The sequence below is a fragment of the Bacillus sp. Marseille-Q1617 genome, from assembly GCF_903645295.1.
Taxonomy (GTDB): domain Bacteria; phylum Bacillota; class Bacilli; order Bacillales; family Bacillaceae_B; genus Rossellomorea.
Window position 1 is genome coordinate 2,154,800 of the sequence record NZ_CAHJXM010000001.1, and the last position, 115,343, is coordinate 2,270,142.

Sequence of the window (115,343 nt, forward strand, 5' to 3'; positions counted from 1 at the left end):
GAATTCTGGTCCCAGCAAATTCGCTACAATAAGGTAAGGGATTGTCATGGCGAAAGCTGCAAAAATAGCAAACTTCCATACTTTGATTCCTTCTGAGAACGATTTGTTTTTCCCAAAGAACCTGGTCATCAACGCCACCACAAACAATGGAATGAGTGTACCCGTGATCATGTGGAGCAGCGCTACCTTTGTCCCGATATCGGTAACAAAGGCCAATAAGTTGGAAGTGATGCCTGCATCAGCCGATAAACCTGTTTGGACCCCCACGAGGATCGGTGTACCGACGGCCCCGAATGATACAGGTGTACTTTGAATCACCATCCCGGCAATAACGGCTGCCATAGCCGGGAACCCGAGTCCCACCAGCAAAGGAACAGCGACTGCCGCAGGTGTTCCAAATCCTGCAGAACCTTCAATGAAAGAACCAAATAGCCAAGCAATGATAATGACTTGAATCCTTCTGTCTGCCGAGATGTCCGTAAAGCCCTGACGGATTGTCTTGATGCCGCCGCTCTCCTGCAGCGTGTTCAATAACAAGATCGCTCCGAAAATGATGTACAAAAGAGTCCCCGCGACGACCAATCCGTTCACAGAGGCTGCAGCCACATTGGCTCCTGGTACTTTCCATACAAATAATGCAAGCCCGACTGCGACTAAATAAGAAATGGGCATTGCCTTACTTGCCGGCCACCTGAGACCAACGAGGAAAATACCTACTGCCAGGATGGGTAAAAGAGATAAGATTGCCAACATACCAGTACTCATGAAACGTTTCCCCTTTCCGTTTTGTAATACCAAACACCGTTTCTTTAAAACTGCATACTAAGCAACACTGTTATATAACCCATTCACGCGTTGTTATATAACATTACGGAATCCTACCTAAAATTATACATACATTCCGGCTTGTTTCAATTACTTTTTAGAAAATTTATAATTTTTAAAATAAAACAGCCCTATTTTCCTGTAACGGAAAAATAGAGCTGTTTTCTCACATCATTTAATTGGTATGAACATGGCCGAGCCGGGCAGATATCTGCTTTGCAATCTGAGGGATCCTTACTTTCAATTCTTCCATCCGCTGCCCGGACATACGCATCGTCGGACCGGAGATACTGAGTGCAGCAACCACCTTTTCAAGATGATCGAAAATCGGGGCCGCGATGCATGTGATCCCGTACTCATTTTCCTCCAGATCGAGCGCATAGCCGGTTTGCTTCACCCTGATCAGTTCTTTCAAAAATTGATCTTTATCGGTAATCGTCTGATCGGTGTGCATCGGCATTCCCTTGCGATCAAGTATGTCGATAACGTCGTTTGTCGGAAGATGAGCGAGAATCGCTTTTCCTACCGACGTACAGTGCATCGGCGCCCTTTTTCCAACCTTTGAATGCATCCTGAGCACTTCATTGCCTTCAAGCTTCTCAATATACACCACTTCGCCCTGGTCATACACAACAAGATGGATGACTTCATTTGTCTCTTCTTCAAGCTCCAGTAAAAAGGGCTTCGCTTCCTCGCGCAGATCAATCGATTCCAATAACCTTGAGCTGATTTCGAGGAATTTATAACCAAGCTTATAACGCCCCGTCAATTCGTCCTGCTCAATGAAGCCGTACTGAACGAGAGTTGTCAGAATACGGTAGACAGAGCTTTTATTTATGTCGATCTGATTCGCGATTTCAGTCACACCCATACCGCCCTTTTTCATACTGATCAACAGGATGATATCCAGCGACCGGCTGACGGATTTGACCATATTTTCTCTTTCCACATCTTTCACCTCTGCTGAAAAAACAACTTGCCTTCCATTATATCACAATCAACCATATAGCTTACGATATTCCGACTCTATTCCCGGAAGCCACAAAGGAATTCTTCAATTTCCCGATTTCCTTGATTTCGCATTCGATCACGTCTCCCGCTCCAACCATTTCAGCACCTGCTGGACTACCGGTTAAAATGACATCCCCCGGCTTCAACGTCATCACTTTCGTCAGATAGGATATCATCTCCCGGATCGGTACAATCATCAAATCAGTCGGGCTGTTTTGCTTTTCTTCACCATTCAGTCTCGCCTCAACGTTGATGGTAAAAGGATCCAGTTCTGTTTCGATTACAGGCCCGATCGGGGTGAAGGTATCGAATGACTTCCCGATCGTCCAGTGACCGGCCTCGTGGAAGAATTGAGGAGCCGTGACATCATTACCGACTGTGTAGCCAAATACGTAATCAAGGATATCTCCCTCCCCCACATTTTTCGCTTCCTTTCCTATCACCACTGCGAGTTCCGACTCGAATTTTACTGAATCAATGTTTTCTGGTATGAGGATGTCTTCTTCGGGTCCGATAACAGATGACGCCGGCTTGAAGAAAAACACTGGGATATCAGGCAAAGATTCCGGTAATTCGTCCTTCTTGGATACGAAATTGGCTCCGATGCCAATGATTTGATTTGGTTCCAGCGGGGCGAGGAACTTCACCTCATTCGCGGCGTATACATGTCCCGTGTATTCCCATTCTGAAAAGATATCCCCCTTGATCTGCTTGATGCTGCTGCCGTCCAGTACTCCTGTATATTCTTCATTTCCTGTCTGGAATCTAGTGAATTTCATTGTGTAATCCCCTTTCGTTGAATTCTTGAAAAATCGTTTGTATTCGTAACCCCTTGTTCATTTTATAAAACAGGGCATTCCAATTAACAGAATGCCCATCTCAACTATCCTATTCTTGTTTCACAGGATACTTCGCCTTTGCCTCAATCCGTCTCCGGTGCAGAATCGGTTCAGTGTATCCGTTTGGCTGATCATACCCTTTGAAGACAAGATCACAAGTAGCTTGGAAAGCAATGGACTGATCATAGTCTTCAGCCATCGGACGATAGGAAGGGTCGCCTGCGTTCTGCTCATCCACGACTTTCGCCATCCGTTTCAGCGTTTCCATCACCTGTTCTTCTGTGCAGATGCCGTGGTGAAGCCAGTTTGCCATATGCTGACTGGAGATACGCAGCGTAGCGCGGTCCTCCATCAGACCGACGTTGTTGATATCAGGCACCTTCGAGCACCCCACTCCATGTTCTACCCAGCGGACAACATACCCAAGGATGCCCTGTGCATTGTTATCAAGCTCCTGCTGGATTTCTTCAGCCGACCATGAAGGGTTCTCTGCAGCAGGGATCGTTAAAATGTCATCCCGAAGCTCCGCAGATTTTTCGGCCAGCTGCTCCTGTACAGTCGGCACGAATACTTCATGATAGTGAAGGGCGTGCAATGTAGCAGCAGTCGGTGAAGGGACCCATGCTGTATTAGCTCCCGCCTGTAGATGGCCGATCTTCTGCTGCATCATGTCAGCCATCCTGTCAGGCATAGCCCACATGCCTTTACCGATCTGAGCGCGTCCCTGGAATCCTGCAGCAAGACCCACCTGTACGTTTGATTTCTCATATCCCTGAAGCCATTTTGTCGCTTTCATATCATTCTTCCTGATCATCGGGCCGGCTTCCATCGAAGTATGCATTTCATCGCCGGTACGATCGAGGAATCCTGTGTTGATGAACACGATCCGCTCCTTCACCTTGCTGATGCAGTTCTTTAGATTGAGCGTCGTGCGCCGCTCTTCATCCATGACCCCGATTTTCAGAGTGTTTCGTTCTAAATCAAGCAGGTCCTCCACTCTATCGAAGAGTTCATTGGCAAACGCCACTTCTTCAGAACCATGCATCTTTGGCTTCACGATATAGACCGAGCCTTTGGATGTATTTTGATAGCTGCCCGTTCCACGAAGGGTGTGCTTGGCTATTAAACTCGTAATCACGGTATCTAGTATTCCTTCATGCACTTCGGATCCTTCTTGATCCAATACCGCACTGTTGGTCATGAGGTGGCCGACATTCCGCACGAACATGAGCGAACGGCCGGATAAAGCAAATTCCTTTCCATCAGGAGACGTATATGTCCGATCAAAATTCAACGTCCGTGTCATGGTTTTGCCTGCTTTATCAAAGACTGCTGCCAGGTCACCCTTCATGAGGCCCAGCCAATTACGGTACACAAGAACTTTATCCTCAGCATCGACTGCCGCTACCGAATCCTCGCAGTCCATGATGGTCGTAACGGCTGATTCAAGCACGATGTCCTTGATATTGGCGTCATCCGACGCACCGATCGGATGCTTTTCGTCGAATTGGATTTCAATATGGAGGCGGTTATTCTTCAATAGGACAGATGAAGGATCTGAAGCCTCTCCCTGAAAGCCTGTAAACTTGGATTCCTCTGAAAGCCCTGTCGTTTTTCCGTTTGAAAGTGTAACAACTAACTTTCCATCATTGACTTCATACTTCAATGCTTCTTTATGGGAAGCGTCTTGTAATGGTACCGATTGATCTAAGAAGTTCCTTCCAAAATCGATGACTTTTTCACCGCGGACTGGATTGTATGCACCTTTCCGGTCTGCTCCGTCTGCTTCACTGATCGCGTCGGTTCCATAAAGTGCATCGTACAGGCTGCCCCACCGTGCATTCGCAGCATTGATGGCGTACCGTGCATTATTGACAGGAACGACCAGCTGAGGACCAGCCTGCATAGCCACTTCCTCATCGACATTTTCAGTTGTCACATCAAAGTTTTCCACTTCCGGTTCTAAGTAGCCGATTTCATTCAGAAACGATTTGTATTCGTTGAAATCGAATTCTTTATTCCCTTTATGCCAGTTGTTGAGCTTTTCTTGAATCTCATCCCGTCTGTTCAGCAATGCTTTGTTCTTAGGAGTCAGGTCCTGCACCAGTTCACCGAATCCCGTCCAGAAAGCATCCCTTTCCAGCCCGGTGCCGGGAAGGACTTCGGTATTGATAAATTCATATAACTGTTGATCTGCCTTAAGGGATCCTGCATTTACATAATTGCTCATTATTCGATTCCTCCTATTTAATGAAAACTTTGTGTTTCTTATTAAGAAACAACGTTTCGCATTTGTTAAAAAAATGATATCACGTTCAGGCGTAGCATTCAATTAATTTTCAAACAATTCCGCATTTTAATTAGGCTTGCCTGGAACTGTTCAAGCAGTTTGAGTCAGAATTCACGCAGCATGCGTATGATTACTGCTTAACTATAAAGTAACCGTCTCCTGCTGCGCTTTCATTTCTTTCTTGATTTCCACACAGCGCCCCGGGCTCGGGAACAATTTGCCGCCATTCAATAGATTGTCAGGGTTGAAGACTTCCCTGATATTGCTCTGGGCAATGATTTCGTCATCATTGAACACAAAGCGCATCTCTTCTTTCTTCTCAATGCCGACTCCATGCTCACCGGTGATGGAACCGCCAGCGTCTGCACAAGCCTTCAAGCATTCACTTCCGGCTTTTAATGCCTTCTCCGTTTCACCCGGAATCCTCGCGTCGAACAGGACCAGCGGATGCAAATTCCCATCCCCTGCATGAAAAATATTCGCGATCCGCAATCCGTATTCTGCACTAATCTCATTGATTCTTTTCAGCACCTCAGGCAGCCTGCTCCTCGGGATGACGCCGTCCTGGACGAGGTAGTCGGGTGAGATCGCTCCCATCGCGCCAAACCCTGTCTTTCGGTTGGCCCACCATCTTCCCCTCTCAAGCTCATCCTGAGCCACCTTCACTTCACGTACGTTTCTCGCTCTGCACACTTCTAGAATCTGATTGATTTGTTCATCTATTCCTGCTGATATCCCGTCAACTTCAATCAACAGAAGGGCTTCAATATCCTTAGGGTGTCCCACCGGAAAAGCGGCTGCCTCGACCCCTTCAATCGCGATTTTGTCCATCATTTCGAGAGCTGCAGGAACAATCCCTTTTGAGATGATATCCGAAACAGCCTGACTGCCGTCTTCCACCCGGTCAAAATAAGCGAGCACCGTCTGCTTCGCTTCAGGATTCTTCAAGATGCGCACGGTGATTTTCGTGACGATCCCCAAGGTCCCTTCTGAACCAGTTAACAGCCCCAGCAAATCATACCCCGGTGCGTCAGGGATCCCGTTATCGCCGATATTGATGATTTCCCCGTTCGGCAGCACGACTTCTAGTCCAAGAATGTGATTAGTGGTAACGCCATATTTTAAACAATGGGCGCCGCCGGCATTCTCCGCGACGTTTCCGCCGATCGTACAACAATATTGACTGGATGGATCTGGTGCATAATAATAGCCCCTGTCAGAGATGGAATTCGTCAGCTTCAGATTGACAAAACCGGGCTCTACCACCGCACGCCGATTTTCCAGGTCCACGCTTAAAAGGCGTTTCATCAGGACGAGGCTGATGATGACCTCCCCATTGATCGGGATCGCACCGCCCGAGAGACCGGTACCGGCACCTCTTGCCAGGAAAGGAAGCCCATTTTCCGAGCAATATTTTACAAGCTTCGCGACCTCCTCCGTGTCTTTCGGAAACACGACCGCTTTCGGCAGATGCTTATGAAGGGTAAAGCCGTCGCAGTCATAGGCAATCAGATCCTCTTTGTGATGAAGGATGCTATTCGGGCCGCTTACAAGCCGGGCAAGGCCTTTAATGTACGGATCCTTCGTTTTCAGTTTCTTCATCCCCTCATTCCCCCTCCTTCTGCTGATCCTCTTTTTGATAAGCCCAGTCAAGCAGCTGGACAGTATGGACGACCTTTTGATTTTTGCCATACTTCTTCACACCCATGGCCATTTGCAGCATGCAGCCGGGATTCCCCATCGAAATCATTTCGACATCCTCTGGGACATTCTGCATCTTGCTTTCCAGGACGGCACCTGCCATTTCAGGATTGGTGATATTGTAAATCCCGGCACTGCCGCAGCAGCGGTCTGAATTTGGCATGTGGACCATTTCGACTCCGGGGATATTTAAAAGGAGATCCCGAGGCTCCTCGCGTACCCCTTGACCATGCGCCAAGTGGCAGGCATCGTGATACGTAATCCGTGTGTTCATTTCAGCCTTTGGTATTTTGTAGCCCGTATCATGCAGGTATTTTGAAATGTCGTCGACTTTATCTGCGAATGTTTCAGCTTTCGCTTTCCATTCCGGATCCTCATGAAACAATTCAGGATAATCCTTCATCATACATCCGCAGCCCGCTGCGTTTACGATGACCTTCTCACTATCCTTGAAGGCTTCAATATTCTGCTTCGCAAGCTTGCGTCCCATCTCCCGGTCCCCGGAATGAACATGAAGGGCACCGCAGCAGGTTTGATTTTTCGGGATGACGACATCATTCCCGTTTTTCGTCAGAACGTTGATCGTCGCGTCATTGATTTCCCCGAACATCACGTCCATCACACAGCCGGTCAGCATGGAAACTTCGTGTTTCGTTTCGTCTTTCGCTTTGATGACATCTTCATTTTTATATTTTTGCCGGACCGATTGTTTAATCTCCGGCATGATGGCTTCCATCTCGACCAGATGCTTAGGCATCACGTTGATGAGTCTTGTCTTCCTCACAACCGCCTGTGCGCCGCTCTTTTGATAAAATTTCAGCATGCCCCCTAAGGCGTTCAACCTGTCAGGGTGGGGGAATAATCCTTCCAGGAATGTCTTGCTGACCATCCCTTTCCATCCTTTAAGCGGCATAGCCTGACGGATCTGGCCGCGGGCTTCTTCGATCAATCCGCCTACGTCCACATCGGCAGGGCAGGCAGTCGTACAGGCGCGGCAATCAAGACACGCATAGACAGGGTCCATGAATTGCTCATTCACTTCAAGTTTCCCTTCAGCAACGGACTTGATCAGGTGCACACGTCCGCGGGGTGAATGCTGTTCCTGGCCGGTCAGTTCATATGTCGGGCATGATTCCAGGCACATCCCGCAGTGTACGCAGTCTGCCCATTTCGTCTCATCCGGTTTGTCACTCCATAAATAGTTGCTTAAGCTCGTGTCTGAACAGGGCGGTGTTTTCGCAAGTTCTTTTACACTCACCTAGATCCCTCCTACAAATCGTTCGTGGTTCAATACTGAATTCGGATCAACTTTTGATTTGATGCCTTGGAGTATTAAGTGATAAGAAGGGGCTTCCCCCCAGACCTTGATCTTCTGGCGCTCGATAAACGGCAGGCTTTTGACAATCGCATACCCCCCTCGTTTCATGACTGCAGACCTTAATTCATGAATCACTGAGAGTACATCCCCTCCGGCACCTTTCAGATGCACGAAGCATAAACCGTGGCCTAGGGCGCCGTGAGCATCGATTTTCACCTGATAACTGTCTTCGAGAAGTTCCATTTCTTTCAGTACATGGAGCACATCAAGATTGACCACACCGATTTTCAATATGGCACTTACTTTGCCTTCTGTATCGCTGTCCGATCCCAGTTTTGAGAAGTCACTCCAAAATTGATGAACTTTACTCTCGTCCAATATGGAGAATTCACTTCCAGCAGGCTTCATCTTCCGCACCAATTCCTCCTGATAGCGTACAGAACTTTCCACATCCTCAAAGCTCATAGCAAATGTATAGTGATGAACACCTGCCAGTTTTTCAGCGAGCGGGGGATTAAGCAGTTCAAGTGAAGTAGGTTCAAGCGTCGAATCCAGAATGTCAATGACAAATGAGCGTAAGTTTGCAGGTTCACCATCAGGAAAAGATACGAGCACCAGACTCTCACACTTAGAAATGGGCCGGAGTTTGAGTGTCACTTCGGTCAGAACACCAAGTGTACCCATCGAACCGATGAATAATTTGTTCATGTCGTATCCGGCAACGTTTTTCACGACCTTTCCGCCTGACCGGATAATGGTTCCGTCCGGATAGATGACGCGGAGCCCGATGACGTTATCCCGTGCTGACCCGTATCCCAGCCGTTTGGGACCGCTTTCATTTGCAGCGACGATTCCGCCGATGGTTGCCTGATCCGGCCAAGCCGGGTCAAGTGCAATCTTCTGCCCATGCTGCTTCAGATAGGTTTGAAGCTCCTTGAATGTCGTGCCTGCTTTTACCGTCATCGTCAGGTCACCCGTTGCATGCTCCACCACACCTTTGTACTGGGCTAATGACAGAACCAAATCCGCGGATTCCATGAGACCGCCGAAACCCTTTTTCGTTCCACCGCCTTCCACGATCACTTTCTTTCCGTTGTCATTCGCATATTTTAAGATTGAAGCAATTTCTTCCTCAGATGTTGGATACACGATGAGACTGCCGCCATTTCCAAAACGGTCAACCTTCCCATCTTTGATCCGTTCCCCGGGTATTGCATGCTTTAACTCTGCGACAAGCTCAGTAAACATTCCCTAGCACCCCTTGTTTCGTAATAAGAAACACCGTTTCTGAAAAACGATTAAAAAAGAAACGTCTTATGTATGGATAAGTACGTTATTTACCAATACCTTTTCAACGTAGTCTAAATGAAGAATAAGGCTTTCCCTGGCTGTATGAGGTTCTCTGGATTGAATCGATTGAAAGATCCGGTGATGCTGCTTCTCGATTTGACTGGATATCCCTTCTTGACTTTGGATATGCTGATGGACGTCAATCATTGCTTTCCTGGTTGCTGCTGAAATGAACTCCATCAATTGTACGATAATCTGATTCCCTGATATGCGGGCAATCCTCATATGAAATTCGTAATCTGCTTCCCACTTGCGCCCGGATTCTTGAGTCAGCAGGCTCTCAAGGATCAGTACGTCCTCTTCAGATCTCTTTTCTGCTGCCATTTCAACCAGACCGGGCTCGAGCATTTTTCTTACCTGGAACAGTTCCCTGATGTCCTTCGTGTCTGGAAGCATTAACTGAGAAGCGAAGAGGCTCTTGGAATCAAACGAACAAACATACGCTCCTTCCCCCTGCTTCACCTGCAGGATACCTTTCCCCTTAAGGGTCGTCATCGCATCCCGGACAGCCGATCTTCCAACCTCGAACATTTCACAAAGCTCCCGGACGGATGGCAGCTTCTCACCGGATTTGAACGTTCCCGACTGAATCATTCCTTGGATTTGTTCCTCCACAAGTTCCGAAACCTTCTTCGTGGAAATCTTGCTTTTCGTCAATTTCTCACCACCTGACATTTGAATCTTCATCATAGTTGTCACATATCTGATAAGTTAGCTATAATTCTATTTAAACACCAATATATTGAAATTTCAATTAATTTTTTGAATTTGGTTAAAATTCAAAAAACAATGAATAAATGGACCCAGCATCACGGTGGTCAGACAAAATGCCCCCCATCCAGAAATTCAACAACCCGTCCTTTCATGCTTTTACGCGTTAACGCAAGCTGGGACGGGCTTTCGAATAAGCAAAAATAAAAAAGTGTTGAACGTGGAGCTCTTTCAACACTTTTAATCGCTTCATTACTTTCCTCTGTAACATGATTATTTATCATTATTTAATAGTAAAAAAGGGCAGTCATAACAATCGTCTCTTATACCCGTGCAGGTGGCGATGACCTTTTCTGAATCGTCGCTCCCCTTTGCGACAGAGATTTCAACGTTAACGTTTTTTTCCGTCCTGCTACATGTACCAGCCATCCGATATATTTCGCATAAAATATAGATTCCCCCTTTGCTTTCACTAGGGGTTTACCCTATACAGGAATACGTAAACTAGATTCCTTAAATACTTTTAATATTATTCAGCGTCGAGTTTTTCAACAGCTCTACATGTTGGGTTTCTTCTTATCTAGTACTCTCATACTTACAGTCTATGGTAAGATGATTATATAAGAAGGGGGATGAGTTCATGTCTATGTTCAGTAAAGTGATTGCCAGTATTGGAATCGGTTCTGCCACTGTGGATACAAAGTTAAAGAGCACCTATATTCAGCAAGGGGAAATACTCGAGGGAATCGTTGAGATTAAGGGCGGCAACACAGATCAAAGAATCGAGTCCATCAATCTCAAATTAATGACGATGTACGGTCATGAAGGAAGCGACCGATTATCACAGGGTACTGTGGAAGTACACAAGTTGAATGAGCCTTTCAACATTTCAAAGGGGGAACATAAAATCATTCCTTTTTCATTTCAAATTCCTTTAGATACCCCTATTACAATGGTTGATCCCGAGACGCAGAAGAATGTTCCGCCGGTTTGGATTGCTACGAGCCTCGATCTCAAGAATGCAGTAGATCCCAGCGACAGGGATTTTGTAACAGTAGAGCCGACTACAGTGCACGAAAACATTATGGATGCAATCAAGGTCATCGGCTTTAAATTCAGACAGATGGAAAGTCAGAACACCCCTAAATGGATCAATACGGACCGGCCTTTTGTTCAACAATATGAATTCATCCCTTCGTATGGAAAATACAGCCGGAAACTGGACGAACTCGAGGTCTACATTTTGCAAAATGACCGCGAAACAACGGTGTACTTTGAGATCGATAAACGGAGCAAAGGGTCGATGGCAGCCCTGAAAGAAAAGCTCAACCTCGATGAACACAGAGGCAGAGTCACCCTGGATAACCAGCAAATCCTCATCAACCGAAGCCGGATAAGCGACACATTCGAGCAGATCATCGATGACGTTCTATAAATCGTGAAAACCAAATAGTGAAGGCCCGTCCCAGCGTGCATTAACGCGTTAATGCACGCTGGGACGGGCCTCTTTCTTCGTTCTAAGAGATTAACGGTTAGACTCGATCCTCACATATTCAGGAGATGCGGTGACATAATAGACATGCCCCCTGGAGTTCTTGACTTCATACATATACGCCCCTTCCACCTTCAGCTTCCTTATAATGGACGGGAATCCGTACTGATACTTCAATGTCCCTGCACGGTGGAGATCATTGAATGTCGGTCTGTCGTAAAAGTCCAGCCCTTCAGCACCTCTGTAAATACTCTCTACCCGTTTTCCTAGATAGTTTGCCGGTAAAGATGTGACATCTATTTTTTGAGAGTCTTCAACAGTCCCTTTCCTCCCTGCCGCCACAAAGTGAACCCCGAAGTAATCACAAACCCCCCGCGCCTGCTCTATAGCCGTTTCCCGTTGAAAATCTACGTCAATCATAAGCAATGCTTCTCTCTCATGATCCATAAACCCGTTCTCGATCAGCACCGCAGCTTTCTTGAATTCCCTCGTCATATGGAGGTTCTGTCCAATAATTCCACGGTAAACCTGCTTCGTTCCCATTCTTAAATATTTTGCAATCGATTCCGCCAGCTTCCTGTCCTCCACATCGTTAAAATAGATATGAAGCGAATGTCCCTCAGGATCTCTTCTTCCGCCATCGAATGTACCATCAAAAGCATTATAATGGTTCGACACCAGTGCATCGGCTCCCATGAGATTGGCTATGCCGGTGCGCGCTTGCAGAGGAGTATCCTCATCACCCGGTGCCGTCAGCAGCGTCCTGAATCCGCACCTTTCCAGTTCAGCTTTTAACAAGAGAGTTACCTTCTCGTTAAACTCATTCTCCCTGATCTCCCTGCCTATAGATGTAATATACGGCGTCCGCTTACCGGCTGTCCCGAGTCCATGACCATCGTCCAAAGCTATCAAATAATCACTGGCTCTTGCCATTTCATTCATCTCCCTTCTACTGGTTAAATAGGAAAAACGTTTGCAAATGGATACCTGAACATAAAAAAAAGAGCTGCGGGCGGCAGCTCTATATCATTCCATTAAAAAAACTCTCCTTAAACTCCTTAAATGATCCCAAACTTCTTCAACGCATACTCTATCCCGTCTTCACTTGATTTTTTTGTTACGAAATCCGCTGCTTTCTTTAACTGATCATTCCCGTTGCCCATAGCGATCCCCAGACCTGCCATCTCCAGCATGTCGATGTCGTTCTCCCCATCACCAAATGCGATGGCTTCAGATTTATCTATATTGAAATGTTCAAGGACCTTTAAGATGGCCAAGGATTTTGATACATCGTCTTTTAAAACATTCAATACGAAAGGGTGCCATCGTTTAAAGGTGAGATGGGGAAATCTGCGTATGTATTTATCGACCGTTTCATCGTTTGCAAACAAACACATCAGATATACTTCTTGTTTGTATATTTCTTTCTCTACCATTGGATATTCATTAAGTGACAGCGTTTCTCTCAGGGCGTCCAATATTCCGTTACTTCTTACCCCATTCATACTGAAGCCTTCCGTATAGAAGGAAAGGCCGTGTTTTTCCACATGAGAGAATTCAACCACTTCCTGGACAATATCCCTATCCATGGCAACTTTATGAAGCACTTCATCCCGATGTTTCACGAACGCTCCATTTGCCGAGATAAATGTATCAATCCCCAATTCTTTTATTTCGCTGCACATGGATAACGGTCTCCCTGTTGCCGCCGCCACAACCAGCCCTTTATCTTTCAATAATTTGATTGCATCCTTTGTGTTTTGTGAAATACTCCCATCTTCGTGATGTGTAATGGTACCATCGATATCGAAGAAAACAATTTTATAGTCTATCTTAATCACCTTTTTCTAATATATATATAATAAATTCATTAAACCCTCGATTGCCATTTCATTATGAGAATCGAAGAATACTAATTACAATCCAATAATGAAATTCTTCTGCAATGCTTTCATCGACTATATATATTTTTCTGCGGTAGATCATGGGATCCCTCACTTCCATAGGTTTTCATCTTTAATTGTTTAACAATACTGTTCTAAGCTCGGTAATTTCTCTGATAACCTCAAGAGGTTTATGCGCAGTGGGAGGAGACGCATTACCAGCATTCAACCAAATCGCATCCATACCCATTTTAATGGGAGCGACTACATCATAATCCCAAGAGTCACCAATGAAAATGGTTTGATCCGGAGAGGCATCGAAATGAGATAAGGCTGCAGTGTATAGTTCTGGATCAGGCTTTCTGTAACCAAGTTCTTCTGCTTGGAAGATGGCTTCTTTTTTAAACACATGGGAAAGGTTCATGCAGGAAATTTTCTTGATGGGATCGTAGAGGGCATTTGTCACTATACCGAGGTGGTAATGTGCCTGCAGCTCGTTCATTATGGAATTGAGCTGTACATCCTCTTTGATACAACTCATGCCCTTTGTTAAGAAACATTCGTGGAATTCATCAACCGTGTCCTGGTCCGGATACATATCGAAACAAGAAAACGCGTGCTTCCACCTGGCCCTTCTAAATTCACATGGTGTCATTTCACGGTTCTTAAATTTATTTAATAATGGCAGCGGAACACTTAATTTCTTTTGGAGAAACAAATCTGCGTCGATGTTTATGGTCAGTGCATGAGACTGAATGGTTTTGATGATCCCCTCTTTGAACCATTCGCTTCCCAGCAGGGTTCCATCTAAATCGAAAAGCAGCAAAGTGTGCTTTTTCATTTTTAATCCCCTTTACGTTTAGGAAAGGACGACAGAAAAAATCATCCCTGTTTACAAATCTGCAAATCCTTGGATCATCTTTTTTAACCTTTTCGGTGACCGCTTTTTCGTGCCTCAATATACCCATAGTAAGCACATGTCCCATTCTCTGATAAATCCTTCACTCCAAACCCGCATTTTTCATAAAATGAAAAATTGTTTGCTGAGGTATGGGCAAACCAATCACCATGAGGAAGTTTTTGAACACAGAGCTCCACAAGTTTTTGGCCGATCCCCCTTCCTCTGTAAGTGGAGGAAACAATTAAATCCATGATATTCGCAGCCATGATTCGATCGGAAATGACCCTGACCATGCCGATCATTTCGTCCCCATCCCAGACCGTAAATGCCCACGTGGAATTCTTGAATATCAAGGTGAATTTTTCTTTCTGCCAGTCCGGTGTATTCCTGACCCAACCTGCATCTTTAAACAGTTTCTCCACTTGATCGGCAGGAACCCCTTCTGTGCCTTCCCGGATAATGAGACCGTTGAAATATTGATACATATATACGCCCCTTTCTAATTATGGTGTTGACCTTACCTTCAACATGCATTTGCTGCAATCATTCTTTAAACAGATGAACAAGCAGCCGTTCACGGTCTTCAAAAAACTGCTTCATGATTGAATAGTGGCCGGTATCTTCAAGTCTTGACTCTTTCATGCCGTTATCAGACAGTTCGATGATCTTTGCTTCCGGGTATGCCATGAGGATCGGCGAATGAGTGGATATGATGAACTGGGAGCCCTGATTGACCAGTTCATTTATTCGAGCCAGCATCGAAAGCTGGCGCAGCGGTGAAAGAGCAGCTTCCGGTTCATCAAGGATGTAAAGGCCATGACCGCGGAAACGTTCGGTGAATGCCGCAAAGAACGATTCACCATGCGACTGTTCATGAAGCGACTTGCCGCCAAATGAGTCAATGATCTTTGCGCCAAATGAAGGCTCACTGTCCAACTCTTCGATATTGGAAGCCACATTATAAAACGTTTCAGCCCGAAAAAAGAAGCTGTCCTTTGCTCGCTCGACACCCTTTATAAGACGTAAATAATGATGCAGATCCGAATGTGAATCGTAGCTGGAAAAATCAAAGTTCAGCGTTCCCCCTTCAGGATTAAATCCTAATGCTATCGCCAGGCCTTCAAGCAGAGTCGACTTTCCCATCCCATTTTCTCCAATGATGTATGTGACGTTAGGATGAAAAGTGATATCATTGAAATTCTTCATTACGGGGAGGCTAAACGGAAATTGGTTGTATGAGGGGAGGGAATCTGTTTTAAGAGAGATTCCACGTATATACTGGGTATCGCGGGATAGTTTTATGGTTGATCATTCCTTTCAAATAGGTTGTACGCATCCCATGTTTAACTGTAATTCGATTGATACAGCCTGATTTCCTCTAAAATTCCTTCCTTTATTCTGTAAGGATGGGTTTTTTCTACAATAAAGTACGGTATGCTGGCAAGTGGACTGGTTTCTTGCACCTTTTCATCGTTAATCTTTGATTTTTTACTATTAATCATCGAGTTATTACTATTAATCATCGAGTTTTCACCAATAATCATCGAGTTTCTACCTATAATCATTGAGTTTCTACCAATAATCATCGAGTTTTCCCTATTAATGATTGAGTTTCTACGATTAATTAATGAGTTCGGTCCAATAATCTATTATTTTTCCATAATAAACCAAATATTACAACCCATAAAAAATAACCCTCCCAAAAGGGAGAGCTTTCTGTTTATCTATAAACCTTTCTTCTCATCCACTGTGTCGCTGCCCATTTGTCACCGATGACAACTGGTCCGCCTCCGTGCAGGGTGAGATCGTTCAATTCTTGATTATCATATAAATATTCAAAGTATACTGCCATGCCTTTTTGTGGTGAAACAGAAAAGTTTAACTTAGGGAAGTAGGTCTCGCCGCCTTCCTCTACGTCATTCAGATACATGACAAGCGTGCTGATTCGAGGATTATTTACGGGTCTATTTGATGCTGATTGAAAAAAATCGAAGTGTGCTTTGTATTCCTGGCCGATTTTGTAATTCAGTACTTGAAGTCCTTCACCATGTGCGACGGGGACATTCATGATTTGAGATACCCTTCTTTCGATTTTAGCCACTACATCGTTTTCGGCTTCTTCGAAGAACATGCTGCTGCTTGTCCTGAGATCGTCAACGTGGCGCGTGTTGCCGATTTTTGACCGGTTCATACGGTCTTTTGACAACTGAATGAGGGCATCACATTCTTCTTCACTCAACACATTGCCCAAGACGACGATGCACGGTTCTTCCATTCGTGCAATAATCTGAATCTCTCTATCTTCGGTTTTGATTTTATTCCCGATATGATGAAAAATACTTTGTTCCTTAACAATCGATTCATTTGATTCCATTATCAATTTTTCCTCAACCTCTTCTAATTTATTTAATATTCCGAATACTTAACGAAAACGTGGTATCCGGCAGGCTGTAAAAACAAGTGCAGCAGCAACATAAACGGCATATCATGAGGAATGTTCCGCGAATTTCTCCAGATGTAAAAATCACACATAATTTGTTTTAATTTTACACCGTGTGATCAAAAAAAAGAAGCGTTTTTTTACCTTGTTTGTGACATATTTTCTACTAAACTTGTTACAAAAAATGTGATGCAATAGTCTCGTGCGAACGACAAATAATCTTCTTTGTAACTGACCCGATAAGAGTGCCTAAAATGACCCGAGGCAAATGGATGGCGATCGGTCAATGCATCAAACTAAACATCAAGCGTCCTCCACAAATCAGTGAAGGACGCTTCATTAGAAAAATATACTCTCTATCAATAAGTAAATTCCTGTGAAACTTAATAGTACATATGTGAAAATCGTAAAAATTTGCTGGTTAATCCAGTTAAAGAGAATTTGTCCCAATAGCAGTCCGAGAGCAACGAGCGGAATCGCATAGAGGCTTGATTCCCAGACCTCCCTGGTTGTTCCTGAAAACATGAGCTGGGTCATCAGACTGATAAGATAAATGAATAAATAGAATGCAAGTGTAGTCGCACGCAGGACCTCCTTTTTCGTACCGGTCCCCGTAAAATACAACAATAACGGCGGCCCAGGCATTCCGATGCTGGTTGTCAGCATACCTGAAATGCCTCCGATCAGGTAGTCGCGGAATGGCGTCCGTTTAATCCTGAATTTCAATAAGAGCAGCACGGTCAGTGCTAGCAATAAGACGCTGACCACTATCTTAAACGTGGTAAGATCGTCTATCGTCATAAAGATAAAAATGCCGACCGGGACGCCTGCCAGACTGCCAGTAATAAACTTTCTCATTAAATGTATGTCGATGAATGTCCTGATTTTCCACACGAGCGCCAATGAAATCAGGAGGGATAGAATAAGATTGATTTGAATGGCTTCATCCGGCTGAAACAGCAGGAGTAAAAACGGTGTCGCCATGATCGAGAAGCCGAATCCTGTGCTGGTCTGAAGGATTGAGGCGATGAAAATGATGCTAATAAAGATGAATACATCTGTCACAATGAGAACCTCCTAAAACGTCCATCATCATTTTATCATGAAATTATACTGACACTCACCTCTCATTCATTTCTTGATTCCGACTAGAACCGATAACTTCAGAGTCTCTTTGTAAATCCCGCTGGCATCAACCCCCAGCAATGCTTCTTTCACTTCCCGTTCGAAGTCCTCGATGTTCCCTTCGATGAACCGCCTGTTTCCATAGGAGGTAGAATACAAGTTTCCCAGGATCGATTCGATGCTCCAGATTACCTCATAAGACGGGAAGCGATGTGCTTCCACTTTGAATCGGGATTCGGCGAGCACTTCCTCATGACTTAAGACGGGATGGGCATACGTCGAGTCACCAGCTTTTCGTTCGTTCCCATACCACTTCTTGACTACATCATTTAACCTGATTTGCCACGGTTCGAGCCTCTTGTCCGGCTCGTAATTATCGATGATTGCCACCCCGCCGCCTTCTTCTGCCATGTCATACAGATGTTCCAATGTCAGAGGCCGGTCCATCCAGTGGAATGCCTTGGCGATCATGACAAGGTCGAAACGCTTATCATTCACCGTTTTAAAATGCTCGAGTGTCCCGTGATACCATTGAATGTTCCCTGTCCTTATCTCTCCGTGAATCCTTTGTGCTTCTTCGATCATTTCATGATCAACATCGATCCCGACAATTTCATTGCACTAATCAGAAAACCGGATGGTAAGCTGACCTGTTCCGCATCCTAAATCCAGCATTCTTTTTTCTCCATTCAAAGAGAATCGGTTGACGAGGAACCTAACGAGGAAAGAGGGATAGAGTGGTCTGTATTTTGAGAAGTAACCTGCTGTCCCTTCGAATAACCCTTTGCCGTAGTTTGTCATTTATTAACCCTCCATAAAAATAGGAACCCATCCATCACCGGACAGATCCCCCTACTTATCCAATTCATGTCTTTTTACAACTCTATTTTTACCTTTTCATTCAAATATTTCGTCGTGTTATATCCTTCAACCTCAAGCTTGGCCGGTATTACTTTTTCTCCAGAAGTGTCATTAAAGATTTCAAAGGTTTGAATAGTGTGGAAATAGCGCGGCTGGTCCAGTTCCTCAAATCTGTAAGGTCCTTTGCGGATATCATATTCCTTTCCGTTTTTGTCCACCAGGACCCCTTCTGAATTCATCCCCATTGACATCGAAATAGTGTCATTTTCATTCTCCTTCTCACCAGTAACGCGGAACTGAAGAGATTCGTATTGCCTGTCTTTCAAATCATGGTTACTGATGACGACTTTGGTAGGGAAACCCACTTCCACCTTGTCGATTGAAATGGTACTTCCCAGGTACTCAAAGGTTTGGGGATATCCCTGGTCAGGATCGAGTTCAATGGTTTTGGGATCTTGGACTGTCAAATGCATCGACCCAAACTGGACATCCAGCTCCTTCACATTTTCACCGTATAACGATTCAAAATGTGTTTGAAGTGTATTCCAATCCATATTTCCAGATGCCTCCACGAAGTTACTGCCATACAAATCGGCATCCAGTTTTTTATCCCCCGCTTGTATGCTGTCAAAGTTGAGCATACCAATTTGCTTTTCAGGCTGCCCAAGTTTAAAACTATATTGCAGGATAGTCGCTGTAGGAGCAATGATGAGTTTGTCGAAACGGACAGGGATGCCTTCAATTTCTGTTTCTTGAGCCAATTCATGTTCGACTGAGGATTGTTTTGTCACCGGAATCTCGAAACTCCAATCACCATGGGCAAATTCCATTTCCTCTGAACCCAAGCGGCTTAATTCATCAGAATCACCAGAATCCCGAATCAACTTTTGCAGTCTGGTGATCTTCAATTCAACGGTCCCGCTATCCTCGGTGAGTGGCAGCAGATTCATCTTGCCCTGATACACGTTCGTTTCATCATGACGATCCGAATGTGTGACGGGCGGTCCGTACCTTGGATTGGCAGAGCGGTCCATGATTTCACCTTCATTCTGTACGAAAACCCCATCATGGACATTCATCGCATATTGATTGTCTTCTTTCGTATCGGTGATTTCATAAAAGACAAGTGTCTGAATATCGTCGGCAACCACACCTTTGATCCTGATGACCACCCCTTCACTTTCCGCTTCCAAATTCAAGCGTTCTCCAAGGTCATGCTGAAGATAGGTACGTAACTCTTCCTGGTCTTCTGTCCACGTGTAGTAGAGGCTAGTGAAGCTGCCGGTTACAAAACCTGTGCACAACAGCAAAGCAAGAACTCCGGCAAACGCAAGCCCGATATGATTACGCTTCTTTTTCTTCAGCTGCCTGCGTTTTTCGTTTTCCATCACTCGGTGTTTCACTTTCTCCATGAACCCCGGCGGCGCTTGAAAATCTTCAGTGATTCCTGTAAGAGTCAGCGTGACATCCTGGAATGCAGCAAGATCCTCTTGGCAGTTCGGGCAATGATAGATATGTATTTCAAGTTCCACTTTCTCGGGACGTCCGAGGGTTCTTCCTAAATAATCGATATAGTTCTTTTTGTAATCACGACAGCCTGCGAAGTGTGATCCGTAGCCCATCTCTTTTCTTAATGACTGGATACCGGAAAAGATCCGTTCTTCCAGCGTTTCAACATCAACCTGGAGAATACGGGATGAATCTTCCATAGTAAAACCCTTCAGGTATGTCAACGCAATAGCTTCTCTTTCATGCATTCCCAAATGATCCAAGGCATCGAATACATCCTGCCTCGGTTCAGTTCTCTTTGCATCCTGCCCCTGATCCTCTTTGGAGAGCTCGCGGCAGGACTGTATGAAAATAGAAGAAGCCCATGTTTCGAATGGAGTGTCCTTTTTAAAACGCGGCAGCCCTTCATGTGCGGCAGTGATGGCACGGTAAAAAAGTTCCTCCATTTGCTGCTGGTTCCTTAGATATGACCAGCCGAGTGTGTAGAACGATTGCTGGTGCCGTTCGAACCATTCGATGATGGATTCCATGTCCTTCTCTCTTATTTTGCTGATATGAAAGGGATCTGTTTTTGCTTTAGCTGGGATCATCTCTGTCCTCCCTCCGAATGACGCAATAGTAAGAAAATATTTCCTAAGACTATGTTACCATATTCATCCATTGAAGATAACGCTTGTTTATAAAATGAAGTGTTATAGAAGTATATAATCATATTTTGGTATTGTTCAAATGGTTCCTGCTAGCAGCATTTCACTTGATTATCGATTTTTTGTTCATTCTTTTCACTCTTATTAAACTTTTGGAGAATGCCTTTGGGAACCCACCCTGACATCCCATCTTTTTTCACCAAGTCAAATCCAGAACAGGTATCGTCCATAAGGGAGACGATGTCCCCTTTTTCCACGCTGATCAGCGCACAGGAAACATCGGATTTTGCAGTGAAGTTCCCATCTTCATCTTGGTGTATATACTCATTTTTCACCAGGAGCTTCTCGTTGGTCCCCTCCTGCTTGCAAATCGTGAAATGTTCATCTTTTTGAAGGGGTTGAAGCTCATAAGCAGGGTATGAAATGGAGCCGGTCATCACTGGCTCCGCCTGAAAATCTTGCATCACTGCGTAAAGAGGAAACTTGTCGGTATATGTATAGGAAAAGACATCTCCATCTGTCGTTCGATTTATGATAAAGGCATTCAGCTGTCCGGTCTTTTTTATGATGTTCCCGCCATCAATGGCGATGATTTTTTTACCTTCATCGATGATTGGATTATGTGAAGAAATGTCCGAAGAGTAGTTTACGACCGGCCAGTGACCGACGATTACATATTTGTCTGCAAGATGTGATTTATCGAGGAACGATTGTAAAGTGATGGCCGTTATCCGATCCGTGTCCTTCCAATCTTCTTTCTCTTCAAGGCCTGCATGAACAAAAATATAGTCCTCTGTTTCAATCGCAGTCGGTAATTCCGTTAACCACTTCATTTCTTTTGAGAAGTGATGTATCAATCGCTCCTTTATCTCCTGGATCGTTGTCGCTTCATTCAGGGCAAATCCGATTTGCCCGAGCCATTCATTGATGATGGAATGCTTTCTCGCTGTCAAATAGTTTAGTAATTTAGGGTTTTCTTCCAATAGATCTTCCACCAACGTATCACAATTGCCTTCTGTGACATGAATGTTTGAGTGGGTGGCTGATAGATCCATTATGTACCGGACAACCCCTAGACTATTGCTTCCTTTTTCACAAAGATCACCATTGATGATTAAATAGTCTTCATGGCTGTAATGCACCTTTTCCAATAAATCCTTAAATAGCTCCAATTCCCCGTGGATGTCGGAGATTACGATGATTCTTATATTGTCAGGGGACTCCAAGTTTTTGATTTTGTTCACGCTGGGACGCTCCTTTATTTGTTCCTTTGTCTCGGTTTGATTTTAACATACATGCCCTCATCATTTGTCAGAATATAAAAAAATCGGGTGGAAACATCATTGTTTCCGCCCGATTTCTGCGTTTATCATTTTATCCGATATTACGATACTCCTCCGCCATCTTCACGCTTTTCTGCCTGGTGAATGAACTGACAGTGACAACGATGATGATGTTACAGATCAGTCCAAGGATCCCCGCGTGGATGTCGAGCGGCGTGGTTTCTGCTACAAGCTGGAAGTAGTAGTTGACGAATGTCCCGACAACGAGACCAGTGATGACGGCCGGTGCGGTCACTTTTTTCGAATAGAGTGCCCCGTAAACCCCCGGGGCGAATTGGACGATGGATCCATAGGCCCCGAGAAGAAGGGCGATGAGTCCCTGTCCCCCAAATACTGTGATGACATAGGCAAGTCCCCCGACAACGAAGACGCCGGCTCTCATGAGAAACAATGTCGTTTTATCAGGAAGGTCGGGCTTTATGTTCTTGATGACTCCGTCAGTAAATTCAAGCGACGCACTGTGCGTGATCGCATCGGCTGTCGACATGGCTGCAGCCAATGCACCTGCCCCTACGAGTCCATACACCCAGCCCGGAAGACTGAGGACGGTGGTGATCAGATAAGGAAGAATTTCATCCGGAGCCCCGATATCTGCCGGGTTCACCACGTTGACTGCAGAAAAACCTACGAACAACAATGGGATCAAGAAGAGGGCAAATACAGGGTACACCAATACTGTCTTCTTGATCGTACGGGCATTGGAGGCGTATGATTTCGAGAACAGATGGGGCCACATCAAGAACCCAATGAGGGAGACAAGGATTGTTGTCGTATAGGCCGTCCCCGACATGGTCGATCCTTCATTTCCAATTTCCAGGAATTGAGGGGTTTCCTGAACGAGGTTCGTGAACATCTCTCCTACACTGCCATGCAGCTGATTGACGATGGCCATGCCTACGACCCAGGAAATGATGATCATCAAAAGTCCTTGGAAGACGTCCGACCACGCTGCTGCCCGGAGTCCGCCTGTTGCGACGTACACCACTACAATTCCATACGCCAGCAGGGCACCAAGCCATAACGGGATTCGCCCTTCCGTCATGATATTGAATATGTACGCCATCCCTTTCATTTGCGTGGCAAGGTATTGAATGGAGGCGAGCAGGGCAATGACACCGATCAAGATCGGCAGCGCCTTGCCTCCGTAACGTTTCTTCATAAATCCTGCTACCGTATAAATATTGAACTTGCGCCCGATTTTTCCAATCTTCGGACCGATAATATACCACGGCAGAATGGCAAATGCAGTATAAGTTAAAATATATAGTGCAGGTGCGCCTTTGGAGTACGCCCATCCGGGAGCACCCAAAAATGAAAAGGCACTGAACACAGCCCCTCCCATAAGGAACCACATCACGATAAGTCCCAGCCCCCCGCCTGCAACTGTAAACTCATCCAGTGAATTCTTATCATGCCCCCTGCCTGCCATCACACCCACGATGAGTGCGATCACCAAGTAGCCGATCATCATGAACATTGCAATCTGCCAATCTGCCATCAGTTTGCCCCCTCTTCATCTTTGTCCGGATCGATCCGGTATAGAACAAGTACGATTAAAAAGGTGATGATGATCCACAGGATCACCCAGAACACTGAAAACGGCATGCCCATTACGACAGGTGCAGCCCTATTCCCGATGGAAAACAAAGGGAAGATAAGCAGCAGAAACGGGATACCCAGAGAAATGCAATACAGTTTAGTAAATGTGCTTTTGGTCATATGACGCCCTCCTTTTTCGCCGCGTATTCGATTTTTCCATCCAAGATCGTCATTTCCACTCTCAATTCTCTTAATCTTTCCGGTTCACATGTCAAAATAGATCCATTCAAGACAACAAGGTCTGCAAGCTTTCCTGGTTCAATGCTGCCTTTCAAGTGGTCTTCGAAGCTGGCATAAGCCCCGTTCCACGTATAGGCCTTGATTGCTTCCTGGACGGTTATCCGCTGCCCCGCACCTACCACCTCACCTGATTTACTCTTTCGGGTGACTGCAGTGTATATGCCGTGAAGCGGATCCACGGAAGTGATCGGGCTATCGGAACCGATGGCGAAAGGGATGTCCATTTCCGAATAACTCCTTAATGGGAACATCACATTCACTCTCTCTCCATAGTCCCTTATGTAGCCGTCACCGAATTCGTAAATGAACGCGGGATTGGGAATGGGGATGATATTCAGCTCTTTCATCTTCCGGAGGAGATCTTCTGGGGTCATGCCGGCATGTTCGATCCGATGGCGATGATTTTCCCTCGGATCGCGTTGAAGTGCAGTCCGGACGGCTTCAATCATCATTTCAACCGCTTCGTCCCCAATGGCATGCGCCGTTATCTGCCAGCCTGCTCCATGCGCGCTTCCAAGGGATTCATTCAACTCCTCTTGATCCAGGTAAAGAATACCGGAATCTTCCTGATTGCTTGTATACGGCTCCCTTGTCTTAGCTGTAGGACCGCTGCTGCTTCCATCGATGAAAACCTTGGCAGGACCGATTTTCATCCATTCATCTCCGAGTCCTGTCCCGATGCCGCTTGCAAGTCCTTTTTCGACCATTCCGGGAGAGTCATGCAGGGATCCGTAGAGAGCATAAATCCTTTGTTTTATACGCTTTGATGCAGCAGCATTTTGAAGGGAGCGGATGTGTCCGGGCCCGTAACCTCCTGCATCATGAACACTAGTGATTCCTTTTTTTAAAAAATCTTCGGATGCGAGCGAGAGCCCTTGCTGCACCTCCTCTTCCGAAAAGTTGGCAAAAAGGAACATATTCATATGGGCGGCTTCCAACAATAGGCCTGTCGGTTCCCCGTTTTCCCTGACATATTTTCCGCCGGAAGGGTCTTCAGATTGGGAGTCGATCCCGGCAAGCTCAAGGGCTTTGCTGTTCACACAGGAAATATGTCCGCAAGTCCTTACGACGATGACCGGATGCTCGGTTGAAACCTGATCCAGATCCCACCTGGTTAAATGCCTTCTTTCCTCGTAATGATTCTGATTATAGCCCCATCCTCTTATCCATTTTCCTTTCGGGGTGGTTTTCTCTTTTTCTTTCAGTTTCCCAATAAGTTCGTCGATGCTGGATGCTTCTTTGCCATTCACCCCCAGTCTGTTTGTACCATAGAGCTCTAGGTGTGCATGGGCATCGATGAAACCGGGGAGGATGCTTCTGCCCTCTAGATTCACGATTTTAGTCTGTTCATTTGCTAATGCCAGTACGTCTTCATTCGTGCCTACTGCGAGAATTTCATTTCCTTGTATGGCCACCGCTTCGTTTACAGAAAATACAGAATCAACAGTGACCACTTCTCCATTTATGAAGAGCATTGTGGGACTCACTTCATCACCTCCTGTTTTATGATTGGCTGATGCGGACAGCTGTTGCGTATAGCAGCTGCACTCCTTTTTCGATGTCTTCCATCTCCGCGAACTCGAGAGGATTATGGCTGATCCCTTTTTCGCAGCGGACGAAAATCATCCCGTAATCACTGATGTAAGACATGATCAGCGCATCGTGAAAAGGTCCGCTCATCAAAGTCGGTGAATCGAAGCCGAGCTTCCCATCTTCTTCGTTCATGATGTTCTTGATCCAATCTGCGCAATACCTCGGTTCACTGCGGGTATCTTCTTTAATCTCATATTTCAGGTTATATTCTTTGGCGGTCCCTTCAATGATTTCATAAAGCTTTTCTTCGAGTTGGGTGCGTGCTTCCAGGTCGATATCACGAAGGTCTACCGTGAACTCCACTTTCTCTGCAATGATGTTCCTCGAATTCGGGAAGACTTGCATACTGCCGACCGTTCCCACTGTCGTATCAGTACCTTCCGATTTGACGAGTTCATCGAATTTACGGATGATTTCAGATGCGCCGACAAGGGCGTCCTGCCTCATCGGCATCGGAACGGATCCAGCATGTCCGGCAAACCCTTCAAGTGTGACCGTCAGCCAGATTGGGCCTGAAATACCGGATACGATCCCAACCGGCTTGTTTTTCTGCTCAAGGACTGGCCCTTGTTCGATATGTAACTCCAGGAATGCGGCAATATCCCCTTTTTGATATACCGGGCTTTGGGAAAGATCCGGCTCGACGCCGAATTCCTTCAGCGCTTCCCTTCTCGTGACCCCCTGTTTATCCCTGCGTTCGAGTTCTCCTTCTTCAAGCATTCCAGCCAACCCGCGGACACCGAAGATCCCTTTATTGAAACGGCTGCCCTCTTCATCGGAGAAACAGATCACTTCAATGGTCCGATGCGGCGTTATGCCCTTCTCCTTCATACTGTGGACGACTTCGATCGCACCGAGAGCACCGGCCGTACCGTCGAATCTTCCTCCATATGGCTGTGAATCAATATGTGAGCCCAGTATGAGGATTGGCTTGTCCGGTTGTGAACCTTCCATTCTTCCAATCAAGTTCCCGAAGCCATCGATCTTCGTTGACAAGCCTGCTTCTTCCATCCAGCCTTTTACCACTTCCACCGCCTCGCGGTCTTCCTTTGAATGTGCCAAACGGCATACACCTGTCTCACCAATTTTCCCTATTTCTGAAAGCTCCTCAAGATGCTTCTTTAAACGATCACCATTAATGGACATTGAAAGAATCTCCCCCTAGAGTTATGCGGGGCTGATAAGGCTTCCCGCTGATTGGATTTTTTCAAAGATGTATCATTCATTTTATGTCGAAAAAGATTACGATTCATTAGACACTTTGTCTATGAATGTGTTAAGAACCCTTACAAAACGTTAAAAAGAAGGAATATTCGGAAAATAAAACAGAAACCCCTTTTACAATACGTCCATTGTTCACCTCCTTACCCTAAAAGTAATATAAAGGTCCTTATACTAGTAGGTTCTATACTTGTTGGAAATTGTCCTTCACAAGCTTTGAAAATGAAGCAATGGTCTTAAATAGGGAGTGTGAAAATAATGGAAACGAATGGAAGGTTATAGACATAGATAACAAGGAAAACAGGTTAATCGGCTTGACCTTTTTTAGGATTGGGGTAAAAATACCGTTCCCTTTTATGGTAAAATTAGGTTGAAGTTGCTTCTCGAGGAGAGTTGAAGATGAATAGAAAGAAATGCGCTTTTATCTCAATACTTAGCGTAATGTTTCTTATTGGATTGGCTTTTTATATCATGATCCCTCCACAAACGCCGATGATGAATGAAAAGGCTAACGAAATCCATTCAGTTTCCATTAGCTTTTGGAAAGATTCATATGAAATGACTTATGAAAAGCCCCAAGCCGTCAACACTTTCGTCAGCGCATCAGAACGGGCACGGAAAATGGAAAAAGTGATTACAACGGAGCCGCTGCTTCGCTATGAGTATATCAGTACAGACAATAAGGTTAAAAACTATCATCTTTGGCTTTCGCAGGATCAAAAAGGATATATCCAAAGTCTTTTACCCGGAGAAGATACAAATACCTATGAATTGAGCGGGCAATCCGTGGAGAAATTGAAAGATTTCCTTCACGAGACACATAAAAATCGGGAACTTCCTGAAAAAATCGAATTTGAATAAAAGGGGGTATGATCATGATTTGGCTTTATTTTATCATTCCGATTCTCACCGTCGCAGGTGTGGCGATTTATTTTGACAAGAAATCGGGAATGAAGATGCCTGATTCGTCGGAGAATGCGATGAAGAAAGATCAGGCTGAAAAACAGACCCGCGTGAATACGTATGGGAATGATTAAAAGAAAAAGAGCACTTATCTAAATAACGGGTTCCGTTACCTATTGCAAGACTTATACTCACAAAGTAAACTGTACGCTTAATTGCACCGCAAAATGCGGTTTTTTTGTATATAAAAATGGTCCAGTTTATGTACTGGACCATTACTTGTAATTGTTTTAATGACATCTTGAATTAACGCTCCCTTTAATTCAACAAAGAGTTTTACATACTTATTAAATTGACAGTAACAATTATTGAGAAAGAAGCCCAAACCATAAAAATAAAAGCTACAAGATGGGGGGATACTTCGTCTTTAATAGCTTTTATTAAAGATAGGATAAAGATATATCCAAACAATAAGAATAGAATTGCATATAAGAAAAGCAAAATACATCTTCCTTCCAAAAAATCCATTAAATAATTTTACCTTAATCTTGCCAAAAGCTCTTGTTCGGCTAACCTGTCCGTTACTTGAACAGAGGGCGGCTGCTTGTTCCACAAACGCCCCCTTGAGTTTAACAAGTACCCTTATTTAATTTGTTTATGGAATACACTAATGGGATGGTAATTTTTTTTAACAAGACAATTTGCTATTTGTTTTATAGCACTTGGGTCGCGAAGTTTATCATCATCTGCCTTTACTAATTCACTCACCTTCACCCAGGCACTGTCTATAATTTCATCTTCTTCAAGATTAATTGAACCCCCAATAACCTGCCCTACAAAATGAAACAAAATAACTTGATCTTTAAAACTGCTAATAAAGTTGTAAACACCAGTTGTATATGTAAGTTCTACATCTAACCCCGTCTCTTCCTTCACTTCTCTCCTGGCTGCATAAGGAATGTCTTCTCCCATTTCAATGTGTCCACTTGGAAAATTCCATTTATTTATTACATTTGGTTTGTTTTCTTTAATCATTAAAACTTCTTCATCTTTAATTATTGAAACACTAGCAACTAAAACAATCTGTTTATCTGTCATTTTGTCTCCTTGTACAAATATATTATGTTTATTCCCTACTGCCTTTTCGCTTCGATCAACCATTTTTCCTTCTTCAACAAACCTGCCCGTTACTTGAACAGAGGGCGGCTGCTTGTTCCACAACCGCCCCCTTTCATTGGATAAGCACCTTTTACATTTGCCCTTCTTTTACCCATCTCCAAATACGGTAGCTACCGAATACTGACACTAAGAATAGTAAAATCATAAATATAACATATATTGATAATCTATCGATTTCTTGTAATCCTTCACTATTAGCCGCTACCCATATTGATAATCCAACCAGAATTAAGTAACAACATACGTTAGGAATAATCCATATGGTTCTTAACTTTGTGTTTTTCAAAAACATTCACCCAATAAACAAGAATATACTCCGGTATGCTTTTTCTCCTGCCCGTTGAAGAACGCCCCTTCACAACCTCTATGCTTATTTTAACATAAATATCCATATTACCTTTCGAAAACAAGCGATGGGTTCTCTTTTGGAGTACAAAATTGCAATCTACACCGCAAAATGTGGAAGTCATTGCAGATGCAATTACAGTTAATCTTACCCGACAAAGTGAACGAAAGGTGAACCCCTTGAGCCAGATGAAAGCATCAGTAACATTGGATAATTAAATAAGGGGAGAAATTTCCCTTAATGAAGAAATCGAACTGAAAACAGTTAAAATAAAGGAACGTTTTACTTCTATTTACTTAAAAAACATCAAAATTGGGGATCTGTGCAAGAATAGAAGAAAATTTTCCCCTTATTTACCCCTATCCAAGCGAGCTCCAGCAGATTAACGGAAAAATTTCCCCTTATTTATATCTTTAGTTACTCTACAAAGGATAAGGTATCCTGTGCATCCAAACATCCTAACCTGTTCTTTAGTTTAATAAGGATTACCTCATTTTCAGATCTTTCAACTTTGGAGACTAAACTAACACGTTAGCCAGATATTAAAACAGAGCCTGTTACCCTCATCCTTAGTTTTCACATGAGTGTTTTTTAATGAAATGAGTAGAATGTTTGCTTCTCACCCCCATCCCCCGTACACTTGCGTTAGATAGGCAAATTGAAAGGAGTGTAACCATGGCACAATCGATTAAAGGAAAAACAGCTTATATCACCGGAGCCGGCCGCGGCATCGGAAAAGCGACTGCATTGGAGCTTGCACGGGAAGGAGTCCATGTAGGATTGATTGCACGGACTGAAAGTGCATTGGAACAAATTGCAGAGGAAGCGAGATCGCTCGGTGTGAATGCCAGTGTCGCAGCAGCGGATATCTCAGATTTGGACCAAGTGGAAAAAGCCGTTTCTTCACTTGAAAACGCCTTGGGCCCAGCGGATATCCTGATTAATAATGCAGGTATTGGTACATACGGGAAGTTCCTTGAAATAAATCCGGCAGATTGGAAGAGAACGTTCGAGGTGAACGTCTTCGGAACCTATCATGTTACCCGTGCCGTCCTGCCCCAGCTCATCGAGAAAAACGGAGGGGACGTCATCAACATTTCTTCAAGCAGCGGATTGAAGGGCACCGCGAACAGCACAGCATACAGCGGATCAAAGTTTGCTGTTCAAGGTATGACGGAAGCACTGATGCAGGAAGTCCGGAAACATAATATCCGGGTAATGACATTGAATCCGAGCCTTGTCGCAACGGATCTGACCTTCGGGGACAAGCTGGATGAAGCAGACAAGGAGAAATATATGCAGCCTGAAGATCTTTCGGAACATATGGTGGCTCAGTTGAAGCTGCATCCAAGGATATTCATCAAGCAGTCGCTGCAGTGGGCGACGAATCCGTTTTAGGGTCAGGGATAGAGAAACGACTCGTTCATGGTGAACGAGTCGTTTTTTTATAAGCATTGAACGCTTAAAGAATTTTTTAATTAAACATCATTACTTCAAAATACGAGTAAGACCTTCATCCACTGAATGAGATTTACTGCGGTTGATTGTGTCAAAAAACAACTCTTTCAATCTATCAGCGGATATTAATAACGTTTCCTCGTTGATTTGATTTGGATAGGTTTCAAGGTACTTGCATATGAATTCCGAATCCAGTGTTTCATACGCCTTGAACTGATGGAGTTTCTTGTTTTCAAGCAGGGCTTGGAGCCGAAGTGTTTGATCCCTCATCGTCTCAAGCATTTTTAAGGCATAGATAAAGTTCTGACGCTTCAGTTCTGTTTGGAATTTCCTCATGCTGTAAATGAAATCGAAAGCAACGTCTTCGCTGAAGTCATATTTTTTATGTTCAAAATGCTTATGGGCAGCCTCCATCTTTTCTGTTACCTTCCCTGTCTTATCCACAACGACTTTCCATAAAGGCGACTTGACACTTAATAAATCCCTGGAAAGAATCGATACATTGAACTCGAGACCGTTCTCCAGGAAGGCGATGATAAGGTAGATATGCTCTCTTAACTTCAATTCCTTTATGTAGACAGACCCGATTTCTCGGAAATACTGATGCAGGAATGACTTGGCTTTTTCCACATCGGCAAGGGCTGCAGCGGACACCATTAAATCGATATCCGATTGTTCATCTTTGTATCCGGCAACCCCCGAGCCTATATGGACGATCCCTTCAATTAAATGCGAAGACTCTAATTGACTGATGATACTTGTAAAATACTGATCTCTTTCTTTGGCAGTATACATGTTCTCACCCTATCTCTATTTACTTTTCCCCTATCCAAACAATCCCCCAAAATCCGTGCCAATCAGGACCACCAATAATACAGAAGTAAACACCAATTGACTGATGGTGAAGAGATAATCGTTTTTATTTTCAGCATATTTCTTTTCCATACATGCTCTGACCGCTTCTGATACAATGAGGAAGATGAACGGAAGGATATAAGGCTTCAACAACCAGATACCCTCAGCAGGGTCGTTTTCGGCACTCGAAAAAATGACTATGACCATGAGCATAATAAAAACCGCATTGATAATCCGGTCAATTTTCTTGTGTGTGTCATTCACGTGATGATCAGACCAAAATTTCTTCCTCTCAACCTTCAGCAGCTTCCTTATTCCTTTATTATATAAAAATAGCACGATAGTTATATTGGACAGGATCAGAACGAACGTTAACCATGAAGCTGGCTCGGTACCATACATAAAATCCCCCCTATTCTGAGCATTTTCTATATAGTGGTTTAAATCTTATTTCAATAGAGCGCGGGGATCTTTTTCCAAAATGAAATTCACTAACTCATCCTTGTCGCCGAGAAATTTCTCTACCTCCGCTAAGTGATAAAAAGTACTTGTTTCAGAAATGTCATTCACTTCTCCACGGGGTGAATGAAGGATGATTCTCTTATTCAGGCCGAGTGCGATCCCCAATTCGATATGGCTCCCTTTTCCTGCCGGCAAGAGCACGATGACCATATCCGATTGCATGACAGCCTCTTTTTCCTTCTGCCCGATTTCTTTCAGTTCATCAAATGAAGCAGCCCGGCCATGTTTGGTCCAGTCATACGTTTGATTATGACCCGCAGCTTTCAGCTGTTCACTGATATAACGGACATTATCGATGTTTTTAAAGCTTGATGCTATGTAAAAATTCATTATGTCACCGCTTCCCTGTTGATATATTGTCTATAATTATATACCAATTATTTCAAAAATCGGTGATTTCCCCAATGTTTTTTGGTCAGAAAAAAAGAAGGACAGAGGAACTTTCCCTGCTCTTCTATAGTTCGATTCCTTTGTTTTGTGTAAGATCATCGTTTATAATTCCAATCCCAGTTATTTTACCCTCTTTTATTTCTGGCTGAATAGATGGATTGGATGGATACGTTTTTCCATCGAATACAAGTTCCCGATACGCTCCCTCAATACCCCCGCCTGAAATAACATGATAATATCTCTCCATCCATTTGTTTCTTTATCGCTTATTAGAATGGGGTTCCTCACCAAGCTAAAGCGGGATACCAATTTATACTTGTTGTCTGCCTCCTGAAAAATGGCGGCACTGCAGCCTCCAGTACCGCAAACGAACGGGCCGGTGACAAACGCAAATATTTCCGGTATTTGATCATTATTCAGGTCAATCCTGTTGTAAAAATAGCGTATGCTGCCACCGTCCTGTACATCGAATAATTCCTTCAATGCTGTCTCTAATTTAAGATTTCTTTCTGTTTCTGATTGTATATATGTAACCTGACTGAAATCCAGCTGCTGGTCTGCACCTTCAACCGTGCCAGCCTGTCCGGCCAATAGAACCGTTAAAAGGGACATAGCTACTAAACATTTGCGAAACATGCACATACCTCCAGAATTTTGATAGTTATTATTCCAGAAATTCCAACCCCTATACATTGCAAACCCTTCCCCAGCAGAGGCCCGTCCCAGCGTGCGTTAATGCGTTAACGCACGCTGGGACGGGCCTTCAATATAGACGTCAAAACAGCACCGCTTTCTTAAAAAGTTGCATGTACGAAGACAAGCATGAATATCTTTGATAATAAAATTGATTGAGGAGGATAACGATGAAGAAATTGGCACTATTGATGATTTGTATGATGATAGTAAGTGGTTGTAATAATGGGAATGAAACAGCTTATGAATTATGCGGTGATGGACCGATGATGGTGATTGAGGGAAAAGAATATTTACGGCTCGACGCTAAGAAAAAGGTAACGCTTGGGGAACAGCTTGGCAAGATCAAGGAACAAATTGATGGGAATTATCATCCAGTTGAAGATTTTTCATCAAATACGCTGGCAGCGGGATCCACTATCTTTAGAGTAAAGGGGCAAGATCACTATCTCGTGGCGAAAACAAACAATGAAAAGTATGTATTATTTGAGTTGATAGATTAAAATAAGATCTGCCGGGTAAGGCACTCATCCTTACCCGGCAGATCTTTTTTCAATACTTACTACTTCTTTGAGTGATGACCTTCATGGCTCTTTTCTCACCAGGAGCTTGTTTGTCCGGTAAGTTCTTATCAGTTTAGGTCCTCAACAAGTTAAAGCGTATATGAAGTATTGGAAAGTTCATAATCAGGGAGATATTTTTCCCGCACTTGCGTCCCTATTCCCTGTCTATCGTCAACCCTTCCACGAATTTTCTCTCCATCAGTTTATCTTTCTTCCGGTTTTCTTTGCTTTCGAAGATGATATCGAAATCATAACCTTCCGGGTATAATTCGGCCGCTGAGATATAAAGAGATAAACGTTTGTGCGGAATCACCCGTTTCTCATTTTTAACCTGGACAGTGTAGCATCCCATGTCATCAGGCCCCTTGTAGATAATGCCCAATTCTCCTGCGGGTGAGATTTTGACATTATCGCCTCTTGAGAATGGAGTCACGGTTGATTGGGCCTGTGTTTTTTTGCTGTGATCCCTTTTTTGGTGCTTGTTGACGATAACCTGCTTCTCCATTTCCCTTATCGCATGAAAGTCTTTTTCATCTGAACTGTATGTTTTCGATTCCCGATAAGTGATTCTATGTGCTTTTTCAATGATGGCCGGATGCATGCCAAGCTTCAAGGCAATGGAGAATGCCTGGCTGTCCCCGCCTTTTCCAACGATGAGCCTGTATGTCGGCTGCAGGGTATCGATGTTAAATTCCATACTGCCATTCATGAATCCCTCATGCTCTTCTGCAAAATGCTTGATTTCACTGTAGTGAGTCGTCGCGAGCAGAGTCGCCCCTTTTTCGTATAGCTGATCGAGGATTGCGGTTGCAAGCCCCATCCCTTCCATCGGGTCTGTGCCTGATCCCAGCTCATCCAGAAGGACCAGCGTCCGGTCGTTTGTATCCTTCAGAATCTCGATGATGTTTTTTACGTGGGAGCTGAATGTGCTCAAGTTTTGCTCCAGGCTTTGCCCGTCCCCGATATCCAGCAGGATCTTTTCAAAGATGCTGATTTCACTTCCTTTATCTGCCGGAATGTGGAGACCGCATTGTGTCATGAGGGTGAGCAGTCCGACCGTCTTGATGGTGACCGTCTTCCCTCCTGTGTTCGGACCAGTGATGACCAAAGCGTGAAACGTATCTCCCATCTTGATTGTCAGCGGTACAGCTTCCATTCCTAATAGCGGGTGGACGGCATTTTTCAGATGAATCCTGTGACTTTCGTTGACTCCTGCGCTCACTCCATCAATCGAGCGGCTGAATTTCGCTTTTGCAAAAAGGACGTCATAGTGAACCATCGTTTCGATTGCGAGCTTTAGCTGCGGTTCATAGGTCTGTACAAGTCCGGTCAATGCCCATAGGATATTTTCAATTTCCTGATCTTCCTGCAGTTTATACATGAGCAACTGATCCTGCTGGACGCTCAGTTCTTCCGGTTCGATATAGATGGTGGAACCGGATGCGGATGAATCCAGGACAGCCCCTTTCACTTTTCCTCTGTATTCCTTTTTGATCGGAAGAACGTACCGGCCGTTCCGCTGGCTGACGATTGCCTCCTGCAAGAATGTTTTGTACTTGGCTGATTTGACGATTGATTGAGTTTTGTCTTTCAACCTGTCTTCCTGGATACTTAACTGCTTTCGGATACGCAGCAATTCTTTACTTGCGTAATCATCGATCCGTCCGTTCCTGATGCAGCGGTTGATTTCATCGGCCACTTCGGGTATGTCTTCGATGGAATATACATATGCCGACACCCTTGGTGCGATATATTGCTTGTCGGTCATGAATTTCTTCAACTTTCTGCAGGCGTCTAGAAAAAAGTACAGACCGGACAATTGATCAGGCCTTAATGGGACGCTTTTGTTTAGATTGGCAACGATTTTTCCCACACCGTCCATACCGTGAATCGGCACGCTGGCACTTTTTCCAAGGATCTCCACTGCTTCTGTCACCTCATCGAGACGCATCTCGATCTGTCGTTTGTTCGTTGATGGCATCATGTTCAAAATTTCTTTTTTTCCTTCCTCAGTGAGGGCGAAGTTCGTCAATTCTTCTTTCACCCGGTGAAATTCCAATGTTAGAAATGTTTTTTCGTTCAATGTGTTCTCCTCCAATAAATAAAAATAGACCACAACAGAACAATGTCCATTGTGGTCTTCATGACTTGTATACAAAGGTCCCTTTTATGGCTGCATGGAAATACACGTGTCACTACACACGCTTTTTTGTACACAAAAAGAGCTGTGCACAAAAGACACAGCTCTCCTAAAGTAAAAGGGGATGTACAGGCTATGACCATTGTTCTTAACTACATTTTGCAAGCACAGCTAAATAAGCGTATCATCCGCCTTTATTTTCAAAAGACGAATGCCGGCAAAATGTCCGTATTCATTTCACGGTTAGTTAAGAACGACACCTAACATATAACATACTCCCTTTATATACAAAGATAATTTTACATCATTATTGTATGCCGGCCGCCTGAAAAAGTCAACACAGTGGCAGCTGCGGTAACGCGTTAATGCACTGCGGGACGGGCCTTTAGCCCATTAAAGATACCCCTTTCCTTTGGTCACGTATTCGTGCATGATGGATTCCGGGACCAGATTCCCCCCTGTTGCCCATACCAGGTGGGTTGCCCGGTTTAACTGATCGTCAGTAAATGATAGTGATTTCAGGTGAGTCCTTATTTGGGGCATGGCCGGGCCGATCATACCTGCTAATGCAGAAGGCTCCAGTGAGATTGACTCTGATTCATGTAAAAGAGCAAGCATTTTATAAAGGTTCTCATCGCTGACCGTGTACACCCCGTTCAGGAGTTCCTGAACCATTTTCCCTGCCAGGGCTGAAGGACGGCCGACCGCTAATCCATCCGCTTCTGTCTTGTTGCTTAAACCTATATCCCGGACAGAAATGGCCTCATGTTTTCCGGAAGCAAGCCCGAGCAGCATACAAGGGGAATTCACCGGTTCAGCAAAATAGCAATGGACATGGTCCCCGAATACATGTTTCAACCCGTATGTCACCCCGCCGGGTCCGCCGCCGACTCCGCAAGGCAAATAAACGATGAGTGGGTGGTCTCGATCTACTTTGATGCCTTCTTGTTTCAACTGTTTTTGGAGTCTTAACGCAGCCACAGCGTAACCCATGAACAGATCCATCGAATTTTCATCGTCAATGAAGAAACATTTCTCATCCTTCAAACATTGCTTTCTTCCTTCCTCCACCGCATAGGAAAAGTCATTTACATGTTCTACTACCCCGACACCTTTTTCTCTGAGAAGATCCTTCTTCCATTGCTTTGCTTCCTGTGACATATGCACCGTCACTCTAAAACCAAGTGCAGCCCCCATTGTGCCGATACTCAATGCAAGGTTGCCGGTTGATCCGACAGCGATGGAGAATTGGGAGAAAAAATCTTTAAACGTGCTGCTTGCTAATTTAGAATAATCATCATTTTTCTCTATTATCCCGTGTGTCAATGCCAGTGTTTCAGCCAGCTTCAGCACTTCATAAATACCGCCGCGTGCTTTGATGGATCCCGCAATCGGAAGCTGATTGTCACACTTCAGCATCAGCTTACCTGATATGGTTGTTTGATAGTATTTTTGCATGACCTCCTGCATCCTTGGCAAGTATCTAATGGGTGATTCGATGATTCCGTTCGCCTTCCTGGTATCGGGGAACACTTCTTTCAGATATGGAGCAAATCGTAAAAGCCTTTGTTCTGCTTCTATGATGTCCTCCGATTCAACAGGGCTAAAAGGTTTTAACAGGCCGTTCGGCCAAAACGTTTCCTTCTTCCCGCATAATTCTGAAAAAAGCTCCGTGTCCAATCCATATGTATGATCCATCCTTGGTTGCCTCCTCTATTGAAAACTTTCATTACGTATAACCTACCATATTTCTTGTTTGCAATAGGACTCATTTTCAAGGCCCGTCCCTCTATGCAGTAACTTGGTAACGCGACGAGGGACGGGCCTTCTTCTATATTTCCTTTGTCATGAATATGCTGTTTGAATCTTCTCTATAGCTGGCAAATGGTTCACAATACGTGAACCCAAAGCTTTCATACAGTTTCCTTGCGGGCACGAATGCTGCCATCGATCCTGTTTCAAGGCTCAAGCGCAGATAACCGCGTTCTTTTGCCACTGAAATGATATGGAGAAGAATACTCTTCGAAACACCCTTTCTTAAATGTGAAGGGGATGTTTTCATCGACTTGATTTCCCCATGCTCCGGGTCGAGTTCTTTAAGTGCCCCGCAGCCAACCAGTTCATTCCCTTCCCATGCACTCCAGAAAGTGATGTCCGGCTGTCTCAACCCATCTATATTCAGAGCATGCCTGCTTTCAGGCGGTGAATGCAGAGCCATATTATAAAGATGATCCATAATCAGTTCAGATGCTTCTTTTCCAATTTCTTTATCCAGTTTCATTTCCAACAGAACCACTCCCCTCATAAGACTGCCACAGACTGTTTATGAAGAGAATTTTACCATATCCACTCTCGCTTCCGGGATATAAATGAAACCCTTCCACTAAGTTAATATCATTGGAAGGGTCTCAATAAGAATGCTATTCTATTATATTACCTTCTGCAGGAATTGGCCGCTCTTTTAATAGTCTGGCAAAGTGGAGTAGATTGTATGCCATGATCCTTGCATGCTGCTGGGTGAATTCATTTTCTTTTCCATTTGCTTCAATATAGGAAGCACCAGGACCAGCTTCTCCAACCCAGTAGGTTTCCACATTTGGCGGAATCGTAAATCCAATATGGGACAGTCCATAAAGAATGGAGGCTGAAGCATGTTTAGCCCCATCTTCGTTCCCCGTTACAATAGCCCCGCCGACTTTATTATAATAGAGATACTGTCCTTTTTCGTTTGTCAGGCTGCTCCCGCCATACAGGCGTTCTATCGCAAGTGTGGCGATGCTGCTTTTTTCACCCAGCCAGAGCGGCGTCCCGATTATGACGATATCAGACTGTTTTACCTTTTCGAAGATCTCCGGCCACTGGTCGTCTTCTCCAGCGTCAGGTGTTATTCCATACGAAATTCTATAATCTGCCAATCGTACAACTTCGGATTCTACTCTTTCTTTCTCAAAAATATCAATGACCTCGTCCATCAATGCAGCCGTATTAGACTGCTCATTCCCGCTTTTCAGCGAACAGTTCAGAAATAATGCGTTGATCATCTTCCCCATCCTTTCTAAATGGCATTTTTCTTAACTGATACCCATTAGAATAAGCAGTAAACTATGTGACCCTCTTCGAAAAATACTTCTTCTAAGATGAAACCAAATTCATCTGAATACCGTATCTATTACTAAAGGTAACTCACTCTGGAGGGGAAAATATGGGCATCCTAATCGGAATACAATTATTTGTTATCGCGTTATTCTTACTACTGGGCTGGGCGATTCGGGTTAAAAAGATGTATGGATTGATTTCCGGATTTTTAGACAGACGGGAGGAAGAAAAAGAATATCTAATCAAGAACGGGTATCCGCAAAAGATTGGTACTTTACTGATCTTGACCGCAGCCGGAATGCTTTTCCTGCTCCCTCTTGCCTTCACTTCCTTCACCTACACGATGGAAGTGCAATTCGGTTTCATGATGATTTTTCTGATGGGCGGAATGACTTATTTATCCCGCTATGAAGTCCCTGGTAAAAGAAAGCGAAGCTACTGGATCAGTTCCCTCCTAATGCTCGTTGTGTTTGGTATGATCGGGGGGCTCACCTTTGCCGGCTATCAAAAAAATGAGTTGATTGTTGCCAAAGATTCTTTTGAGATTACCGGCATGTACGGGGATAAGTGGAAAATAGAAGACATCGAAGAAGTTACATTGCTCGATGAAATGCCGGAAGTCACGTGGAAAATCAACGGATTCGGACTTTCAACGAAGGCAAAGGGTGTTTTTAAGGTGAAAGAGTACGGAAGAAGCCTATTGTTCATAAAAAAGGAGTCACCATATATTTATATAAAAGTCGGGGACCAACATGTGTTCATTAATGGCGGCTCGCCTGAGGAAACATTAGCATGGTATGAAGAATTAGCAGGTTAACCCCACATCCATCATTATTCAAATCAGCTTAATTCAAGTCCTTACACCTTAGAGCCCCTTAATTTTGGACACCTTTATCATTATTTGAGATAGTTATATATAGATTTGAATACTAATAAAAGGGGATTCCCGGCATGATACCTGCTCTGCTCATTTTATGTATGATAATCACGGCAGTCTATTTACTTCTGAAATTTCACCCTGCTTTTGGGCAGAAGCCATCTAAAAGTAAAGTACAAACTTCATCACAGTACTTCAACGGATCATTTAAGAATCCCATGCCCGCTTCTATGAAAACAGATTGGAAGTCTTCCTTCACCATGATTCGGGATCTGTTCAAGAAAGATGCAAACCGAAAGCCAAAGCATACACTCCCGATCACAGACTTCCCTGCACTGAATCATCCTCATAACAAAACGAACATCACGTGGTTTGGCCATTCTGCCTGTATGATCGAGATTGACGGCAAACACCTCTTCCTTGATCCCATGTTTGGGAATGACCCGTCCCCTTTCCCGTTTTTGGGAAACAGGAGATTCAGCCAAACATTACCCTTTTCATTGGAAGCTCTCCCAGAAATCGATGCCGTTATTCTTTCTCACGATCATTATGACCATCTTGATTACGGAACGATAAAAAAACTCCGTGAGCGGGTCCACCAATTCTTTGTTCCGATTGGAGTGGGAAGTCACCTTGAGCATTGGGGCATTGACCCTGACAAGATCATAGAACTTGATTGGTGGGATGAATACGAATTTCACGGTATTTGCTTGGCAGCAACACCGGCAAGGCATTTCTCCGGAAGAAGCTTGCATGACCGAAACAGCACCTTGTGGTGTTCCTGGGTCATACAAGGAAAGGAATCAAGTATATTTTTCAGCGGAGACAGCGGGTACGGACCTCATTTCAAAGAAATTGGTGAACGTTATGGTCCATTCGACCTTTCCCTGATGGAATGCGGCCAATATGATTCGAGATGGGCACCTATTCACATGTTTCCAGAGGAAACCGTTCAAGCTCATATGGATGTTAAAGGCACTCTCTTGCTGCCCATTCATTGGGGCGCTTTCATTCTGTCCTTTCATGAATGGACGGATCCTGTTAAGCGTGTGACGAAGGCTGCGGAGAAAGAAGGCGTCAGGATTGTTACACCGATGATCGGGGAAACCGTATTCGTTCATGAGGGTCCGTTCCCTGCACTGAAGTGGTGGGAGGAAGGACCGGAGAAATAGAAGAATTTCCCCTACGGAATGTTATCAATGGGCTATAATAATATAAGTTGTAAGTTCACCAATTTGAAAAGACCCCTCCAGAATTGAGGAGGGGTCTTTTCATGTAACGGGTTCTGTTTTGAAGTATGAAATTGTAATCTACACCGCAAAATGTGGTAGTCATTGCAGATGCATTTACAGCTAATCATACCCGAAGCATCCCCCCAATCCAGATGAAAGAATCAGTAACATTGGATGATTAAATAAGGGGAGAATCTTCCCTTAATGAAGAAATAGAACTGAAAACAGTTAAAATAAAGGGAAAATTTACTTCTATTCGGTTTAACCCCCTAAGTTTGGACACATACTCCACTTTTCTTAGGGTTACTTAGTTTTTCATCTTTCTACCGCGCTTTCGCTTGCTGGCCTCAATGTTTTCAAACAGGAAACCTGTTCAAAAACATTGAGGTCACATGGTTAATGTGATTGGTTTTACTTGATTGTCCATATATTTCTCAAAATACTCTTTTGGTGAATAGTCCATCAAACTGCCGTGATATCGTTCTTCATTGTAAAACTGGATATAATTATCGACCTTTTTATAAGCATGTTCAAAGTTTATAAACTCATTTCTTTGATAACACTCTCGTTCCAGTACACTATGAAAAGACTCAATATAAGCATTCATATTAGGTGACTTCGGTGGGATCCTTTCGTGCTCAATCACGATTTGTTCCTTACAAAAATCCTGAAAATGATGACTACAGAATTGTGGACCGTTATCAGTCCTGATAATTAGTTTAGTGGAGTTATCAGCTATTTGATCTTCAGAGTCGGGGATATGAATATTTCGTTTCATAATAGCCTTCTGAAGCATTTTGGTGATATGTTTGGCTTCGCACACAGTACCTCTGTAATGACCTACGATCGTACGATCGTAGACATCAATGGCACTAGCCAGGAAGAAATAACGCCTTGAAGAAAGCACATACCCATACTTAATATCTAGCTGCCATAACTGATTAGGACCATTAACAGAACGGTTTCTAGCTAGTTTTCTAGGATATTTTGGGTTCTTTTCTCTTTGAGGCATCAAGATATCTAGCTCTTTACACAATCTGTAGACTTTCTTTTTATTAATGATTAGTTTGTATTTTTTTCTTAAGGCCCTTGTCAGCTTACGGTACCCATATACAGCTGATTCACCATCAATCAATTTCATTAAGTACTTCTTTATTAAAGAATCTTTAACTCTCTTTCCTTTGGTGTTCATGGAGAATCCAGGGATTGGTCTTCCCCCCGTGGTTTCCCGTTTCACAGTGGGGTTAGAAACCCTATAGTAATACGTTGAACGTCCTACGGAAGCAATCTTTAAAACACGTTTGGCAGGAAAACCAGCCTGGATCCATTCATGGGCAAAGGCTATTCGCTCGGAAAGTCCGGAAACTTTTTTTTTAGCATTTCTCTAAGCATCGTAACTTCAAGTTCCTTCTCACCGAGTAATTTCATGGCATGATCGTATTTCTTCTGGATATCACTTTCAGAAGAAGACTTGGATAGAGGAGTTACACCCTCTTTTTCCATCTCAGCTTCAATCTCATCACGATACTGCTTTACCCAATTACTAAGAGTGGACTGATTGACTCCTGTTTTCCTAGCGATAAAAGCCATATTACCTGATTCCAGCGCCATGCGAACGTATTGTTTTTTCACTTCTTCCATTGGTCCATTTCGTTTACTCATTTTGGCTCCTCCTTTGATACTTCTATCTTAATATCTATAGAAGTAGGTGTCCAAAAGAGTAAAGGGGCTAAATAGTATTTACTTGAAAAACATTAAAATTGGGGATCTGTGCAAGATTAGAAGAAGATTTTCCCCTTATTTACCCTTATCCAAGCAAGCTTCAGCAGATTAACGAGAAAATTTTCCCTTATTTATGTTTTTAGTTACTCTATAAAGGATTAGGTATCCTGTTCCTTTAATAGGGGTTTACCTAATTTTCACATCTTTTAACTTTGGAGACTAAACTAACACATAAGCCAGATTATAAAAAAATTGTAATTGAAGCGTTACAGAAAGTTCTTTAACGATTCAATTTTAGTGCAGTTTCGGTAACAAATTAATATACAATCAGAACCCCCATTCCTTAAAAAGCTTGTTATATCCAATAAAAAAAGGGTTGCAAAATCATTACGATTTGCTTCCCTTTTTCCAATGTCTTTTATAATTTGAACCTAAAAAAGAACCCGTTACTTTTCATGTCTATTTTTCCGAGAATTTATTCAACACCTGGCAGCGAACCTTTCCCTTCGTTCCGCTTGGTAAGTGTGAAAAATGCAGCGGCACCAAGAAGCGAAGTCGAAAATAACACAGCCCCCATCGGTACAGCGGTTGTTTCGTCAATCCCGACAAGCGGCGCTACTAATGAACCGACTACAAGCGGCAGCATGCCGAGCATGGCGCTCGCACTCCCTGCACGGTGGCCTTGTTTTTCCATAGCAAGTGTAAAGGTGCTTGTCAGAATCATGCCCATTGATGTCATGTAAATAAAAATCGGAATCACGAGTGTTGCCAGGGGTCCTTGTATGATGGTGGCGATCAACAGGACAGAAGTGGCGCATACAGCAGTGATCACGGCGATTCGGAGCAGGTTTCTCTCCGGGATGATATCGCTGAATCGTCCGATCATGAAACTGCCCGAAATGATCGCCAGCCCATTGATGCCGAATAGGATACTGAACGCCTGAGGCGATACATCGTAAATCCCCTGGTACACAAACGGAGTACCTGCTACATAGGCGAAGCTACCTCCATGAATGAGTCCAATTGTCAGTACATAGCCGACGAACGAACGATCCGTCAGCAGACTCCCCATCGTTCTAAGTGAGGCACCGATTGAACTCGGGATCCTTTATTCAGGAGGGAGTGTTTCCTTCAATTTGATGGCGATTGTCACAACAATCACGAAACCTACTAAACCAAGAAAATAGAAAATCGTATGCCATGAAGCAAACGGCAGAAGCAGGATAGCCCCTCCTGTAATAGGAGCAACCATCGGCGCCGTGGCATTGATCACCATCAACAAGGCGAAGAATTTCGTCAGCTCCCTTCCGCTGAACACATCACGAACCACTGCACGGGAAAGGACGATTCCCGCTGAAGCAGTGAATCCTTGAATGAAACGTGCTGCAATCAGCACCAGGATATTCGGTGCGAGCGCACATAATATAGAAGATAACGCAAATAGAAAGATAGAGATTAATAGAGGTTTCCTTCTCCCCTTTGCATCACTGATAGGTCCAATGACGATCTGCCCGATCGCGAGACCGATCAAGCACGCTGTCAGACTGAGCTGCACCATTGAAGCACTGGCGTTTAAGTCAGCAGCTATCCCGGGAAAACTTGGCAGATACATATCAATATTGAGTGGACCGAGGATCCCGAGCATTCCCAGAAGAAACGCGAACCCGATCCGTTCTTTACCGGTTGGTTGTTGATTCATGAAATATACACCTTTCTCTGATGATCGCTTTTCAACGTACTAAATCTTTGTTGATTCTAGCAGAGGAATGAGGTGTTTACAAAGTATTTGTCTTGGGCAGAAAAAAAGAAACCCGCCCAACAGATCTTTAACGCGTTAAAGCACGTTGGGACGGGCCTTAGAAAATGAACCGGCTACTTTTCAAGGCTGTATGTTTCTTTGTTTTCGATAAAAGGAGTCGGTTCCCCTACACTGAACAGTTGCAGCTCATGCATGGCCCTTGTACAAGCAGTGTAGAATAAGCGGCGAAGGCCCTCGTCCCCGTATTGACGGGATGATGCATCATATATGATGACGGCATCAAACTCAATCCCTTTAGCTAAATAAGACGGGATGACAACCACTCCCTGTTCGTATTCAAGTGAACCGGTTTTCATGATCTTGAGGTCCTTTATTTCACTCAATCTCATAAAGGCAGTTTCACTTTCGGCAGCTGATTTGCATATGATTGCGATTGAATGGTACGCACTTTTCCGCAGTTTATCCACTTTCAATCGTATTTGGCGATGAAGTTCATGGTGATTATCCACTATCGTCACCACAGGCTTTTCGCCTTCACGTTCAAATGCAGTGATGTTCCTTCCGTCCGGTACCAGCTCCCTCGTGAATTCGATGATCGGCCTGGTCGACCTGTAACTTTGGGTCAGCTGGATCGCATCGGTTTCATCAGCCCCATACAGGCCAGTCAATATGTTGAAATCCACTTGTTCCCTCGCGTGCGCAAAGATTGCCTGATTAAAATCGCCGAGCACCGTCATTTTCGCAGATGGGAACAGCCTCTTCAGAAACTCGAATTGAAACGGAGAATAATCCTGTGCTTCGTCAACGAGTACATGCTTGATTGAAGTATTCGTCTGGAAGCCAAGAATCAGCTCCTTCAATAGCAGGAATGGAGTGGAATCTTCATAGAACAATTTCCCCTCTGACAACATGTTCAAAGTCAAATGGCAAATATCCTCCCATTCCTTCGGAGTTTCACCGATCATCAGGGAGGCGATAGCGGACGTATCTGCAAAAAGCTGATGATAAATCCCTTTAATATCAACGTACTGAAGCCTATCGATCTTTTTACGCAGCCGCTTGAAACGCTTGCGTACAATCAAACGTGCAAGTGCATCATGCTCCCCATCATAGTCGTCATACGAATCTTCTTTGGATGCTTTTGATTTCTGTAAGTGCTTATAAACCTTCTGGTAGTCCTCTTTACTCAACAGTTCGATTTTTTCATCCACCCACGGCTTGTTCCGTTCAATCTTCTCTGCTTTGTCGAGTTCCCCATTCAGCCAGTCTGTCAGCTTCTCGATTCTATTGTGAAATTTGATGGAAGGATCGTACTCATAAAATCGCTCTTTGATCCTGTCAGCTGTAACAATCGATTCCCCTCTGAATTTGATTCCTTTAAACCTCATTCCGGAGGATTCTAGAGACTGCCTATACGATTTGATTGCTTCAAAGAAAAGGGTGGATGCCTTGAATCGAATGCTCGCTGTCCTCGTCAGGTATGAAGAGTCCCCTGTCTCGTTCAATACATATTCCAATTGTTCATAAGGTCCCTCGACCTGGAATTCCGCGCTTAATCGATGGTTCAAATATTCCTGGAAAGTCACCTGTTCCATGTTTTCTTCGCCCAGTTCTGGGAGCACATTTGATACGTAGCTGTTGAACATGGCATTGGGAGAGAATAGGATGATTTGGTCAGCGTTAAGGCTGCCTCTATAGTTGTATAGCAAGTACGCAATCCGCTGGAGGGCAGCCGAAGTCTTCCCGCTCCCTGCCGCACCCTGGACGATGAGCAGGCGCCCTTTATCGTGCCTGATGATCTGATTTTGTTTTCGTTGGATGGTGGCAACGATGCTGTGCATATAATTATCGGTTCTCTTTCCGAGTACCTGTTGTAGAATCTCGTCACCGATCGTCAAGCTGGTATCGAACATGGACTCAATCATGCCATCCTTGATGATGTACTGGAACTTTTTCTCCACTTTCCCTTTGACGAGACCGCCTGGCGTTTCATATTCAGCCGGACCTGGCGGATAATCATAGTAGACACTCGAGATTGGTGCCCGCCAATCATAAACGAGAAAATCTTCACCTGACTTGTCAGTCAACGTTGCGATGCCGATATACACCTTTTCAGCAGTCGATTCCCCGTCTTCTTGAAAATCAATGCGGCCGAAATATGGTTTTTCTTTCATCCGGCGCAGCGAGGATAACTTTTTTGCCGCCTGACGGTGTGTGCTCTGACTTACAGTCAATACTTGGGCCTGCTGCCTCAAACTTAGCACTGTCTCAAGAAAATCATCGAATGTATCCGTGTTGACCTTTACTTCATCCCAAAAGTTTTTGCGGATTTCATTGACTTCTTCGTGGCGCCGTCCGGTTTCATGTTCAAGAGTTACTATTTGTTCTTTAATGGTCTCAATGATACGATCCACGCGTTCTTGCTCCTGGCGATATTCAAGGTTCATTCAAGCACTCCTTTTTAGTTGAAATTTCGGGGTTGACACATCGATTAGTTTTGTTATACAATTATTATTGAGGGAATATGTTTTATTTTCCTCAATTTTATGTGTTTCTGTCTTATTTTATTACAATTCATCATCTAAATCAATAGTTAATTTACAGCTGCCTGACGAAAGGATGTTCCTTTGTCAGGCAGTTTTTGCGGATGCCCAAACCCTTCACCCATTTTCCTGATAAAGCTGAGGGAATATCTATTTAAATAACACACCCGTCTAGACGAACATGACTCTATTTTTGAGCCTGAGGAACCATACACCTATACACCGAATCCCCCTGTGTCTCCTGAGAATAACGGGTTCTGTTTTGGAGTACGAAATTGCAATCTACGCCGCAAAATGTGGTAGTAATTTCAGATGCATTTACAGCTAATCTTACCCGACAAGGTGAATAAAAGCGGAACCCCTCGAGACAGATGAAAGCATCAGTAACATTGGTTCATTAAATAAGGGGAGAAATTTCCCTTAGTGAAGATATGGAACTGAAAACAGTTAAAATAAAGGGAAGTTTTACTTCTATTTACTTGAAAAACCTTAAAATTTGGGTTCTGGGCAAGATTAGAAGTAAATTTTCCCCTTATTTACCCCTATCAAAGCGAGCTTCAACAGATTAACGGGAAAAATTCCCCTTATTTTTGTCTTTAATTACTCTATAAAGGCTAAGGTATCCTCTACATCCAAAAATACCCAACCCGTTCTTTAGGTTAATAAGGATTTACCTAATGTTCACATCTGTCAACTTTAGAGACTAAACTAACACGTTAGCCAGATGGTAAAAAAACGTAATTGAAGCGTTACAAAAAGTTCTGTAACGCTTCAATTTTAGTGCAGTTTCGGTAACAAATTAATATATAAATTAGAACCCGAATTCCTTATAAAGTTTGTTATATCCAATAAAAAAAGGGTTGCAAAATCATTACGATTTGCTTCCCTTTTTCCAATGTTTTTTATAGTTTGTACTTTAAAACAGCATCCTTTATCCTGAGAAGCTCTCTTCTTAATTACTTCCCGCCTGTAAAGGATATTCCTTTGATGAAATATCGGTTAAAGAACGCGTAGAGGAGCAGGACTGGGAGTGTGAATACCATAGAGGCGGCCATGATATAGTTCCAGTAGCTCACATATTGACCCTTGAAAGTATTCAATCCTAATGGGAGTGTATACATTTCAGTGTCAGTCATGACAATCAACGGCCTCATGAAGTCGTTCCAGAAACCCATGAAAACGAAGATCGCCTGAGCCGCCAGAGCCGGTTTTGCAAGCGGCAGCACCACTTTAAAGAAGATACCCAGCCTGCTTAGGCCGTCGATTTGTGCGGCTTCTTCAAGCTCTTTCGGAAAGTTGATAAAGAATTGTCTCATCATAAATATGAAGGTTGCATTGATCATCGCCGGCACGATCATGCCCTGATACGAGTTAAGCCAGCCAAGTTCTTTTAAAATTAAGTAGTTCGGGATCATCGTTACCTGTGCCGGTATCATCAGCACCGCCAAGATGATGATGAACAGTGCTTTCTTTCCCGGAAACGCTAGTCTTGCCAATGCGTACCCTGCCATTGAGTTAAAGATGATATTCAGTGACGTACCGGCTACCGCAATGATCAGTGAATTCATCAGCCATCTTGGGAATAACTCCTGCTTAACAAAAATCTGCTCATAGTTTCCCAAAGTAAAGTTCCGTGGAATAAAATTCATTGTTCCACTGATGATTTCTTCCAGCGTTTTGAATGAGGATGACAAAGCCCATAAGAAAGGGACCAGCGTTGTCACCGCATATAAAACAAGGATGATATAGAGTAGGCGCTTACTGAATGACTTTTTCTTGGAATTCATGTCCCTGTCCCCCTTAATAAAGTGATTCTTCCTTAGAGAATTTACGTTGAATGAGTGTAGCCACCAAGATGATCAAGGCCAGAGCAAAGGCAAGCGCAGCAGCATATCCCATTGTTCCCAGTGATTTAAACGCATATTGATAGATTAATAGGACGACAGTCAGTGTAGAGTTATTCGGTCCACCCGATCCTCCCGAGAAGATGTACGATTGATCGAACAGCTGGAACGTCCCGATCAATCCCATGATTACAACGAATGATGTAACGGGACGAAGAAATGGTACCGTTACATAAAAGAACTTCTGGATTGCATTTGCCCCGTCAAGTTCTGCTGCTTCATACAATGAATCTGGAATGTCCTGAAGCGCTGCGAGATAGATGACCATAAAGAACGGTGCTGTAGCCCAAATATTCATGAACATAATTGCATTCAACGCGATATCGGGATCTCCAAGAAAGTTATATGTAGGCAGTCCCACCATATCCAGAAGGTTATTTATCAGTCCTTCTTTGTTATACATCCACATGAAGATCAGCGTCAAAACGGCTGAAGAAGTCAATGTCGGTAAAAAGTAAACGATACGAAAGAATTTCTCCCCTTTTAGACCTGCATTCAGAGTAGCTGCCAGCACCAGCGCAAGAGCAGTCTGAGTCGGTACCACAATCAGCACGTACTTGGCTGTATTTTTAAGAGCTATGATGGCCCGGTTATCTTCCATGATTCTAGCAAAGTTTTCAAATGCGACAAATTCAAAACTGGTGCCGCCAAGCAGCTGAACTTTATTGAATGAAAGAAAAATGGCATAAAGAATGGGCCCTACGATAAAGAGTGCCAGAACAAATAGTGTCGGTGACATAAACAAATATCCTTGCCCGGCATCTTGTAATTTTCTCCTAGAAGATTGTTTATTCATGAGTATCCCTGCCTTCTATCATTGAAAGTCGAAACAATTTCTGTATCCTTTCCTTAAAGGTCACCACCGCTGCAGACCTCAAAAGAAAGAACACAGAATATTTCTTTATGAATGTACCTGACACAAACAAATGTGTCAGGTACGATTTTGCACTTAGAACTTATTGAATTTCACTGTTTGCTTGTTTCTGCGCATCTTTCAATGCTTCATCCAGCCGCCTGTCACCAAGGAATGCGGCGATGAACTGATTGTTGAAGTTATTCATGATGATTGGAAGGTTCGGGCCTTCCTGCCATACGGTCGCATATGGTGCACCAGCAACCAGCGCCCCTCTTAATGGATCTTCATCATATCCTAATTTTTCTGCAACCGATTTACGTGTCGGAAGGGCAAATCCTTTCGAGGTCCATGTTTCCATTCCTTCTTTATCCGTCAGGTAAGAAATCAGCTTCCATGAAGCTTCTTTTTTCTCAGATGCAGCGTTCATTACATATCCCACTGTGTAAGCCATTGTGCCTTTCTCCCCGTTAATTGTTGGAAGTTCAGCTGTACCGTACTCCACATCCGGGAATGTATCTTCTAAGAACGGGATCGCCCAGTTTCCTTCGATGACCATGGCCGCTTTCTGCTGACCAAACATTTCCCCGCCCCAGTTCGCACCTACTTCTGAAGCCTGGGCAGATGTTTTGTCCTCATTATGCTGATCGACGATTGGCTGAAGGGCATCGACGACCTCTTTCGAAGCAAAATTCGCTTTGTTATCTTTCACAATATCGCCGCCTCCTGCTTGTGCAATATGATAAAGACGGGCAAGTTCAGGAGCGACACCAAATCCGTAGACACCGTCCTTAGTAAGTTTCTTAGAAACTTCACGAAGGTCCTCCCATGTCTTCGGCACTTCTACACCAGCTTCTTCAAACATTTTCTTGTTATAGAATAGGGCTAAAGTGGAGTAGTCCTTTGGGAAGCCATATGTTTTGCCATCCACTTGGAACGCTTCAAGCATCGGCTTTTCGAAATCATCCACATCGAAGTCATCCGTCACATACTCATCCAAAGGTTCGACAACCCCGGTTTCGATCAAAGCCGGTGCTTCCAGTGCATCCAGATAGAAAACGTCAGGCCCTTCTCCGCCGATCAGGCGCGTCTTCAATACATCCATGTACTGTTCGGAAATGACTTCATGCTTGACGTCGATGTTTGGATATTTCTCTTCAAAGTCAGCAAGTGTCTGCTTCAACAGCTTCTGTTCAGAAGGGTTGCCTCCCCATCCGGCAAGCGTCACTTCAACCTTTTCTCCCTCAGAGCTGCCGTCTGAGCTCGCTTCGTCCTTTCCGCCGCATCCCGCAAGCAGCGAACCCATCAACATCGTTGTAACCCCTAAACCAGCCATCCATTTTCTCTTCATCCTTCATTACCCCTCTCATTTTTTACTTTCTTTTATGTTAAAAAATCATTGAGTAACCTTATCATCCTTCACAATGTCAAAGCCTGTTGTATTCTCAAGGATGGACGTGTGAACTTCCTCTCCCTGTCTTGTCACAGAAATCGAAAGCGTCCCGTCACCGATCTTAATGTTTCTGACCGTCAGTTCGTTCATTGCATCAAGAAGCTGAGGATTCAGTACAATTTCCTTTGTCAGGCTGTCCGGGAAAAGACCCAGCAGTGATTGTACAAATACCAGCGGCGTGCCGGCCGCCCATGCCTGAGGTGAACATGCGACCGGATATTTCACCGCTTTACCGATCGCTGCATCATATCCGCAGAAAAGCTCTGGAAGCCTGTCGTATTCAAAGTGCTGTGAGGCGTTGATCAGACCTGTCATTACGATCTTAGCATCCGCTGTATAGCCGAGCTTACTCATCCCAAGTAAGATCATCGAATTGTCATGCGGCCAGATGCTTCCATCATGGTAGCTCATCGGATTGTACCCTGCTTCTCCTGCACCCATCGTACGGATGCCGTACCCTGAGAACATTTTGTCACCAGTCAACTTTTTGCTCACTTTCGCAGCGCGGTCTGAAGCGAGCATCCCGGAATACAGGACGTGTCCTGGATTGGAAGTAATCGTTCCTACTTGCTCCTTTTTACCATCCAGTGCAATCGCGTAAAATTCAACATCGTCCATCCAAAACCTTTCTTCGAATGCTTCCTGAAGTTTTTCTGCCTGTGCCCTTAGTGCGAAAGTACGGTCAGCGTTCCCTAGGCTTTCATAGATGGCAGCAAGACCCTGTTTTGCTTGATACACGTATCCTTGGACTTCTGATAGGGCAATCGGAGTTTCACCATAGTCACCGTTTCGATGAACAATGGAGTCACCGGAGTCTTTCCAGCCCTGATTGGCAATCCCTTTCGAAGATTCCTGATGATATTCCACAAATAAATCGCCATCACGGTCACCGTATTGATCGATCCATTCCAGCGCACGAATTACATTGTCTTCAAGTTTGCGGAATGTATCAACATCACCTGTCCATTTTACATATTCCGTTAGCAGCACAAGGAATAATGGTGTTGCATCAATCGTTCCGTAGTAAGGTGTGAATGGAATCTGGTTTGTATTCGCCAGCTCCCCGTAACGGATTTCGTGCATGATTTTCCCTGGCTGTTCGTCTCTCCAAGGGTCCACTTTCGCCCCTTGCCGGCTGGCCATAGTAAGGAGTGTACCCTTTGCAACCTGCGGCTGGAAGGCAATCATCTGCAGAGCCGCTATGAGGGTGTCTCTTCCGAAAGGAACCCCGAACCACGGCAGACCCGCTACCGGGAAGTTTCCGTATCCCATGTCAGTCAACAAGACCCTTAAATCGGATAGACCGCGGTCTGCCAGCCTTTGAAGCGGCTCGTAATCCGTTTCGACTGACGCAAGCCCATCAGACCAGCCTTTGTAGGATTTCTTCAGCTGCCCCAGCGCTTCTTCCACACCCAAAAGGTTAGATCTTGTTTCTGTGTCTTCAAGAGGTACGATCATGAATGTAATCGAATTTGATTCCTCATGATCTAGCTCAAGTGTGAAGGTAATTTCCCCACTCTCTTTCACTTCCTTAGGTACCATCCCGGCAGTCCATTGAACACGGGTTGCCCGCTGGATGTCATCAGCTCCTTCATAGTGGAAGGTAAGGGAGTCTTCATCCACCGTCTGACCAGTACGCTTTCCTACATCTCCTGTCTGGAATCCGCGTACGATAAACATGTCATTAAAGTCAGCATCTATTTCGACGTTCAGGTCAAATGTAACCGGCTTTGGATAATAATTCTTTGCTGTTACCGTTTCATAAAGTACATCATCATAAATAAAGCGTTTTCTTTCAATCTCGATTGATTCCCTCCATAGGATCAGGCTGCCATCCTCTTCCTGGTGTGGATTGGTTGATAATATAGTAGACATGTAGTTTTCAGATCCATCTGAATGAAGAAGAATCGGTTTCTCTTTGTTAATCCGCACATTAAACTTACTGAGGAAACGAGTATCATTTTTATATAAACCCAAGCCGTAGCTGTGGTTGGAAACGATATCTCCCTGTTCATCCGTAAGTAAAAATAAATTGTTTTCTTTTATCACTCTGTAGTTCATATCTGCTCCTCCTGCCGCTTGCTAATTCTGGATTGTTATAGTTCCGAAACGTTTTGGTTTATAGATAAAAAAATTTTGGTGTTTCCAAAACGTTTCGGATTTTCGTTTAATTAAACGTTGGTCTCATGAACCAACGTTTAATTTCTTACTTTTGATGTACTTTCTCTTTCTTTAAGCTCTGTCTTTATCAAAAGCCGGTGCGTTTCACTCTGGTTATTCAGCAGGCCGATCAACAGTCTTGCAGCTTCGTAGCCAAGGCTGAACTTATTTTGTGCAATGGTCGTAAGCTTCGGATTTACATAAGAAGCGAGAAGAATATCATCATATCCTATAATGGACACATCCTCAGGCACTTTCAATTCGAGTTCCCTGGCAGCAGACATTGCACCGATTGCCATTAAGTCACTCGCACAAAAGAGTGCGGTAATTTCCGGGTGGCTACTCAACAATTGATAAGCGGCTTTTCTTCCCCGCTCTTCCGTGAACTCTCCTACCCTTACATAATCAGGATTGAATTCGTAATTTGCTTTTTGCAGAGCTTTTTGATATCCCTGTAATCGCTCTTTGCTGACAAAAGCAAACTCATGACCGTTAATCATTCCTATTTTTTCATGACCAAGAGAGATCAAATGTTTTACGGCTTTTTCTGCCCCCAGGACATTATCAGTTGTAACGTGGCTGACATTCTCTGCTTCAAGTGGGATATCCACCAATACGCATGGAATATCACTGTCCACCACTTCCTTGAGATAAGGGTCATCAGTTCGTATCCCTTGTATGATCACTCCATCCACACGTCTTTCACGACAAAGCTGGGTATAGGTTTTCTCCCTTTGCTTCGAGGAATTCGTGTTGAACAGAACCAGATCATAGTCCGATCCCGAAACATACTCATTGATTCCTGCAAGGACCTCCACCATAAAATTATCCTTAACGCTTTCCTTTGTAAAACCTGAAACCAGGAGACCAATCGTCTGGGATTTCTTCATTACCAGGCTCCTGGCCAATGAATTAGGGCTGTAGTTCAGTTCCTTCGCTACTTGAGCAATCCTTTTACGCGTATTCTCGTTTACGTCCGAGTATCCGTTCAAGGCCCTGGATACGGTCGTCACAGATACTCCTGCATGTCTCGCAATATCTTTGATAGTAGTCACTTAGACATCTCCCAAAACGTTTCGGATTATTTATAACTTGACTATACAATAAGGTGAAAACGGTTGCAACCTATTTTTTTGAAAATTCCACAAAAAACCTGATCAAGTACCTTTCATATGCTTGACCAGGTCAGTAAAGTCCGGAAGTATAAGAAAAGGATTATTTTCCCTTTCCCTACTCTACACCTATAAATCCCTATTTCTGTGTAACCCCAAAGCAGCCGCAACCATCACAAGGAAATCATGGGAACGGTTCTATTACTACTTTTTGACTTGGAACCGTCCACTTGCTTCCCTTTTTTCTGTTAAGTATGCTAACGTTCCTGATTTTGCTTCACTAAAAAATCTTCTAAATTCGGAGATTGATTATACTTCATTGCAGCTAGTTTATCCTTTTCAATAATGGCCTTTGTTAAATCAATATCATTGATGCTCGCAATGGCCACGGCGTAGTGAATGACATCAACTATCTCTTTTTCTAAAGAAGTACTCCCTGAATTTGCTTTTCGACCTTCTAACCGGTTCAGCACCTCTGCTACCTCGCCAATTTCTTCTACTAGTTTCATAAACAATGCAGAGGAAGATCGCCCCTCTTTGTATTTTAGTGCCAGGTAGCTTTGTAACTCATGGAATGTTATTTGCTTCATATGGATCCTCACTTTTACTATTATTCTTCTAATTACCTATTCAACAAAAAGCAGCTTATTTCCTTTCCTTTAACAGATTGATTGTCATAACCTTAAAGAATATATTAAAAAAAGCAATCACCCACGCATTGATTGCTTTTTTGGTTTTACTTTTATTGTTGTGTATAAATCGAATGGGAGCCTCCGTTCACATAAAAGTTTCCCCAGCCGTCATGATTGATGATTACCTCGGTTGGATTGTTTCCTGTTGTATCCACCCATTTTTCCCCTGCATTTCTTTTGCCTACATACATCCACTTGTTTCCTCCAGGGCCGTCTGTGATCAATGTTGCCAGACCGGAGTCCGCATGGCTGCTGTCTCCCTCTCTGGTCCATCCGATAATATCCCAATGATCGATATAGTCATGCTGATTACCATAGGCATAATTCTTCCTGGCTTTCAGAATGGGATCCAATTCACTTTGCAGAGCAGGAATTTCATATGAGGTATCACCACGTGTACCATAATAGTCTCCGTAGAAAAGGGTTGGATATCCTTGTGACCGAGTAAGAATAAAGGCATAAGCCAATGGTTTAAACCAGGATTGGACCGTTGATTCCAGCGCCTGTCCAGGCTGGGAGTCATGATTCTCTACGATTGTAACAGCCTTTGTCGGCTGGCTGGCAACAAGGGTCCCATTCAAGATGTTTCGCATGTCATAATTGCCGCCGCTGTTAGAAGCGTAATGGAAATTGTAATGTAAAGGAACATCAAAAGCTGAATGGGTCTGTCCTGTCTTCGACAAATAGTTTTCAATGGCTCCTAAATCATTCTGCCAATACTCTGCTACGGTAAACATTTCTTTACCCGTATTATTCCGGATGGTTGTGACCCAGTCTTGCAGATAAGAGTGCTTGATGTGCTTTACAGCATCCAAGCGGAAGCCGTCTAAATTCAATTCATTGGCATACCAGGTGCCCCAGTTCTTGAGCTCTTCCATCACCTCTGGATGATCAAAATCAACGTCGGCATACATGAGATAATCATAATTTCCTTTTTCACTGGACACCTCCCAGTCCCAGGCCTTGCCTGTACCCCTAAACTTGTAGATTCTTTTCAATTGTCTCGATTCGTCCCAATCTGTTCCGTCAAAATGATACCACTGCCATTTGAAATCTGAATAAATGTTATTTCTGCCGGTAAAATCAAAACCTGTCCAAGCTTCAATTTGGTAGTCCCCGGACACTTCATTGTTTCGGTTGTTTGGGTCGACCTCCACAGCAGTGACGGACTGTGTATGATCCGCCCCTCCTTTATGGTTCATCACTACGTCACCATAAACTTGAACACCATTTTGATGAAGAGAATTTATGGCATCTTTTAATTGCTGCTTCGTCCCATATTTTGTTCGGACCGTTCCCTTTTGATTAAATTCACCGAGGTCATATAAATCGTAGGCACCATACCCCACATCATATTGGGAAGATCCTTTTGTAGCCGGGGGAATCCATACTGCACTGATCCCAATGTCTTTTAAATGTGATGCATCACCATTCAACCGGTTCCAATGTTCTCCATCATTCGGCAAGTACCACTCAAAGTACTGCATCATGGTACCATTCGTACTTGCGTTGCCCTGAAGAGGCGCAGCAGGAATAAGTAAAAGTACGGCAGCCACCAGGATCATCAATCTTCTGCTAAACTTCAAATCATCATCTCCCTAAATGTTGTGAAAGCGCTTGCACAACTTCAGGTTAACATATTTACACTTATATTTTTAGAATTTTCTTTCTTTTATAACTAGATGAATATTTTTAAAAAAGAGCATAAAAAAGAACCCTTTGGTTTTTGCCGGGTTCTTGTTAGATCTATGATTTTCCGTAGAAAGATTAGACAAGCTTTAGGGAAAAAGCTCTTTCTCACACCTTAAGCACCGGTGGTATTGGCTTGAAAATAAGGAGCGTCGATTGAATGAACTGAACCTGGGTAATAAGGGGTAAAACTTATTTGAATGGATTTAGCCGCCCCCTACTGATTATAGAAATCGTTCATTTTTTGGAAAGAAACGGGGAATCCGTCCCCCTGTCTCTACCCATTCATTCTCCTGAAATCTTCTAAAGTAACTCCTCTATTAATAGGGGTTGAATGATTCACCTCTTCTTTTTGCACCTTCTTAATTGCAACGTTATAATCCAACAAAGCCTCCAACCCTCTTGCTATCCCATTCAAAGAAAGAACCGTCAAAGAGAAAAACAGCATAGGTGCCATAAAAATCCACCATGCATTAAAAAGTTCATCGAAATTCATCGCCATGAGTCCGGACCACTCCTGAACAATTGGTTTGGGAGGATCACAAAAGGGGCCATAACAAACGTCCGTGCCGCCAAAGAATAACTGGAAGAACCCTAGATGGGCGATTATCAATAACACTTGTATAACAATTTTAGGGTAAATGATAAAAAGCCTTAACTTCAAGTGAGGCATGACATGTTTTTTAAAAAGGAATACCTTGCTGCCCCCCAACACCTTTGCACTTACTATAAATTCTTTTTTCAGTATTTCTCTTGTCTCGTTGGAGATTAATACTGCTGTAGTGGGGACGGTGATCAGGGCCAGAGTCAAAACGGTCAGCAGCACTCTTTCTGAAAAGGTCGTCTCAAAACCTCCCGGCGGCTCCCATAGTAGAGGAAATAAGATGTTGTATGCAATGATGGATTGCGGGATGAAGTATAACGATGATAAAACGGTTTGAGAAATAAATTGATTAGCAGATTTCATGAATCCCCACATGACACCGAAGGTAAAGGAGACTACAAAAGTGAGCAGGGATATAACGACAGCCGCACCAAGAGTATACTGTGCCCCCTGCAGTACTTTAAAAAACATATCGTACCCATTTCGATCAGTGCCAAACGGGTGCTCTATCGAAGGACCGAAGGGAGCTTTTCCCGTAATCTTCCCTTCTTGACTATACTCCAGCAGCGTTTGTGGAATTTTACCTTCAAACAATATGTTAAATGTCAGGCTGCCTAAAACGAACAGCAGAATAAAGCTTATAGAAATTGTCACCAGGATTTTAGTTTTGATTCCCCTCATAAACTCATCTCCTTTCCAATCCTTTTCTTAATTACAAATTGAAGGCCCTTAAGTAAAATATAGATGGGGATAAAGAGCAGGATGGCAGTAATCGCAAAGATGGAAGGAGAATTATACGAAAACAAAAAAGAAGTAACGCCAAACACATTAAATAGATATTCCAAAATTAATAGGTTGGATAACATCATCCAGATGATTTGCTTCCCGTGATACGTTAAACTGATCAGGATATTCCGAATCATATGGATAAACAAAATACTATACTTGTTCAAGCCCTTGCTCTTCGCCAGCACAACATATGATAAATGTTCTTCTTCTTTTAAAAATGAGACCAACAACCCTAAGAAGAAAAAAGTGGGTAATATACTCAGTGTCACAGCCGGAAACAGGATCAATTGATTTTCCCCGGTTGATGCTACATCGATCAACAAGACACCTGTGCTTTTAAAGAACAATATAACGAAGAGTTGAAGAACCGCGATAATGAAGATGTCAGGCAATGAACTGAAGACTACGGAACAAAATTTGATAAGTCGCTTAAACGACTCTCCTGCAAAGAAGTAGAATATAAGTAAAACCAGAGAGTTTATGATGGCAATGGCCAATGCACTAAACAAAATCCTTGCACTGCTAAAAAAGGCAATGAATATGATCGGAAAAATATCTCTTTCAATCTCAGACACCGGATTGATATACACAAGTTCCTGCGGCGAGACGATCTCTTTCATAACACCCAGCAGACTATCCCAGTAAGATGTCTGGGACTCAAATATGGCTGATGTCGCACTGACCAGCACAATCCCTAGAATGATTAACAACGGCTCAGCAGCCAACTTAATGACAGTTCTCATTGATCCCCCTCCATTCATAAATAATTCAGCTGCTTCAGCCCCCTACCTGTTCAACTTAACATAACCCTGATCGATCATACCCATACCCTATCACCGTTTTCTATCTAAATACTCCTCGATGTCTTCGATTCCCCTAAGTTCGATTGGAAGAAGATGATACTCATTCGTATCAACTCTATACGCTACTCCCATCAACTTCAGCCCATAGTAGTCGTTCCCATTAAAGCGGTATTTAAAGAAGCCTTTTGTATTTATGACATTTTTCAATGCCTCCCCCCGATCTCCCAAGATGTTTTGAACGGGTTGGGATTGAACATGAGGATAAATGATGACGTTGATCAGAAATTCCTTATCCCTCTTCACGCGTTCAGTCACAATTTGAAACGATCCTTCGTTATCAACCTCCACAGCATCTTCAAAGACAAATGAATTTTCATCCTTCCCTGATTTTTCAACCGTAATAATCGTTCCTTCAGGTAAATCACTCAGTCCCTTAATGACAACTTGATTAGGAAGATTGTATACATTACCAGAGAAATGAAATTCATCGTTACTGCCTGCATTATTTTGGGTGAGAAGATTTAATGGAATAACAAACGAGATAACGATCAACAACGCAGCTATACCCGCCATACTCAGGATGAAAGGCTGCAGTTTATCTTTAATGGAATGTTTGTTTTTCTGCTTCTTTGTGAATTCCATTAAATTTTGATGTATTTTCTCCTGCGTATCTGGATGGAAGTGCTTTTCATAATTTGGTTGGGGCAAGGCTTTAATTTCACCGACTAATTGTTCAATTTGTGGATCCTTATGATCTTTTATCACACCAGCCCCTCCTTTTTCTTTTGGAGCGCTTTTAGCGCTCGATGATAGGTGATCCTTACTTGATTTTCATTCCAATTCAATACGTTTGCTGTTTCCGTTACCGTAAACTCTTTTATCCCTCTTAAGATGATGACATCCCGGTAGCTCCTTTTTAATGAGTGGATTGCCTCGTATAGTATTTTGTTTTGTTCATTGAATTGCAATATACACTCGGGACTTTTCTCTTTGTGATCCTCGAATTCCCTGCCCTCCAGTATTCTTCTGATTTTCGATCGTTTTTTCTTTCTGATCTCGTCTAATCCAACATTCCTGGCAATCCCAAATAACCATGTTTTCGGGCTGGAATTCTCTTGAAAACGGTCAATTCCTTTTATCGCACGGTAAAACACTTCCTGAACAAGGTCCTCACTATCAGCAGACCCTGTATAATAAATCAAAAAATGATAAATATCCTTATTATATTGATAATACCAGTCGGAAATCTTGTTGCCTGACATCTAACGAAACCCCCACCCATGTGCACACTTATTAATGAGTCGAAACAAACCATTTTTTATTTCACTTTTTTCGTACAATTTTTTAAAATAAAAAACGCATCCCTTTAAAGTGAATGCGCCGCTTCCATTCTCTTAATACCAATTATTTCAAAATCCCCACTCATCCTCAATAAGATTTTCAAGTGATGGAACAACCCAAAACCAACTCCCCCGGATGTTTTGGGGCATCCCCTGGCATTAGCGATGTTGCTGAAGGCTCCATCATAAAATTACTATCTTAAGAAATTCTTTAAGAGGTTCAATTCCTGGGAAGTAAATTGTTTCCCACCGTAGCGGACCTTTTCATAGACCGGTATGATTTCAGTCGGACCTTTTATGCGTTTGAACCACTCTTGGATTGTTTCGTGTTTCCTTTTTCTGTTTAGAGTGTTCAAATGACTCTCCCAATCCATCAGCATTTGGCGGATCTCGTTCAGTTTTTCCTCGGAAAGGATGAGTGATTCTTCCTCTGTATCTTGTAATCCACTGAGTTAACAGCATACCTGGCTTGATCTGATTCCGGCATAACTTCTTCTTTATCTTTCCGCTTTTTCTGTTTGTAACGGATATACCAGAAGAGAAAAACAACAGAGAGAATTCCATAAATCCCGTATTTCTTTACCGCATTCATAAAACCATTCCCACTTCCATCTTCACCCGAAAAAGGGTCCACAAACCAAGGTAATTTTTCACCTACAATTGGCTCATCGAGACGTCTATCATGCGATCCTCCACTCCAGGGGGTCGGATCGAAAACCCACTCTCTATCGGGATCCTCTACATGGTAAAATGCTTTGATCTTTTCAGTCGCTACATTAAAGACATTCATCAATACCATGCCCGCACCTACACAGATGAGAAGAAAAAGAAATGTTATCCCTATTTTTTTCATCATGATATCCTCCTTCCCTTACCGGTTAACGCTTGATGTGCAGAAGCTGTTCACGCCTGGTCGGCTCAGGCGGAGTACCGATGATCAAGCCGAGTGATTTATTGTCTTTTGCCCTCAAGGAATGTTGGAAGAATCGTTCGGTTGAGAGAAATCTCCCGGTGGAGTTGATGAGTGCAAGTGTCTCAATCAACTTCCTCAGTTGTGTGCGGTCGAGGTCGTTCTTGAGGCGCATTATGTCATGATGTTCGGTCGCATAGTTGACCCACAGTTCCACCTTGCATCCCTCTTTTATCAGGTAGAGGCAGACCGACACGGTGTATTCAATCAACTCCTCCATGTCTTTCCGGAGGTGAAACTGACCCTTTCCGACCATGTTTAGGAAGATGGAATAGACATCCCCGTGGACTTTTTGATATTTTTTCGCGAGAAGCTTGTTCTCTTTGGCGGTCGCAAGCCAGTGAATATGCCTGAAACTTTCATTCTCATACTCTTTGGTCCCTATGATGCTCGTCTCATCCAGAAACAAAGAGTAATAGGTCTGTTTATACCCCTGAAGCATGGATTTCAACTTCAAATCATGGATCTTCCCTATCCGGGGAAGGACTTTGAATGACGGGAGGTCATTCTTCACGCTTTCTACACGATAGGTTTGGAAGGACAGCGGATCCTTCACTAGAAATTCAAGGTTACTCCACCGATGGATCCCCCTTCCTTTCCCTTTAAGTGTGACGGTGATCGTTTTTTGTGATTTCGCGGGTAGATCCAAGGATATGGAGTACATGCTGCTTTCATCATCTCCCTCCGTAAAGACAAGTTCATATTCGCTCCTGCTCTCTATGTTCATCTTTATGCGATACATAGGTAGAGCAGAATCGTTCCGAATTTCGATTTGGCATTTGACGAATTCATCGATGCTTGATGCGTCATGGTACTTTCTAATACTCCAGGAAATCTTCTTAACCTGTAGGTTTAGATACAACCTCGAGAATAGTGCCAAAGAAATAATCATAGAGAAGAGAAATACAAGATTGGTATACCCTGCGAAACTAGTGATAATGAGCAGGATCACGTTCAAGATCAAGACAAGAGGTGAAAAGATAAAGGGCGGTTCTTTATGAAACTTCATGGTGTTTCGACCGGAACAGAAGTGCTGTCAAGGATTTCGTGTATGATCGCTTCCTTCGAGGTCTTCACTTCCCCTTCCACATTCAACGAAATCCTGTGTGCTAAGAGAGGCAGCGCCAGTTCCTTTACATCTTCAGGCGTGCTGAAATCCCTTCCGTATAGGAAAGCCCTCGACTGGATAGCCCTCATATAAGCAAGGGACCCGCGGGGACTCACCCCTATATCTACATATTTATGGTGCCGCGTCTTTTGAACGATGTCCATCAAATAATCCTCAATCTCTTCCAAGACGATGACATCCTTTACGTTCTGCTTCAACTGGATGATGTCTTCGGTGGAAATCACACTCTCGATGATTTCAAGAGGGTTGGATGAACGGAACCTCCTTAGCATCATTTTTTCTTTTTCAGGAGACGGATATCCTTGTCTGATCGTGAGGAGGAAACGGTCCAACTGTGCATCCGGTAATGGGAAGGTACCAATGGAGTCATAGGGATTCTGCGTGGCAATGACACAAAAGGGTTTTGGTAAGTGATAGGTTACCCCTCCTAGTGTGACATGTTTCTTTTCCATCAGTTCGAGGAGTGCAGACTGGGTCCTCGGGACAGCCCGATTGATTTCATCGATGAGAAGCACGTTATTGAAAACCGGACCCTTTCGGACTTTGAAATCACTCGTTTTCACATCGAAGTATTCCTGACCCACTATATCCGAGGGAAGCGTATCTGGAGTAAACTGCAGCCGGTTGAACGTACCGTCGATGCTTTTTGAAAAACACTTCGCCATCGTCGTTTTGCCGGTTCCCGGTACATCTTCAAGCAAGACATGACCATCACTCAAGAGAGCAACAATCATCAGCTCAATCTCCTTGTCTTTATCAATCATAACTTTCGCTACATTTTCTTTAATCTTCTGCAGCATTTGCCCACCCCTTTTCCTTTTATTCTGAACATTAAAATTATAACATTATTTTACAATTGATAGGTGTTTCCTTTCCTAATATATAGATAAATGGGATCCCATTTATATTCCCTCCCAAGACATATAGACAGTTTGTCCATTCTACCGAGATAACAGCTCTCCTGCTTTGGACAAATACTATTTTCGTAGTATGATACTAAGTTTTTGCATAGACATCATTCGACGATGCTTAGTATTTTCTTTTTTAAAGACGAATTAGTTGTGGCATACCTCAACTATGAAGCATTTCCTAAGAAAAGTGGAAAAATAATTGCATTATGTCAATATTCAATCATACTCTCCCGTGCTAGATCTCTTTTGTATCGTCTACCCAAGAATCCTAATCGAAGAAAACCCAGAGCTAATGACTCTGGGTTTTAATGTCTATATTATCTTCTTGTCCCGTTAAAGCCCCCCTATAATGAAAGATTTCTTTATATAATCATCTCGTTCTATGTTTTTTGATTGTTCCCTAGAAATTTCTCAAATAGCGTCAATGATATATAGATAGCAACTCCCGATCCAACAATAATAAGAAATGAATTGGTTATATGATTTACGTCAATCTCATTCAATACTTGATAAACCTCTCCATCGCTATTGTGCTGTACAAATTTCCATCCATCATACTCAAGTGTAAAGAAGGAGATGATTAAGCCAATGATTACCCCACCAATAATTGAAGTCAAACTTTTTTTCATTCCTTCACCCCTTCAATTTGAATTTGATAATAAATAGACGATAACCCATACAGCAAAGTTTTGTATTATTCAATTAATGCTGCCCAATAATGGAATAAGTAAATGCTGAATACCAGCAGCCCGATCTTAAGCTATTGCCCCCGTTAGTTGAAAAAGAAAATCGCATTCAGAAGACTTCCAACGAAAAACAAAGGTGGCAAAGCACTTATAATCAAACCATATTTAATCCTCTTTTTGTTAAATAAAAGCACGGCACCAATTAGCCAGACTGCTATTACTAGTAGAAATTGCGGATAAACAAATGCATTTCCTGTAAAATTCTCACCTAATCCTCCACTCGCAATAAAAAGTGAGATGGTGATCGTAATAATTCCCGTTAAAATAAGGTGAATGATTTTATATATTTTAAAGCTCACAAGAACCCCTCCTTTTTGGGTCTTTACTTGAAAAAGGGCGGCTATTCTCCACTGAAACTCACCACTATGCAGAACAACGAAGATTACTCCACTAATCCAGAAGAGCTTACAATTGTTATAATCTCAGTTTGTGATATTTGTAGCACTTTTATTTTTTTTTATCGATATTAAGATAGAGACTACTACCATAACCAGGCTATTAATGAGCAATAAAAATGCTAAAAATGCTGATCCAAATGCTTGACCTTGATCGTGAAGATAGCTTGCGTACGTAAGACCAACAATATGAAATAACACGGGGATGACAAGCATGATCAAGCAGAGAATCCAATTGTGTTTCCTGTTGTTTTTGTTTCTTACAAATACAAACCAACCACCTGCAAAAATGAAAAATGCCAATAGAATGAGCATAAATAATCCCCCTTAATCCAGCATATTCATTATATTTACATTTTACCTAATTATTTCAAACTAGATTTAATTGCACAACCACTTATTTCATTAACTGGCCAGTTACAAGAAGAAAGAGCCTCAACCCACTAAGGGTCGAAGCTCTAAAATGTCATAATATTTGCAATAGCAACGTTCCTGCCAAATAATGAAATTAGGGTACAGCTGAAGATCGCCCGCCCGCCCGACCCTCAGCTAGTGTCTCCCCCTTAGAGAATATACTTAGCAATGTTAATAGATTATGATGTCAAAGCATCAACTTTGTACCACTCACCTTTGACTGTAATGTTCAAATCATCTATAACATTGCTCTTTATCTTCATGTTAGGATTTAGTAAAATCGTGCCATTCTGAGACAGTTTATTTACTTTTGACCTTGAAATGCCAAAAATCTCCGCTAAAAGTTTATCTATTCTAAGACCAAAATGATATTTACAGCACAGTCTAATCGTAACCTCGTTAGATCGTGAATCGAGCTTTTCTTTTCTTAACTCGTACCGTATATCTGTATTTACATCATTACAAAGTTTTCTTAATTTGTTGATTTGAAAAGCATAGTACCAAATGGTCTCTTTATCATTATTCATAAACTTTTGAATGAGCATTGAGTCAATGCTATTGATATTTACTCTTGATAAAATGGGGTAATTCCAAGTTCCCTCACAATGTGTACAGTTATAAATAAGCCAAATATCAACTATTTTTTGATTCGCATTTACCCTGAATTTCTCACTACAATAAAATTCTGTGTTCGTTTTACATTTACTACAATTTCGTTTTATATAAGGTGTTTCCTGAGCAATGATCTCATACACAAATGAATTATTTAAACTCATAAACCAGTTCCTCCTATTTATTAAGAGGAACGCAAAAAAAGTTGAATGGAGAAAGATTTTCCCATTAAAAAAACGGAATACCACATAGGTATCCCGCCGGAATGAAAACAACTGAATTATCCTGCGTTCCCTGTAATGGTTAAAAATAGGCACACTTCTCCCCTCGTTGAACAATGATGTTCAAAAAAAAGAAATGTACTATTTAGTTGCTTAACCATTACAAGTATGTTGGCAAAACCAATCCCACCTTCCAAATTTCTCCTGTGTTCTTAGTATACCATTGTTTTATCAATAATTTCCATTGTTTTCATTATCATTCAGGAGTAATACTGTTGGTTACTCTCCTCTTTCGAAGGCGCTTTTTTATTTCATTAAAGCCCCTGTTAGCTTATAAATTTCACCTTACTACTTATTATCTTCAGGGAAAGTTGCGTAATCACTGGTGGGGTAGTATCCTTTCCTGGCGTAGAATACCCCGAATAGAATAGTACCGACTCCTATTATCTTCATAATAATGTTACCTAAAGTGCTGATATCATCAATAGTTAGTCCAATCAGGACAGAACCTATTAGAATAAAAAAAACGCAAACAAACAGTCTCAATTTAATTCACTTCCTCATATAAAAATGGAGAAAAAGTTTTGGATTATTCAACTGCTGCCCGATAGTAGAAGAAAAACTAGAGTTACTCTTTCTTACTCAGGTAGTAATATCACTTCTTTTTCTAAGTAAATATGGTGCTGACTCGCTGCGTTTGATCAGTCCTTTTGTATTGCCTGTTATATGAATGTACTCTTCTGCGTCTTGAACATTCATCCAGGTAACCTCTTCTATTTCTTCAGGCATAGATATCGTAATCTCTCCACCGGTGATCTTCCCTCTGAAAGTAAAGAAAACAGCGTGGTGTCCTCTTTCCTCAACAAACGCCTCACATACAGAAAAAACATCTCCAATTTCAACATCTAAACCCGTCTCTTCCTTCGCTTCTCTAATGGCAGCTTCTTCAAGCGTTTCCCCAGGCTCTACTGCCCCTCCAGGAAGTGTATAGTAAGAACCTTTTTTCCCTTGATTTTTTACCATTAATACATTCTCGCCCAGTTCATCAAATAGCAGCACATATGTGACATCTACTCGCTTCATCATTCACATCCGTTCTTTAGTTTATTCATCAACAATTTCTTCTCTTTAACACACTACCAATTATTTCAAATATCATAATTATGAGCAATCTTCTTATTCTTTAAATGGCCCCTGTCATGAAGAAAGACGCTTTCCATACTTCAGAAAGCGCCGGTTTGCTTAAGATCGTATACACATGAAGAACTTATTTAATCGGAATCCATATCTCTGAGTATAAATCCGGACTATTTGGATCTTCATCCGTATATAATTCAAATTCTGGTGTACCCGCATGCTCATACCCAGTGGAAGGGAACCATTCGGAGAAAATTCGTTTCCACGCATTTTGCATTGCAGCAGGCATTGGTCCATTCACTTCAAACACCGCCCACTTGGAAGAAGGGATTTCTAAGCTGAGCATCCCCTCTGGAACCTTCCCGGCGTACGAGGTTGCCACCCAATAATCAAACACATTCGCTTTTTTTTGCTCTTCACTGACTCCTCCACAAACACCTAATACTCCTTTTACTACCCCGTCATTCAATTGAAACAGCCTATCGCATGTTCCATTTTGATTGACCTCTGCCCAAAGTTCCGGAATGCCCACTACGTTTTCTTCCTCTGCCACACAAGCAAATTCCCGCTTAATCCCGACGATTTGAAACGCATTCTTCTCGACTACACTATACTTCATTGGTTCTGCCCCTTTCAAAGTGACCTGAATGATCAGGCGGTTATAGGATTGCAGTTTCCTCTTATACTTTCGCGCCTCACTTGGAGAAACCCCGTGCTGTCTGCGGAAAGCCTTCGAAAACGCCTCGGGAGTGTCATAGCCATATTTATAGGCAAGGTCAATAATCTTCGCCTCTGTTGTCAGCAATTCTTCTCCGGCCAATGTTAATCGCCGCCTTCTTAAATAGTCACCAACCGTCATTTCTGTCAAAACGGCAAACGTCCGCTGGAAGTGAAAAGGGGACACATTGGCTTGTTTAGCAATACTGTCTAACGTGATATCCTCCATCATATTTTGTTCCATGTACTCAATTGCCTTTTGTATCGACTCTACCCATGCCATGGCCTTCCACTCCTTATAGTCATCATAGCAACCTTTTAAAAACGTATCCTGTCAATTTGTGCTTTGTTGTGGCAGGTTCGGGAAGCAGCGGGATGATTCTTTTGCTACAGTAACAAAAGAACCATCCCCGTGTTCCGTACTTTACTCCGTCATACCTCACTCATACTTATGCCACCTGAAATCCTCTTGTCTGAACATATTGGTACCCTTCGGATAGCCAAAGTAGTAGAACTTTTTTCCATTTTCATCAAAGGCCGTGGCATTAAGTTTGTCTATTTGCTCACTAAACGGAAACAAAAAAGTAACACGCTCACCTTTACTCACTTTTCTGCGTTCGACTTGGGGCTCCACCCCCGCTTCGATATAAGCCACATTTTCATTATTAGAAATGACACTCAAATAAGTAAGGGCGTTTTCTTCCGTGGTAACGCTCATGCCTCCAACAAGCTGGAGGGGGGCTGAGGTATAGGGAGTATATGTAGAATAATTACTTCTATAAAGCAAGCCTGACTTTTCGGCTAATACTGTCCTGTACTCTTCTTTCACGTCACTTTTGAATAACAGAACCTTGGCCTCCCCGATTCCATTTTGATCCACATATTCAAAGTCATCTGTCAGGGAAGGGTTGCTCAGGGCTGCACTTTCAGGCGTGAACCGATAATTACTCAACAAAAACATGAACACGGCCATCCCAATAGATACTAAAATCAATACTACTCTTCTCACTTCAGTACTCCCTTTCCATCTTCACTAAAACTCTCTTAAACTTATTTTTATTAATCGGGAAAGGTTCTCAATCTACTTTTCCCTAGGAAGCATGGGGACGGTTCATGGGCTGCTGTAGCAAGAGAACCATCCCCGTGCTTCCCAAAAAGAAGCCTAAGATATGCTCCCGTTTATTGAATATCAAAGGTAATTTGTTGCGGTTTCGACATCAAACATTCCACTCTCTCTTAAATATCGGGGAAACTAAATGGACGTGGTCAGCACCTATAATGAACACGGTTCTGTCTGAAGGGGAGCTTATTATTTTTGCCAAGTTGGAGGGTATGATTAAATTTCTTTGGTACCACCTCCTGAGCCAATCAATGACTACGCAATTAATTTTACTAGTTTGGTGGGATTGAACCTTTTTACTTTTTCTACAACTTCCCTTATTTCTCTTTGTCTTCTATTGTTTAATAGATCATCAACTTCTACTTTGTGACTTCTGTATGTAAACCTGCCATCCCTTGTTCTTCCATTAACCTGCCCTTCAACTTAATACCAATTATTTCAAAATACAGCCGTTTACTCAAGGGAAATTTCAAACAAAAAGGAAGCTCATCCTGATTCGATAAGCCCCCGTTAGCGAAAGATGCTATTTCATTTTTATACCTTGTACTTGGGCATAATCGTTAATTTCTTTTATTAGGTTTTTTCTATAAATAGATGTACTATATGGAATATCTCTTTGGCTTTCACCAGTAAATGTATATTCAGGAAAGATAATAAAGTTGTCTTGGTCCATTTTTTTTATAATAAACTCGTTACCTTCAAACTCGCCACTTCTTATATGTACGTTTGAGATAAAGTTCATTATTTCATCATATAAATCCTGATACATTATTTCTGATTGTAAAAACCTTTTTATCACGTTATCCATTTAACTCACTCCCTCTTTTTCCCATAGGTCAACATTTACATAGTATTCCGTTAACCTGCCCTTTAATAGGATGTTGAAATAGCTGGGGCAGGTGCCCCCTATTAACTTAAGCTATTTCTTCACATACTTAATGTTATTTAAATGTTTAGGAGTCTCTTCAATTCTATCTAGCCATTCATTTACTATTGAATTAAATAATTGTGGTTGTTCAATCTGTAAATTATGACCGGCTTTATCTAATACGGCAAAAGATCCTTGCGGATACTTATTTAGTAATGTAAGAGCATCTTTATATCCAACAATAGAGTCTTGTCTTCCTAATAAGAATATACTAGGCCTATTAAAATCAGATTGGTCAATTTCAAATGAAAATCCATATTTTTTGTTGACCCTATCTAAAAAACGTTCATCTCTGATATTCATGCCACTTAAGATTTCCTCGTTGTATCTTAACCAGGTGTATTCATCGAGAACGACATTATTACTCTTAAAGTCTTCTAATTCGTCTTTTCTCAGTTTTTTAATAAATTCTTCATCTATTTTTACTATTCTGTGTTGTTCAACGATTCTATCTTTTGCAAATGGTTTAATGACTGGGCAAATGAAAGCTGCACCAAGTATTTGTTTTTTTTGTTTTTGAATAATGCCTCTAGCTATATAGCCCCCATATGATTCTCCAGCTATTATGTATTCTTGTTCGGGAATTATAGCTTGAATAAAATCTGTTACAGTATTCAGAATTTCATCAGAACTACTAATTTCGTTATAGTTTTTTGTTAACCCCATCCCTGGAAGGTCAATGTATATACGCCTATATCCATCTCTTTTTTTAAACACAGGTTCCATACATCCACTCATTAAACGATGGTCTGGTGAATAACCATGTATCATTATAATAGGTGTACCTTCCCCTAGATCTTCATAGAATATTTCTGCTTGGTCAACCTTACAATATGCCAATATAAACCCTTCTCTCCGCAATTTTTATCACCATAGGTAGGAGATATTCTCTTCTTTATAATTTCTATTTCTATTTTCACTTAATGCCTAAAATTGATGAAGGAAAATAGTCGGATCAATTAGCTAATCTTCATTTATTGCCCCCGTTTGTTGAAGAAACAACTTTTACTCTCTCTTCTCATAACCCTTGCCAATAACTGTTTCTTTATCTTTATTAATATAAACAATCAGTCTACCGTTCGACGCGTCTTCGGTATTATTAAATGTTACTGTATATATGGTTCTACCAGTGAATTTATCACCTAATTGTTTACCAAGTTGTTCACTCACAGTCACTTTATCAACAACAGAATCCTTAGGTGATACTGGAATTTTATCTTCCTCTTCTCTCGTTAAACTATTAAATGCAATCATCTCTATCGGCAATTGTTCATTTTTGAATAAATTACAACCGGTTAATATCCCCAGAAGACATACCATCGCTAAAAGTAAAAAAGGTTTCATTCTCAGAAATGCTCCTTTCAAACTAACTATCGAGTTATTCCGTTAACCACTCGATAATTGAATGCGAGCTCTAGCTTGAGGTCAACTATCTTTTCTATAGTTATCCTCTATTCTTAAATAAAATCGTGATAAAATCATTATGGGTTATTTATTTGAAATCCTCTTTCACATCGTTTACTTTATTATTGAATAAATACAAGTGTCAGTCAGCTTGCTGCCATCTGCGGATAATTCGTCATTCCTTAAGGTTCCTTCTAATTCAAAACCTAGTTTTTCTGGAATCGAACGACTTTTTAAGTTTGTTGATTCGCATCTTATTTCAATTCTTCTAAATTTGAGTTTCTGAAAGCCAAGGTTGGTTAACTCACTTACTGCTTCAGTCATATATCCATTGCCACTAAACGGCGAGTTAATCCAGTATCCAATTTCACATTTGGAAATCTTCCAATTAATTCTGTGAAGGCTGGCCGTTCCAATAAAATCATTCGTATCCTTATGGAAGATAAGATAGCGAAAGCTTTCTCTTTTCAAAAAATTTATATGGGCTTCTCTCAGGAGAATTTCTGTTTCTTCAACAGTGGGAATTGCCTGGAATAAAAGCAGCCATTCCCTTAGCTCATCAATTGAATCCTTAATTGCCTGGTGTACTACATCCCCGTCACCAGCTTGTTGTGGTCCTCGAAGAATGAGTCTATCTGTTTCTACTTGCAATGGAACATCAATTAGAATAGGCTCCATATCATTTCCCCTCTCTAAAACGTAAAATTAAGATCTAAAAAACGTTTACCCCTTTTTATCATTAACCCCCGTATTTAATTTCTGTTAATGTAATTCAACAAAAAAGTACATTAATCCTCCAAGAGATCAAGGTACATTTATTTAATTGTCCGTTACCAGAAATATAAAGGTGAACCAATTAGTTACCTGCTTATTACAGAAATTGGCCACTTAATAAAGAAAAAAATCTGTTGCAAATGCCAACAGGTTCTTAATCACTCCTTATTATGAATAAGCAGTTTTGAAGCGTCAGTTTTAATGAAAGGTCTCTACCGCCACTTCAAAAAAATATTGATAGCCCCCTAAGAACTGGCTGTTTCCCAAACGGTGGTTCCACCTCACTTTCCATTTCCATTAGAAGGATATATTTGGATATGTTAAAATAATCCATGCGTGCATTTTTAACTAAGATTGGAGCTATGACAATGAATAAAAGAGTAATAGTATCGGCCATTTCCGCTATGTTGATCATGGGAATGTCCGCCTGTAGTCAACCCTCTGAGGAGGATGCTGCGGAACAGCCTGAATCCGATGCGATCTCAGCAAGCACAGATGAGTCATCAGAATCGGATGACTCATCTGCAGAGAGCACAACGTCATCAGATGAAAATGAGAAGGATCAGTCGAAGGAGTCTGCCTCTGAAAACAGCAGCACGGAAAGTTCAGAGCAGGATGATACGGTCACAAAAGCAAAAGGAAAGCAAGCATACTCAGAAAAACTGGAAAACATCCAAAAAGAACTCGATGCCCTTCCATATAAGAAGGATTCCGATAAAGGCGTCACCAACGCGATGAAAAACTACTACGGGGTCGCATACGAAAAATATGACGAAGCCTTGAATGCAATCTATGCTTTATTAAAAGAAGAACTCTCTCCCGATGTCTTGGCTGGATTAAAGACCGAACAAGTGGAATGGATCAAAGAAAAGGAAGAAAAAGCAGAGAAAGAACGGCTGAAGTATGAAGGCGGAACGTTTGAAAATGTGGCCTGGTACATTTCTTTGTATGAGTCCACGAAGGACAGGTGTTATGAATTGGTGGAGGATTATATGAGGGATTAAAAGGGGATTTTTTGAAGTGAGGAGGTGGTTTTGGGGCTTCACATGCATAAGAACCGCCCCTCATCCTGGATCATGGCGCCTGCCCTTATAACTTTTCCATATACTAAATCTCAGGCTAGTATCATCATTTCCTCTCCACTATAATGGTAATAAGGAGGTGAGTAAAATGGAAAAGCAAATCGTGAACATGTTAAACGATATTCAGCGTAACATAAAAGAGCTTGACAGTAACATGAAAGAGTTAAGAACTAATGTACAAGCAGACATGATGGAGTTTAGAACAGACGTACAAGCGGATATGAAAGATTTAAGAACTAATATACAAGCTGACATGATGGAGTTTAGAACGGACGTACAAGCGGATATGAAAGATTTAAGAACTAATGTACAAGCAGACATGATGGAGTTTAGAACGGACGTACAAGCGGATATGAAAGATTTAAGAACTAGTGTACAAGCGGACATGATGGAGTTTAGAACGGACGTACAAGCCGACATGATGGAGTTAAAAACGGATGTAAGAGACATTAAAGCAACAGTCAATCGAATTGAAGCCTCACAAACAGAAGATGTCATTGCAATGTTAAAAGTAGGCACGCAGCGTTCAGAAACGGACTTTCGTTATCTTAACACAAGAATCACAGATATCGATAAGCGGGTCTTCACCCTTGAAAATCGATCTGAAGGTTAATCGTACCTCTAGACGAACACCATGAACGATTAACCTGGAATCTCTTCTATCCCCCTCATCATGATCCTCACTAGATTTCTTCGCTATAGTAATTCTTATCATTAAATCAGGAAGCATTGGGGAAGGTTCTCCTGCTTCCGAAGCAGGAATACCTTTCACGGGGACAGATCAAGAAACCTCTCCCCACTCCCTTTCTGATTCCATCCCTATTCACGGCCCAACACTTTTGCTATACTTCTAGAATACCTTTTACAGAAATCCGAGGTGTTCTTCATGATTAACGCAACCGGCTGGGTGACCTTTTCCTATACACCCAAGGCCGTCAAAAACTATAAACCGAAAGCAATCAAAACCATCAATTCTTTCAGCAAAAACGGCCATACATTCGACGTCCAATCCGTCTCACCCCCGTTCGACCGGGAAGGCGATATCGCAGTGCAGGTCAAATGCAACTTCGACATCACTATAAAAGAACGATACGGATTCCGCGAAGGTGCCGATTACATCAGTGTCATCTCGGATGAACTGCAGCAGCTTCTGCCGATGGCCGGCGTGCCGATTACGCAGATTACGAATATTTATCGATTTTAGGGAGAAGTATGTCCCCCCTCAAACCTTTGCATAAAAACGGCGCCTGCCCTCCTGGTACCGGGAGCTTATTTGAGTTGTTCTTATTTAACCATTACCGCCTTTCTAGAAAAACTCATACAATCCCTCATCAAAATATTGAAATTCTTCCTTTGTCACCCTATATCGAGTATATCCCTCATAAAAAGCCGTTATATATTCAGGGTTATTCATAAACTTCCTTATTGCCAGGGACTCATCATATCGGGGATCCCCCACTGTCATACCGGCAACATCAATAAACATCCGAACCTCTCCATCCACCACAAATACATTGTCAGTGGTGCAGTCACCATGTATCATTTTTTGTTTTACGGGGGACGGTCTGTTAGCTTTCAGATTCTCTAATAAAGACAAACTTCCGTCACACTGGCTATTTTCAGCATAGTATTGTGCTTTAACAAGCTGGTCTTGTAACCAATCACCCTCACTTTTAAAAATATCCACCGGTTCTTTTTCATGAAATTCATGAAGATAATGTCCAAAGCTCCTAATCAACGATCTCTTCTCGATTTCCGACGCGGCTTTGGATAAAGCTGCCGTCAAGGACATCCCATCCTCAAATGACATGATCAGATGGTCACCATCCTTTTCCTCTATAAAGCCATAGTATTCAGAAACTGATATGACTGTATTTCCACTCAGTCTTTTTAAAACCTGAGCCTCTTCCTTCAACCATGTTCGATATTTTTCCTTATAGGAACTTTTAAGTAAATAGGAACGATCCGATGTAAAAATCCTCCGCACTTCCGAGGTCCAGCCTTGTTCCTCCAGTACGCTGGTCTTATGTATGGAACCTATTATTTCCTCAATCTTCCCTTGTAAACTATGATTCATAACTACATCTCCCATTTTTCTACGTTTCTATATAAAAATAGTACGAAGGTACAAAATACCATATAACAAAGCCCCGCCAACCAGAATGAGCAGTGCAACCATCACAAAACCATAGATAAACCCTTTCCCCATTGCAAATAAGTCTAGAAATATGTTCTTCATTTCATCAACTATCGCTTTCATAGAACCCTCTCATTTCCGTAAATCAACATTCATTACTTCCGTTCACTTTCTTAAACATGTTAACTCCAGCAATTTCAAACCCAATATTTTCGTACAGCTTACGTGCTTCTCTGTTGTTCCCAAAGACATGGAGCTTCAAATATAATAGGTCATGCTGCTTCATCCACAATTCAATTTTTTTCATTGCCCTTGTACCATATCCCTTATTTCTATACTCGTTAAATATAAATATTTCATAAAGAAATACACTTTTCTTTTCCTTGTCTTCCTTGATCCATAAGTACCCAATCGTTTGTTTATCATGCTTTATGTTAAATAAATAGTGACCATTAGTATGTATACCTTCAGGTAACAAGTTACGAAGCTGGTTCCTTGCTTTTTCATTTACATCTTCATTCACCTCGAAGCTGTTTTGGGTTAGAACCAGTGAGTACCTTTGGATTTTATCTGCAAAATATCGTTTAAACTCAGTGTTTGTCATTTCCTTAAATAACAATTCATTCATAAATTTATTTAACACTCCTATAAACTGCTTAATTAATGGAATCATGGGGATCATTCAGGTGCTACCTGCCAAATGAACCGTCCCCAATTCTTTTAGCCGAAAAGATAATATCAACTCGAGTTTCCAATTCCCATTCAGAAATCACCTCGATGGCTGTTTCATCCTCAACCGCATACACCGGACCCTGCATCCCAGCGCCCATTTTCCAGTTGTTCCGGGACGGTTCTCACCCTACTTTTCAAAGAGCGCTTGGTCTGATTTTCTCCAAGATTTTTCGACAAGTTGGTTGATAAACTGGAAAAGTGGAATGTATTTTTTAAATGTTGCACGTAAATGTGGAAAGTGGAACGTATTTTTCAAAAGTGGCACGTAAATGCGGAAAGTGGAACGTATTTTAAAATGTAGATTACTGAGCACGGTCCTTAGCTTCTTTTCACGCCGGAACGAGCTGTGCAGTGAAGCATATTTGTATATCTGGTTCATTTTCCACTTAAAAAGGAGAAAATACCACGCTTTCCTCAAGCTTCCGGGAATTTTAAAGGACTAAAAAGTAACTAAACCCACTACTAAAATCCCTAACAAAAGAGCAGAGTAGATATACCTTTTATTTATAAAAAAAAGGATGATAAATAGCAGTGAAGTGAATATCCAAAAGATGTTATCTGCTAATTCTGGCATGAGATCCACAACAAATAGGTCAATTGTATTCTTTAGAAAATAGATCAAAAATAATGCAAGTAAAATAGAATTGGTTGTTTTATTTTCTTTATTCTTTTTGAGAGTTACCACCGAATCCCCCCTGTTAAAAGTACAAAATACTGCCTAGTAAATCCCGGAACCATTTTTTCAAATCCACCTCGTTAGTTTATCATAAAATTTCCATTTATCAGTAAAAATCTGGCTAAACCGGGATGGGGCTCAACAGAATAGTAGAGCAGGAACCGTCCCCGCTCTACTCTGAAAATACTCTATGCCAGAGACCGCTCCTTTTCATCGAAGCAAGAGAACTGGAATCACCGAAAAAAAAGTCACCAGAACCATAAGGATTTAACGTCTGACCGCCTCTTGAGCTGTAACCTGCCCACATCGATGTAGACATTCCATTCGCCAGTTCGGTCATATTGGTTTTACCAAGAATGACCGCTCCTGCTTCACGCAGTTTCTCCACTAAAAAGGCATCTTTTGCACTCAGATGATTTTCTAAAGCCAAGGTGCCAGCACTTGTATGCATGTGATCATTGGTTTCGATATTGTCTTTAAGCAAAACAGGAATACCATGAAGCGGACCTCTGACTCCCATCGTCTTCCTTTCATGATCTAAACCCTCTGCAATAAAAATAGCTTCCGGATTGATCTCCAGAATCGAATTCAATTTCGGCCCGCTTTGATCGTAACTAGCTATTCTGTCCAGATAATACATAACGAGTTCTTTTGAGGTGATGACTTCAGCCTCAAATGCTACTTGAATTTCTTTAATCGTCAATTCATCGATGAGAATTTCATTGAATTGTAACTGCATTATTTTCTTTCCCCATTCACCTAGTGTAATGATACAACGCGTCGCCGCCCGAGACCAGCAGGACGTCCGTCTCCCTAACCAGCGGCATCCATCGTTCATCGTCAATACTTGGCAGCGCCGTGAGTTCCAGCACGCCGACGGACTTCCAGCCTAGTTCAACCATGGGATTCTCGGATTTGCCGCTGATAAACTCCCAAGCTCTGACGCCAGGTCCGACCCATGGGTGCCCGTACATGGCGGTGGGGATACACAGCGCGGTGGATTCGGCAATCGGCTTATCCAGCATGTCAACCAGCGCGTCATGTATGCTTTTGTTATTGACGCCAGCAGAGGTGAGCAATAATTTCATGACTTCAACTCCCTATCCTTGTGTAGTATGGTCATCCTATTCATATCACTATGGCAGCTACTTTGATTTTCCTATTAGGTACAATAAGTTATTCCACAAAAAAGCCGTTAATCCTTCTTGGATCAACGGCACCACTTTCCGATTACGTCCTCTCGCTTCAAGACTCTATAAGCTATCTCACACTTAATAGAATAAGAGTTATGCTCTGTCACTTTGTATAAAATTTTCATATAACCAACTTACAGCATCCTTCAAGTCATTCGCGATATAATCGATTTTAATGCCTTTTAATTTTTCACTGTGTGCAGTAAGTGATGATTCTCCCGCCCCTGTTCTAACCAAAATCTTCATGCATCCTGCTTTTGCAGCCGCAGCCATATCACTCCAGCGGTCCCCGATTACAACACAGTTTTCGAGGGTTAAGTCATGGGTCCGCTGGGCCTCTTCTAACATGCCTGTATTCGGTTTTCTGCACGCGCATCCCTCATTATGGCTGTGTGGACAAAGATAGATATCATCAAAACCAAACTCCCTTAACTCGTTTAGAAAGTCTTCCTCTTTCGCCAGTCCCCTTGATATTCCAGGTTGATTGGTAAAAGTAAATAGTTTAATATTGTCCCTTTTTAATCTGTTGATTTCCTCCGCTGCATAAGGAAAAAGTTCAAATTCCTCCGGATAATGAACGGTATCGTCACCACCAATTGTTCCATCTCTATCTAAAAAAACTGCTTCTATTTGGTTCACGATCACTCCCCCTGTCTTTTCGATTTTTTATACCCTTGGCGTTAATTGAAGAATTTCCCTCCCCATCCCAGATACTTTATGCTTTCCTTTTAAAAACCTTATTCCATTCAACAACCGCACATCCGTTACGTTCGAATGTCTTAAGCATCGGTAGGTTGTTGTGACCAGTACTTCCAATGTAATATGAAGCTTTAAAGTCCCTTTTTAAAATTTCCAGTGCTTGCCTGTGGAGAAGTTTGCTTTTCCCCTTTCCTCTTTCGCTTGGAATGATCCCAAAATAAAAGAGCCTTCCTTCTTCTGAAGTCCCCGGTTCCATATGGGGCATGATGACCCCGATTGGAGCTACATTTTCATATGCAATCATACAAGATTTCTTATATTTCGGGCCTAATTCCACCTCTACACTTCGCATTTGTTCATCCATATTCAGCGAGGATGGTGCATTTAATGATCCTTTCATAGAAGCTTCCCAAACCCTTTTAAACTCTGCTAAAGGAAGTTCATATAAATCTTTTAATACAAAACCGTCTTCCATCTCAGCTGATTCATCAAGCACCTTGCGAACCGTGACGTTCTCATCATGCAACTTAAACTCATATTCTTCTAAAAGAGAGACTGCCTCTTTGCTGAATTTACGATTAACAAGGATATTTACATTTCTACTGGTTTGTATAAATGGCTGTTTCATCAAATACGGTATAAGTTCCATTAGTTCTGGATCCGTCAGGTTTTTTGTATGTTCGATCGTGACAAAGTTTTCCCCTTTTACAAGTTTAATTTTTGCCATTAAGTCAGAAACGTTGTGTGACTGTTTTCGATCCATGCATTCCACCTCCTTCTTTTTAAGGTTAGCAGGGGATGGTTCTCATCCTATTTTTACTGGATACGGTTCTCCACAACGAAAGTGAAGAAGTTCAGTAGTGCAGTTCAATTCTTTAAAAGTAGAACGGGAACCGTTCCCTTACTGTCAAAATTTAAAAAGTCCGCGTTTCTTGATTTAAGTCAATGAGAGTCTTCCTGAGACCCGTTACAATCTTAATGAAGCCAAATTAGAGGAGGTTTTTCGTATGGGTGCGACGGGTCAAAACATGCAGCAGAAAGCAGCGATCTTTGCTGGTGTTGCATTACTTGTGATGACATGCGCTGCGTTTTTTGCTCAGGGGTATGTTCACCGTTCATTGGTCATTGATGGAGACGCGGCAACTACATTAGAAAACATCCACTCATCTCAATCGTGATTGGGGTCTGTCCCCCGGCACACTAAAGTGTTATCGAAGTGGGTCAGACCTCGAAATCCAAAATCCGCCTTCAACCTCAGCGCATTCATCAAGAACCTTGAGAACCGTCACGTTTTCATCGTGCAGCTTAAACTCATACTCTTCTAAAAGCTCGGCTGCCTCTTTGCTGACGTTACGATCAATGGGCGCAGCCTAAAAACTATCCATTCACCCAAATATCTGAGCAGCAATGCCAAATAATTCATTGTTTCTTTCCGGCATAGTAGTTGAATGTAACATCATGACCGGTGGATTATTTACTTCTACAAAACCGCTTTGCTCAACGAACTCCATGAATGCTTTATTTCCTGATGGTATATCTATTCTTACTTTACCCTGATATCCATTTGCCAGCTTATCAAGAATCAATGCTGCTGTTTGAAAATCTGGTGCAACAATTGGTCCTAACAGTAAATTGGTGGGGCCAGATATGGAAATACCAAAGCCAATCATGTTCCCCTTTTGATCTTTCACTGCTAAACACTGCCTGGATTGATTTATCCTGTGACGAATAAAACTGCTTCTCTTATCTCCAAAAGCTGCTTCATCCAACTGAATGATTTTATGTAAGTCGTTCTGATTATAGTTTTTTATAGTAACAGCTTTATTCGCTACACGATTAGAGGTTGGATAGGAGTTACAGATATATTTGTGTACATGATCAACGGTTCTAAAACCCATTTTTTCATAGAGAGGCTTCCCCTCTTCAGTTGCAATAAGCATGATAGAAACATCATTTGAAAGAGAATCGATACACTGTTGAGTTGCCTCTTTTCCTAATCCCATCCCTCTATATTTTTTGTTGACGATGACCATTCCAATTGAGGCATAACTGGTTTCATACGGTATGATGGCAGCGCTGGAAACGATTTTCCCTTCAGCATCGATATGACCAAATATTTTACCTGACGACAATACTGTACCAATTTCATATACATCATAATCCCACCCGACTGATTTAGACAGATGAATTAAACCAGGGACGTCCGTTTTATCAAACTGGATTAATTTTAACTTTGATTTATTGCTGTTAATCATAAAATTTTCTCCTCTATCATTTCCTTATAAAAAATTTCAGAAGGACAGTGACGGTTCTCGTACTTCCTTTTTGATTAGAATCGTGCCCATGCGTATGGAATGCAGGTATCCCCGCTACCCTTATCCGCATTTCGTTTGAATGCATTAGCATAAGGTTTACGGATGCAGCTGCACATTCTTCAGGACTTAAGTAGGATGGATCAAGTTCTAAATCATAAATACCAAGCACATGAACAGACTCTTGCCATAGAATGTCTGGCTGGGGTACATACTGGAAGGCAATTGACATCTTAATACCAATTATTTCAAATCACTACTTCTTAAGCAAGAGAGATCTTCCCCTTGAACAGATTTTATGGCAGCCGTTTGACTGTAAATGGGAGTTCAACTGGGGAGGTTCCCATCAAGCGTTTCAAAAAGTGCAGGGTGTCTTAGGACGTTCTAATGTTAACTCTTAAGGCGTATCGAGCTCCAGAACTGATATTTTAAAGGAGAAGTTCATTTTTCTAATAAAGCGCGAATCCCTCCGTTGAACAAAAAAAAAAGCGCGAGAGCCGGGCCTGCGCTTCTTTTTAGACTTATATAAATGACAAGGATATCCCGGATTACACCTGCTTCTTTCCAAAAAAGGCTGAAGGGTTAAAACGGTTTAATGGCTTTCTCATTTTTACCTGTTTGAGGCTGTTTTTTCAATTCTTCTTTCTTCGGCTTCCTTAGGAATTTCTTTCATTATTTACTACCTCAACTTGATTTGTATATCTGATGGCATCCATTTTCAATACCGCAATGCCTTAAAATAATTCCTAAAAATAGTATGCCCCGGAATTTATACACACTTTATCATACTGTATTAATCAGAGAGGGACTTCGGCCATCGTTCTCGTTAAAAATCCCTGAATGAATACATAGAAGTCCAGGCATCACCCCAGCTTCCGTTTAAACACGGTATTGGCAATAAAATAGGCGATGACCATAATGCCGATACACCACGCAAGCGAGGTCCAGATATCGCTGCCGACAGAACCTTGATACAATAGGGCACGAATCGAATTCACAATCGAGGTTACGGGCTGGTTTTCAGCGAACACCCTTACAACCGCCGGCATCGTTTCCGTAGGGACAAAAGCCGAACTGATGAATGGCAGAAAAATCAGCGGGTACGAGTAGGCCGTGGCCCCTTCCATGGAGTCTGCCGTCAATCCCGGTATAACCGCAAGCCATGTCAGGGATATAGTAAATAGTAAAAGCACCCCGACTACGGCCAGCCATTCCAAAATGTCTGCACCAGAACGAAAGCCCATTAAAACTGCTGCAAGAATCACCACCGCAACAGCAAGTGCGTTGGACACCAGGGAAGTTAATACATGAGCCCACAGAACCGACGAGCGTTTGATCGGCATTGTCATGAAACGCGCCATCAGCCCGCTCTTCATATCCGTAAAAAGCCGAAGAGACGTATAAGCCACACCTGATGCAATTGTAATCAGCAGAATGCCGGGCAATAAATAATTCACATAGCTGTCAGTACCTGTCTCGATTGCACCGCCAAATACATACACAAACAACAGCAGCATCATAATCGGAGTCACCGCAACGGTGATGATGGTGTCGGGACTGTGCAAGATCGTGCGCATTAATCTGCCGAATAATACTCTTGTGTTACTGTTCATTTTCATTCACCCCTTTTTTTCCTATGATTTCCAGAAAGATTTCCTCTAACGTAGGCTGCTTCTCGATGTACTCCACTTTCGCAGGCGGAAATTTCTCCTTCAGTTCAGCCATTGTACCGGTTGTGATGATTTTCCCCCCATGCAGAATGGCAATTCGATCCGCCAGCTGTTCCGCTTCCTCCAGGTACTGGGTGGTCAGTAATATCGTCGTGCCCCCACCGGCAAGCTCCTGTACGGTATGCCATACTTCCATCCGGGCTTCGGGGTCAAGCCCTGTCGTCGGTTCATCGAGAAAGATAACTGAAGGATTGCCTATTAAGCTCATGGCAATATCAAGACGGCGCTTCATCCCTCCGGAATACTTTTCCGCCCGTCTGTTTGCAGCTTCGGTCAGACTGAATCTTTTCATCAGATCATCAGCCACTCCGGAAGGATTAGAAACTCCTCTCAACCTTGCGATCATGATCAGATTTTCCCGTCCGGTTTGGTTGCCGTCTATAGCGGCAAACTGTCCTGTAAGACTGATACTCCTGCGAACTTGATCAGGTTCACTGTGAACATCAAAGCTGCAAACACCGGCTTCGCCCCGATCCGACTTCAATAGCGTAGAAAGGATATTGACGATCGTTGTCTTTCCTGCCCCATTCGAACCAAGCAAGGCAAATATCTCTCCCCGCTGCACCTCAAAATCCACACCCCTTAAAACTTCCTTGTCTTTGAAGGATTTCCTTAGTCCTTTTACTGAAATAACTGCTTTACTCATAGTCTTTCCTCCTTTTTAATCAGACACTACTCAGTGACACTGGTAATCTGTAACACTTACTACCGAGGTAAAAAAAACTGAATAGTGCCGGTCCATCATTCATCACCTGCTATTCAGTCGGTATGACCTGTTCACTTTTTCCCACGGCCGATCGTATCATTCAATTTTGCCCGGTGCTTGTCATTCCATGTTTCCGAGTCTTTCACTAGTTCATCACAGAAAGCGGCTACGTCCTCACCCGTGAGGTCGGTTACTTCCTTGCCTTCCGCTGCCCCTTCTTCAAAAAGATCGAGGATCCCATTAAATATACGGCTCATGTCCTTCCAGTCAGTAAGACCCCCGGCGGTCCACATATATTTTTGAATCGCTTTGTAAGCATTGAGATACTTACTTGGCAGGGTTTTCGCCCGCGTCTCCATCGCTCGCCATTCACGCTTGTCAGCCATACTTCCCGTGATTTTTTCAATAAATTTCATCTTATCCTCTCCTCACGATTTCTTTTGTTTTAAGTTCGTTTAACTTACTTGAAATGAATTCCCATTTCCCCCAAAAGATCTTCAGCTTCTCAAGACCCGCTTCATTAAGGGTGTAAAATTTCCTCGGCGGCCCAACAGTGGATTTCTTCTTTTCAATATTCACCAGGTTATTCTTCTCAAGGCGCATGGTAATGGTGTACACCGTCCCTTCCACCACATCCGTGAATCCGAGTTCCCTCAGCTGCTGCGTGATTTCATAACCATACGTTTCACCACGGCTGATGATCTCAAGCACACAGCCTTCAAGCACCCCTTTCAGCATCTCTGTAAAGTTTTCCAAACATTCACCCCCCGCACTGTACTTTGTATTACTTACTACCGGTATATAGTATGACAAAGTAGCTGGTTTTGTCAATACCATTTATAAAAGATGAAGATCGATCATCAGGTTTTCAGCTTTTGCTGAATGAATAAAGATGTGTTTAATCAGGAGTACTAACACATTTCCGATATTTTTTAAAAGTATAGGCACGGTTCGGTTCTCCTGCTTTCTTTTTGTGAATTAGGGTTAACCTGAAACAAATCTAACCCTATTTATTGCGGGATACGGTTCTCTACACTATCAGTGAAGATGGTTGGTGGTGCAGTTTGTTTCTTATAAAGTTGAATGGGAACCGTCCACATACTGCCCCTAAGATTATTTGCATTGCTGAACGATCTCATCAACAACCTGTTCGATTGGAGCAGCAGCGTCGATGATGATTCCCTCTTTAGGAATATCTTCTTTCGTTTGATGCAATCGTAAAACGAGTTCCCGATCCTTTTTCTTTCCGCCAAATTCATCTTGGGGGCGACCATCAAGCCGCCTGTTTAATGTGGCCACATCAACTTCGAGCACAAACACACCGTCAAATAGATGGATGAATGTCGACCAGTTCCTGGACCCCCCGCAGAAAAAGTTTACCTCATGATCCTGGTTGGCGACTATAGACTTCACTTTCTCTACATCCCAAATGTGATTCTCGTGAGCAGCGGTATCCGTCCGCGTACCCGTTTCCGGATCTCCCTGATATGCCAATTCACGGTCACCATGAATGGAGTGGTAACCGCGCCGCTGCATTCGCTGCAGACCGAGGTTTTACCGGTACAGGAAACGCCTTCGATCAAATAATTCTTCGTTCCCATTAATGGACCCCCTTTTATGGATAAGAGTGGTTTGGTATGAGTATCAATGTACTCAACTCACGTGTACCGGCCCATCTTATTCATCAATCCTTTCTTAACCCCCGCCCATTCATCATTTGTGATGGAATACAGCACCGCATTCCTGACATAGCCGCTGGCAAGGATCCTTTCTTTCCTCATGATCCCTTCCTTCACTGCACCCAATCTCTCAATTGCCTTCTGGGAACGTACATTTCGCTCATCCGTCTTCAATTGAACCCTGATCATCCCCAGTTCCTCGAAGCAATATTTTAATACGGCATATTTGGTTTCAGTATTCACAAATGTTCGTTGAAAGTCTTTTCCATACCACGTCGATCCCAATTCACAGGACTTCTGTCTTTCATTTATTTCATATAGACGTGTTGTCCCGACGATCTCATCTGTTTCTTTCAACCTCACCACAAAAGTCAGGGCCAAGCGTTGATCCCGAAGTTTAACCGCTTCCGAAACCAGTTTTTCCATTTCTTGCAACGTAGTTATCTCTGAAAACATATACTTCCATATGTCAGGATGATTGATGCGGAACAATTCAGGAGCATGATCAAGCTTCATCGGGGTAAGTTTGATCCTCTCCCCTTCGAGAACAAGATACGATTGGAAAGGTGAAACTTTCATTGTGCTATTCCTCCTTTATTTAAAAGAATCATGCCGTTAACGGGCACGATAGGTATACCTTTTATTTGCATTCACAAACGAACAGCCTTGTTTCCTTAACGGATATACGTCACAATTACAGCCTATTTTCAGGTATATCCAAACTGGCTGGGCCCGAAGGCGAACACCCATACAAAAGATATTCCATTTTTAGTAATGTATTCCCTCTATTTCATGCAAAACCCTGTTCCGATTGGAGACCTCGGAACGTTCTCAGCCTGCCTTCCAAAAAAGTGCCCGGCACTTACTCCCATCCTGGCCTCAAAGATTTTTCGACAAGTTGGTTGATAAACGAGAAAAGTGGAATGTATTTTTAAAATGATGCACGTAATTTTCAAAAGTGGAACGTAAATGCTGAAAAAGGAATGTATTTTTCATGATGGAGGAAATCAAGTAACTGAGAAATTGTTTAAAGTTGCTTTTATACGGAGGATCGAGCTATGCTGTGGTTTAATTTTGCATAGAAAACGAAAAAAGTAGAGCGTTAACCATTCCCAATCTACTCCCATCTGGAGAATGAGGGAGCATTCACCACTATATCCTCGTAATTGTATAGCTAACAAGGATGAGCTCATCTCTATCTGGAAAACCGCGAAATTTGACGAAATATGAAAGCCACAGCTATTTTTCTAATTATTCAATTTGTGGTTTAATGAATATTTGTACATAGTTGTACTAGGTACATAGAATCACATATTAAAGTTGTAAAGGATTGATGCACATGGACAGGTCCGTTTTTAGGATCTCGGTAGGAATTGCAGTGGTTTTCGTCCTGATAGGGGTGTTGATACCCGATCAATTGGGATCTGCAATGGAAGTAGCAAAAGGATTCGTACTTGAGAAATTCGGCTGGTTTTATCAGCTGGTCGCCACCTTTTTCCTCATATTTGCCGCATTTATGATCTTCAGTAAGTATGGAAAAATCAAATTAGGAAAACAAGATTCAAAACCGGAATTCAGCAGACCAACCTGGTTCGCGATGTTATTTTCGGCCGGAATGGGAATCGGTTTGTTATTTTACGGTGTCTCTGAACCAATCTCTCATTTTTCCTCGCCACCTGCAGGAGAAGGCGGGACGGCACAATCGGGAATTATGGGAATGCGATATACCTGGCTTCATTGGGGACTGCATGCCTGGGCGATTTATGCCATCGTCGCATTGGCACTGGCCTATCAGAAGTTTAACAGGGGAGCTCCCGGATTGATGAGTGCAACTCTTCATCCTGTAATTGGTGAAAAGGTGAAAGGCCCAATCGGTAAGACAATTGATGTTGTCGCCGTGTTTGCGACATTATTCGGCGTTGCGGCATCATTAGGATTGGGATCTCAACAGATCAATGCTGGACTGGAATATCTGATTGGAATTCCAAACAACTTTTTCGTCCAGTTCATGATCATGATGATCATCACAGTACTTTTCATTGTTTCAGCAACTACAGGCATTTCGAAAGGGATCAAGTTATTAAGTAATATCAATATGTCGTTAGCTGTCATATTATTTATTGCCATGCTCATACTTGGGCCAACGTTATTCTTGATGAATATGTTTACCACCACCATGGGAAGTTATTTGCAAAATGTCGTTCAAATGGGCTTGCGCTTGTCTCCTTTCAATGCAGATGAAGCAGCTTGGACCCAAGGCTGGACTGTGTTTTATTGGGCTTGGTGGATTTCCTGGACTCCGTTTGTGGGGATGTTTATTGCACGTGTGTCCAAAGGACGTACCATCCGTGAGTTCACGGTCGCGGTCTTACTTGTGCCCTCGCTTGTCTGTGCCTTATGGTTCACAGTATTCGGCGGAACAGCAATCAACCTCGAGATGGTGAAGGGCTTGGATGTTTCAGGACAAAGTCTGGAAACGGCTCTATTCTTTGTTTATCAAAACCTTCCGCTCGGCGCGGTTCTATCGGTGTTGACTGTGGCACTTATCACCACTTTCTTCGTCACATCAGCAGACTCCGCAACCTTTGTACTTGGAATGCTCACAACAGGCGGGAAATTGAATCCTCCTAACGGTGTGAAAGTGGTATGGGGATTGATCCTGGTCGCAGCCACACTTGTTCTGATGGCCTCCGGCGGCCTGGCCGGACTGCAGACAGCGATCATCGTTAGTGCACTTCCGCTTACATTCGTCGTACTGGTCATGTGTTATGGTTTGGTCAAGCAGCTTGGGAAAGAATATGACGTCCAAATGAATCAATGGAAAACGGATAAAAAGGATAAAACAAATCAAAAGGTAGGCTAAGGAAATGGCCTGTCCCGGAAAAGGGGCAGGTCTTTTGTGTTATCAAGGAATGTTGCACTTCACCTTAATACCAACTTTCAGCAAAAACCACTTCAGATTGAAGGTTTTTCTATACGACACTGTAGCACAGTTCATTAAGATAACACCCAATGTACAGAAGTTTTTTTGATATCTCATTCCATTACTATAAATGTCCTGTTTACCCTTCTCTCCTAGGTGTATAAATACGTGAGGTAAATATCGAGACAAACAATATAAAAATTGAACCTCCGATTACCCAACTCCCATTACCTTTTCTTCCTTTTTGGTATTCTTCTATACCGATTATAAAGGTGAATATCCCCAGCCCTAGATTAGTAAAAGGAAGTAACTCAATATTTCTTGTAAGTAAAATCATTCAGACAACAAAAATGTTACGATCCCAATAAAGAATTTCGATGTTAATCAAACAATCTTCCTCTCAAGTGATGTTTGGTTCTTGTGCTTCCGAAGCTAGAGAATCGAAAGGTACCTAACACCATTATTTTAGGTTTATGTTGCTCCACCTTTAATCCCCTCCAGGATTCTGCATTTATTATCTGAACCAAAATCTATAATTAAAATGCAATAATCCACTTTCCTAGAATGTATCCTAATGAAAGGCATAAAAAGCCGAAAGTAACAAAAAAACTATATTTTAATAATAGGTGTTTCTTTATAATATCTTTCATCTATATTCTCCTAAGTCACTAACGAGAATATTCTACTAACCTGCCATTTAACTTAATACCAATTATTTCAAATCCGACCGGTATACTCAAGAAAAATATTCATAATAAAAGAGCTTACCTTATTATGGGGTAGCGTCAGGAAAATGCGGAGTTACAACGATAAGGAAATTCCAAATTAAAAAGCCCAACTTCTCTACAAATCTAAATAGAGAAATTGAGCTTTTCAGTTACTTCATTTATTTATTGAATTCATTAATTGGAAGAAGTATTGGGGTTTATGAGTCTTATTTAGGTTATACCATGAATGTAATGCATCTGGTGTAAATACATCTATTTTTTTCAGTACCTCCATTGCAAATTCCAGAGGAGCTATTCCCGATGCAGTAACTAAATTCGCATGGGATACCGCAGCTCCTGACTCATAGAACGTTTCTCCTTTATAGTTGGGACATACCATTTTAGTATATTCTAAGTTATTACTTGTATGCTTTCTAGTATCTAAGTATCCCATATTCGCGAGGGCATCAACTGCACCACAGATTGCAGCAACAATCGTGCCAATTTTTAAAGCCTGGCCAATTCTTTCCAAGATCGGTTGATGAATTTCTTCACTCCAAGTAGTCCATCCTGGTAAGATTAAAAGATCTTTACTCTCAAAAGTGCATTCATCAAGGGAAATATCTGGTTTAATGCCCAGTCCTCCCATAGTAGTAATCATTTCTTTAGTAGCTCCTACTGTCATTACTTTTATAGGCGCTAAATCTTTTTTAAAATATCTTCCTGAGTTTAGTTCAGCAATTAAATATCCATATTCCCAGTCCGACATTGTATTAAATACATATAGAAAAGCTTTTTTTGTTTGCATCCGATAACACTCCAATCACAATTGATATAGCTATTATAAAATAACTTCCCTGACAGTTAACGTCAGGGAAGTTATCATACTTGGTGAAATTTTATTAAATCCGACAGAACTTCAATAAGTCTTTTCTTAAGACTTATTGGCTCAATCACTTTAATAGATTTATTGTACGGTAAAAGTAAATAAGGTACATATGTATGTATCATATCTTTTTCAAGAAGAAAAACTGCTTGATTTGAAGTCCGTTCTTGTAAATAATGTCCTAAAAACCAATGTTGGCAAATATCATCCAGTGCACTTTTATCCCCATTAAGAACCAAAGAAATAATCCCTTCCTTATCTTCTATAGTTGGAAGAAGGTTTTTTATAAAATAGTCACTTGCTGAAAAATCTTCTGGCCTGTTAAACTTATTTTCGGTTAGCATTAGACTTTCCATTCGATCTACTCTAAAACTACGAATATCATTTCTAAGATGACAAAATCCAATCACATACCACTTATTATTCCAGTAGATAATTCTGAACGGATCGACCAATCTATCATTTAATTGCTTTTCGCCACTTTTATGATAATGAATTTTTACTGAGTACCCGTCAGCTATGGCCTGCTCCAACTCCTTCAGAAAAGGTTCCATAGATAGTGAATTTAATCGACTTATTACTTCAAGACTAGTTACATGTTGGTTTATCTTTGTTTCCTGCTCTTGATTTGAGTATTTACTTAGTTTAGATATGGCCCTATTCAGTGCTTCACCCCCATAATATCCAGCTTCTTCTGCAAAAACAGCAGCGTGAAATAGTGAAGTTTGCTCTTCAAAATCAAAAAAAAGAGGAGCCTCAATAAAATTGTTCAATAAAGTGTATCCACCGTTATGTCCTGGTTCTGAAATGATGGGTACGCCACTTGTAGAAATTGTATCAATATAACGATACACAGTCCTAATATTCATCTCTAACTTTTCTGAAATTTGTTTTGCAGTAATTTTTTCACCTGAACGAAGCATCCATAGAATGGCTAACATATTGTCAATTTTAGGCATATAATTCCACCTCTATATCCCTCTCTATATAATTAATAACCATCTTAAAATACCAATTATTTCAAATATCATGATTCTGAGCAATCTTCTTATTCTTTAAATGGCCCCTGTCATGAAGAAAGACGCTTTCCATACTTCAGAAAGCGCCGGTTTGCTTAAGATCGTATACACATGAAGAACTTATTTAATCGGAATCCATATCTCTGAGTATAAATCCGGACTATTTGGATCTTCATCCGTATATAATTCAAATTCTGGTGTACCCGCATGCTCATACCCAGTGGAAGGGAACCATTCGGAGAAAATTCGTTTCCACGCATTTTGCATTGCAGCAGGCATTGGTCCATTCACTTCAAACACCGCCCACTTGGAAGCAGGGATTTCTAGGCTGAGCATCCCTTCTGGAACCTTCCCGGCGTACGAGGTGGCCACCCAATAATCAAACACATTCGCCTTTTTTTGCTCTTCACTGATTCCTCCACAAACCCCTAATACTCCTTTTACTACCCCGTCATTCAGTTGAAACAGCCTATCGCTTATTCCGTTTTGATTGACCTCTGCCCAGAGTTCCGGAATGCCCACTACGTTTTCTTCCTCTGCAACACAAGAGAATTCTCGTTTAATCCCAACGATTTGAAACGCATTCTTCTCGACTACATTATACTTCATTGGTTCTGCCCCTTTCAAAGTGACCTGGATGATCAGGCGGTTATAAGATTGCAGTTTCCCCTTATTCTTTCGCGCTTCACTTGGAGTAACCCCGTTCTGTCTGCGGAAAGCCTTGGAGAAAGCCTCTGGAGTGTCATAGCCATATTTATAGGCAAGGTCAATAATCTTCGCATCTGTTGTCAGCAAATCTTCTCCTGCCAATGTTAACCGCCGCCTTCTTAAATAGTCACCAACCGTCATTTCTGTCAAAACGGAAAACGTCCGCTGGAAATGAAAAGGTGACACATTGGCTTGTTCAGCAATACTGTCTATCGTGATATCTTCCAATATATTTTGTTCCATGTATTCGATTGCCTTCTGTATCGACTCCACCCATGCCATGGCCTTCAACTCCTTATTCTCATCTTAGCAACCCTTTAAAAATCGATCCTGTCAATTAATGCTTTGTTGTGGCAGGTTCGGGAAGAGCGGGGACGGTTCTAATGCTTCGAAGCAAGAGAACCGTCCCCGTGCTTCAAATGTTCTCTGAAAACTTGTTATAAGAATATGGAATAGGTAGGCTCATCAAATGTCAAAATATTGTCTTCTGAAAATCCAACCTTTAAATAAAATTTTCTCCCAACTTCATTTTCTGGATGAACAGTTAAACGTATACGGTAACAGGCAGGATGGTTTTGTTCGATCTGTCTCATCAATTCTCGAAATGCTTTTAAACCTAATCCGTTTCGTTGAAATCTTTTATCTATAAAAAAATGAAAAATCCAGTAATTGTCAGTACTATTTGGCGTATAGTGCAAATTGAAAAATCCCACCATCTTTTTTTTATGATAAATCCCATATGGTTCAATCTTTTTTCCGCCTGGTCTTACATATGCTTTAGCAAGTGCGATAGCAACTGGAGGATTAACTGAAGCAACAAACTTCTGTTGCTCTGCGTGCACGGATAATTCAAGCACTTCTCTCCAATTGTCAGAAGTTATTAATGTTAATTCTACATTTGACACCCTATTCTCACCTCAATACTTAATTAATTACTATCATAAATACCAGTTGTATTCTTAGTTAATAACCCTATAAAAATCACAACTAAATCGTTAATAAAAAATAAAACTGCATATAGACTAGAAATGACACCCGTTGCAAATCCATAGGGGTCGAATGGGCTTATCGAAATGGCTGTTAGTTTTTCACAAAAAAGATTAATTCTACAATCGCGCCCGATAGTTTAATGTATTCGTGTAAGGCTTGCTTGAAATTATAATTCGATTATTAAAGAAAATAACCTTCTTCAATTAGTAGGTTGTATTCCTTCAATTAAAATCAACATTTGTCTATTACGATAGTCTACACGTTACTTTTAAGCTTGTCATATTAATATATAAAATAGCTTGAAAGGAGATGTATAAGTAATGGGTGATAGAGATAACTGTCAATGCGAATGCAACGATGCTCTCAGAGAAAAGTTAGAAGATCACAAAGGAGAATTAATTGTTATATATGAAAGAAACGGAAGTATCGTATTTGGTAATTTAGAAAAAGTAGGAGATGTTGTAAAATTTGATAATGCTATTAAAATAACTTCTTTTGGTAGCTGTGTTTCAACTGCACAAGCATCAAAAGTTTTCGTTTCTCTCTGCGAAATTACAGAATTTTTAGCAGGCAATATAGTTCTATCGATTAATTGTGATGTAGATGCGATTAATTCAATGTTGGCAAAAGCTATGAAACCTGATAGTTCACTATCAAGCAGTTAAACAGTTAGTTACTGCCGTTCCAACATATACCATATACACAGTAGTGAACATTATCACGTATTACTCGGCAGAAAAAGAAAAGCCAATCCCTTAGGAAGCATGGGGACGGTTCTAATGCTTCCGAAGCAAGAGAACAGTCCCTATGCTTCCCTTCAATATTTTCAAGTTTTAAAATGTCATTAAAGTCAATTCAATGAGTACTAAAGTGTTATTTTTATTATAAATTCTCCTCTCATTTAGTATTGTCCAAGATTGGCAATATTACTTATTTGTTATAATTTGTTGAAGTATAGTTTCTAAAGAACGTTCTGTAGATATTGAATCGACAGAATCGATCGTTTTTTTAAATTTAGATTCAATTAAAATTAACTCAAATGACTTAAAACTGATAAATCTATAAATATTAGACATGACTTCTCCTGTTAATTACGTACCAATTTATAAGAGACCAATACATCTTGCTATATTGCCCCATTACTTACTTGAAACCAAGATATTCATTCAAATATTATGTCTCTTCCTGCTCATTTTAGAATAAACTTCTTGGAAACTAAGTCCCCAATATTGGTATTCTTTCAACCTTTGTTTTCTGGAAGCATCGGGGACGGTTCTTCTGCTTCCAAAGCTTGAGAACCATCCCCGTGTTCCAAACTTAACCCCGTCATACCTCACTCATACTTATGCCATCTAAAATCCTCTTGTCTGAACATATTTGTACCCTTCGGATAACCCAAGTAGTAGAGCTTCTTTCCATTTTCATCAAAGGCCGTAGCGTTAAGTTTGTCTACTTGCTCACTAAACGGAAACAAAAAAGTAATACGCTCACCTTTACTCACTTCTCTGCGCTCGATATGAGGCTCCACCCCCGCTAGGATATAAGCCACATTTTCATCATTAGAAAGGACGCTCAAATAAGTAAGGGCGTTTTTTTCCGTGGTAACGCTCATGCCTCCAACAAGTTGGAGGGGGTCTGAGGTAAATGGAGTATATGTAGAATAATTACTTCTATAAAGCAACCCTGACTTTTCGGTCAAAACTGTCCTGTACTCCTCTTTCACATCGCTTTTGAATAACAGAACCTTGGCCTCCCCGATTCCATTTTGATCCACATATTCAAAGTCATCTGTCAGGGAAGAGTTGCTCAGGGCTGCACTTTCAGGCGTGAACCGATAATTACTCAACAAAAACATGAACACGGCTATCCCAATAGATACTAAAATCAATACTACTCTTCTCATTCCGGTACTCCCTTTCCATCCTCACTAAACTCTCTTAAAATTATTTTTATTAATCGTGGACGGTCCTCACTCTACTTTTCCCCATGCATATCGCTCCCTTGCGCCTGTAAGGCGGGATACCCTCCACAATCTCCAGTGACCCTTAAAGATTCACAATCAATCATTCATACCCTTCAATCAAATCCCCATTTTCATCATGATATTTGTAGTTCCGATAATCATATCCACCATCTGTTGATTCAGGTAAGTTAACCCTGGTTACGCTTGGTTCGTAAGGAGGGAACGTTTGCTCAACTGTTACCCCATTAAAATTTACCGTCATTTTCGCAACTTCATTTTGATCATTCGCCACGAACATGATTTTTTCTATGGCCCTGCCAGGTAAAAACATCGCCAGTGCCTCGTTTTGATTGGATTCAATATTTTTCCACACACAGTATATTCATTATATTTACATTTTACCTAATTATTTCAAATTACATTTGACTGTACAACCACTTATTTCATTAACTGGCCAGATACAAGAAGAAAGAGCCCCATACCCACTAAGGGTCGAAGCTCTGAAATGTGCAAAAATATTTGCAATAGCAACTATCCTGCTCAATCATGGAATAAGGGTACAGCTGAAGATCGGCTGCCCGACCTTCAGCTAATCCCCCTTAGTGAATAGCCTTAGCAATGATGATAGATTATGATGTCAATGCATCAACTTTGTACCCGTCGCCTTTGACTATAATGTGTAAATCATCTATAACATTGCTCTTCATCTTAATGTTCGGATTTAGTAAAATAGTTCCATTCTGAGACAGTTTATTTACTTTTGACCTTGAAATGCCAAGAATCTCTGCGATAAGTTTATCTATTCTAAGACCAAAATTATATTTACAGCACAGTCTAATCGTAACTTCGTTAGTTCGTGAATCGAGCTTTTCTTTTCTTAACTCGTATCGTATCTCTGTAATTACATCATTACATAGTTTTCTTAATTTGTTGATTTGAAAAGCATAGTACCAAATGGTCTCTTTATCATTATTCATAAACTTTTGAATGAGCTTTGAGTCAATTTTATTAATATTTACTCTGGATAAAATAGGGTAATTCCAAGTTCCCTCACAATGTGTACAGTTATAAATAAGCCAAATATCAACTATTTTTTGATTCGCATTTACCCTGAACTTCTCACTACAATAAAATTCTGTGTTCTTTTTACATTTACTACAATTTCGTTTTATATAAGGTGTTTCCTGAGCAATGATCTCATACTTGAATAAATTATTTAAACTCATACACCAGTTCCTCCTATTTATTCAGAGGAACGCAAAAATGGTTGAATGGAGAAAGATTTTCCCATTAAAAAACGAAATACCATATAGGTATCCCGCCGGAATTAGAACAACTGATTATCCTGCGTTCCCTGTAATGGTTAAAAATAGGCACACTTCTCCTCTCGTTGAACAAAGATGTTCAAAAAAAAAGAAATGTACTATTTAGTTGCTTAACCATTACAAGTATGTTGGCAAAACCAATTCCACCTTCCAAATTTCTCCTGTATAAATAGTATACCATTGTTTTACCAATATTAAAAAACCTAATTTTTCAGCCTCCTTGTGATTATTAAATATTGAAAGTTAGAATTTGAAGTAATATTAAAGTTTTGAATATTACTCTCTTACCCTTAAATTCTATTGGGATAAATCTAATTCATAATGATAAAAATAATCATCTCTTTTGTATCCATTTTTTTCATATAGTCTTTGAGCAGAATGATTATCTGGTGCTGTACTGAGACTAAGGCTTTTAGCACCTGTTTCAATTGCGTATTCTTTTGCTTTATGTAAGAGCAATTCTCCTACTCCTTGTTTTCTTGCCTTTTTATCAACATATAAATCATTTAATATCCAGGCTCTTTTCAGAGATATAGATGAAAATGCAGGATAAAGTTGAGTAAAACCGACATAGTTTTGTTTATCTTTAACGACAAATAAAACGGATTCCTTATTTTCTATACGTTCTTTTATGTAAGTTTTAGCACTTTCTAAATCGGATTCTTGTTGATAAAATATCCGATACAAATTAAATAAATTTGACACTCCTTCTAGGTCTTCAATTGTAGCTTGAAATATTTCCATAATACCCCCACCTCAAAAACAATTTATTTCTATTGATAATTCATCTTAATATTACCACTTTTCTTTATACTTTGTGCATGATAGGGGTCTGTCCCCCGACACAGGCCATGAACCTATGGAAATCGTCGAAGAAGTTGGTCCAGGTGTGAGTAATTTCCTTAATATCATTCACTGTTGCTTTTCTGATTTTCACTTTCACACCTCATATTATTTTATTTCTATAAGATTTCTGTAATTACCTATAATTTACTGTTCTCAATTTTAGTCTAAAGAAAAAAGAGTTGCCGATCCCTATTGGATCTTCAACTCACAATCTTCCCCGTTATGGAACAATGAACGAGTTAAAACATAGCCTTCTCATTTTAACTTTCTATTTGGAAATAAGATATTTTTCTCTGAAGATTGGACTAAGTTCACTCCATACATCAAATTTATTACCATCTAAATCATAAAATACAAAATTTCTTCCAGAATGCCCTCTGTCCTCAATCTCTCCAACTCTAATTTCACATTGCTTAAAGTCCTTATGTATTGCTTTTAAGTCATTTAATCCATTTACTTCGAATGTTAACGAGAAATGCTCATTACCGTAAATATCAATAAAATTGGAGCTTTAATTTTCATTAGAATTCACAAGAAAAATACTTTGATTGGCAAAGTTTAAAATAGCTTTGTCTGGATCTTTGTAGCTTAACTCTGCTCCTAGTTTATTTACATACCAATCAGAAGAAAGGTCTACATTAATCACTGGTATATACGTTGTGCCTATCCTTAATAATTTATCACCCATTTTTTATCCCCTCCCAAATTCCAAAATATTCTAAATTTAATTATTCAACAAAAAATCCTTACTTCCTGCATTAAAGTAAAGATTTTATACTGATTTATGCAACTGTTAATGAACTAAACTGCCCCTTTACTTGAATAAAGGGCGGCTGCTTGTTCAGCAAACGCCCCCGTTTCGTATTATAAGGTTAACCAGAATGTTAGATTTTTCTGGTTGACCATTTTTTATATGGTCTTATTATAACAGTAGCCAGGGTAGAACGTCCGCCCCCGTGGGACTTAGATCCCGTCCGTTAAACCGTTCACCCCCTACTGGTAGAAACATGTTTGAGGCTGGTTGGGACAAAGATCTCGTATAACAAGCGAAGCTATGATACTACTAGGAGGATTAGGGGTTACTGGCAAGATGAATATGAGGAGGAGATGGAGAATGAATCCAGTCGTTGGTCTGGATGTATCGAAAGGAGAAAGTGAGGTTCAGGCCTTTTTAGATAAAGGAAAACCTTACGGGAAAAGTTTTAGTATCAAGCATAATCTGGAAGGGCTAAGCTCACTACTTGAGTTTCTGGAAAGTGTGAAAGATAAAACAGGTATTCAACCTTCGGTTGTCCTAGAAGCAACTGGCCATTACCATGCACCTGTGGTTCAGTTTCTGGAGCAGCATAACTATTTATTAATCATCGTAAACCCGTTGATCTCTCATCGAGCTAAAAGTTCTAGTTTACGAAAAGTTAAAACGGATGCCATCGATGCTTATCGTCTCTGTGAGCTTTATTACAAAGAGGATTTAGAACCCTATGAAAGACGCGGCATTCAGCTTTTGAACCTACGTAACCTCACAAGACAGCATGAGAATATTACTGGGATATATGTTCAAACCAAGCTCCAATTCCAAGCAGTGTTGGATCAAATCTTCACTGAGTATAGAGGTGTGTTTGGAGATTTATATTCCGTTGTGTCCTTGCTTCTTTTAAAGGAATTTCCCGCCTCAGAAGATATTCTGGCTGTGAGTGAAGATGTGTTGGCTGAGAAAATCAAGGAATTCTGTAAGAGTCGCTCTAAGAGATGGGCAGAAGAAAAAGCTCGGGATCTAAAGCAAGCTGCAGCACGGAATCCATTTAAAAAGACGCTTTATCAGAGTCATTTACTGAGTCTAAGTATGTATATTGATATGCTTCTTCAATACAAAGAGCATCTATCCAGAATGGAGTCAGAGATAGACACTCTCGCAAAAGAAGTTGAAGAATATAAGATTATCCAATCTATCCCTGGTATCGGAGAAAAGATCGCCGCCACGATCATTTCTGAAATAGGAGAGATAGACCGGTTTAATCACCCGAAAAAGCTTGTAGCATTCGCTGGGGTTGATCCAGAAGTATTTGAATCAGGTAAGTTTAAAGCTACTCTTGTTCGCATTACAAAACGTGGTTCTAGCAGATTAAGGCACGCCTTATATTTGGCCGTTCGCTCTGGTATTCGTGACTGTCGCAAACAAAAAACAACAGATGAAATCATCCCTAGAAACAAGAGATTGAGAGCTTTTTATGATAAGAAGCGTGAGGAAGGAAAACTTTATAAAGTAGCCGTCATTGCTTGTGTAAATAAGCTCTTACATTGGATCTATGCCATATTAAAAAACAGAACCACTTTCCAAGATATAGCCTAATTAAGATTTCCAGCTAAATAAGACAAAACCTTCCAAACATATGTCTGTGGAAGGTTATTTGGCATGCCTATTTTCAGTATAACATGAGTTATTTTAAGTTTTTATTGAAAAATGTTGACAAACTATTAGCTGGTTTAATTAAAAATACACAGTTAACGGCTGAATGTAATACTTATCTGACATTTTGTATTTCACTTCTTATCCTTATTGCCCAATAGTGAAGTTGAGATAGCACTAAAAATATCACCAATAATAAGTGATTATTTCTTACGTTTTCGTTCTAAAAATATAGGTGCATTATTTAGTAAGATAGATACAATTGTCAAAAACCAAAATGCCCTTGCCATACCTGGTATTACATCCATTAAAGCCGACCAATCTTCCACTTTTACCCACCGAGTTAGATTACTGTAATTTGCACAATTTGTTAAAGCTGTAAATGATAATGCCATCGCCATAGCAAGCTTATAATCCTTTCCTGCTGCATACAAAGAAAGGTTTATAACAGTTACTACTATTGCAATAACCCCTAATATTACCCACATAAATATCCCCTCCATATAATTTATTTTATTAGAAGATGGTGTTATCCCCTCATCTGGAATTTCATCATTTTTAGAAAGGTATTGATAATCGACTATGTTTATTGCATTAACCTGCCCTTAGTGAAATATCAATTAACATTTCCCCTATTATTCAGACCGTTTTAAATATTTTGGGGAGGTCACTTCCCGTATAAAGATTATTGCATCATAGTGGTCTTGTGGATAAATAACCATTGGGGAAAGACCCGAAAATCCAGATTCCAATAACCTCCATCTTCTTTTGAACCACATTTTTCTCTCGGTGATTTGATTTTGTACATTCAATGGAAGAAATAAGTCTGTTTCTGATGTCTCATAAAGTAATGACTCTAAATGATAATGATCTTTTTTCATAATATTTATCTCTAATTCGACCCGTAATTGTGTTGCAAATTCCCCACTCCCAGCATAAAGACCAATCGCATAAAAGTCTTTAGGGTACTTCTTTTGCAACCAATACCCAACCGACCTAATTCCTAATAATTTTGCAGTGAGGGGTCGTCTTTTTCGTATATGAAAATTATGGGACCATACAATTATCTTCTCTTTAATATAATAGTGATTCATTAGCCATTCTAAATTTTGAAACATATTAAACCCTCTTTGAATCCCAGAGGATAGGTATCCTCTTAAATTCACCTGTAACCATTGCAACCTATTTTGCATCCCCCGTTGGATTAATAGAAACATCCTTTGTATTTCGGGATTCGAGTAGTTTTTTCGTTTAATATCTATTAATTTTAATACTCCTTCATATTCTTGAATGGCAGATTTCATTCTCTTTTTTATAGGTTTTGTTATCTTTACCAACATTTCAGAGTCTAATTCAAAATATTGTTCCTCAACTCTTCTCATAGATTCATATAACTCATAATCCGTATGATTTTTTATCCAATCTAACATATGTTCAGATATTAAAGGATAAGTAGGCTGGGGATCCATTCCACTAAGTTTTATAGACTGAGCCCATTTCTCAGAAAACAGTGGTTTCATTTCTTCATTATGGTAAATATCTAATAAGCTACTTTGGATTTGTTTCTCAGGGGAGTCGTCGCTTAAAAATTGTTTGCACAGAGTTGCTTCCAAAAGTCCGCTTTCAAGTACGACAACGTTAAATCCGTGATATTGATGTAAATAACGGATTAAGTCAGTTTTAGTTGTGAAATAGTCCGCTATTCCGTGTGAATTTTCACCAAGAAGAATAATTCGCTTATCTTGTATAAAGCGGTCAATAAATGAAAATCCATTATTTGTTTTTATTTCAGAAGCAGTTCTTTTAATTTGTTCTTTCCAACGATTTCTTGTAATTTCTCTGACAAAATTCATAATTTCCTTCCTCATTTTAAAATCACCAAAGTTATCTCCCTAATTATTTATAAATGATTTAAATTTTGGCAACATTTGATAAACTAACCTGCTCCGTTAGTTTAAGCGAAACAATTCACAATATAACAATTATTCATACTAAAATCATACCTAAAAAAAAACAGATTACGGTCCTGATTTCTAAAAAGTCATTTCATTCGTTGCTGTGCAGTTTGTGTCAAAAGTGTCTTCTATCCCGCAGGTCTCTTATTCAACAATCCTGCTCCTTTACTGGAACAAAGGGCGGTTGCTTGTTCAGCAAACGCCCCTGCTAGTTGAATACTTGTTTATTTCGCTTCAACAATAAAGCTTGTATACGGTTCATCATCAACAAATATATCAATCTTCCAAAGACCTTCTTTATCAAGTGAGAATTTTGCTCCGCTTTGCTTATTATCAATCTCCCATTCATAAAGTTCCACAATATCGTCTGAATTTTGATGAGTCGCAGTCATCTTATATCTTTTACCATTAAAATCTTCTGTACTCTCCAAGAAATAGACGTTGTACTGTCTTCCTTTATTTACTGGAAATTCTGGTTCATCGCTTTCACCGTTCACTTTGTGAATCCCGAACTTTCCTTCTGTTCCGTGTAAGGTCATATTATCATAAGTAAATGTAGGGCTTAACCTCCAGTTTGTACTATCATTGTCTGCACATCCTGTAAATAATATTCCAGTCAAAATCAGTAACCAGATTATATTCCTCAATGACATCTCTCCCCCATCACTTTAATATTTTAAAAAGTGTATTAGCTTTTGGGTTTACTCAACAATCCTGCCCAATTGAAGAAGGGCAATAGACGGATCGAGACTTGCTGACCTTCAGTTATTGCCCCTGTTTCTTGAATAAAGGCAAAGCTGAAGATTATCAATACAATCTTCAGCTTTGGCTGTTCAGTCATTTTAAAGAATAGGCATCATTGTCTTCTAAGAACCTCAGTCCATCTAATGTTATTTTGGCATTATCGTACCATACTGATTGTACTTTATTACCTTGACCACCTTTTGTAACTGAGATCCCTTTAGCAAGTCCTTCGTCAAGAATAAGTTCTGCTATATCTCCCCATTCTTCTTTATCTATGTCAAAATCACTTTGTACAATTTTCTCTCTTTGGTCCAACTTCATTAGAATACTATAAATGCATTTTAACTTTTTCATCTCTAAACTTTCCCCTCTTATACTAATCCTAATAAAAAGCTCGTTACAGCCTCTCCCCACTTTGGATTATTTATGACGTTAGTTGATAACCTTAATAAACCTTTTGATCCTATATCATAAATACTTGAAGCAAGACTTTGAAGATTATTTTCTGAAGGATTTGTTTTCTCCAATTCATCTTGAATCTCATTAGTTGTTTCCTTTACTTCAATTACTTGAGATTGATCAATGACACCCTGTTCTATAGCTTTCTTTACAAGTTCGTCGGATAACTCTCCTACCTTCAAAGTTTGTGTAATATTTTCTCCCAGAGCGACGTTTCCGTGATCAGCAGATATACTTCCATAATTTATAACCTGTAAAGATCCAGACTCTATATGATCTTTGCCTTCGACTTCATCTTCTATCAAATCATTTAACTTATCCATCAAGTTATCTAAACATGGAAAAAGAATCTGTTCATTCCATAGTCTAATATTTTCATTAAGCTTTTTTGCGACAAATATATTTAAAGCATAGGTTTCTATAGTAAATTCACCCTCTGAGGCACGTTTCATAACTTGTAAGACGTAAGCAATCTGCAAATCTTTTTCTTCTGGTAATTGCAGTTCAAACCAACCACCTGACGAATTTTCGATGCTTTCAAAGTCAATATCCATAAACAAATATGGACCTACGATCGAATTTATTACTTTATTCTGTTTGATTAAACCTATAAGTTCCTTTACACGTGTAGAGTACACTTTATGTCCAGCATACTGAAGAGAGTGAATTGTCTTTTCGAAATCTCTAATCGCCCTCTTAATCTCTTTTTGACTAAATTCCATCAACCTCACACCTTCCATTATTTTCTAACCTAATAATACCACATAGTTCAACCGTTATATAATTTAAAAAAAGCCCTTAATAGATACATTTATCTCGAAGTCAAGTCTTCAACAATCCTGCCCAATAATTGAAGAAGGGCAATAGCCGAATCAATTAGCTGAACTTCGGTTATTGCCCCCAATGATTTAATAACAATTTTTAATCATATGTTTTCTTTCTTCAGTATATTTTACTTCATATGCCCCTGTATCTTCGCTGTAATAACTACATTCTTGCTGTACTTTCCCTGTCTCTCTCCATTGTACATACACATATTCTTCTTTAGGTTCATCTTTAAAAACAACATAAGCAATTGTACCTTTAATTCTATTCGTGTTAAATTTCATATTATATTCTGCTTCAATAGATAAGACATCTTCTTCTGTATAATCATTCAGCACCAAGTGTTCTTTTACTTGATTTTCCATTGAATAATCCCTTATAAAGTTTCCGTGTACCGCATCATAAATAAATATTGGGACACCAACAACAACAACAACTAAACAAATTACCAGGATAATTATTAACTTTTTATTCTTCTTCAAAATATAACCTCCCTCAGCTGATGACATAGTGTGATTTTACACTAAAGGGGTATATTGTCAATTGTTTGTCTAGTAGGCTTATTCAACCAACCTGCCCGATAATTGAATACTTAAAAGCTGAAGACCAACTGACCGAATTCTAGTTTTACCGAGTTATTTGACCAAAAGGCCACAAGAAGCATAAATGACACAGCTTCGTTGACTACGCAGCAACTAGATCTATTGTTACTTATATTTCTTGGTATACCTCAGATCCCGTTTGTTTAAGTCCGTACTTTCAAAATATCTAATCCAAAAATTTTTTTTATTTGGGTACTTCCATTTGAAGTTACTTTAATAGCACGCGTATTAGGCAAACGTGTTATCCATTGTTGTTCCAGCATCTTCACTAGTAAAGCGTTACCCAAAGCCCCTGCAATATGATGTTGCCTTTCACTCCAATCTAAACAACAACGGGCATAGGCTCTACGTTTCTTTTTTTGTTCATCTATATTTATTCCAAAACTTTGAAAAAAATGGTGGCCCTCTTGTGTTACTTCAAAATTAAGACCTTCCTTTTTAATAATATTTTGTTGGATTAAAGAATTGGTGATCTGCACACCCATATAGCCAGCCAAATGATCGTAACAAGTTCTCGCATAATGTATAGCACTTTTTTCTCTTGAATCTCTTAATGAATTTACAGGTGGTTCCGGTGATATGTTTAACATTGATTCTATAACCGTTGCTACATCACTGCTTATCAACCTATAATAACGGTGTCTCCCATGCTTTTCTACACTGATAAGATTTGCTTCTAGCATTTTATGTAGGTGAAAACTTGCTGTTTGAGGTTTTACTTTTGCAATATAAGCAAGTTCACTTACCGGATGGATAGTTCCATCCATAAGACTAAGCAGAATTGAGGATCTTGTTTGGTCGGATAATAGTGCAGCAATTTTTGAAATATTGGGATTCAAAATTTTCCCTCCTTACATTCATATTTCGATGATAGTGGAAATTTAAAGCACTTACAATATATATGTAATTGAATTTAGAGGAGGAATTAGACTTGAATATCGAAAAACAGGATACTACTATTTTCAAAGAGATCAAACCAAAAATTATGTATTATGGGACACCAACCCTTCTTCTCAACACTTTAAATGAAGACGGTACTACTAACATTAGTCCGATGTCCTCATCTTGGGCTTTAGGTGACTGTATTGTTCTTGGCATAGGACTTGGAGGTAAGGCAATAGAAAATTTAAAAAGGCATAGTGAATGCGTCATAAATTTACCCTGTCCAAATTTGTGGGAAAATGTTGAAAAAATCTCTTCTTATACTGGAACAAAAATTATTCCACCATTTAAGAAAGAGATTGGATTTACTTATAAAAAAGATAAATACGAATCATCAGAGTTAACACCTTTAAGTTCAAAAACAGTTTTACCTACACGTATTAAAGAGTGTCCTATTCAAATTGAGGCAGTAGTTAAACATATTCGAACCCCTGAATATAATCCTTTGTTTGCCATTGTTGAGACACAAGTACTGCATTTTCATGCAGAAGAAAGTATTGTACTAAATGAAAATTACATTAATCCATCAAAATGGAGTCCCTTAATTTATAATTTTCGGCACTACTTTGGATTAGGAAAAGAGGTAGGGAGAACGTTCCGTTCAGAAACTTAATAAATTTACCATCTAGATAGTTGAGGGTGTTGTGAATGACAGATTAAGTATTCTCTGTCATTCGCATTTTTTTTGACTTATGCTTTGTATATCTTTCTTTAACTTTAATTCTAAGTTTTTCCTTATCTTCAAAATCAAAAGTAAATATCCTTCTTACACAATCCTGTTTCATTTGTTAAGCGCAACAATTAATAATATTTAAACTTTTCACATTAAAAACATGACAACTAATCACCGTTTTTTTCAAATTATACCAATCATCATTGTTGCGCAGTAAGGGACTATTCTGCAATAAAGAGTTGTTCCATTAAATGGCCCAATACAAGAAGAAAGAGCCTCAAACCCACTGAGGGTCGAAGCTCTGAATTTCAAAAATACTTACAATAGAAGTCCTGACGCAGTTTTCCACTAAGTTGAGCATAGATTTTTGTCGTCTCACTTTTCTCATGTCCCAAAAGGCTTTGGATCACTTCCAGAGGTGCGCCGTTATTAATTAAATGAGTTGCATAACTATGTCTTAACTGATGAGGGTGAATGCTCTTTTTTATACCTGCTCGCTTAGAAACCCGTTTTATAATGTATCGAATCATATCAATACTCATCCGATGTTTGGGTTTTCTCTCTGTAACGAATAGGCAATCCTCTTGATCGTCCCGTTCATCCAAGTACCGTTTCAACCAGAGGGAGCAGCGAGTATTAAAATACACTTCCCTCTCTTTGTCACCTTTTCCATGAACAATTACAGAGTTGGCTGAGAAGTTGATGTCTTCCCGGTTAAGTTTAACAATTTCCCCTATCCGGCAGCCTGTCGAATAAAAAAATTCAAACAAGGCATTTTCCAAGGAGCTTTCGCAAGATTCCCTTAGATGTTCAATTTCCAGCTCCGTAAGAAACTTAGGGATTCTTTTTCCTATCTTTGGTTCCTTTAACTTAGCAGCTGGATTATTCGGAAGATGTCCCTCATCATGAATCCACTTAAAAAGGGATCTGATGCATCGGACACGATGCCCCATGCTCGCCGGCTTTAAATGGTCTCCTGAATTGATTAGGTAACTTTTCAAAGCGTCGGTTGTAAAGTTATTAATACTAATATCACCAAAGTGTTTTAACAGAAGAGTATATTGAAAACAATAAGCTTTCAACGTTAATGGAGAATACCCTTCAATCTTCTTATCTAGCTGATATTTCACCCAGGCTTCGGAAAGTTTCATTATTCATCATCTCCTACAAGGCTGGCAACCAAGTAAACTTTGGTTCTAGTATGCCCATTCAGAAGATGGTTTATACAAAGCTATTAAATAAGTGATCCTTTTTGTAGGAACACCTTAATGGCCACTGATCTTACATTAGCGGCCCCGATTGTTGAATAAGACTTTATAGATTCTTTTCTAAACAGTAGTGTGGTTTCCCTTCGAAAATTATTTCTTTAAATTTATTAAAACCAAGCCTGGTCCAAAACAAAATTCCTTTCTCATTCTCCTTATGGACTGCCAATCGTAATTTTTTCTTTCCTTCTTTTCTAATAAGGTCTTCTAATTGTTGAAATACCCCCAGTGAATTTCCTCCCCCTTGAAATTGCTTATGAATTACAAATAAACTAATCCAAGGAGTATTATCAGAGGGATTATTTATACAATAATCGACTAATCCTATGTAATTATTCCCCTGCTTGATTAACAATCGAGTAGTATTTAACTTTTTGGATTCTTCATACTCAGATAGGATATCATCGTAGTTAATAGTGCTTTTATTTTTAGACATCTGATTATAGGAAGAGTTTGAATTCATAATTTCTAATTCAATCTTCCATTTATTTATTTCGTTAGTTTCAAAAGTAATCACTTTAAACACCCTTACCTTCTTCAATCTTAACCAATGCTACGCGATACTCACTCAACAGGGCGGCTGCTTATTCAGCAAACGCCCCCTTTCGGAAGATTCCAATACCTATTATGTTTGATCTATTCGTATTTGCCAAAAAAAGTTATAATGAATTTTCAATAACCCACTTCCCTAGAATATATCCAAATGAAAGGGATAAAAAGCCAAAAATAACATAAAAACTATATTTTAAAAATGGGTGATTCTTTATAATATCTCTCATCCATTTCCTCCTAAATGCTGCCCTCTTTCTATTTTAAAGAACATCTTTCTGGCGAAACACTTTTGGTTTTTTGATGCACTACAAAAGCTAGAAAGCCAAAATTACATGCGTTTAACAATTGAATAAAAGGAAGTACTTCCCCCTTGCTGATAAAAACACTATAGAAAAATGAAAGTATAAAATAACAACTTATAAAAATCAATAAATATTTTAGCTTATTCATATCTAAATTCCTTTCAATATAAACTTTGCTACCTTAATTTTGCCAGGAACTCTATCTGAGTTCACCCACAACCCCTTTTCTTGAACAAGCTAGGTTCGGCTGCTTGTTCAGCAAACGCACCCGATAGTTTAAGTACAATTCTTCACAAAATTAGTTTTATTACAGGAATGCTGCCCCGTTTGTTTAATAAGAATTTCAGCAAAAAGGTGCCTTAATCCTTCCTAGATCAACGCACCCATTAGTTTAAGTCCATTTCTTCACAAACTTCTTTTTAGGGGTGCTACCCTCCCCATGCTTTTGCCAACGAGTGAACTCCTGAAAATATCTCTTCCTCAGATAATACTGCAAAACCCAATAGAATGGTTCGATCGTCACTTAAACCGTAATCTGATACAGGATAAACTTTGATATCATATTTAGCAGCCTGTTCAATAAGCTCTTTTTCCACCATACCGTTATTCATGCGGACTAAAAGATGCAATCCAGAATCCTGGCCAATGATTTCAATTGAATTTGGGAAATGAGTCGAAAGCGCTGTGATGAGTGCATCTCTCTTTTTTTTGTAAACAATCCGCATTTTGTTAATATGTTTTTTCCAGCTGCCTTCCTGCATGAATCTTTTGATGATCTCCTGGTCAAGCCGAGACACAGACTGAGCGAAGTGAAAGTAATGTTCATGGTACTTTTCCATTAACAGTTTGGGAAGAACGATATAAGCCATGCGCAGGGACGGTAGCAACGCTTTTGAAAATGTACCCATATAGATTACTTTTTCATCGGAATCCAGACTTTGTAATGCAGGGATGGGTTTGCCTGAATAACGAAATTCACTGTCATAATCATCCTCGACGATGTATCTTCCCTTTTTTTCCTTAGCCCAGCTCAGCAACTGCTTACGCCTTGATATCGACATTATCATTCCACAAGGAAATTGGTGTGACGGAGTAACAAAAGCAATATTAGCGCCACTTTCCTTTAAGCTGGTTATGCTGATCCCTTCATTATCAAGCGGAATTCCCTTCACATTTTCAGGTCCTTTTTCGAAGGTTACAAGTCTTTTATGGTACCCGGGGTCTTCAACGGCATACAAGCTTCCCTTTAATAACTTAAACAAAAGTTGTATTAGTGTTGGTGTTCCTGACCCAATGATTATCTGGCTCGGCGCTGTCCGGACGCCACGGGATTCGTACAGATAGGAGGCAATTTCTTCACGCAGCTCAAATTCTCCCTGAGGATGCCCAATCGTCAACAAATGTTTACTCTCACTCTTCAAAACATCATTTGCTATTTTTCGAAAAACAGCAAAAGGAAATGAATGATGATCAACTCCTGTTTGAGTGAAATCAAAAGTGACGTCGCTTTTAAAGATTTTTTCCTTGATATAATCGGAATTTTTTTCAGCATGGGAAAATGTTGGCTGAATTTCGCAGACAAAATACCCTTTTCGTGGAATTCCCTCAATATATCCTTCGGCAACAAGCTGGTCGTACGATGCCTCTACAGTGTTTTGGCTCACGTTTAAATACCAAGAAAGTTTTCGTTTGGAAGGAAGCTTAGTATTTGGCCTAAGCATCCTTTTATCAATCTCTTGCTTGATATAGTTATATAACTGTACATATTGAGGTTCTTTACTATACGAATCAAGTTTTGGTGTTAATTCATACATCCATCTGACTCCCTTCCGATAATAAAAACTGGCCCTACAAACCATGCCAGCCTCTTATTATAATGCATCTATGGAAACATTCCTAATAATTACTATTAAAAAACTATCAGCAGGGAGGCAATCATTATGAAAACAACCCGATATGTCGGACTTTTGATGATAATTAGTGGAGCAGCATTATGGGGTCTCTCCGGACCAATGATCCAGTGGCTTTTTCAAAATAGCGAATTATCTCTGAATAATTTCCTTGTTGTACGATTAATTATGGCTGGAATCTTCACTCTGGGACTGTTGCATTTCACTCAAAAAAACATTTTTGGCATCTGGAAGGATCGTCGTTCTTGGATTCAACTCATGATTTTTGGTGTGTTGGGAATGCTTGGAGCCCAGTACGTTTTTATAGAAACCATCCGTGAAAGTAATGCAGTGACAGCAGTACTATTCCAATTTCTCGGTCCCGTTTTCATTACCATTTATGTAGCATGGCAGACAAAAAAACTACCAACAATGTTGCAATTTCTAGCTGTGATTGCAGCCTTAGCCGGAACCGTTCTCCTGATTACAAATGGCTCAATGGAAAATGTCATGCTATCGAAAAGGGCCATTATTCTTGGTCTGCTAACTACACTTGGTTTTACTTTCTATACACTCCATCCTGTCTCATTGATCAAGGAGTGGGGAACCTCGGTCATCATTGGCTGGGGTATGTTAATTGGCGGCATTGTGCTGTTAATTTTCAAGCATGATTTTAGCGTTGTACAATTGGCCCAAACCTTAACACTTCATACATTTTCGATGATGCTTCTGGTAATTATCTGCGGCACGGTTTCTTTTATACTCTATATTGGCAGTCTGAATTATTTAAGCGCCACTGAAACAAGTTTATTATCCAGTATCGAACCTCTAGTTGCTGCAATTGTGTCTATCGTTTGGTTAAATGTGGGGTTTGGTGCTACTCAACTATTAGGCGGATTTTTTATCGTTGCTGCTGTTGTCATCCTATCATTCCCGGATAGTCAAAATAGGGAAAAACAATTGCAGACATATATGTAAGCATGTCCTGAAGGGGAAACCGCTGGGACAACACCCCCTAGAAAGGGTTATGTGGTCATTCTACGACTTAACTGATATAAAATGGTGTGAAGTATTAAAAGATTCTAACCAAGAAGTGAAAGGTGCCATCAACCATAACCTTACTTCTGGTATCAATGAAGTAAAAAAAGACGACCCCTGTACGATACTAACGGGTTCTCTTTTGAAGTACAAAATAGAAAAAGGCAAAGCAAATAACAACGCGTTTCACATACGAATTAGCAAACAAAATTGCATTATTTAACAATAAAGAAGGAGCTGGATATTAAAAATCCTGCTCCTTTCTTTTGTATTCTTGTTAAAGTTAAGCACCCGTATGTTTAAGTACATCTCTTCACATTTTAGCTATTAGAGAATTTAATCCCTTTCATAACAAGTTTCATATTCATCTTTCATAACCCAACTATCACAGGCTGCACCAGACTCATCATAAATTTCTTTCCCTATTGTTAATTTGATGCTTCGGTTTTCTTTTGGAACTCCTGGAGCCTCATTGGTAATGTTTAGTGTTTCATCGTCTACCCAATTCATAGAAAAATTACTTTTCCCAGGAGCATAGTATATAGTACGAACCTTATTGCCCGTACCTTCAGTAATTTCGACCCAAACATTTACACCACCTGCTGCTCCACCATACGTTTTATAATATGAATTGGCTGTATACTTACCATTAGGCGATTCCACAGGACCTACAAAAAATTCACCGTTATTAAACTCAAATGTATAGATAAATTTTTTATATACGAACATACAAATCATACTAAATACGACAAGCAAAAGTATTTTTTATCTTAGCCTAATGCTCCTCAACCTACCTATCCCCCGATTCCTGTGTGCTTTTTCTTCTTTAGCTAAACTGCCCAATAATTGAAGATAGGTAATAGCTGGTGGTCAATTAGTTGATCTTCTGTTATTGCCCCCTATAACAGAATAGCACTAATTTTCAATTATCCTAATGTCACTAATTGGATAAAAAACAACATTTGTAGTCCCTACAACCTCATCTATGGGGATTGCTCCTATTTGTCTGCTATCTGTACTATTTCTTCTGTTGTCCCCCATAACGAATAAATGACCTTCTGGTACAGTAGCTTGTCCGACAGCAGTATCCTCTAATTTAAATGGTCTCGTTAGGTCACCATTAATATTTTTCTTTTGCTTATCTAAGTATGGTTCTTTATACACTTTTCCATTTACATATAAAGTATCTTTTTTATACTCAATTTTATCCCCAGGTAAACCAATAACACGCTTAATATAGTCTTGTTTCTCATTTGCGTGAAAGACAACAATATCAAATCTTTCAGGTTCTCCTAATTTTGATACAATCATTCTTTCGTGATCTTGTGGGTAGTATTCATCGAAGCACTATCAACTACAATAGGAGTAAATAAGAATGCACGAACCGTAAACACAATAACTACAGCTATAACCATAGCTTTCATCCATTCTAGCGTCTCATTTTTCTTTTTAACCATTTTTTTCATCCTCTCACTATAAAAAGTCAAGTTCATACTTTTTCGTTTTTCCGTTAAACGCTCCCCGTTAGTTTAAGTACATTTGTTCACAAACTTTACGTTTTTAAGACCTGCCTGTTTTCTTTCTCCCCGTTATTTTTTGGTGTATATGTTTAACTGCCGTTACAAATAATACCCCTATAACAAAATAGGGGGTTAATAAAATGGAAGAAGCACCTACCAGCAATAATGCTATGAGCACAAGCAATAATGGAATGAGTACATCTAATAAGATAAACCTTTCAGGTCTTGGTGTTGGAGCAATTGTACTAACCACTGTTTATACGGCGGTTTTGGCTTCACAGTTAATGGCTACTAAGCATAAAGTCGATTACCTTTATTACAAAGAATTAACACAAAATAAATAGCTAGTTATAGACGGTGCTTTTTTCGCCGTCTTTTATTTATATAAAACAGAATTTGAACTAACCTGCCCAATAATTGAATAAGTGGCAATAACCGGATCAATTAGCTAATCTTCAGTTATTGCCCCCTTTAATAATTCTATAAAAAAGTGCGTTAATCCTTCTTGGATAAACGCACCCGATTGTTGTATTGTATTTTTTGATTTTTTCATGAGATAACATTTAAATACAAGTCAATATTATTGACAAAATAATTTAATTATGCTATAATTTACAGTTATTATACTTTGGTATATAATAAGATTCTCCTGGCCAGGGGAATCTTATTTTTGTTATATGGGGGGAATCAATGTATGGAGAAAAATGAATCCAGTTTAACTTCCTTAATTTCAGCTTTTGGTCGAGCATACCATAGTAAATATGACACACCAAAGATTTTTGATGATTATATTGCAAAAGATTTAATTACCCAAAAGGAATTTGAAGATATTCGTAAAAACATGATTCAAGGAATTCAATTTTTTAATCATGAAATTGCTATTAAATTTCAAGATCAACCCGATGAAATATTAAAATGGATTACACAAGTTCAACTCTCACCAACTCCATTAGCACGTGCTGCCTATTGTGAAAAAGTATTATTCCATGAGATAGTACTAGGAGCTGAACAATATGTCATTCTAGGAGCTGGATTGGATACATTTTGTTTTCGGAACCCAGAATTAGACCCTAAGTTGGAAATATTTGAAGTTGATTATCCGTCTACACAAGATTTTAAAAGGAATAGGCTAGCCAAATCTAATTATCAAATTCCGGATAATTTCCACTTTGTTCCAATGGATTTCACCAAAGATATTATCCTACAAAACCTTATTGATGAGGGTTTTCAACCAAACAAAAAAACCTTCTATAGTCTCTTAGGTGTTTCCTATTACTTAACAAAAGAAGAAATTTCAAATTTAATTAAAGAATTATTTGCAGAGATTCCATTGGGAAGTTCCATCGTTTTTGATTATGCAGATGATAAACTATTTGAAGAAAAAGGATTGTCTAACCGAGTTCAGAATATGGTGCAAATGGCATCAGCTAGTGGCGAACCAATGAAATCATGTTTTACTTATGACGAAATAGAAAAATTGTTAGAAGATGCAGGATTACTTATTTACGAACATTTATCACCCGATGTTATAAATAATAAATTCTTTAGCGATCGTTCGGATTATTTAAAAGCCTTTGAAACGATTCATTACATCCATGCTGTAAAAAAAATAATTATTTGTTTAATATCAGCTTACCCCTTAATCCACTATTTGATTGAGGGGTAGGCTTATTATTAATTATTACACAAACTGGCTCCGATTCAGGCACAGTGCTTCTTCCACAACTGCGCCCTATTCTGGAAGTAACGTTTTAATTAATCATTATCTGAATTTAGGTTATCTGAACCCAAATTTTCCTGTGCATTTTCTTTCAACTTAGATACATCCGAGGACCATTCATATACATTGAGTTTATAATGTTTCAAGTCCTCTTCGGATAAATTGCTTTCTAAATAGTCCTCTACATCGTTTATATCCTCTTCATCATAAACTGATACATCGAGAACAGGGTCCGTATCACCAATCATGGTACTTTGAACGCTGTATTCATCCCATAAAGAGTCCATAACATTCCCTGTACTATAGGGCTCTTTTTGCGAGAATCCTAATAGCGCAGCTCCTGCAACAACACACCCTAAAACCAATATTCCTAACTGGCCTTTAAACTTCATTTTATACCCTCCAATACTAAGAACAGTGTCTCATAAAATACTGTGATGAACCATTACTTTTCTTCAGTTAAATGGCCCATTAACTGAATAACCCTCTCCCTCCTAACAAGCTCCTCCTCCTCCATCCACGTCAACACATCCATCATCACCGCAAACCCCTCTCTATGTAACCAAAACATCCCCTGATCACAGCACGCCCTCCAGATCTCACCGTAGCTCAAGAACCCCAGTCCATCCTCCCTCACATCCGATCCCCTCAACATGTCGAGTACCAGCCGATACATTTTCCTGCTATCCTTTAAAAAAGAATCCCCCGCCTCAACCGCAGCCTTCGTCATAAACATTCCCGTCACTCCCCTTCTTTTTTATAAAAACAAACCACTCCAACCGGGTCAGGGTTCCTGTCCCCGCGACCCGCTCCCGACCCAAGCCGGGACAATGAACCTGTCCCCTTGTCCCGTGACCCCATCATCGGCCAAAGCTCCGCCAATCCATCACTTCCCATTCCCACTAAACCGCCCGCACTCTTTCTTAAACCTCACCTTCACCGTCCCCACCGGTCCATTCCGATTCTTCGCAACCTTTAATTCCACTTCATTTGCCGCCTCTCTACCGCTGTTATAGTACTCATCCCGATATAAAAACAAAACGATATCCGCATCCTGCTCAATGTTCCCGGAATCCCGCAGATCCGACAGCCTCGGTCTCTTATCATCCCTCGATTCCACACCCCGCGACAGCTGTGACATCAGGATGATCGGAATCCCGAATTCCTTTGCCATGCTCTTAAGCTGCTTGGTGATATGCCCGATCATTGGTCGTGCCGATCGAACCGCTCTTTCACGTTGATCAGCTGCAGGTAATCGATCACCACAAGAAATGGTTCGGTCGGATACTCACGCCTCAGATTCATAATCCGCTGCCTGATCTCCATCAACGTAAGCAGCCCGTTTTCAGAGAGCTGCAGGTTCGCTTTATATACCGAGTTCAACGCCTCCTGCATCCTCGGCATTTCGTCCTTCGACAAGTATTTATACGGGTTATGCCATTTCATCATGTTGATGTCGGACAGATTCGAGAGAAGCCGCTGCATGATTTGCTTTGAACTCATCTCGAGAGAAAAGAGAAGCGACACCCCCTCTTCACGGGTACATTCCCATGCGAGCTGGATCGCTAGCGCCGCCTTCCCCGTCGAAGGCCGTGCCGCCAGGATGATGAGCTCGCCTTCCTTCCAGCCCCCGGTCAGCCCGTTCAGCGCTGGAAACCCGGTATTCACCCCCGGCAGCACGCTCCGTTCCTCGTAAAGAGATTCATAGAGTCCCATGATGATGCTCTCTTTCGTCTCCTCATCACGAGAAACTTCGGTGTGCATCTCAATTAGTGCCTTGTACAGATCCTGGGCGGATTCCGGAGTGTAATCGTTTAAAAAATGATTCGCCGAATTCCGAATCAGGCCAAGTTCATAGTATTTCGTCACGATCTTCTCGTAGTATCCGAGATTCGCCACCGTCGGACAGTGGGCGCAGAGCTCCAGGAGATAGGTAACGCCCCCTGCATTCTCGGTCTGATCCTGCATCTCCTCGACAAGCGTCACCGGGTTGATCTCAACACTTTTCTTCTGCAGCTCTTTCATCGCCCCGAACACAATCCGGTTCCTACTCTGTGTGAAGTGCTTCGGCTCAAGGCTGAGC

The 115,343-nt window shown here is 41.2% G+C and carries 117 protein-coding genes and 5 pseudogenes (2 of these 122 running past the window's edge); 18 read left to right on the forward strand and 104 right to left on the reverse strand.

What is annotated here, in order from left to right:
• From HWX64_RS10790 to HWX64_RS10825, 8 genes are all read right to left on the reverse strand, one after another.
• A protein-coding gene (locus HWX64_RS10790; RefSeq protein WP_175989441.1) for an L-lactate permease crosses the window boundary here: on the reverse strand, positions 1–765 show its 5' portion. It extends 1,029 nt beyond the left edge of the window; 765 of the gene's 1,794 nt are visible here — the first part of the coding sequence; it begins with the start codon at positions 763–765; the stop codon falls past the left edge of the window.
• A 235-nt stretch (positions 766–1,000) separates the two neighbouring features.
• Complete coding sequence (locus HWX64_RS10795) at positions 1,001–1,774, reverse strand: IclR family transcriptional regulator (protein WP_175989442.1); 774 nt, start codon at positions 1,772–1,774, stop codon at positions 1,001–1,003.
• Positions 1,775–1,835: 61 nt separating this feature from the next.
• Entirely contained in the window at positions 1,836–2,615 is a 780-nt protein-coding gene (locus HWX64_RS10800) for a fumarylacetoacetate hydrolase family protein (RefSeq protein ID WP_175989443.1), read from the reverse strand.
• A 109-nt stretch (positions 2,616–2,724) separates the two neighbouring features.
• Positions 2,725–4,905: a malate synthase G gene (locus HWX64_RS10805; protein WP_175989444.1), complete on the reverse strand. Its 2,181-nt coding sequence runs from the start codon at positions 4,903–4,905 to the stop codon at positions 2,725–2,727.
• Between the two features lie 201 nt (positions 4,906–5,106).
• Complete coding sequence (locus HWX64_RS10810; protein ID WP_175989445.1) at positions 5,107–6,567, reverse strand: FAD-linked oxidase C-terminal domain-containing protein; 1,461 nt, start codon at positions 6,565–6,567, stop codon at positions 5,107–5,109.
• A 4-nt stretch (positions 6,568–6,571) separates the two neighbouring features.
• Positions 6,572–7,924, reverse strand: a complete 1,353-nt coding sequence (locus tag HWX64_RS10815; protein ID WP_175989446.1) for a (Fe-S)-binding protein — start codon at positions 7,922–7,924, stop codon at positions 6,572–6,574.
• Positions 7,925–9,232, reverse strand: a complete 1,308-nt coding sequence (locus tag HWX64_RS10820; protein ID WP_175989447.1) for an FAD-binding oxidoreductase — start codon at positions 9,230–9,232, stop codon at positions 7,925–7,927.
• Positions 9,233–9,298: 66 nt separating this feature from the next.
• The gene (locus tag HWX64_RS10825) at positions 9,299–9,991 is read right to left on the reverse strand and encodes a FadR/GntR family transcriptional regulator (RefSeq protein WP_175989448.1); all 693 of its coding nucleotides are present in this window, start codon (positions 9,989–9,991) and stop codon (positions 9,299–9,301) included.
• Between the two features lie 694 nt (positions 9,992–10,685).
• Between HWX64_RS10825 and HWX64_RS10830 the strand changes: the two genes are divergently transcribed.
• Complete coding sequence (locus HWX64_RS10830; RefSeq protein WP_175989449.1) at positions 10,686–11,480, forward strand: sporulation protein; 795 nt, start codon at positions 10,686–10,688, stop codon at positions 11,478–11,480.
• A gap of 90 nt (positions 11,481–11,570) precedes the next feature.
• Here HWX64_RS10830 and HWX64_RS10835 read toward each other — a convergent pair whose 3' ends face one another.
• The 16 genes from HWX64_RS10835 to HWX64_RS10910 all read right to left on the reverse strand — a co-directional run bounded on the left by HWX64_RS10835 (position 11,571) and on the right by HWX64_RS10910 (position 26,824).
• Positions 11,571–12,470, reverse strand: a complete 900-nt coding sequence (locus HWX64_RS10835) for an N-acetylmuramoyl-L-alanine amidase (RefSeq protein ID WP_175989450.1) — start codon at positions 12,468–12,470, stop codon at positions 11,571–11,573.
• A 125-nt stretch (positions 12,471–12,595) separates the two neighbouring features.
• Positions 12,596–13,369 carry a Cof-type HAD-IIB family hydrolase gene (locus HWX64_RS10840; RefSeq protein WP_175989731.1) on the reverse strand — a complete coding sequence of 258 codons (774 nt, stop codon included), beginning with the start codon at positions 13,367–13,369 and terminating at the stop codon, positions 12,596–12,598.
• A gap of 184 nt (positions 13,370–13,553) precedes the next feature.
• Positions 13,554–14,261 carry an HAD family hydrolase gene (locus tag HWX64_RS10845; RefSeq protein ID WP_175989451.1) on the reverse strand — a complete coding sequence of 236 codons (708 nt, stop codon included), beginning with the start codon at positions 14,259–14,261 and terminating at the stop codon, positions 13,554–13,556.
• A gap of 83 nt (positions 14,262–14,344) precedes the next feature.
• Positions 14,345–14,806, reverse strand: a complete 462-nt coding sequence (locus tag HWX64_RS10850; RefSeq protein ID WP_175989452.1) for a GNAT family N-acetyltransferase — start codon at positions 14,804–14,806, stop codon at positions 14,345–14,347.
• A gap of 58 nt (positions 14,807–14,864) precedes the next feature.
• Positions 14,865–15,623, reverse strand: coding sequence for an AAA family ATPase (locus HWX64_RS10855; RefSeq protein ID WP_175989732.1), 759 nt, complete (start codon positions 15,621–15,623; stop codon positions 14,865–14,867).
• A 41-nt stretch (positions 15,624–15,664) separates the two neighbouring features.
• Positions 15,665–15,844, reverse strand: a complete 180-nt coding sequence (locus HWX64_RS10860; protein ID WP_175989453.1) for a hypothetical protein — start codon at positions 15,842–15,844, stop codon at positions 15,665–15,667.
• A gap of 197 nt (positions 15,845–16,041) precedes the next feature.
• Positions 16,042–16,695: a 2OG-Fe(II) oxygenase gene (locus tag HWX64_RS10865; protein ID WP_175989454.1), complete on the reverse strand. Its 654-nt coding sequence runs from the start codon at positions 16,693–16,695 to the stop codon at positions 16,042–16,044.
• A gap of 405 nt (positions 16,696–17,100) precedes the next feature.
• On the reverse strand, positions 17,101–17,826 hold the full coding sequence (locus HWX64_RS10870; protein ID WP_175989455.1) for a sulfite exporter TauE/SafE family protein: 726 nt from the start codon (positions 17,824–17,826) through the stop codon (positions 17,101–17,103).
• Between the two features lie 66 nt (positions 17,827–17,892).
• A complete protein-coding gene (locus tag HWX64_RS10875; protein WP_368495583.1) occupies positions 17,893–18,498 on the reverse strand; it encodes a trans-aconitate 2-methyltransferase in 606 nt (201 codons plus the stop codon).
• Positions 18,499–18,507: 9 nt separating this feature from the next.
• On the reverse strand, positions 18,508–18,687 hold the full coding sequence (locus HWX64_RS10880; RefSeq protein ID WP_175989457.1) for a hypothetical protein: 180 nt from the start codon (positions 18,685–18,687) through the stop codon (positions 18,508–18,510).
• A 74-nt stretch (positions 18,688–18,761) separates the two neighbouring features.
• Positions 18,762–20,846, reverse strand: a complete 2,085-nt coding sequence (locus tag HWX64_RS10885; protein WP_175989458.1) for a sigma-70 family RNA polymerase sigma factor — start codon at positions 20,844–20,846, stop codon at positions 18,762–18,764.
• 149 nt (positions 20,847–20,995) lie between these two features.
• A complete protein-coding gene (locus tag HWX64_RS10890) occupies positions 20,996–22,147 on the reverse strand; it encodes a metallophosphoesterase (RefSeq protein WP_175989459.1) in 1,152 nt (383 codons plus the stop codon).
• A gap of 130 nt (positions 22,148–22,277) precedes the next feature.
• The gene (locus tag HWX64_RS10895; RefSeq protein ID WP_175989460.1) at positions 22,278–23,744 is read right to left on the reverse strand and encodes a sodium:solute symporter; all 1,467 of its coding nucleotides are present in this window, start codon (positions 23,742–23,744) and stop codon (positions 22,278–22,280) included.
• Positions 23,744–23,965 carry a DUF3311 domain-containing protein gene (locus HWX64_RS10900; protein ID WP_175989461.1) on the reverse strand — a complete coding sequence of 74 codons (222 nt, stop codon included), beginning with the start codon at positions 23,963–23,965 and terminating at the stop codon, positions 23,744–23,746. Before HWX64_RS10900 ends, HWX64_RS10895 begins: the two co-directional genes overlap by 1 nt.
• Positions 23,962–25,572, reverse strand: coding sequence for an amidohydrolase (locus HWX64_RS10905; RefSeq protein ID WP_368495579.1), 1,611 nt, complete (start codon positions 25,570–25,572; stop codon positions 23,962–23,964). Before HWX64_RS10905 ends, HWX64_RS10900 begins: the two co-directional genes overlap by 4 nt.
• Positions 25,573–25,588: 16 nt before the next feature.
• Positions 25,589–26,824, reverse strand: coding sequence for a Zn-dependent hydrolase (locus HWX64_RS10910; protein ID WP_175989462.1), 1,236 nt, complete (start codon positions 26,822–26,824; stop codon positions 25,589–25,591).
• Between the two features lie 474 nt (positions 26,825–27,298).
• Between HWX64_RS10910 and HWX64_RS10915 the strand changes: the two genes are divergently transcribed.
• Complete coding sequence (locus tag HWX64_RS10915; protein WP_175989463.1) at positions 27,299–27,760, forward strand: hypothetical protein; 462 nt, start codon at positions 27,299–27,301, stop codon at positions 27,758–27,760.
• Between the two features lie 14 nt (positions 27,761–27,774).
• Positions 27,775–27,936, forward strand: coding sequence for a hypothetical protein (locus tag HWX64_RS10920; protein WP_175989464.1), 162 nt, complete (start codon positions 27,775–27,777; stop codon positions 27,934–27,936).
• Positions 27,937–28,444: 508 nt separating this feature from the next.
• On the opposite strand, the gene HWX64_RS10925 is transcribed toward HWX64_RS10920, so the two are convergent.
• Positions 28,445–29,023 (reverse strand): NUDIX hydrolase, encoded by a 579-nt coding sequence (locus HWX64_RS10925; RefSeq protein WP_254871095.1) that lies wholly within the window; start codon positions 29,021–29,023, stop codon positions 28,445–28,447.
• A gap of 979 nt (positions 29,024–30,002) precedes the next feature.
• Here HWX64_RS10925 and HWX64_RS10930 point away from each other — a divergent pair.
• On the forward strand, positions 30,003–30,725 hold the full coding sequence (locus HWX64_RS10930; protein ID WP_175989465.1) for a 3-ketoacyl-ACP reductase: 723 nt from the start codon (positions 30,003–30,005) through the stop codon (positions 30,723–30,725).
• A 90-nt stretch (positions 30,726–30,815) separates the two neighbouring features.
• Here HWX64_RS10930 and HWX64_RS10935 read toward each other — a convergent pair whose 3' ends face one another.
• The 4 genes from HWX64_RS10935 to HWX64_RS10950 form a co-directional block, all read right to left on the reverse strand.
• Positions 30,816–31,580 (reverse strand): hypothetical protein, encoded by a 765-nt coding sequence (locus HWX64_RS10935; protein ID WP_175989466.1) that lies wholly within the window; start codon positions 31,578–31,580, stop codon positions 30,816–30,818.
• A gap of 30 nt (positions 31,581–31,610) precedes the next feature.
• Positions 31,611–32,042, reverse strand: a complete 432-nt coding sequence (locus HWX64_RS10940; RefSeq protein WP_175989467.1) for a DUF4181 domain-containing protein — start codon at positions 32,040–32,042, stop codon at positions 31,611–31,613.
• A gap of 45 nt (positions 32,043–32,087) precedes the next feature.
• Entirely contained in the window at positions 32,088–32,492 is a 405-nt protein-coding gene (locus tag HWX64_RS10945; RefSeq protein WP_175989468.1) for a group-specific protein, read from the reverse strand.
• A gap of 195 nt (positions 32,493–32,687) precedes the next feature.
• Positions 32,688–33,188, reverse strand: a complete 501-nt coding sequence (locus tag HWX64_RS10950) for a hypothetical protein (protein WP_175989469.1) — start codon at positions 33,186–33,188, stop codon at positions 32,688–32,690.
• Positions 33,189–33,415: 227 nt separating this feature from the next.
• Here HWX64_RS10950 and HWX64_RS10955 point away from each other — a divergent pair, with 227 nt between their 5' ends.
• Positions 33,416–33,748, forward strand: coding sequence for a hypothetical protein (locus HWX64_RS10955; RefSeq protein ID WP_175989470.1), 333 nt, complete (start codon positions 33,416–33,418; stop codon positions 33,746–33,748).
• A gap of 214 nt (positions 33,749–33,962) precedes the next feature.
• Here the strand turns inward: HWX64_RS10955 and HWX64_RS10960 are convergent, their stop codons facing one another.
• From HWX64_RS10960 to HWX64_RS10975, 4 genes are all read right to left on the reverse strand, one after another.
• Complete coding sequence (locus tag HWX64_RS10960) at positions 33,963–35,891, reverse strand: endonuclease MutS2 (RefSeq protein WP_175989471.1); 1,929 nt, start codon at positions 35,889–35,891, stop codon at positions 33,963–33,965.
• A gap of 450 nt (positions 35,892–36,341) precedes the next feature.
• A complete protein-coding gene (locus tag HWX64_RS10965) occupies positions 36,342–37,646 on the reverse strand; it encodes a D-serine ammonia-lyase (RefSeq protein ID WP_175989472.1) in 1,305 nt (434 codons plus the stop codon).
• A gap of 133 nt (positions 37,647–37,779) precedes the next feature.
• Complete coding sequence (locus tag HWX64_RS10970; RefSeq protein ID WP_175989473.1) at positions 37,780–38,235, reverse strand: GNAT family N-acetyltransferase; 456 nt, start codon at positions 38,233–38,235, stop codon at positions 37,780–37,782.
• A gap of 133 nt (positions 38,236–38,368) precedes the next feature.
• Positions 38,369–38,998, reverse strand: a complete 630-nt coding sequence (locus HWX64_RS10975) for a flavodoxin family protein (protein ID WP_303049472.1) — start codon at positions 38,996–38,998, stop codon at positions 38,369–38,371.
• Between the two features lie 152 nt (positions 38,999–39,150).
• Between HWX64_RS10975 and HWX64_RS10980 the strand changes: the two genes are divergently transcribed.
• Both HWX64_RS10980 and HWX64_RS10985 read left to right on the forward strand, forming a co-directional pair.
• The gene (locus tag HWX64_RS10980; RefSeq protein WP_175989474.1) at positions 39,151–39,861 is read left to right on the forward strand and encodes a DUF3784 domain-containing protein; all 711 of its coding nucleotides are present in this window, start codon (positions 39,151–39,153) and stop codon (positions 39,859–39,861) included.
• 134 nt (positions 39,862–39,995) lie between these two features.
• Positions 39,996–41,093 (forward strand): MBL fold metallo-hydrolase, encoded by a 1,098-nt coding sequence (locus HWX64_RS10985; RefSeq protein ID WP_175989475.1) that lies wholly within the window; start codon positions 39,996–39,998, stop codon positions 41,091–41,093.
• A gap of 448 nt (positions 41,094–41,541) precedes the next feature.
• Here the strand turns inward: HWX64_RS10985 and HWX64_RS10990 are convergent, their stop codons facing one another.
• The 30 genes and pseudogenes from HWX64_RS10990 to HWX64_RS11130 all read right to left on the reverse strand — a co-directional run bounded on the left by HWX64_RS10990 (position 41,542) and on the right by HWX64_RS11130 (position 71,958).
• Positions 41,542–42,498 carry an IS3 family transposase gene (locus HWX64_RS10990; RefSeq protein ID WP_175989736.1) on the reverse strand — a complete coding sequence of 319 codons (957 nt, stop codon included), beginning with the start codon at positions 42,496–42,498 and terminating at the stop codon, positions 41,542–41,544.
• Positions 42,495–42,815, reverse strand: a complete 321-nt coding sequence (locus tag HWX64_RS10995) for a transposase (RefSeq protein WP_175986392.1) — start codon at positions 42,813–42,815, stop codon at positions 42,495–42,497. Before HWX64_RS10995 ends, HWX64_RS10990 begins: the two co-directional genes overlap by 4 nt.
• Positions 42,816–43,350: 535 nt before the next feature.
• Positions 43,351–44,574, reverse strand: a pseudogene (locus HWX64_RS11000) (Bcr/CflA family efflux MFS transporter).
• 173 nt (positions 44,575–44,747) lie between these two features.
• Positions 44,748–47,081 (reverse strand): RNA polymerase recycling motor HelD, encoded by a 2,334-nt coding sequence (gene helD / locus HWX64_RS11005; protein WP_175989476.1) that lies wholly within the window; start codon positions 47,079–47,081, stop codon positions 44,748–44,750.
• Between the two features lie 1,052 nt (positions 47,082–48,133).
• Positions 48,134–48,964 carry a carbohydrate ABC transporter permease gene (locus tag HWX64_RS11010; RefSeq protein ID WP_175989477.1) on the reverse strand — a complete coding sequence of 277 codons (831 nt, stop codon included), beginning with the start codon at positions 48,962–48,964 and terminating at the stop codon, positions 48,134–48,136.
• A 13-nt stretch (positions 48,965–48,977) separates the two neighbouring features.
• Positions 48,978–49,877 carry a carbohydrate ABC transporter permease gene (locus tag HWX64_RS11015; RefSeq protein WP_175989478.1) on the reverse strand — a complete coding sequence of 300 codons (900 nt, stop codon included), beginning with the start codon at positions 49,875–49,877 and terminating at the stop codon, positions 48,978–48,980.
• 160 nt (positions 49,878–50,037) lie between these two features.
• The gene (locus tag HWX64_RS11020; protein WP_175989479.1) at positions 50,038–51,285 is read right to left on the reverse strand and encodes an ABC transporter substrate-binding protein; all 1,248 of its coding nucleotides are present in this window, start codon (positions 51,283–51,285) and stop codon (positions 50,038–50,040) included.
• A gap of 45 nt (positions 51,286–51,330) precedes the next feature.
• Entirely contained in the window at positions 51,331–53,448 is a 2,118-nt protein-coding gene (locus HWX64_RS11025) for an amylo-alpha-1,6-glucosidase (RefSeq protein WP_175989480.1), read from the reverse strand.
• 137 nt (positions 53,449–53,585) lie between these two features.
• The gene (locus tag HWX64_RS11030; protein WP_175989481.1) at positions 53,586–54,602 is read right to left on the reverse strand and encodes a LacI family DNA-binding transcriptional regulator; all 1,017 of its coding nucleotides are present in this window, start codon (positions 54,600–54,602) and stop codon (positions 53,586–53,588) included.
• A gap of 314 nt (positions 54,603–54,916) precedes the next feature.
• Positions 54,917–55,249, reverse strand: a complete 333-nt coding sequence (locus HWX64_RS11035) for a MazG nucleotide pyrophosphohydrolase domain-containing protein (protein ID WP_175989482.1) — start codon at positions 55,247–55,249, stop codon at positions 54,917–54,919.
• 152 nt (positions 55,250–55,401) lie between these two features.
• Positions 55,402–56,916 carry an alpha-amylase gene (gene amyS / locus HWX64_RS11040; RefSeq protein ID WP_175989737.1) on the reverse strand — a complete coding sequence of 505 codons (1,515 nt, stop codon included), beginning with the start codon at positions 56,914–56,916 and terminating at the stop codon, positions 55,402–55,404.
• A gap of 401 nt (positions 56,917–57,317) precedes the next feature.
• On the reverse strand, positions 57,318–58,325 hold the full coding sequence (locus HWX64_RS11045; RefSeq protein WP_175989483.1) for an ABC transporter permease: 1,008 nt from the start codon (positions 58,323–58,325) through the stop codon (positions 57,318–57,320).
• Entirely contained in the window at positions 58,322–59,176 is an 855-nt protein-coding gene (locus HWX64_RS11050) for an ABC transporter permease subunit (protein WP_175989484.1), read from the reverse strand. The genes HWX64_RS11045 and HWX64_RS11050 overlap by 4 nt, the downstream gene beginning before the upstream one ends.
• Positions 59,177–59,266: 90 nt before the next feature.
• Positions 59,267–60,001: a hypothetical protein gene (locus tag HWX64_RS11055; RefSeq protein ID WP_175989485.1), complete on the reverse strand. Its 735-nt coding sequence runs from the start codon at positions 59,999–60,001 to the stop codon at positions 59,267–59,269.
• Positions 59,998–60,498 (reverse strand): RNA polymerase sigma factor, encoded by a 501-nt coding sequence (locus HWX64_RS11060; RefSeq protein WP_175989486.1) that lies wholly within the window; start codon positions 60,496–60,498, stop codon positions 59,998–60,000. The genes HWX64_RS11055 and HWX64_RS11060 overlap by 4 nt, the downstream gene beginning before the upstream one ends.
• Before the next feature lie 472 nt (positions 60,499–60,970).
• Positions 60,971–61,432 (reverse strand): hypothetical protein, encoded by a 462-nt coding sequence (locus tag HWX64_RS11065; protein WP_175989487.1) that lies wholly within the window; start codon positions 61,430–61,432, stop codon positions 60,971–60,973.
• 22 nt (positions 61,433–61,454) lie between these two features.
• Positions 61,455–62,555, reverse strand: a complete 1,101-nt coding sequence (locus tag HWX64_RS11070; RefSeq protein WP_175989488.1) for a DUF58 domain-containing protein — start codon at positions 62,553–62,555, stop codon at positions 61,455–61,457.
• On the reverse strand, positions 62,552–63,475 hold the full coding sequence (locus HWX64_RS11075) for a MoxR family ATPase (protein ID WP_175989489.1): 924 nt from the start codon (positions 63,473–63,475) through the stop codon (positions 62,552–62,554). The genes HWX64_RS11070 and HWX64_RS11075 overlap by 4 nt, the downstream gene beginning before the upstream one ends.
• 491 nt (positions 63,476–63,966) lie before the next feature.
• Positions 63,967–64,215 (reverse strand): hypothetical protein, encoded by a 249-nt coding sequence (locus tag HWX64_RS11080; RefSeq protein ID WP_175989490.1) that lies wholly within the window; start codon positions 64,213–64,215, stop codon positions 63,967–63,969.
• A 143-nt stretch (positions 64,216–64,358) separates the two neighbouring features.
• Positions 64,359–64,631, reverse strand: a complete 273-nt coding sequence (locus tag HWX64_RS11085) for a hypothetical protein (RefSeq protein WP_175989491.1) — start codon at positions 64,629–64,631, stop codon at positions 64,359–64,361.
• Between the two features lie 123 nt (positions 64,632–64,754).
• Positions 64,755–65,042 carry a hypothetical protein gene (locus HWX64_RS11090; RefSeq protein WP_175989492.1) on the reverse strand — a complete coding sequence of 96 codons (288 nt, stop codon included), beginning with the start codon at positions 65,040–65,042 and terminating at the stop codon, positions 64,755–64,757.
• A gap of 278 nt (positions 65,043–65,320) precedes the next feature.
• Entirely contained in the window at positions 65,321–65,917 is a 597-nt protein-coding gene (locus tag HWX64_RS11095) for a DUF1062 domain-containing protein (protein WP_175989493.1), read from the reverse strand.
• A 699-nt stretch (positions 65,918–66,616) separates the two neighbouring features.
• Entirely contained in the window at positions 66,617–67,057 is a 441-nt protein-coding gene (locus HWX64_RS11100; RefSeq protein ID WP_175989738.1) for an NUDIX hydrolase, read from the reverse strand.
• A gap of 184 nt (positions 67,058–67,241) precedes the next feature.
• Positions 67,242–68,111 carry an AraC family transcriptional regulator gene (locus HWX64_RS11105; protein WP_175989494.1) on the reverse strand — a complete coding sequence of 290 codons (870 nt, stop codon included), beginning with the start codon at positions 68,109–68,111 and terminating at the stop codon, positions 67,242–67,244.
• 156 nt (positions 68,112–68,267) lie between these two features.
• Entirely contained in the window at positions 68,268–68,837 is a 570-nt protein-coding gene (locus HWX64_RS11110) for a hypothetical protein (protein WP_175989495.1), read from the reverse strand.
• Positions 68,838–69,045: 208 nt separating this feature from the next.
• Positions 69,046–69,216 (reverse strand): DUF5694 domain-containing protein, encoded by a 171-nt coding sequence (locus HWX64_RS21935; RefSeq protein WP_368495584.1) that lies wholly within the window; start codon positions 69,214–69,216, stop codon positions 69,046–69,048.
• 255 nt (positions 69,217–69,471) lie between these two features.
• The gene (locus HWX64_RS11115; RefSeq protein WP_175989496.1) at positions 69,472–69,756 is read right to left on the reverse strand and encodes a hypothetical protein; all 285 of its coding nucleotides are present in this window, start codon (positions 69,754–69,756) and stop codon (positions 69,472–69,474) included.
• Positions 69,757–69,867: 111 nt separating this feature from the next.
• Complete coding sequence (locus tag HWX64_RS11120) at positions 69,868–70,716, reverse strand: alpha/beta fold hydrolase (protein ID WP_175989497.1); 849 nt, start codon at positions 70,714–70,716, stop codon at positions 69,868–69,870.
• A gap of 165 nt (positions 70,717–70,881) precedes the next feature.
• Positions 70,882–71,220: a hypothetical protein gene (locus HWX64_RS11125; RefSeq protein WP_175989498.1), complete on the reverse strand. Its 339-nt coding sequence runs from the start codon at positions 71,218–71,220 to the stop codon at positions 70,882–70,884.
• Between the two features lie 174 nt (positions 71,221–71,394).
• Positions 71,395–71,958, reverse strand: coding sequence for a GNAT family N-acetyltransferase (locus HWX64_RS11130; protein ID WP_175989499.1), 564 nt, complete (start codon positions 71,956–71,958; stop codon positions 71,395–71,397).
• A gap of 464 nt (positions 71,959–72,422) precedes the next feature.
• Between HWX64_RS11130 and HWX64_RS11135 the strand changes: the two genes are divergently transcribed.
• The 3 genes from HWX64_RS11135 (at position 72,423) to HWX64_RS11145 (ending at position 74,340) form a co-directional block, all read left to right on the forward strand.
• Positions 72,423–73,058 carry a lysozyme inhibitor LprI family protein gene (locus HWX64_RS11135; RefSeq protein WP_254871096.1) on the forward strand — a complete coding sequence of 212 codons (636 nt, stop codon included), beginning with the start codon at positions 72,423–72,425 and terminating at the stop codon, positions 73,056–73,058.
• Between the two features lie 166 nt (positions 73,059–73,224).
• Complete coding sequence (locus HWX64_RS11140; RefSeq protein ID WP_175989501.1) at positions 73,225–73,749, forward strand: HBL/NHE enterotoxin family protein; 525 nt, start codon at positions 73,225–73,227, stop codon at positions 73,747–73,749.
• A 273-nt stretch (positions 73,750–74,022) separates the two neighbouring features.
• Positions 74,023–74,340, forward strand: a complete 318-nt coding sequence (locus HWX64_RS11145) for a hypothetical protein (RefSeq protein ID WP_254871097.1) — start codon at positions 74,023–74,025, stop codon at positions 74,338–74,340.
• A 102-nt stretch (positions 74,341–74,442) separates the two neighbouring features.
• Here the strand turns inward: HWX64_RS11145 and HWX64_RS11150 are convergent, their stop codons facing one another.
• The 7 genes and pseudogenes from HWX64_RS11150 to HWX64_RS11180 form a co-directional block, all read right to left on the reverse strand.
• The gene (locus HWX64_RS11150; protein ID WP_175989503.1) at positions 74,443–75,213 is read right to left on the reverse strand and encodes a phosphotransferase family protein; all 771 of its coding nucleotides are present in this window, start codon (positions 75,211–75,213) and stop codon (positions 74,443–74,445) included.
• A 27-nt stretch (positions 75,214–75,240) separates the two neighbouring features.
• Complete coding sequence (locus tag HWX64_RS11155; RefSeq protein ID WP_175989504.1) at positions 75,241–75,396, reverse strand: hypothetical protein; 156 nt, start codon at positions 75,394–75,396, stop codon at positions 75,241–75,243.
• 22 nt (positions 75,397–75,418) lie between these two features.
• Complete coding sequence (locus tag HWX64_RS11160; protein WP_254871098.1) at positions 75,419–75,955, reverse strand: N-acetyltransferase; 537 nt, start codon at positions 75,953–75,955, stop codon at positions 75,419–75,421.
• A 949-nt stretch (positions 75,956–76,904) separates the two neighbouring features.
• Positions 76,905–77,420, reverse strand: a pseudogene (locus HWX64_RS11165) (amidase family protein); the annotation flags it as partial.
• A 31-nt stretch (positions 77,421–77,451) separates the two neighbouring features.
• Positions 77,452–77,769: pseudogene (locus tag HWX64_RS11170) on the reverse strand (peptidase E); the annotation flags it as partial.
• 198 nt (positions 77,770–77,967) lie between these two features.
• Positions 77,968–78,513: an HAD-IIIA family hydrolase gene (locus tag HWX64_RS11175; protein ID WP_175989506.1), complete on the reverse strand. Its 546-nt coding sequence runs from the start codon at positions 78,511–78,513 to the stop codon at positions 77,968–77,970.
• A 76-nt stretch (positions 78,514–78,589) separates the two neighbouring features.
• Positions 78,590–79,336: a GNAT family N-acetyltransferase gene (locus HWX64_RS11180; protein WP_175989507.1), complete on the reverse strand. Its 747-nt coding sequence runs from the start codon at positions 79,334–79,336 to the stop codon at positions 78,590–78,592.
• Between the two features lie 244 nt (positions 79,337–79,580).
• Between HWX64_RS11180 and HWX64_RS11185 the strand changes: the two genes are divergently transcribed.
• Complete coding sequence (locus tag HWX64_RS11185; RefSeq protein WP_175989508.1) at positions 79,581–79,751, forward strand: DUF4386 family protein; 171 nt, start codon at positions 79,581–79,583, stop codon at positions 79,749–79,751.
• A 207-nt stretch (positions 79,752–79,958) separates the two neighbouring features.
• On the opposite strand, the gene HWX64_RS11190 is transcribed toward HWX64_RS11185, so the two are convergent.
• From HWX64_RS11190 to HWX64_RS11220, 8 genes are all read right to left on the reverse strand, one after another.
• On the reverse strand, positions 79,959–80,828 hold the full coding sequence (locus HWX64_RS11190) for a GNAT family N-acetyltransferase (protein ID WP_175989509.1): 870 nt from the start codon (positions 80,826–80,828) through the stop codon (positions 79,959–79,961).
• Positions 80,829–81,748: 920 nt separating this feature from the next.
• Positions 81,749–82,498, reverse strand: coding sequence for an ABC transporter permease (locus HWX64_RS11195; protein ID WP_175989510.1), 750 nt, complete (start codon positions 82,496–82,498; stop codon positions 81,749–81,751).
• Complete coding sequence (locus HWX64_RS11200) at positions 82,488–83,261, reverse strand: ABC transporter ATP-binding protein (protein ID WP_175989511.1); 774 nt, start codon at positions 83,259–83,261, stop codon at positions 82,488–82,490. Before HWX64_RS11200 ends, HWX64_RS11195 begins: the two co-directional genes overlap by 11 nt.
• A gap of 131 nt (positions 83,262–83,392) precedes the next feature.
• Complete coding sequence (locus HWX64_RS11205) at positions 83,393–83,737, reverse strand: DUF1048 domain-containing protein (RefSeq protein ID WP_175989512.1); 345 nt, start codon at positions 83,735–83,737, stop codon at positions 83,393–83,395.
• 1 nt (position 83,738) lies between these two features.
• The gene (locus HWX64_RS11210; RefSeq protein WP_175989513.1) at positions 83,739–84,077 is read right to left on the reverse strand and encodes a PadR family transcriptional regulator; all 339 of its coding nucleotides are present in this window, start codon (positions 84,075–84,077) and stop codon (positions 83,739–83,741) included.
• A 357-nt stretch (positions 84,078–84,434) separates the two neighbouring features.
• On the reverse strand, positions 84,435–84,734 hold the full coding sequence (locus HWX64_RS21785; protein ID WP_217703492.1) for a hypothetical protein: 300 nt from the start codon (positions 84,732–84,734) through the stop codon (positions 84,435–84,437).
• Positions 84,735–84,739: 5 nt separating this feature from the next.
• Positions 84,740–84,922: a hypothetical protein gene (locus HWX64_RS21790; protein ID WP_217703493.1), complete on the reverse strand. Its 183-nt coding sequence runs from the start codon at positions 84,920–84,922 to the stop codon at positions 84,740–84,742.
• Between the two features lie 57 nt (positions 84,923–84,979).
• Positions 84,980–85,579 (reverse strand): GNAT family N-acetyltransferase, encoded by a 600-nt coding sequence (locus HWX64_RS11220; protein WP_175989514.1) that lies wholly within the window; start codon positions 85,577–85,579, stop codon positions 84,980–84,982.
• Between the two features lie 754 nt (positions 85,580–86,333).
• Between HWX64_RS11220 and HWX64_RS11225 the strand changes: the two genes are divergently transcribed.
• A complete protein-coding gene (locus HWX64_RS11225) occupies positions 86,334–87,863 on the forward strand; it encodes a BCCT family transporter (RefSeq protein ID WP_175989740.1) in 1,530 nt (509 codons plus the stop codon).
• A gap of 199 nt (positions 87,864–88,062) precedes the next feature.
• On the opposite strand, the gene HWX64_RS22200 is transcribed toward HWX64_RS11225, so the two are convergent.
• The 5 genes from HWX64_RS22200 to HWX64_RS11250 all read right to left on the reverse strand — a co-directional run bounded on the left by HWX64_RS22200 (position 88,063) and on the right by HWX64_RS11250 (position 92,148).
• Complete coding sequence (locus HWX64_RS22200) at positions 88,063–88,260, reverse strand: YczI family protein (RefSeq protein ID WP_175989515.1); 198 nt, start codon at positions 88,258–88,260, stop codon at positions 88,063–88,065.
• A gap of 545 nt (positions 88,261–88,805) precedes the next feature.
• Positions 88,806–89,438 (reverse strand): type 1 glutamine amidotransferase family protein, encoded by a 633-nt coding sequence (locus HWX64_RS11235; protein WP_175989516.1) that lies wholly within the window; start codon positions 89,436–89,438, stop codon positions 88,806–88,808.
• Positions 89,439–89,512: 74 nt separating this feature from the next.
• Positions 89,513–90,475, reverse strand: a complete 963-nt coding sequence (locus tag HWX64_RS11240; protein ID WP_175989517.1) for a YafY family protein — start codon at positions 90,473–90,475, stop codon at positions 89,513–89,515.
• A gap of 180 nt (positions 90,476–90,655) precedes the next feature.
• Positions 90,656–91,525, reverse strand: a complete 870-nt coding sequence (locus HWX64_RS11245) for an AraC family transcriptional regulator (RefSeq protein WP_175989518.1) — start codon at positions 91,523–91,525, stop codon at positions 90,656–90,658.
• A gap of 155 nt (positions 91,526–91,680) precedes the next feature.
• Complete coding sequence (locus HWX64_RS11250; RefSeq protein WP_175989519.1) at positions 91,681–92,148, reverse strand: GNAT family N-acetyltransferase; 468 nt, start codon at positions 92,146–92,148, stop codon at positions 91,681–91,683.
• A gap of 405 nt (positions 92,149–92,553) precedes the next feature.
• Between HWX64_RS11250 and HWX64_RS11255 the strand changes: the two genes are divergently transcribed.
• Positions 92,554–92,898, forward strand: a complete 345-nt coding sequence (locus HWX64_RS11255) for a hypothetical protein (RefSeq protein ID WP_175989520.1) — start codon at positions 92,554–92,556, stop codon at positions 92,896–92,898.
• A 668-nt stretch (positions 92,899–93,566) separates the two neighbouring features.
• On the opposite strand, the gene HWX64_RS11260 is transcribed toward HWX64_RS11255, so the two are convergent.
• The 5 genes and pseudogenes from HWX64_RS11260 to HWX64_RS11280 form a co-directional block, all read right to left on the reverse strand.
• Positions 93,567–94,136, reverse strand: a complete 570-nt coding sequence (locus tag HWX64_RS11260; protein ID WP_175989521.1) for a hypothetical protein — start codon at positions 94,134–94,136, stop codon at positions 93,567–93,569.
• 160 nt (positions 94,137–94,296) lie between these two features.
• The gene (locus HWX64_RS11265) at positions 94,297–94,569 is read right to left on the reverse strand and encodes a hypothetical protein (protein WP_175989522.1); all 273 of its coding nucleotides are present in this window, start codon (positions 94,567–94,569) and stop codon (positions 94,297–94,299) included.
• A gap of 256 nt (positions 94,570–94,825) precedes the next feature.
• The gene (locus HWX64_RS11270; RefSeq protein WP_175989523.1) at positions 94,826–95,422 is read right to left on the reverse strand and encodes a DUF1062 domain-containing protein; all 597 of its coding nucleotides are present in this window, start codon (positions 95,420–95,422) and stop codon (positions 94,826–94,828) included.
• A gap of 396 nt (positions 95,423–95,818) precedes the next feature.
• A complete protein-coding gene (locus HWX64_RS11275) occupies positions 95,819–96,265 on the reverse strand; it encodes an N-acetyltransferase (protein ID WP_175989524.1) in 447 nt (148 codons plus the stop codon).
• A gap of 370 nt (positions 96,266–96,635) precedes the next feature.
• A pseudogene (locus tag HWX64_RS11280) lies at positions 96,636–97,055 on the reverse strand (VOC family protein).
• 426 nt (positions 97,056–97,481) lie between these two features.
• On the opposite strand from HWX64_RS11280, the gene HWX64_RS11285 reads away from it, so the two are divergent.
• On the forward strand, positions 97,482–98,717 hold the full coding sequence (locus HWX64_RS11285; protein ID WP_175989525.1) for an IS110 family transposase: 1,236 nt from the start codon (positions 97,482–97,484) through the stop codon (positions 98,715–98,717).
• A 260-nt stretch (positions 98,718–98,977) separates the two neighbouring features.
• Here the strand turns inward: HWX64_RS11285 and HWX64_RS11290 are convergent, their stop codons facing one another.
• The 7 genes from HWX64_RS11290 to HWX64_RS11320 form a co-directional block, all read right to left on the reverse strand.
• The gene (locus tag HWX64_RS11290; RefSeq protein WP_175989526.1) at positions 98,978–99,262 is read right to left on the reverse strand and encodes a hypothetical protein; all 285 of its coding nucleotides are present in this window, start codon (positions 99,260–99,262) and stop codon (positions 98,978–98,980) included.
• A 147-nt stretch (positions 99,263–99,409) separates the two neighbouring features.
• On the reverse strand, positions 99,410–100,627 hold the full coding sequence (locus tag HWX64_RS11295; protein ID WP_175989527.1) for an erythromycin esterase family protein: 1,218 nt from the start codon (positions 100,625–100,627) through the stop codon (positions 99,410–99,412).
• Between the two features lie 326 nt (positions 100,628–100,953).
• Positions 100,954–101,376 carry a hypothetical protein gene (locus HWX64_RS11300; protein WP_175989528.1) on the reverse strand — a complete coding sequence of 141 codons (423 nt, stop codon included), beginning with the start codon at positions 101,374–101,376 and terminating at the stop codon, positions 100,954–100,956.
• A 190-nt stretch (positions 101,377–101,566) separates the two neighbouring features.
• Positions 101,567–101,827: a YjcQ family protein gene (locus HWX64_RS11305; RefSeq protein WP_175989529.1), complete on the reverse strand. Its 261-nt coding sequence runs from the start codon at positions 101,825–101,827 to the stop codon at positions 101,567–101,569.
• A gap of 17 nt (positions 101,828–101,844) precedes the next feature.
• Entirely contained in the window at positions 101,845–102,654 is an 810-nt protein-coding gene (locus HWX64_RS11310) for a hypothetical protein (protein ID WP_175989530.1), read from the reverse strand.
• A gap of 186 nt (positions 102,655–102,840) precedes the next feature.
• Positions 102,841–103,239 carry a DUF3139 domain-containing protein gene (locus HWX64_RS11315; protein ID WP_175989531.1) on the reverse strand — a complete coding sequence of 133 codons (399 nt, stop codon included), beginning with the start codon at positions 103,237–103,239 and terminating at the stop codon, positions 102,841–102,843.
• A gap of 263 nt (positions 103,240–103,502) precedes the next feature.
• Positions 103,503–104,198: a helix-turn-helix transcriptional regulator gene (locus HWX64_RS11320; RefSeq protein ID WP_175989532.1), complete on the reverse strand. Its 696-nt coding sequence runs from the start codon at positions 104,196–104,198 to the stop codon at positions 103,503–103,505.
• A 92-nt stretch (positions 104,199–104,290) separates the two neighbouring features.
• Here HWX64_RS11320 and HWX64_RS11325 point away from each other — a divergent pair, with 92 nt between their 5' ends.
• Positions 104,291–104,914, forward strand: a complete 624-nt coding sequence (locus HWX64_RS11325; protein WP_175989533.1) for a flavin reductase family protein — start codon at positions 104,291–104,293, stop codon at positions 104,912–104,914.
• Between the two features lie 368 nt (positions 104,915–105,282).
• Here HWX64_RS11325 and HWX64_RS11330 read toward each other — a convergent pair whose 3' ends face one another.
• The 3 genes from HWX64_RS11330 to HWX64_RS11340 all read right to left on the reverse strand — a co-directional run bounded on the left by HWX64_RS11330 (position 105,283) and on the right by HWX64_RS11340 (position 108,907).
• Positions 105,283–106,125 carry a tyrosine-type recombinase/integrase gene (locus tag HWX64_RS11330; RefSeq protein WP_034756500.1) on the reverse strand — a complete coding sequence of 281 codons (843 nt, stop codon included), beginning with the start codon at positions 106,123–106,125 and terminating at the stop codon, positions 105,283–105,285.
• 163 nt (positions 106,126–106,288) lie between these two features.
• Complete coding sequence (locus HWX64_RS11335; RefSeq protein ID WP_175989534.1) at positions 106,289–106,765, reverse strand: N-acetyltransferase; 477 nt, start codon at positions 106,763–106,765, stop codon at positions 106,289–106,291.
• Positions 106,766–107,521: 756 nt separating this feature from the next.
• The gene (locus HWX64_RS11340; protein WP_175989535.1) at positions 107,522–108,907 is read right to left on the reverse strand and encodes a PLP-dependent aminotransferase family protein; all 1,386 of its coding nucleotides are present in this window, start codon (positions 108,905–108,907) and stop codon (positions 107,522–107,524) included.
• A 126-nt stretch (positions 108,908–109,033) separates the two neighbouring features.
• Between HWX64_RS11340 and HWX64_RS11345 the strand changes: the two genes are divergently transcribed.
• A complete protein-coding gene (locus HWX64_RS11345) occupies positions 109,034–109,960 on the forward strand; it encodes a DMT family transporter (RefSeq protein WP_175989536.1) in 927 nt (308 codons plus the stop codon).
• A gap of 396 nt (positions 109,961–110,356) precedes the next feature.
• Here the strand turns inward: HWX64_RS11345 and HWX64_RS11350 are convergent, their stop codons facing one another.
• Both HWX64_RS11350 and lepB read right to left on the reverse strand, forming a co-directional pair.
• A complete protein-coding gene (locus tag HWX64_RS11350) occupies positions 110,357–110,776 on the reverse strand; it encodes a DUF5412 family protein (RefSeq protein ID WP_051758173.1) in 420 nt (139 codons plus the stop codon).
• 159 nt (positions 110,777–110,935) lie between these two features.
• Positions 110,936–111,477: pseudogene (gene lepB, locus HWX64_RS11355) on the reverse strand (signal peptidase I).
• Positions 111,478–111,680: 203 nt separating this feature from the next.
• Here lepB and HWX64_RS11360 point away from each other — a divergent pair.
• Both HWX64_RS11360 and HWX64_RS11365 read left to right on the forward strand, forming a co-directional pair.
• Positions 111,681–111,884 (forward strand): hypothetical protein, encoded by a 204-nt coding sequence (locus HWX64_RS11360; protein ID WP_071617087.1) that lies wholly within the window; start codon positions 111,681–111,683, stop codon positions 111,882–111,884.
• Positions 111,885–112,234: 350 nt separating this feature from the next.
• Positions 112,235–113,206: a class I SAM-dependent methyltransferase gene (locus tag HWX64_RS11365; protein WP_175989537.1), complete on the forward strand. Its 972-nt coding sequence runs from the start codon at positions 112,235–112,237 to the stop codon at positions 113,204–113,206.
• A gap of 89 nt (positions 113,207–113,295) precedes the next feature.
• On the opposite strand, the gene HWX64_RS11370 is transcribed toward HWX64_RS11365, so the two are convergent.
• The 4 genes from HWX64_RS11370 to HWX64_RS11385 form a co-directional block, all read right to left on the reverse strand.
• Positions 113,296–113,652 carry a hypothetical protein gene (locus HWX64_RS11370; RefSeq protein ID WP_175989538.1) on the reverse strand — a complete coding sequence of 119 codons (357 nt, stop codon included), beginning with the start codon at positions 113,650–113,652 and terminating at the stop codon, positions 113,296–113,298.
• Positions 113,653–113,705: 53 nt separating this feature from the next.
• Positions 113,706–113,996 (reverse strand): hypothetical protein, encoded by a 291-nt coding sequence (locus tag HWX64_RS11375; protein ID WP_175989539.1) that lies wholly within the window; start codon positions 113,994–113,996, stop codon positions 113,706–113,708.
• A gap of 150 nt (positions 113,997–114,146) precedes the next feature.
• A complete protein-coding gene (locus HWX64_RS11380) occupies positions 114,147–114,434 on the reverse strand; it encodes a DnaB-like helicase C-terminal domain-containing protein (RefSeq protein WP_175989540.1) in 288 nt (95 codons plus the stop codon).
• A gap of 29 nt (positions 114,435–114,463) precedes the next feature.
• Positions 114,464–115,343 carry the 3' portion of a DnaB-like helicase C-terminal domain-containing protein gene (locus HWX64_RS11385; protein ID WP_254871131.1) on the reverse strand. Its footprint extends 119 nt past the window's final position, so only the last 880 of its 999 coding nucleotides appear in the window; the start codon falls outside the window, past its right edge; the stop codon is at positions 114,464–114,466.

Excerpts from the sequence above, each read along its gene's own strand:
- amyS (WP_175989737.1), bottom strand. The coding sequence starts at position 56,916 with ATGATCCTGGTGGCTGCCGTACTTTTACTTATTCCTGCTGCGCCTCTT.
- HWX64_RS10950 (WP_175989469.1), bottom strand. The coding sequence starts at position 33,188 with ATGTTTCGCAAATGTTTAGTAGCTATGTCCCTTTTAACGGTTCTATTG.
- HWX64_RS10985 (WP_175989475.1), top strand. The coding sequence starts at position 39,996 with ATGATACCTGCTCTGCTCATTTTATGTATGATAATCACGGCAGTCTAT.
- HWX64_RS11090 (WP_175989492.1), bottom strand. The coding sequence starts at position 65,042 with ATGCTCATTCTATTGGCATTTTTCATTTTTGCAGGTGGTTGGTTTGTA.
- HWX64_RS11075 (WP_175989489.1), bottom strand. The coding sequence starts at position 63,475 with ATGCTGCAGAAGATTAAAGAAAATGTAGCGAAAGTTATGATTGATAAA.
- HWX64_RS10805 (WP_175989444.1), bottom strand. The coding sequence starts at position 4,905 with ATGAGCAATTATGTAAATGCAGGATCCCTTAAGGCAGATCAACAGTTA.
- HWX64_RS11190 (WP_175989509.1), bottom strand. The coding sequence starts at position 80,828 with ATGATTAACAGCAATAAATCAAAGTTAAAATTAATCCAGTTTGATAAA.
- HWX64_RS10810 (WP_175989445.1), bottom strand. The coding sequence starts at position 6,567 with ATGAAGAAACTGAAAACGAAGGATCCGTACATTAAAGGCCTTGCCCGG.
- HWX64_RS10880 (WP_175989457.1), bottom strand. The coding sequence starts at position 18,687 with ATGACAAACTACGGCAAAGGGTTATTCGAAGGGACAGCAGGTTACTTC.
- HWX64_RS11360 (WP_071617087.1), top strand. The coding sequence starts at position 111,681 with ATGGAAGAAGCACCTACCAGCAATAATGCTATGAGCACAAGCAATAAT.
- HWX64_RS11140 (WP_175989501.1), top strand. The coding sequence starts at position 73,225 with ATGGAAAAGCAAATCGTGAACATGTTAAACGATATTCAGCGTAACATA.
- HWX64_RS11270 (WP_175989523.1), bottom strand. The coding sequence starts at position 95,422 with ATGAGTTTAAATAATTTATTCAAGTATGAGATCATTGCTCAGGAAACA.
- HWX64_RS10845 (WP_175989451.1), bottom strand. The coding sequence starts at position 14,261 with ATGAAAAAGCACACTTTGCTGCTTTTCGATTTAGATGGAACCCTGCTG.
- HWX64_RS11080 (WP_175989490.1), bottom strand. The coding sequence starts at position 64,215 with ATGAAAAAAAGTTTGACTTCAATTATTGGTGGGGTAATCATTGGCTTA.
- HWX64_RS10800 (WP_175989443.1), bottom strand. The coding sequence starts at position 2,615 with ATGAAATTCACTAGATTCCAGACAGGAAATGAAGAATATACAGGAGTA.
- HWX64_RS11205 (WP_175989512.1), bottom strand. The coding sequence starts at position 83,737 with ATGAAATTTATTGAAAAAATCACGGGAAGTATGGCTGACAAGCGTGAA.
- HWX64_RS11100 (WP_175989738.1), bottom strand. The coding sequence starts at position 67,057 with ATGAAGCGAGTAGATGTCACATATGTGCTGCTATTTGATGAACTGGGC.
- HWX64_RS11010 (WP_175989477.1), bottom strand. The coding sequence starts at position 48,964 with ATGAATTCCAAGAAAAAGTCATTCAGTAAGCGCCTACTCTATATCATC.
- HWX64_RS11285 (WP_175989525.1), top strand. The coding sequence starts at position 97,482 with ATGAATCCAGTCGTTGGTCTGGATGTATCGAAAGGAGAAAGTGAGGTT.
- HWX64_RS11020 (WP_175989479.1), bottom strand. The coding sequence starts at position 51,285 with ATGAAGAGAAAATGGATGGCTGGTTTAGGGGTTACAACGATGTTGATG.
- HWX64_RS10910 (WP_175989462.1), bottom strand. The coding sequence starts at position 26,824 with ATGTCCATTAATGGTGATCGTTTAAAGAAGCATCTTGAGGAGCTTTCA.
- HWX64_RS11180 (WP_175989507.1), bottom strand. The coding sequence starts at position 79,336 with ATGGATCGAAAACAGTCACACAACGTTTCTGACTTAATGGCAAAAATT.
- HWX64_RS11295 (WP_175989527.1), bottom strand. The coding sequence starts at position 100,627 with ATGAATTTTGTCAGAGAAATTACAAGAAATCGTTGGAAAGAACAAATT.
- HWX64_RS11015 (WP_175989478.1), bottom strand. The coding sequence starts at position 49,877 with ATGAATAAACAATCTTCTAGGAGAAAATTACAAGATGCCGGGCAAGGA.
- HWX64_RS11150 (WP_175989503.1), bottom strand. The coding sequence starts at position 75,213 with ATGAATCATAGTTTACAAGGGAAGATTGAGGAAATAATAGGTTCCATA.
- HWX64_RS11060 (WP_175989486.1), bottom strand. The coding sequence starts at position 60,498 with ATGTCAGGCAACAAGATTTCCGACTGGTATTATCAATATAATAAGGAT.
- HWX64_RS11345 (WP_175989536.1), top strand. The coding sequence starts at position 109,034 with ATGAAAACAACCCGATATGTCGGACTTTTGATGATAATTAGTGGAGCA.
- HWX64_RS10885 (WP_175989458.1), bottom strand. The coding sequence starts at position 20,846 with ATGATCCCAGCTAAAGCAAAAACAGATCCCTTTCATATCAGCAAAATA.
- HWX64_RS11220 (WP_175989514.1), bottom strand. The coding sequence starts at position 85,579 with ATGAAAGTTTCACCTTTCCAATCGTATCTTGTTCTCGAAGGGGAGAGG.
- HWX64_RS10945 (WP_175989468.1), bottom strand. The coding sequence starts at position 32,492 with ATGAATTTTTACATAGCATCAAGCTTTAAAAACATCGATAATGTCCGT.
- HWX64_RS11065 (WP_175989487.1), bottom strand. The coding sequence starts at position 61,432 with ATGATGAAAAAAATAGGGATAACATTTCTTTTTCTTCTCATCTGTGTA.
- HWX64_RS11330 (WP_034756500.1), bottom strand. The coding sequence starts at position 106,125 with ATGAAACTTTCCGAAGCCTGGGTGAAATATCAGCTAGATAAGAAGATT.
- HWX64_RS11310 (WP_175989530.1), bottom strand. The coding sequence starts at position 102,654 with ATGGAATTTAGTCAAAAAGAGATTAAGAGGGCGATTAGAGATTTCGAA.
- HWX64_RS11035 (WP_175989482.1), bottom strand. The coding sequence starts at position 55,249 with ATGAAGCAAATAACATTCCATGAGTTACAAAGCTACCTGGCACTAAAA.
- HWX64_RS11195 (WP_175989510.1), bottom strand. The coding sequence starts at position 82,498 with ATGAACAGTAACACAAGAGTATTATTCGGCAGATTAATGCGCACGATC.
- HWX64_RS11255 (WP_175989520.1), top strand. The coding sequence starts at position 92,554 with ATGGGTGATAGAGATAACTGTCAATGCGAATGCAACGATGCTCTCAGA.
- HWX64_RS11045 (WP_175989483.1), bottom strand. The coding sequence starts at position 58,325 with ATGAGGGGAATCAAAACTAAAATCCTGGTGACAATTTCTATAAGCTTT.
- HWX64_RS10995 (WP_175986392.1), bottom strand. The coding sequence starts at position 42,815 with ATGAGTAAACGAAATGGACCAATGGAAGAAGTGAAAAAACAATACGTT.
- HWX64_RS10830 (WP_175989449.1), top strand. The coding sequence starts at position 10,686 with ATGTCTATGTTCAGTAAAGTGATTGCCAGTATTGGAATCGGTTCTGCC.
- HWX64_RS10980 (WP_175989474.1), top strand. The coding sequence starts at position 39,151 with ATGGGCATCCTAATCGGAATACAATTATTTGTTATCGCGTTATTCTTA.
- HWX64_RS10865 (WP_175989454.1), bottom strand. The coding sequence starts at position 16,695 with ATGGAATCAAATGAATCGATTGTTAAGGAACAAAGTATTTTTCATCAT.
- HWX64_RS11105 (WP_175989494.1), bottom strand. The coding sequence starts at position 68,111 with ATGGCATGGGTAGAGTCGATACAAAAGGCAATTGAGTACATGGAACAA.
- HWX64_RS11050 (WP_175989484.1), bottom strand. The coding sequence starts at position 59,176 with ATGAGAACTGTCATTAAGTTGGCTGCTGAGCCGTTGTTAATCATTCTA.
- HWX64_RS11115 (WP_175989496.1), bottom strand. The coding sequence starts at position 69,756 with ATGGATAACGTGATAAAAAGGTTTTTACAATCAGAAATAATGTATCAG.
- HWX64_RS11260 (WP_175989521.1), bottom strand. The coding sequence starts at position 94,136 with ATGAGAAGAGTAGTATTGATTTTAGTATCTATTGGGATAGCCGTGTTC.
- HWX64_RS11095 (WP_175989493.1), bottom strand. The coding sequence starts at position 65,917 with ATGAGTTTAAATAATTCATTTGTGTATGAGATCATTGCTCAGGAAACA.
- HWX64_RS11365 (WP_175989537.1), top strand. The coding sequence starts at position 112,235 with ATGGAGAAAAATGAATCCAGTTTAACTTCCTTAATTTCAGCTTTTGGT.
- HWX64_RS10850 (WP_175989452.1), bottom strand. The coding sequence starts at position 14,806 with ATGTATCAATATTTCAACGGTCTCATTATCCGGGAAGGCACAGAAGGG.
- HWX64_RS11155 (WP_175989504.1), bottom strand. The coding sequence starts at position 75,396 with ATGAAAGCGATAGTTGATGAAATGAAGAACATATTTCTAGACTTATTT.
- HWX64_RS10900 (WP_175989461.1), bottom strand. The coding sequence starts at position 23,965 with ATGACCAAAAGCACATTTACTAAACTGTATTGCATTTCTCTGGGTATC.
- HWX64_RS11370 (WP_175989538.1), bottom strand. The coding sequence starts at position 113,652 with ATGAAGTTTAAAGGCCAGTTAGGAATATTGGTTTTAGGGTGTGTTGTT.
- HWX64_RS11380 (WP_175989540.1), bottom strand. The coding sequence starts at position 114,434 with ATGGCAAAGGAATTCGGGATTCCGATCATCCTGATGTCACAGCTGTCG.
- HWX64_RS11130 (WP_175989499.1), bottom strand. The coding sequence starts at position 71,958 with ATGGAGCCTATTCTAATTGATGTTCCATTGCAAGTAGAAACAGATAGA.
- HWX64_RS10920 (WP_175989464.1), top strand. The coding sequence starts at position 27,775 with ATGATTTGGCTTTATTTTATCATTCCGATTCTCACCGTCGCAGGTGTG.
- HWX64_RS10955 (WP_175989470.1), top strand. The coding sequence starts at position 33,416 with ATGAAGAAATTGGCACTATTGATGATTTGTATGATGATAGTAAGTGGT.
- HWX64_RS11235 (WP_175989516.1), bottom strand. The coding sequence starts at position 89,438 with ATGCAAACAAAAAAAGCTTTTCTATATGTATTTAATACAATGTCGGAC.
- HWX64_RS11135 (WP_254871096.1), top strand. The coding sequence starts at position 72,423 with ATGAATAAAAGAGTAATAGTATCGGCCATTTCCGCTATGTTGATCATG.
- HWX64_RS11125 (WP_175989498.1), bottom strand. The coding sequence starts at position 71,220 with ATGAAACCTTTTTTACTTTTAGCGATGGTATGTCTTCTGGGGATATTA.
- HWX64_RS22200 (WP_175989515.1), bottom strand. The coding sequence starts at position 88,260 with ATGATTTTACTTACAAGAAATATTGAGTTACTTCCTTTTACTAATCTA.
- HWX64_RS11070 (WP_175989488.1), bottom strand. The coding sequence starts at position 62,555 with ATGAAGTTTCATAAAGAACCGCCCTTTATCTTTTCACCTCTTGTCTTG.
- HWX64_RS11225 (WP_175989740.1), top strand. The coding sequence starts at position 86,334 with ATGCACATGGACAGGTCCGTTTTTAGGATCTCGGTAGGAATTGCAGTG.
- HWX64_RS11340 (WP_175989535.1), bottom strand. The coding sequence starts at position 108,907 with ATGTATGAATTAACACCAAAACTTGATTCGTATAGTAAAGAACCTCAA.
- HWX64_RS11290 (WP_175989526.1), bottom strand. The coding sequence starts at position 99,262 with ATGTGGGTAATATTAGGGGTTATTGCAATAGTAGTAACTGTTATAAAC.
- HWX64_RS10895 (WP_175989460.1), bottom strand. The coding sequence starts at position 23,744 with ATGGCAGATTGGCAGATTGCAATGTTCATGATGATCGGCTACTTGGTG.
- HWX64_RS11025 (WP_175989480.1), bottom strand. The coding sequence starts at position 53,448 with ATGAACTACAGAGTGATAAAAGAAAACAATTTATTTTTACTTACGGAT.
- HWX64_RS10940 (WP_175989467.1), bottom strand. The coding sequence starts at position 32,042 with ATGTATGGTACCGAGCCAGCTTCATGGTTAACGTTCGTTCTGATCCTG.
- HWX64_RS10820 (WP_175989447.1), bottom strand. The coding sequence starts at position 9,232 with ATGTTTACTGAGCTTGTCGCAGAGTTAAAGCATGCAATACCCGGGGAA.
- HWX64_RS10935 (WP_175989466.1), bottom strand. The coding sequence starts at position 31,580 with ATGTATACTGCCAAAGAAAGAGATCAGTATTTTACAAGTATCATCAGT.
- HWX64_RS21790 (WP_217703493.1), bottom strand. The coding sequence starts at position 84,922 with ATGGGAACGAAGAATTATTTGATCGAAGGCGTTTCCTGTACCGGTAAA.
- HWX64_RS10930 (WP_175989465.1), top strand. The coding sequence starts at position 30,003 with ATGGCACAATCGATTAAAGGAAAAACAGCTTATATCACCGGAGCCGGC.
- HWX64_RS10975 (WP_303049472.1), bottom strand. The coding sequence starts at position 38,998 with ATGGGGAAGATGATCAACGCATTATTTCTGAACTGTTCGCTGAAAAGC.
- HWX64_RS10860 (WP_175989453.1), bottom strand. The coding sequence starts at position 15,844 with ATGATTAATAGTAATAACTCGATGATTAATAGTAAAAAATCAAAGATT.
- HWX64_RS11145 (WP_254871097.1), top strand. The coding sequence starts at position 74,023 with ATGATTAACGCAACCGGCTGGGTGACCTTTTCCTATACACCCAAGGCC.
- HWX64_RS11160 (WP_254871098.1), bottom strand. The coding sequence starts at position 75,955 with ATGATCCCCATGATTCCATTAATTAAGCAGTTTATAGGAGTGTTAAAT.
- HWX64_RS11200 (WP_175989511.1), bottom strand. The coding sequence starts at position 83,261 with ATGAGTAAAGCAGTTATTTCAGTAAAAGGACTAAGGAAATCCTTCAAA.
- HWX64_RS10835 (WP_175989450.1), bottom strand. The coding sequence starts at position 12,470 with ATGGCAAGAGCCAGTGATTATTTGATAGCTTTGGACGATGGTCATGGA.
- HWX64_RS11245 (WP_175989518.1), bottom strand. The coding sequence starts at position 91,525 with ATGGCATGGGTGGAGTCGATACAGAAGGCAATCGAATACATGGAACAA.
- HWX64_RS11185 (WP_175989508.1), top strand. The coding sequence starts at position 79,581 with ATGGGTGCGACGGGTCAAAACATGCAGCAGAAAGCAGCGATCTTTGCT.
- HWX64_RS10965 (WP_175989472.1), bottom strand. The coding sequence starts at position 37,646 with ATGGATCATACATATGGATTGGACACGGAGCTTTTTTCAGAATTATGC.
- helD (WP_175989476.1), bottom strand. The coding sequence starts at position 47,081 with ATGAACCTTGAATATCGCCAGGAGCAAGAACGCGTGGATCGTATCATT.
- HWX64_RS11275 (WP_175989524.1), bottom strand. The coding sequence starts at position 96,265 with ATGGAAATATTTCAAGCTACAATTGAAGACCTAGAAGGAGTGTCAAAT.
- HWX64_RS10915 (WP_175989463.1), top strand. The coding sequence starts at position 27,299 with ATGAATAGAAAGAAATGCGCTTTTATCTCAATACTTAGCGTAATGTTT.
- HWX64_RS11375 (WP_175989539.1), bottom strand. The coding sequence starts at position 113,996 with ATGTTTATGACGAAGGCTGCGGTTGAGGCGGGGGATTCTTTTTTAAAG.
- HWX64_RS11240 (WP_175989517.1), bottom strand. The coding sequence starts at position 90,475 with ATGCCTAAAATTGACAATATGTTAGCCATTCTATGGATGCTTCGTTCA.
- HWX64_RS11305 (WP_175989529.1), bottom strand. The coding sequence starts at position 101,827 with ATGAAAAAGTTAAAATGCATTTATAGTATTCTAATGAAGTTGGACCAA.